Origin of the sequence: Bacillus zhangzhouensis (genome assembly GCF_000715205.1) — a bacterium.
GTDB lineage: Bacteria > Bacillota > Bacilli > Bacillales > Bacillaceae > Bacillus > Bacillus zhangzhouensis.
In genome coordinates, this window is record NZ_JOTP01000002.1 from 115,344 (window position 1) to 230,686 (window position 115,343).

The following is a 115,343-nucleotide window of genomic DNA, read 5'->3' on the forward strand; positions in this document are numbered from 1 at the left end:
ATATATCTATTTTACGAATAGGTATAAAGGCCTAGATTCAAAGAACTACAGAATTGTAAGGGGTTTCTTGGAAAAAAGAGTGTCATTTTTCGGACAAATTCGCCTTTTTCATACAAAAAAACCCTTTTCAGCATTTATTTCGGCCAAAAAGGGTTTTTGATTAATGAGATTTTAAATTTTCAAGTTCAATTAAAAATTTGTTGTTTAACACTTTGATGTACGTTCCCTTCATTCCAAGAGAACGAGATTCGATCACGCCTGCACTTTCTAATTTACGTAAGGCGTTGACGATCACTGAACGAGTGATACCTACACGGTCAGCAATTTTACTTGCCACAAGGAGGCCTTCATTTCCATCAAGTTCTTCAAAGATGTGTTCAATCGCCTCAAGCTCACTATATGAAAGAGAACTAATCGCCATTTGAACAACCGCTTTACTTCTTGCTTCTTCTTCGATTTCTTCTCCTTTTTCACGAAGGATCTCCATTCCAACAACTGTTGCTCCGTACTCAGCAAGTATTAAATCATCATCAGTGAATGTATCTTGCAAACGAGACAGGATTAACGTTCCTAAACGATCCCCGCCGCCGATAATCGGAACAATGGTTGTCAAACCAGATTGAAATAAATCACGGTTCTCAATCGGGAAAGCTGTATATTCGCTGTTAATATCAAGGTTTGAAGAAGTTTCAGGTACGTTGAATAGACTCTTCGTATATTCTTCTGGGAACTGACGATCTTCAAGCATTTTTTTCATACGTGTATTTTCAATCTGTTGATTGATTGAGTAACCAAGAAGTTTACCTCTTCTACTCAACACAAAAATGTTTGAATCAATGACATCTCTCAGTGTTTCCGCCATCTCTTTAAAATTAACTGGTTTCCCCGCTGAATCTTGCAGCATTGAGTTAATAATCCTTGTTTTTTGTAGTAACGCCATAATAATGATCCTCCTAGATTACTTTATTCATTTGTTAAAGTATAAATTGACTTAAGTCTTTGTTATTTGCAATCTTTCCTAGCTTCTCTTCTACATACTGAGGGGTAATGGTCACTGTCTCCAGTGTAATATCAGGTGCCTCGAATGAGAGCTCTTCAAGCAGCTTCTCAAGTATGGTATGAAGCCTTCTTGCACCGATGTTATCCGTCTCCTGATTGACGTGATAAGCCACTTCGGCAATCTTATGAATAGCATCGTCAGAAAATTCAAGAGATATACCTTCTGTTTCAAGTAAAGCTTTATATTGTTTTAATAACGCGTTATCTGGTTCCGTTAAGATTTTCACAAAGTCTTCTATACTTAATTTATCTAATTCTACACGGATTGGGAAGCGCCCCTGAAGCTCTGGAATCAAATCTGAGGGTTTCGCCATATGAAATGCACCTGCTGCTACAAAAAGCACATGATCCGTTTTCACTGCCCCATATTTCGTCATCACAGTTGAACCTTCTACAATCGGTAAAATATCACGTTGAACCCCTTCACGAGAAACATCTGCAGATGATGCACCACCGCTTTTGGCAATTTTGTCGATTTCATCGATAAAAATAATCCCTTGCTGCTCTGCTTTATGGACGGCTTCCTGACTGACTTCATCCATATCAATCAGTTTTGAAGCTTCCTCAGCAGTTAACGCCTTTCTAGCTTCTCTGACGGTCAGCTTTTTGCGTTTTTTCTTTTTAGGCATGAGATTGCTGAGCGCATCCTGCATGTTCATGCCCATTTGCTCCATACCCGAGCCTTGAAGCATATCAAACATGGATGGCTGCTGTTCATCCACTTCGATCGTGACATAATGATCTTCAAGTTCACCCATAGCCAGCTGGTGAGCAATACGTTTTCTTGTCGATTCAAGCTCTACTTCTTCATTTGAGTCATCTCGATCACGGTCGTCTGCATCAGAACCGCCAAACAGCATCTCAAAAGGATTTTTCACAGACTGGCTTTTTTTCTTACCAGGAACAAGCAAATGAACAAGACGTTTGTTCGCTTGTTTTTCTGCTTCTTCTTGAACATCTTTCATCTTTTCTTCTTTGACAAGTCTAATCGCTGTCTCAACTAAATCTCTGACCATCGACTCTACGTCACGGCCGACATATCCAACTTCAGTAAACTTCGTCGCTTCCACTTTAATAAAAGGCGCACCAGAAATACGTGCAATTCTGCGGGCAATCTCTGTTTTCCCCACACCTGTTGGGCCGATCATTAAAATGTTTTTAGGAACGACTTCATCCTTTAGCTTATCATGTAAAAGACTTCTTCTGTAACGGTTTCTTAAAGCCACCGCCACTGCTTTTTTCGCATCAAGCTGACCAATGATGTACTGATCAAGCTTTTCAACTATCTCTCTTGGGGTAAACGGCTTTTTCTCCATACGTCTCATGTCCTTTCTATTCAAGCTCTTCTAAAGTGATTTGGTCGTTCGTGTAGACACAGATTTCTCCGGCCGTTTCAAGAGCAGCCTTTGCAATTTCTCTAGCTGATAGATGATCACCTGCATGTGTCTTGAGTGCTCTCCCGGCGCTAAGCGCATAGTTGCCGCCTGAGCCGATCGCCAAAATCCCATCATCTGGCTCGATGACCTCTCCTGTTCCAGATACGAGCAGGATGCTTTCTTTGTTCATGACGATGAGCATTGCCTCTAGCTGTCTGAGCATCTTGTCACTTCGCCATTCTTTCGCTAGTTCTACAGCTGCTCGCTTTAAGTTACCACCATATTCTTCAAGCTTGGTTTCAAACTTTTCAAAGAGTGTAAATGCATCTGCTACTGAACCTGCAAAACCTGCGAGCACCTTGCCTCCGAAAAGACGGCGCACTTTTTTTGCTGTGTGTTTCATCACGACAGCCTGCCCGAAAGTGACCTGACCGTCTCCAGCCATCGCACTTTTTCCTTTATGTTGAACGGCAAAGATGGTTGTTGCATGAAATGATGACATGAAAAAACCTCCTTTTAGGATCGTTTAAAAGCCCTTGGGTGATGTGACATGTACGTTTTTCTTAAAGAATCTTTTGATACATGCGTGTACACCTGTGTTGATGATAAGTTTGAGTGACCGAGAAGTTCTTGAACACTTCTCAAATCCGCCCCCTCGTTTAAAAGATGCGTGGCAAAGGTGTGCCTTAGCATGTGAGGATGGATATGTAATGTGCCTGACGCCTTTTTCATTAATTCAGTGAGAATGAATCGAACGCCCCGATCTGTAAGAGGGGCTCCGCGCTGATTCAAAAACACATACGCATCAGCACGGTCTTTCGCCTTAGCTGTCAGTTTCTTCCTTCCATCCTCTAAATAAGTGACCAGCGCTTCATGTGCATAGGAACCGAAAGGAACATACCGCTGTTTGCCGCCTTTCCCATGAACAAGCACTGTATCCATCGATAAATCAAGATCAGATTCTTTTAATGAACATAACTCACTGACCCTCATGCCTGTTGCATAAAGAATTTCTAAAATGGCTTGATTTCTTTGTCCAAGTGGTGTGCTTACATCAGAAACTACAAAAAGCTCTTTTAGTTCTTCTTCATACAAAAATGAAGGAATTCGCTTATCCTGCTTTGGTAAGCTAACGAGTAAAAAAGGATTTTCTTTCACAAGCTGTTCTCTTAATAAAAATTTATAAAAGCTGCGAAGCGCAGAGACTTTCTTACTAATCGTTCTTCTTGTCAGGCCTTTTTCATAAGCTTCTGTTAAATAAATTCTCGTATCTTGATAGGATACCTCTTCAAAACCGTCTATTCCTTGAATGTTCATAAATCTGACAAACTCTTCAATGGCTTCTGAATATCCTGAGATCGTTAAAGCTGAATAGTTTTTTTCAATTTGCAAATATTCAATGAATAAGTGGACAAGACGCTGTTTATTCGTCATTTTTACACCTCTTTAAGGCTTTTAAATGGTATCACATATCTTGCTTTCCGTGCAATGTTTTACTACAGAGATTTCGAAATAGTTTGAATAGTTTCGATTGCGCGCTTAGCGTACTCTGCATACCGCTCTTGTTTGTTTTTAATCCGAACGCCAAGATCTTTCAGCAAGCCAAAGTTTGCATTCATCGGCTGGAAGCTTTTCTTGTTTGTCGACGTGATATAGTAAGCCATACTGCCAATCGCCGTTTCTTCAGGAAGTGTGACAAGCTCTTCTCCTTTGACAAAACGAGCCGCATTAATTCCAGCCACTAGTCCCGAAGCCGCAGACTCGACATAGCCTTCAACTCCTGTCATTTGTCCGGCAAAGAATAGATCATCTCTATTTTTAAACTGATAAGTCGGTCTTAAAAGGCTTGGAGAGTTAATAAATGTATTACGGTGCATCACGCCATAACGAACAATCTCTGCTTCTTCAAGACCTGGAATCAAACGGAATACTTCCTTTTGATCGCCCCACTTCAAATGGGTTTGGAAACCAACGATGTTATATAAAGTACCTGCTGCATCATCCTGTCTTAATTGAACAACAGCGTAAGGTCTTTTTCCTGTTTTCGGATCTTCAAGTCCTACTGGTTTCATTGGACCAAACAGCATCGTTTTCTTTCCTCTTTTCGCCATGACTTCAATTGGCATGCAGCCTTCAAAGAAAATTTCTTTTTCAAACTCTTTTAAAGGCACAGTTTCAGCAGAAATTAACGCCTCATAAAAACGATCGAATTCCTCTTCGGTCATTGGACAGTTTAAATAAGCGGCTTCCCCTTTATCATAGCGTGATTTCAAGTACACCTTATCCATATCAATGCTATCTTTCTCTAGAATTGGTGCCGCTGCATCGTAGAAATATAGATACTCTTCACCTGTTAGTGATTTTAATTCTTTTGAAAGTGCTTCAGATGTAAGTGGACCAGTCGCGATAATTGTCGGGCCTTCTGGAATGCTTTGTACTTCTTCTTGAAAGACCGTAACATTCGGATGGTTTTTCACGCGATCAGTGACGTTTGCTGCAAATTCATGACGGTCTACTGCAAGAGCTCCACCAGCAGGAACTGAGCTTTCATCTGCTGCTGCGATAATCGCTGAATCTAAATGACGCATTTCTTCCTTTAATACACCAACCGCATTTGTCAAAGCGTTCGCACGTAATGAGTTGCTGCATACGAGCTCCGCAAATTTATCTGTGTGGTGAGCTGGCGTTTGTTTGACAGGTCTCATCTCATACAAATTGACTTTAATTCCACGCTTGGCAATTTGCCATGCAGCTTCACTTCCTGCTAAACCTGCTCCGATCACATTTACAAATTGACTCATTGTACAACTCTCCTATTTCGTAAGTTCTGTTTGATGACATAAAAAAGCAGGTGAACAAGGTTGCTCACCGCTATTTTTGTTGTTCCTCTTTATAATCACAGTTCACACATTGAACTTGAACGCCTTTTTTGAGCTTTTTCTCTACAAGCATATTTTCGCATTTTGGACACTTTCTTTCAATTGGTTTGTCCCAAGAGACGAATTCACACTCTGGAAAACGATCACATCCATAAAAAATGCGGCGTTTCTTAGATTTTCGTTCAACAATGTTTCCTTCATGACATGTCGGGCATTTGACACCGATATCTTTGACAATTGGTTTCGTGTTACGGCAGTCAGGAAAGTTAGAGCACGCCATGAACTTACCGTATCTACCCATTTTATACACCATCGGATGTCCACACTCTTCACAATCAACTCCGGCATATTCAGGCTCAATTTCCACTTCTTGCATCTCTGCTTCTGCTTTTTCTACCCGTTTGGCAAAATCTTGATAGAAGCTGTCGATAATGCGAACCCATTCAATTGTACCTTCTTCAACGCTATCAAGTTCTTTTTCCATTTTCGCCGTGAATTCCACGTTAATGATTTCAGGGAAGAATTCAATAATTAAGTTGAGTACAATTTCTCCAAGCTCAGTTGGAATAAACCGTTTGTTATCAAGTGCGACATAGCCACGCTTTTGAATCGTGTCTAGTGTTGGTGCATACGTAGATGGACGGCCTATACCAAGCTCTTCAAGCGTTTTGACTAGTCTTGCCTCTGTGTAGCGCGGAGGCGGCTGCGTGAAGTGCTGTTCAGGTTCGATATCTTTTGAAAGAACCGTATCTCCCTCTTTTAGATCAGGAAGCATTTTGTCCTTTTCTTCTAGCTGGTCGTCCTTCCCTTCCACATATACCTTCATAAACCCAGGGAATTTCACCTTACTTCCATTAGCACGGAAAGTAAGACCGTTATTTTCAAGATCCACACTCATTGTATCAAGAACAGCCGGCGCCATTTGGCTTGCCACAAATCGTTCCCAAATCAATTTATAAAGACGAAGCTGGTCTCTGCTTAGCACGTGTTTGACATCTGCCGGTTTTCTTAGCGTAGAAGTCGGCCTGATGGCTTCGTGAGCATCTTGAGCATTTTCGTTCTTTTTGGCGGTTCGTTTTGTTGTGTTTAAGAAATTCTTGCCATACGTTTGATCAATGAAAGCAGATACTTCTTCAATCGCCGTATTAGAAATACGTGTTGAGTCCGTTCTCATATATGTAATGAGTCCTACTGTACCTTCTTTACCAAGATCAATTCCTTCATATAATTGCTGTGCAATCATCATCGTCTTTTTCGCACGGAAGTTTAGTTTTCTTGCAGCCTCCTGCTGTAGGGTAGATGTCGTAAACGGAACAGCTGGATTGCGTTTACGCTCTTTTTTCGTCACCTTTTCTACAGAGAATTTGCTACCTTTTAGTTTTGAAAGGATTTCTTTTACATCTTCTTTTGTTTTCAATGGATGCTTTTTTCCATTGATGCCAAAGAAACTAGCTTCGAAGGTTTCTTTTCCTTTTAGGAATGTACCATCAATTGTCCAGTATTCTTCTGGTTTAAATTCATTAATTTCATTCTCGCGATCAATAATTAGGCGGAGTGCAACAGATTGAACACGCCCAGCACTTAATCCTTTTTTGACTTTCTTCCATAAAATCGGACTGATTTTATACCCAACTAGACGATCTAAAATTCGTCTGGCTTGCTGCGCATCAACCAAGTCCATATCGATCATGCGTGGATGCTTAAAGGAGTCTTTAATCGCATCTTTTGTAATCTCGTTAAAAACAACGCGGCAATCTGAAGAGAGGTCAAGGTCAAGACTGTGTGCTAAATGCCAAGCAATTGCTTCTCCCTCTCTATCGGGGTCAGCTGCGAGATAGACTTTCTTTGCTTTTTTCGCCGCTGTTTTTAATTCCTTTAAAACTGGACCTTTTCCGCGAATCGTAATATATCTCGGTTCGAAGTCATGCTCAGTATCAACACCTAGCTGACTTTTCGGTAAATCCCTTATATGTCCCATTGATGCCTTTACTTTATACTTTTTTCCTAAATAACGCTCAATCGTTTTCGCCTTTGCTGGCGACTCAACGATGACTAAATAATCAGCCATACTCAAAATCCCCCTTAAGAGGTGTTCTCTCTTTATACATTTCACAATTCATATTTATGTTAATTGCACCTATCTAACAGGCAATCGTTAAAAATTCTTTATGATGAACATCATTATAAACACGAAAAACAAAGTGTAAACTTAAATCCTCACTATTATTAAATATTCCTGTGTCGTTTGTCAAACGATATTTTTATGAGGGTTCAGTATATTGAACGCCACGGAAGGAGAATTCCTCTAAAATATCCTTCGTTGAATGAACAAGCTTTGCTCCCTGTTGAATGAGTCTAGCTGGACCAGTGGAATTAGGATCAAAGATTGATCCTGCCACAGCAAACACTTCTTTTCCTTGCTCAAGCGCCTGGTAGGCTGTAATGAGCGAACCGCTCTTTTCTTTACACTGAATCACGATAGTTCCTTTTGTCAGTGCACTAATTAAACGATTTCTCATTGGAAATTGCCACTTTTCTGGTTTGATATAAGGCGGATGCTCTGACAAAAGCAAATGATGCTCTCCCATATATTGAGCCATTTGCACATGTTCCTTTGGATATACATGCTGAAAACCGCCTGCTACAACACCTATGGTTTTCCCTTTTCTTCTGATGCACTCCTTATGTGCAAGTCCATCGATTCCTTTTGCTAAGCCACTGACAATCATCCAATCTTCCTTAACAAGTTCACCAACAATTTTCTTCACACATGCTTCTCCATAAGACGATGGAACACGCGTGCCTACTACACCTAAACTTTTTTCTTCATTTAAATATGACACGTTACCTTTTAGGAATAACACAGGGGGAGGATCATAAATATGTTTTAGTGTGCTGGGATATAAGGGTGATGTGATGGGAATCATGTGAATGTTTTGCTTTAAATAGGCTTGAACGATGTGTTGAAAAATGGGGAATTCATTTTCTTCAGCTTGTTTTAAGCGGGTAAAGTCGATCGTTTGTAATGATCGATCCTGTTTGAAATGATGTGTTTCTTCATTTATATATAACTCAGGATCGACTTTCCACCATTTTATTAACAAAGAGGGTGAGATGAGGCCTTTTAAGCGGTGAAAAATCATTCTTTCGGACACGTTGTACATACCATTCCTCCAGTTTAAGATAGAAAGAAGAAGACTTGTCAAAGAACAAGTCTTCTTGTGTCATTAATGCGTTTTACAAGCTTCGAAGAGATTCTTCTCTTTTAACACTTTAATTAAGGTTTCTCCCATGACAGATGGAGTCTCTGCCACTTCAATTCCACATTCACGCATTGTTTTTACTTTTTCATCAGCTGTCCCTTTACCACCAGAAATAATTGCACCAGCATGTCCCATGCGTTTTCCTGGAGGCGCCGTTTTACCGCCAATAAAGCCTACAACTGGTTTGGTCATATTTGCTTTTACCCACTCAGCTGCTTCTTCTTCAGCCGTACCGCCGATTTCTCCGATCATAATGACAGCATGCGTATCAGGGTCTTCATTGAAGGCTTTTAATACATCAATAAAGTTTGTCCCATTTACAGGGTCTCCACCGATTCCTACAGCTGTCGATTGACCAACACCAGCCTCTGAAAGCTGATGTACCGCTTCATATGTAAGCGTTCCAGAACGAGAAACAACTCCAACATGACCTTTTTTATGAATGTATCCAGGCATGATGCCAATCTTACATTCTTCAGGTGTAATCACACCAGGGCAGTTTGGCCCAACAAGTCTTGTCTTTTTCCCTTCCATATACCGTTTCACTTTGACCATATCAAGTACTGGAATATGTTCAGTAATACAAATGACTAGATCCACCTCTGCATCAACTGCCTCTAAAATAGCATCTGCTGCAAATGGTGCTGGTACATAGATAACAGAAGCATTTGCTCCAGTTGTTTGCACGGCTTCAGATACTGTATTAAATACAGGAACTCCTTCTACTTCAGTTCCACCTTTTCCAGGTGTGACACCGCCAACAATATTTGTTCCGTACTCAATCATTTGTTTAGTATGGAACAATGCGGTTGAACCGGTAATCCCCTGAACAATTACTCTCGTATTTTTATTAATAAATACACTCATTTAGGTTCCCTGCCTTTCTGCTCTACTTGACTAAAGATACAATCTTTTCTGCCCCGTCAGCCATAGACTCAGCAGAAGTGATATTTAAGCCTGAATCACTCAGGATTTTCTTCCCTAATTCAACGTTTGTTCCTTCAAGTCGTACAACGAGCGGTAATGTCAAGCCAACTTGTTTCGTTGCTTCAACTACACCTTCTGCGATCACATCACATTTCATGATGCCGCCAAAAATGTTAACGAAAATCCCTTTGACATTTTGATCAGATAAAATGATTTTAAATGCTTCCGTTACTTTTTCAGCTGTTGCACCGCCGCCAACATCCAGGAAGTTTGCAGGGTCCCCCCCGTAATGCTTGATGATATCCATTGTAGACATCGCAAGACCTGCTCCATTGACCATACAGCCAATATTTCCGTCTAGTGAAATGTAGCTTAGATCATATTTAGATGCTTCAATTTCCTTCGGATCCTCTTCATCAAGGTCACGGTATTCTAATATATCTTTTTGTCTATATAAGGCATTGCTATCAAAGTTTAATTTTGCATCAAGTGCCATGACTTTTCCATCGCCTGTTACGACAAGTGGATTAATCTCAGCAATTGAACAATCTTTTTCGATAAACGCGTTGTAAAGGCTAGTCATAAACTTAACAGCTTGGCCAACTAATTTTGTTGGAATATTAATCTTAAACGCTACTTCTCTCGCCTGGTAGGCTTGAAGACCAATCGCTGGGTCGATGACCACTTTGACGATTTTTTCTGGCGTTTTTTCTGCTACTTCTTCAATTTCAGTACCGCCTTCTTCAGAAGCCATCAATACAATTCTTGATGTCGCTCTGTCCAAAACAAGTCCAACATAGTACTCCTTTTGAATATCGCAGCCTTCTTCAATAAGTAAGCGTTTTATTTCGCGCCCTTCAGGCCCTGTTTGATGTGTGACAAGTGTTTTGCCGAGCAATTCCTCTGCAAACCCTTTCACTTCATCTTTTGTTTTTGCAATTTTTACCCCACCTGCTTTACCACGGCCGCCTGCATGAATCTGTGCTTTTACGACATATACAGAGCTACTTAGCTCTTCTGATGCTTTCACTGCTTCATCAGGTGTAAATGCTACTTTACCATTTGGAACTGAAACCCCATATTTTCTTAGGATTTCTTTTCCTTGGTACTCATGGATATTCATTTCCCATCCTCCCAACATATGTAGAAACAAAAATTATAAAATAGACTGCGCTTTCATTTTAAAGAATAAAAAAGAGAATGTCTAGGGTTCTATGTAAAATCGTAAAATCCTTCTAAACATTCAAACTTTTATTTTATTAAAAATATAAATTTTTCAGCCAAATCACTTTTTTTACCTTATTTTTTCATTTTTTGATCTAACTTATAGATAAAGGAAAATATTTCTGCTACAGTATCGTATAACGCTTCAGGTATTTCCTCATCAAGCGTTAAGTGGCGCATAAGTTCTACTAAATTAGGGTCTTCTTGAATAGGAACTCCTGATTTCTTTGCTTCTTCAATAATATGATCTGCCACATAGCCGCTTCCTGTTGCGATGACTTTTGGCGCCTTTTGTTTTTCTTCATCATAATGTAGAGCGACCGCTCTTCTAAGCGGTTTTGAATCCTTCATACTCGTAAGTCCAGCCCTTTCTCGCTGATTTTATGAAAGTGTTCATCTAGAAAATGAGATGGATCGATTTGCTCTTGCCTCTTCTTTGCTGTAATACCCGTTAAACTGTAGCCTAAGGCATTTAAATTCTCTCGAACAGCTGGAATCATCGGATTAATTATTCCTTGCAGTTCATGGGCTGTCTCAACTGTAATCGCCATGACCTTTTGCTGAATTGTACAGTCTATTAATGTTTCTTCAAGGTTTTCCATGTTTAAGTAAAACATGAGGCGGCACTGAGAAATATCAATAGAGCCATCTTTTTTCTTATGGCCTTTTAAAATAAACGTTAAATCTTGAACACTATGCTTTGAGAAAAGAGGATAGGAGACCATCATTTGACTGACGGTTTGGTTTTCCTGCTGAACAAATAACTGTCCATTCAATCTATGAAACAATTGATCCACTTCTTTTTTAACGTGATCCGGTAAATCCGCCTGCTTCACATCATTTAAGACGAGCTTTAATTGATGAAGCTCCTGACTTTTTACATCCTGGCTGCCTTTTTCCAGTAGTTTTAGCATACCGATTTCATCACGTACACCTATCGCCTTTTTCATCGTCATGAGTAAATCGAGCACATCGGTTTTATTGCTTAATGTTGGTTCAGTCTGCTGAATGACCTGAGCCAATGCTTTCGCCTCTATTTTTGAAAGGAACGGAAATTCTTTTTGAAGCACGGATGCCTTTGCGTCAGGCTGAGATCCTGCCTGCTGGAGCCCTTGAAGCAGTGAAGTGAGTAGTTTTAAGTCGGGCTGCTGCCGTCCGTCTGCACCTTGCTTTGTCATGCTTGTCAGTATGCGCTCTATTTGCTGAAGTGGGATCGGTAGTTGCTTTGGACTGATCAACTGCTGCGTGTTAGGCTGATTGATTGAAATTGTCTGACGCCCTTGGGCGTTTGAGACTTGGCTATTTTCTGTTTGCTGAGACGGATTGAGGTTATATGGCACTGACATACTGCCCCCTTGCTTCGCTTGGCCTTCTTTCGCTGCTAGAAGCACCGATAAGAGCTTCTCTGCATGAACAGTAGTCTCAGTATCTATGACAGACCGAACGGCTTGTGTAAGGGCCTGTGTGGCATCTGATTGCTTCGGCAGCTGTGTTAATCGATCTAGTAGCGCTGTTATATCCTGATGAAGAGCAGAGGATGATTTCACTGCTAATATCGATTGGAGAACCCCTTGCTGGATCGGTAAATCTTTCTTCAAAGCAAACAGAAGCGCCTGCAGCCCTTTTTTGACATCAGCTCCTTGAAACTGTTCGATCCATTTCACTGCAGTTTTTAACTCTGCTTCATTGATGACCGATTTTTCTTTTAAAAAGGCTGTAGCCGTTAATATGTTTTCAATCCCATTTTTAAGTGACAGGCCTTCTAATAGTTTGGCTGCTGCATCCTTTAACGTTTTGGGATCTTGATCAAATTGTTGAACGGGTCTTAATTTATTGAGGCTGCCTCCACCCTCTTGTTCAAATTGGAACCAATAGAATGCATCCGCTTTTAATTGAGCCGCTAACTGCGCTTTTATTTTGGTCGTGCCTATTTGAACAAGCGCTGTATCATCTCCAAGCATTTTAAGTACTTTTCCGAGAATCAGTCGGTGCATATTTTCCTTTCCTTCGGTGTTTAATGGAACAGATTCTACCGTATTTAACCGGCTATTCAGTGCTGTATGTATGTCTTCAACTCTTGTCATCACAGGCAGCCTCCTTGTGTCAAAAATTTATGAAATAACGGATTTCACTGGTGCAAACGATAATCGATGGATTGGGGTAGCACCATGCTTTTGAATGGCAGCCAGATGCTCTTTCGTTCCGTACCCTTTATGTTTTTCAAACTGGTACTCAGGGTATTGGCGCCCATACTCCTCCATCATCTGATCCCTTGTCACTTTCGCAATACATGCACCAGCTGCGATGGATGCACTTTTTGCATCTCCTTTGATGATATTCTCCTGGTGAGTAGGAAGCGGAAGTGTCATTGCATCTATGAGTAGATAATCCGGTGTATGAGTTAACTGCTCCACAGCTCTCACCATCGCCAGTCTTGATGCTTCGTAAATATTGATTTCATCAATCGTCGCCGCATCAACAATGCCGATTCCGATATCAAGTGCTTTTTCTTGAATCAAATCATAATAAGCCAATCTTTTTTTCTCAGATAGTTGCTTTGAGTCGTTTAAACCAAGCAGGACTGTTTCTTCTTTTAATATAACAGCTGCTGCGACAACCGGGCCTGCCAGCGGACCTCTTCCAGCTTCATCTATACCTGCAATACACGTGTATCCTTGCGCCTTTGCTTGGTTTTCAAATTGCAGCATTTGATTCCATGCTGCACGAAGTTCTTGCTGTTTTTCTCTCTCTTTGTGCCACTTTTCTATAAGCTTTTGGACACTTTTTCTTGTGTCATCTTTTACAAGCTCACGGATGTATGACTCGTCGTGCGAATGCTTTTCTATCAATTCTTTTATTTGTTTCACGGTGTACATAGGCTTTTCGCAGCCTCCTTCTTTATATCGGCAGTTTTTCACAAAAAATAAAGACCCGCATGAGCTGCGTGTCTTTTAGCTTTCAGGCTTCTCAAAAGTGAGGGGACCAAATTTTTCAGTTCGAATATCCCGAATAATGATTTCGGTGGTTTTGTCGTAATTAATGAATCCTCCGCTCATCAGACAGCCGCGCTTTGTGCCAATTGCATCAAACAGCTCAACCGTATCTTCAGGTATATCTGCCAGGTCATAGCGTTTTTTTAATCGCTCTGGATAGTTCTCTTCTAGAAAACGCAGTGCATACACGGCGACATCCTGTAAGTTGATGATTGAATCTTTGATCGCTCCAGTAACCGCTAGCCTGAGTCCTACTTGCTCATCTTCAAATTTTGGCCAGAGGATTCCAGGGGTATCGAGCAGTTCTAGTTCTTTCCCTACCTTCACCCATTGCTGTGATGTGGTAATACCAGGTCGATCTCCTGTTTTGGCGATGTTCTTTTTTGCTAAACGATTGATCAAGGTCGATTTCCCAACATTGGGAATCCCGATAATCAGCGCTCGAATCGCACGCGGCTTGACACCTTTTGCTTTCATGCGGTCGAATTTTTCTTTTAAGATTTCTTTTGAAGTCGTGATGATCTGATTTAACCCTTGTCCATCAACAGAGTTAATGGCAAGTGACCGAACGCCTTGCTGCTCAAAATGCGCCTGCCACTCCTTTGTCATACGAGGATCTGCTTTATCTGCTTTGTTTAAGAGCATGATTTTAGGTTTGTTTTGAAGGATTTCTTCAATCATTGGGTTTCTAGAGGACATCGGAATTCTTGCATCTGTTAATTCAAATACAATGTCGATGAGCTTTAATTTTTCTGTGACTTGACGTCTAGCTTTTGCCATATGGCCCGGAAACCATTGAATCGTCATAGGTGCACCTTCTCTCTTCTATCAGTTATCTATATACATTGTACAAAAAAAGAGCCTGTTACAGGTAACAAGCTCTTTCCTTTGATATCATTATCGTCTGATTTCTTTGATACGAGCCGCTTTACCGCGAAGTTCACGTAGGTAGTACAGTTTCGCACGACGTACCTTACCGTGACGTACAACTTCGATGTTAGCGATTTTTGGTGTGTGTACAGGGAATGTACGCTCAACGCCTACACCGTAAGAAATCTTACGAACTGTGAAAGTTTCGCTGATTCCACCACCACGACGCTTAATTACAACACCTTCAAAGATCTGGATACGCTCACGAGTACCCTCGACAACTTTAACGTGTACACGTAAAGTGTCACCAGGACGGAACGCAGGAAGATCAGTGCGTAATTGTTCTTTTGTGATTTCTTCAATCAAATGTTGCATCGTTTTCAACTCCTTCCAACAGATGCTCATGTCCTCTTTCTTCATTGCAGCGGAACATCGTTTTCAAACTTGAATCGGCAAGCCGTCCAAGTCACAAGTAGTATCATACCATACCTCTATACCGTGTGCAATACAATCTAGTCATTATGAAGCTGCCAAAGCCATCTTTTTTCTTCATTCGTTAAAGTTTTGCATGAATCGATCAAGTCTGGCCGTCTTGTATAGGTTCGCTTCAAGGATTCTTTACGCCGCCACTCCTCAATTTTCGCATGATTTCCAGAGAGGAGCACATCCGGCACTTTTAGCCCTTTATAATCAGCTGGTCTTGTATAGTGCGGGTGTTCAAGCAGACCTGTACTAAATGAATCTTCGATGTGAGACGCTTCTTTTCCAAGCACATGAGGCAAAAGCCTGACCACACTGTCTGCAATCATCATCGCCGGCAGCTCTCCGCCTGTGAGAACGAAATCTCCAATTGAAATTTCATCTGTGACAAGATGCTCCCTGATGCGCTCATCGTAGCCTTCATAGTGGCCGCAAATGAACATAAGGTGCTCTTCTTTTGCAAGCTCTTCTGCCTTCTTTTGTGTATATCTTTCCCCTTGAGGACAGACAAGAATGATCCGGGGCTTTTTGCTTGCTTTATTCGTCAAATCTTCTACCGCATCAAATACAGGCTGTGCTTTCAGTACCATGCCAGCACCGCCGCCATACGGATAGTCATCCACTGTTTTATGCTTATGATCCGAATACTCTCTAAAATTGACAACATGAAATGAGACAGCTTCTTTCTCCTGTGCTTTTTTTAAAATCGATGAGTGTAGCACTCCCTCGAACATTTCAGGAAAAAGCGTTAAAAAGTCAATTTTCATTCGTCAATGAGTCCTTCCATCACTTCAATGTGTATTGTTTTGGATGAGATATCGATTTTTTTGACGACAGATGGAATATAAGGAATGAGAGCATCCTTTTTTCCTTTTCTTTCAACGACCCAAACATCGTTTGCCCCTGGCGTTAAAATCTCTTTGATTTGACCGATGAGTTTGTCCTGCTCATCGTATACTTCGCAGCCAATGATTTGATGGAAATAAAACTCTCCTTCATCTAATGAACCGAGATGTTCTTTTTCTACTTTTAAGATCGATTCTTTCAGTTGCTCTGCTTCATTTAATGAACCTATTTCTTCAAATGTGAGCAAATCAAACTGCTTATGCTGTCTATGTGATGCTACAGTAACTTTCAGCGAATCCTTTTGACCTTGTTTAAAAATATAGAGGACGCTTCCTTTTTTGTAGCGCTCTTCCGGGAAATCGGTCTTTGACACAACGCGCACTTCACCGCGCACTCCGTGTGTATTGACGATCTTTCCGACATTCAACCAATCTAGCTCCATGTTCTAATCACCCCTGACGTATTTCAACAATGGTGCCGTCTTTCACGACGATGACATTATCTTGCATTTTGTCATCCCATTTATCACCTATTTTCACTTCAACCAGCGCATCCACTTCTGTTTCTTTCATTTCACTTCCAAGCGGCAAGATATGTAGCTGCTCCACTTGAAAATCAATTTGTCTCATTTTCTCTTGCCTTTTATCAATGGCTTTTTGAAATTGAGGGATGGCGTCTTGCTGATGTGGTTCTTTTTCATGTTTTTTTAGTTGGAAATATAGCTGATTGCACTCACGTTCTAGTCTTTCTTTTTTCTCCAAAAAAGTCGTTAACAGTTTGTCCTTACTGCTTTCAGTTAATACTTGCATCACGGTGACATGTTGAATGATCTGCATCTTCCTTTTTGTCCCCCTATCCGAAGGCATTTGTCCTCTACAGTATAACGAAAAATAGATTTAAACGTGTAAAAAAAGGGGAGGTCCTAAGCCCTCTCCCTTTTTAGTCAGCAATCTCAAGTTGAACTTTCTTAGAAGACTCTGCACTTGCTGCAAATATGACTGTTCGTATCGCTTTTGCTGTACGCCCCTGCTTTCCGATCACTTTTCCGGTATCTTCGGCATTGACAGACAGTGTGTAAATCACCTGCTCATCTTTCTTTAATGAAGATACGTGAATATCTTCAGGGAAATCAACAAGTGGCTCGACGATGGACACAATCAATTCTTCCAAGGACAGCTCATTCATTATTTGCTGTTTTTCGCATTATGAAATTTTTCAAGAATTCCTTGGTTTGAGAAAAGGTTGCGAACTGTATCAGATGGTTTCGCACCATTTTGAAGCCATTTAAGCGCTAATTCTTCGTTGATTTTCACCTCAGCTGGTGATACCACTGGGTTGTAAGTTCCAACTGTTTCGATGAAACGACCGTCACGTGGTGAACGAGAATCTGCTACAACAATACGATAGAAAGGAGATCTTTTTGATCCCATACGTTTTAAACGAATTTTTACTGCCATTTTACTAGCACCTCCGAAAATATTTCAACAAGATAGTATATTAACAATGATAAAAGGGTTTGTAAAGTGTTTTTTCTTAACAACGGTTTTATCATGTGTAACCAATTACATAAATGGTAATTTAAAGCCTTTTTTCTTCCCTTTGGACATGTTGGTCATTTGCTTCATCATCTTTTTCATTTCATCAAATTGCTTTAAAAGGCGATTGACTTCCTGTACAGATGTTCCGCTTCCTTTTGCAATCCGTTTTCTTCGGCTTGCATTGATGACCTCTGGCTGTTCTTTTTCCTCGGTCGTCATTGATTTAATAATCGCTTCGATGTGATTGAGCTGCTTTTCGTCTACTTGGACGTTTTTGAGCCCTTTCATTTTACCGGCACCCGGCATCATTTGAATTAGTTCATCAAGTGGACCCATATTACGAACTTGGCCAAGCTGCTCGAGGAAATCGTCGAGCGTGAAGCTCATGGTCCGCATTTTTTGTTCAAGCTCTTTCGCCTTATCTTGGTCGACGTTTGCCTGTGCTTTTTCAATAAGTGTGAGCACATCTCCCATACCAAGAATTCTTGATGCCATCCGCTCCGGGTGGAATGGTTCAATCGCATCAAGCTTTTCTCCTAGTGCAGCGAATTTAATCGGCGTATTTGTGACAGCACGAATCGAAAGTGCTGCTCCGCCTCTTGTATCACCGTCTAGTTTCGTTAGAACGACACCTGTTAAGCCAAGCTGTTCATTAAAGCTTTTTGCTACATTGACAGCATCTTGACCTGTCATAGAGTCAACAACAAGGAAAATTTCTTCTGGATTTGCTACTTCTTTTACTTTCTGAAGTTCATCCATCAATTCCTCATCGATATGAAGACGCCCTGCTGTATCTAAAATGACATAATCGTGGTGTTCTTCTTTCGCTTTTTCAATTGCCTGTTTGGCAATTTCGACAGGACTTACTTGATCACCTAATGAAAACACTGGCATATCAAGCTGTTTCCCAAGTGTCTGCAGCTGCTGGATCGCTGCCGGTCTGTAAATATCTGCAGCCACCATCATCGGCTTGCGATTATGTTTTTTGCGAAGTAAATTGGCAAGTTTCCCAGTTGTGGTCGTTTTACCTGCCCCTTGAAGACCGACCATCATAATGACTGTTGGAGATTTTTTCGCTACAGCGATTTTACTCTCTTCCCCGCCCATTAATTCAGTGAGTTCTTCTTTTACAACTTTAATGACCTGTTGTCCAGGGGTAAGGCTTGTCATGACCTCTTGTCCAACTGCCCGCTCGCTTACTTTTTTCACAAAGTCTTTGACTACTTTAAAATTGACGTCAGCTTCAAGAAGGGCAAGGCGTACCTCGCGCATCATTTCTTTTACATCTTGCTCTGACACTTTTCCTTTGCCGCGGATTTTTGAAATCGTCTGCTGCAGTCGGTCGGCTAATCCTTCAAATGCCATACTGTGCCGCCTCCTAATCTAATTTCTCAAGCGATTCAATTAAAGCTTCTGCTTCTTCCTTTTGCGCGGAATCTGCTACAAGCTCTCTCATTTTATTGAGAAGTTCTTTACGCTCTTTAAATTTCTTAAACAAGAGCAGCTTTTCTTCATATTGTTCAAGCATCGCTTCAGTCCGTTTAATATTATCATAAACAGCCTGTCTTGATACTTCATATTCATCCGCAATTTCACCGAGGGAAAAATCGTCTAGGTAGTAAAGCGACATGTAGCTCTTCTGCTTTGCGGTCAACAACGATTGATAGAAGTCAAACAAGTAGTTCATTCTCGTTGTTTTTTCAAGCGTCATGGGCTCTCTCCCCTTTGTTAAGTTCATTCCCTTTACATCAACTAAGTTTACACGGTTCTCTCCTGTGTGTCAAGTTTTTATCTTGTCACTTCATGAGGCGGCGTATAAATAAAAATGCCAGCAACTTTGCCGGCATTTTTTTGTTAGTCTTCTTGATCAATCACGTCTGAAAATAAACCATACACATATGATTCTGCATCGAACTCTTGTAGATCGTCTATCTTTTCACCTAAACCGACAAGCTTCACCGGGATGTTCAGTTCATTTCGAATCGCAAGCACAATTCCGCCTTTTGCAGTCCCGTCAAGCTTTGTTAAGGCAATCCCTGTCACATTTGTCGCTTTAGAAAATTCCTTCGCTTGTGCCATGGCGTTTTGACCCGTTGTTGCATCAAGGGCAAGCAGTACTTCGTGCGGGGCAAATGGGACTTCGCGTTCAATAACTCTTTTGACCTTCTCCAGCTCTTTCATCAAGTTGACTTTATTTTGAAGTCTTCCAGCTGTATCGCAGATAAGGACATCCGCATTTTTCGCTTTTGCTGACTGAACGGCATCAAAGATAACCGCTGCTGGATCAGAGCCCGCCGTCTGTTTGACGACAGGGACGCCTGACCGCTCTCCCCATACTTCAAGTTGCTCAATGGCACCGGCACGAAACGTATCTCCTGCTGCTAATATGACGGATTTCCCTTCATTTTTCAGCTTGTTTGCAAGCTTACCAATGGTCGTTGTTTTCCCAACGCCGTTGACGCCCACAAATAAAATGATATTTAAACGCCCGTCTTCAATGTTCAGCGCAGAGATTTGTTCCTCTCCGCTATTGTAGATGTCAACAAGCTTTTCAGAGATGACCACCTGTACTTCACTTGGGTCTTGAATGTTTCTTAATTTCACTTCTTTTTTCAGCTCATCAATCAGTTCCATCACAGTCGTGAAACCGACATCAGCGCCGATAAGAACTTCTTCTAGTTCTTCAAAAAAGTCTTCGTCGACCTTACGATAGCGAGAAATCAGTTCATTTACTTTCCCTTGGAATGAATTTCTCGTTTTTTCAAGTCCATCTTTAAACTTTTCTGATACTGAATCGGTTTGCTGCGTAAATTTTTCTTTTAATTTCTTAAAAAAGCTCATTGGTTCATAGACCTCCTTTAATTACTGGACAAGCTCTTTCGTTTCTTCTAGCTTGACGGATACAAGTTTGGAGACGCCTGACTCCTGCATTGTGACACCATACAGGACATCTGCTTCTTCCATTGTTCCTTTACGGTGCGTAATGACAATGAACTGCGTTTCTTGGCTGTATTTCTTTAAATATTGTGCAAAACGGAAGACATTGGCTTCATCAAGCGCCGCTTCTACTTCGTCTAACACGCAGAATGGAACAGGTCTGACTTTTAAGATGGAGAATAGTAGAGCGATCGCTGTTAGTGCTCTCTCTCCGCCTGAAAGCAGGCTTAGGTTTTGCAATTTTTTCCCTGGCGGCTGCGCGACAATATCAACTCCAGAGTTTAGTAAATCGTTTGGATCTGTCAGCTTCAGGTCGGCTCTTCCCCCGCCAAATAATGCTTGGAAAACAGATTCAAAATGCCCACGGATTTGAGAGAATGTCTCAGAAAAACGCTTCGTCATTTCTTGATCCATTTCTTCGATGACTTGGAATAACGTATTTTTCGCTTCTGTCAGATCATTTCGCTGTTCTGTTAGGAAAAGATAACGTTCATTCACGCGTTCATACTCATCAATACTGCCTAAGTTCACTGTTCCAAGTTCTTCAATGGCTAGTTTGATCAATTTCACTCGTTTTCTTGCTTCATCTGGCAAGAGTGTCAGATGGTACATTTCTTTTGCTCCTTCAAACGAAAGAGCATATTCTTCGTTCAAATAGGCGATAAGGTTATCGAGTTCAACCTCCATGCGGCCAAGCTTGATCTCTTCATCTTTTAAGCTTGTGGTGAGCTGCTTGTAAAGACGTTTTTGCTCTTTGAGTTCACGTTCAGCAAATTCTAATGTTTCCGAAAGAGCCAGTCGCTGTTTGCGGCGCTCTGAAATGAGTGCTGTCGTTTTATTTTTATTTTCAAGCTTTTCTTTTGCAGCTTCTTCCAGCTGTTCTGCTCCGCTTGAGCTAGATGACATTTCACTTGTTAAGAGTGACAGATCTTCTTTTGTTTCAATCAGCGTCTGTTCTGCCTCTTCCAATTCAGCCATCAAGATCGAAAGCTTCTCTTGTTCATTAGATAAAGACTGCTCTTTTTTCGCAAATGAGATTTTCAGCTCTGTTAATTCCGCAGAAATGGTTTCTTTCGTTGAGCTTTGGGTCTGCTTACGCTTTGTTAAAGTATTGATCTCTTCATCAAGAGCTACCAGTTTCTCACCTATAGAGGCTTCAAATGTTACCTGCTCTTTGTCCTTGCTCGCAAGTCCAATAGAGCGCTGCTGCAATTCTTCTTTTTCTTGATCATAGATCTCTAGATGAGCGTTTATATTTTTTTCTGCTACTTGCAGTTCGTATAGTTTTCCTTTGAGCTCTTGTTGCTTTTCTCGAAGCGTCTCACCGCGCTGACGCAGTTCATTTAATTGGGTTTCACTTGCTGCAATCGATTGCTTCGTTTCTTTTGTCTCTTTTTCAAGGATCGTTGTTTTTTCTTCCATATCAACGAGCTGCTTCGTCAATGTTTCGATCTCTCGATTCCTTGAAAGGAGGGAGTTGCTCTTTTTCTTCACGCCGCCCCCAGTCATTGAACCACCTGGGTTGACGACATCCCCCTCAAGGGTCACGATGCGATAACGATGTCCGAGCATTTTAGCCAGTTCATTGGCGCCTTTTAAATCTCTGACAATCAAGACGGTTCCAAGCAAGTTCTGAATGACCTTTTGGTACTTTTCATCAAAGGAAACGAGATTACTCGCTACGCCGATAAATGCTGCATGCTGCTCAGCTGTTTGGACGTCTCTGAACTGAATGGTTCTTTCTTTGATCACGTTCATTGGCAGGAAGGTCGCACGTCCAAAGGAATGCTGCTTTAAGTATCCAATAGCTTGTCTCGCAGCTGCTTCATTTTCCGTGACTACGTGCTGCGTTGCTGCGCCTAGCGCAATTTCAATCGCTGTCTCATGCTGCTGATCTGTTTGGATCAGCTCTGCAATGGCACCGTGAATACCGCCTAACCGGTCCTTTGCCTTTAAGACCTCTTTCACTCCTTGGAAAAAGCCTGAGAAGTCTTCCTGCATGGATTCAAGCATCTCTTTTTTTGATTTTGCCTGCTGAACATATTGATAGGCTTGATAAAGAGCCGTTTCTTTTTTTTCGTATTGACGCTTCATTTGCTCAAGCTTTTGTTCCGCCTCTCTAAAGCGTTTCACCTGAGTCAAAATGTCTTCTTCTAGCTCTTTTAGCTGCTGCTCAGCTTCCGTTTTCTTTTCTTTGACAGACACACGTTCTTCGATATGTTTCTGGTTATTTTGCGTTAGACGCTCTAGCTGCATGGCCGCCTGGCGCTGCTGCTCTTCTAGTAATTTACGTTCATTGCGGATTGAAGCCTGTTCATTTAGCAGATCAAAATAATCGCTTTTCAGCTGTTCAATTTGACCTTCCACGTCTTCACTATGAAGTGATAGTTGATGCTGTTTTGTGTTCACTTCATCTTTTAGCTGCTGCACTTCTTTTTGCAGACTGTCCCGCGTGATTTTCTGCTGTTCAATCTTTTCGGTTAACAGCGCCTGCTTTTCAGTTAAGCGAACGAGCGTTTCTTCCAGCTGTCCTTGGTTGGCGGCTGCATTTTTTTTACGTTCTTTTAGAACTTCTTTTTTTCCTTCAAGCTTTTCTAATTCCTCACTTGTGAACAGAAGAACTTCATGCAGGTCATTAATGGATTCGTCCAGCGCCTGAATTCGGTCTCTCGACTCTTCGATTTTGGCTTCTTTTGCTTGAATGTCTGTGGACTGCTTCATTTCATCTTGTTTGAACCGCTCGACAGCTTCTCCAAGTGTTGTCCATTTTTCGTGAAGTGCTTCGATATCATGAACGGTGAGTGCAATTTCTACATTTTCAAGCTCTTCTTTTTTATGCAAATAGTCCTTTGCAATAGATGCTTGCATTCTTAATGGTTCTACTTGATCTTCTAGTTCATGCAGAATATCTTCCACTCGGTTTAAATTGTCCTGCGTTTCAAACAGTTTATTCTCGGCTTTTTTCTTTCTTGTTTTATATTTCAAGACACCAGCCGCTTCTTCAAAGATACTTCTTCTCTCTTCTGCCTTACTCGATAGAATTTCCTCTACTTTTCCTTGACTGATGATAGAAAAGGCTTCCTTACCAAGTCCTGAATCCATGAAGAGATCAATAATATCTTTTAAGCGGACAGATTGATTGTTTATGAGAAATTCACTTTCTCCTGAACGATACACCCTTCTTGTTACACTGACTTCGTGAAAATCGATCGGTAAAAAGTGATCTTCGTTATCTAACGTTAAAGTCACCTCTGCTAGGTTGACTCTTTTTCTTGAGTCACTTCCTGCAAAAATGATGTCTTCCATTTTTCCTCCGCGGAGGCTTTTCGCTGATTGTTCTCCAAGTACCCAGCGGATGGCATCGGTAATATTACTTTTGCCGCTTCCGTTAGGTCCAACAACAGCTGTGACACCTTTGACAAAGTCCACGGTCACTCGCTGTGCAAAAGATTTGAATCCTATCACGTCTAAACGTTTGAGGAACATGAGAGTGATCCTCCTTATGTATTTAAAGTACTATCATCTTACCATATGAAGCGAAAAAAGATGATGGAAAACAGAGTGAAATCCCCCTGAATGACGAGGGGGATTTTATTGGTTCATATGATGTTTCTGCAATTTAGCAAGTGCTTCCTGTGCAGCGTGCTGTTCTGCTTCTTTTTTAGAGCGGCCATTTCCAATCCCGAGCACTTCTCCCCTGAGGGATACATTCGCTTCAAATTCCCGGTTATGTGCAGGTCCTTTTTCATGCAGGATTCGGTATTCTAGCACACCTTTTCCATCGCGCTGAACAAATTCTTGAAGCTGGCTTTTAAAGTCCATGACATGTGAAAAAGCTCCGTCATTAATTTTAGGATACACATACCCTTCTAGGAATCGTTCAACAGGTTCCAGCCCTTGATCTAAATAAAGTGCTCCGATAAACGCCTCAAATACATCTGCTAAGAGTGCGGGGCGTTTTCTGCCGCCAGTCATTTCTTCGCCTTTCCCTAAAAGAACAAGGTCTCCGAAGGACAGCTCATGTGCCAGTGACACAAGTGACGGTTCACACACGATCGCCGCTCTCAGTTTTGTTAAATCTCCCTCGCTCATCGCTGGATATTTCGCAAATAAGAATTGAGAGATGGTCAATTCTAAAACAGCATCTCCTAAAAATTCAAGTCTTTCATTATCCTCGTAAGGTTTTTTCCGGTGCTCATTGACATAAGAGGAATGTGTAAAGGCTTGATATAAAAGCTTTTCATTTTTAAACTGTACTGAAATACGCTGCTGGAATTCTCTAAATTGCTCTAGTTTTTTGCTCTGTTTCTGTTTGTCTTTATAGTGTTTTGGCATAGCAACCTCCAGGTAGGCTTAATCGCCTTTAAGGATACTGATTATATGGAGTCTCTCTTTCTACATGCAAGGAAACATTGCTCCCAGCATCTGAAAAAGGCTGACAATTGATCAGCTGAATGTGTTGAAACTAACATAAATTTTCAAAGTCCCGTCATGAAAGTAGACGGGACTTTGTTACGCTTATTGCTGGTTATTTATGTAGTTCACAGCGTCACCGACTGTTGCAATTTTTTCAGCATCTTCGTCAGAAATTTCCATATCGAACTCATCTTCAAGTTCCATAACTAGCTCAACTACATCAAGGGAATCAGCGCCTAAATCTTCTTTAAATGAAGCTTCCATTTTCACGTCAGCCTCATCAACGCCAAGGCGGTCTACAATAATTTTTGTTACACGCTCTAATACGTCTGCCATTGCCTTTCACCTCCCCTCAAAGTATTATAGTTGATTCGTTTTTAAAAAACTAGAGAAAACCTAACGAAATTTTGATATTTCTTAAGACATGACCATTCCGCCATCCACTTGGATGGTTTGGCCTGTAATATAACCTGCTCCTTCAGAAGCTAAAAAGACAACAATGTTGCTAATATCTTCAGGCGCACCAAAGCGTGCAAGCGGGATTTGTTTTAACATTTCTGCCTGCACATTGTCATCAAGCTTGTCTGTCATATCTGTCGAAATAAAGCCTGGTGCTACTGCATTGACTGTAATATGGCGGCTTGCCAGCTCTTTTGCGGTTGTTTTCGTTAACCCGATGACGCCAGCTTTTGCTGCAACGTAGTTCGCTTGTCCAGGGTTTCCGCATACACCGACCACTGATGCCAAGTTGATGATTCTTCCGCTTCGCTGCTTCATCATTTGGCGCGTCACAGCTTTTGTACAGTTAAAGACACCTTTTAAGTTTATGTTAATGACATCATCCCATTCATTTTCTTTCATTCTCATGAGCAGGTTGTCCTTTGTAATGCCAGCGTTATTCACAAGGATGTCGATTGAACCAAATGTATCAATGGCTTGTTTCATTAATGCTTGTACTTCTTCAGCATTTGAGACATCCGCTTTGACAGCAAAAGCCTGCTTGCCAAGTGCTTTGATTTCATCCACTACTTCATTTGCTTTCGCTTCGTTTCCTGAATAATTCACGACAACATTTGCACCATTCTTCGCTAAATCGATCGCGATGGAACGGCCAATACCGCGTGATGCACCTGTTACAACGGCTGTTTTATTTGTAAGCATCAAGAATCCCCCTTCAATGTTTGAATTGCTGCTTCAATTGTTTCTTGATCTGAAACGGAAATAGTCGTCAGGCGGCGGTTGACCTTTTTCACAAGACCTGAAAGCACTTTGCCAGGACCAATTTCAATAAACGTTGTCACACCTAAATCAATGAGGCGTTCCACACTTTCTTCAAAACGAACAGGAGAATACAATTGTTCAATGAGCTTTGTCTCAATCTCACCACGAGATGTCACGATGTCTGCTGTTACATTTGAAATGACCGGTATTTTGGCATCCGCAATGTCTAGTTTTGACAGTACATCTGTGAATTTATCAGCTGCTGGTTTCATTAAAGCTGAATGGAAAGGTCCACTCACCTCAAGTGCAATTGCACGTTTTGCGCCTTTTTCTTTCGCTTTCTCTGATGCAAGTTCTACACCTTTTGCTGTACCAGAGATGACGATTTGTCCAGGGCAGTTTAAGTTAGCGAGTTCTACAAGATGACCGCTCTCTGTCACTTCTTTTGTTACTTCCAAAAGCGATGCTTGATCTAGTCCAAGGATCGCTGCCATTGCGCCTTCACCTGCTGGAACGGCTTCATTCATTAATTCGCCGCGTTTTCTGACGGCGTATACAGCATCTTTAAACGAAAGAGCGCCTGCTGCAACGAGGGCTGTGTATTCACCAAGACTGTGTCCTGCTGTATAATCTGCTTTGATTCCGCTCTCTTCAAATTTCTTTAAGATGGCGATGCTTGTTGTTAAAAGAGCTGGCTGCGCATTATAAGTCAGCGTCAGTTCTTCTGCATCCCCTTCAAAAATCATAGAAGATAAGTCAAAACCGAGGGTCTTGTCTGCTTCTTCAAACACAGCTTTAGATGCTGTTTCTTGGTCAAATAAATCTTTTCCCATGCCAATTTTTTGAGAGCCTTGGCCAGGGAATAAAAATGCAATTTTGCTCATGCTGCTTTACCTCCATTAAGACTCATTCGTGTTTTCTTTTTGAACTTCTTGATGAATGATGGCTGAAACGTCTTTTTCAACGATATCACGCGCCTGACGAATTGCATGGAAAATGGCGTTTTCATCAGAGGAGCCGTGCGCTTTAATAACAGGAGCCTTTAAACCAAATAAAGCGGCACCACCATATTCGGAGTAATCCATTTTAGATTTCATCTGCATCAATTTCGGCTTCATCATGCCTGCTGCTATTTTCGCTGTAAAGCTGGATGTTAATGTTTCTTTCAGCATTTTAAATACGGAAAGGGCTGTTCCTTCAATCGTTTTAAGCGCAATATTTCCTGTGAATCCATCTGTGACAACGACATCGGCTACACCTTCTAATAAATCACGAGCCTCCACATTTCCTACGAAATTCAAGTCTGATGCTTTAAGTAATTCGAAGGTTTTTTTTGTTAAATCGTTGCCTTTTTTATCTTCTGTTCCTACATTTAAAAGTCCAACGCGCGGATTGCTTTTTGGGAAGACTCGCTCTGCGTAAATAGATCCCATCATGGCATATTGCACAAGATGTTCTGGTTTGGCATCGACGTTTGCACCGACGTCTAGTAATAAAAATCCGCTGCCATCCAGTGTTGGCAAAGTTGGAGCAAGTGCTGGTCTATCAATGCCATCAATTCTGCCTACGATAAACAGTCCTGCTGTCATGAGTGCTCCAGTATTTCCTGCTGAGATGCAGGCATCTGCTCTTCCTTCGGATACTTCCTGCGCCATTTTCACCATAGATGAATCCTTTTTACGTCTGACTGCACGTACTGGCTCATCTGTCGGTTCAATGACTTCTTTTGCATCTAAAATCGTGATGCGCTCGTTATTTGTTATGTATGGTTTGATTTTGCTTTCATCGCCGACAAGTGTAATGTCGATATCTGAAAATGCTGCTAAGCTTTTTTGCACACCGTCAATAATGGCTTTAGGGGCATGATCTCCCCCCATTGCATCGACTGCAATTCTCATGTTATGTGCCACCTTTTACTTTTGTTTTGAGCGATACATGACGAAGTCACCTGAGAAGACAACTTCCTCACCTACATAGCTGTTTACTTCAACTACGGTTCTACCTTTTTCTTTATCATGCGAGGCTACTTTGGCTTTCGAGACAACTCTTTCACCTTGTTTGACCTGCCTTGTAAACCTGATATTCGCTTTTGCTGTCAACGCCAGTTCATCGTCGATGACGGCGACTGCCAGCGAATTTGCCTGGGCGAAGAGATGATGTCCCCTGGCAATTTGGTTACGGCTAAATACATGCTCTTTTCTCACTTCAAAAATGGAAATGGCTTGATCATCAAGCTCTACATCAATCATTTCTCCAATCACTTCATCCAGCGGAAGTGACTTCACTTCATCCTCTAATGTCTTTTCGGCCACATGCTTAATTCTTTCGCGTAATTCAGGGATTGACAGCTCCAAACGATCAAGACGAACCGTCTGAATGCTTACACCGAATTTGCTTGCCAATTCTTCATCAGTAATGAATGGAGTCGAGCTGATCGTTTGCTGGAGAAGCTTTTGACGTTCTTTTTTATTTAGTTTCATATGCAGACACCATCCGTACATTTATGACTAGGTACTAATAGTAGTATATAATCTCATAGATGATAAATCAATCCTTGTTTCAAAAAGACAAGAAAATTCCTCCAGCTCACGATCAGCTTAATTTATCTCCGCCCAGCACACCGCTGTCTACAAGCGTTTGCCGAAGTTCTTTGTATTCAGGCTCTGTCCAAAAGGCGTCCGATTGCACAAGTTCTGCCGCATCTTTTCTTGCGGTTTCAAGTGCTCTGTAGTCATGGACCATGTCTGCTACCTTAAATTCAGGCATCCCGCTTTGTTTTTTACCAAAGAAATCGCCAGGCCCTCTTAGTTCTAAGTCCTTTTCAGACAGCTCAAAGCCATCGGTCGTTTCGGACATAATCCGCATTCGTTCTTTACCTGTCTCTGATTTCGGATCAGCCATTAAAATACAAAATGATTGATGCTCTCCGCGTCCGACCCGGCCTCTTAACTGATGAAGCTGAGACAGTCCGAATCTGTCTGCATCATATATGACCATGATGGTAGCATTCGGCACGTTAACCCCTACTTCAACGACTGTGGTCGAAACGAGAATCTGGACTTCATTTGTGGTAAAGGCTCTCATCACCTGATCTTTTTCATCACTTGCAAGCTTCCCGTGCATTAAGCCGATCGACCACTTGCCGCGATACGCCTCCGTCAGCATGCTATGGACATCAATCGCATTTTGAACATCCAGTTTGTCTGATTCTTCAATGAGCGGACAAATAATATACGCCTGCCTGCCTTTTCTCAGCTCTTTATCCACAAAAGCAAGAATTCTCTCGAGCATGTCATGCTTGACCCAATACGTTTCGATTTGCTTTCGGCCAGCTGGTAGTTCATCAATGACGGATACGTCCATTTCTCCAAATACAGTAATTGCAAGTGTTCTTGGAATAGGTGTTGCGGTCATAAACAAGACATCCGGGTCCTGCCCTTTACTTCTCAGTTTCTTCCGTTGTTCCACACCAAACCGGTGCTGTTCATCTGTGATGACGAGACCGAGCTGCTGAAATTCGACTTCGTCTTGGATGAGAGCGTGCGTACCGACTAATATATCAATCTCGCCCTCTTTCAAACGTTCCAGCAATTCTCTGCGACGTTTTCCTTTCACAGAGCTCGTCAGCAAGGCGATATTCAGGCCCCATTTTTCAAAGAGCTGGTACAGTGAATCTGCATGCTGTTCTGCCAAAATTTCAGTTGGCACCATCAGCGCACCTTGAAAGCCGGATAAATGAGCGGCATAAAGTGCAATGGCTGCAACAGCTGTTTTCCCTGATCCAACATCTCCTTGGAGCAGCCGGTTCATTCGATACGGGGACGCCATATCAGACATAATTTCATCAAGCACTCTTGATTGTGCCTTAGTCAGCGGAAATGGCAGGCTGTGAACAAACTCAAAGACAGCCTCTTTTGAAAACGGATGCTGGATACCTGATGTTTTTTCTCGTTCTTTCTTTCTGATCGCCTGCATCTTCAGCTGAAAAATCAAAAATTCCTCGTACACAAAGCGGCGTCTTGCTTGCTTGAGCGAGTCTCTTGTTTCAGGGAGATGAATGGTTTTTAAAGCATCTTGATAGGACATGAGTTTATAGGCAAGGACAAGCTGCTTTGGCAGTGGATCTTCGGCTTTGTCTACATAAAGCGACAAAGCTTGTTTCACAAAGCGCCTCATCATCTTCACCGTTACATTTTCTTTGACCGAATAAACAGGTTCTATACTGCCATCTTGCTCGTGTGTCCCTTTTTTAAATTCCTGCACCATAATGGATTGACGGTTTTTATCCCACTTTCCTGTGACAGATACTGTATCACCTAAAACAAGACTTCGTTTTAAATATGGGCGATTGAAGCAAATAGCCGTAATGAGAAAACGCCCGACAAGCAGCCTGAATGTCAGCCTGCTTCGTTTCTTTCCATAATAGGTGAGAACGGGCTCACTGTGCACTTTGCCTTCAACCGTGATACGTTCGTCATGATTCACTTCTTCTAAGTTGCGAAGCTCATAGTCATCATATCGATAAGGAAAGTAGCCGAGCAAATCGGCTACTGTATAGATTCCAAGTTCATTTAATGTTTTTTCTGTTTCTTCTCCAATCCCTTTTAGGACAGAGATATTATCTTGCAGTTTCTGTATCACGAGATGAGGTCACACCTCCGAAAATCTTCTTTTCAAGCTCTCTTGCTGTCGGTGTTGCAGCGAGCCCGCCTTGTGCGGTCTCACGAAGGGCTGTTGGCATCGTTTGACCAATTTTATACATGGCATCAATGACTTCATCACACGGTATACGGCTCGTAATACCGGCAAGTGCCATATCTGCTGCAATCATTGCATTTGATGCACCCATTGCGTTTCGTTTCACACATGGTACCTCGACAAGTCCTGCTACTGGATCACAAACAAGTCCAAGCATATTTTTCAGTGTAATGGCCATCGCTTCAGCAGATTGCTGCGGCGAGCCGCCTGCCATTTCTACAATGGCTGCCGCTGCCATGCCTGATGCTGAGCCTACCTCTGCCTGACAGCCGCCTGCTGCACCAGAGATACTGGCATTATTGGCCACAACAAAACCAAATGCGCCAGAAGTGAATAGGAATCTGACCATTTGTTCCTTTGTTGGCTGTAATGTTTCTTTTACTGCAAATAACGTCCCAGGTACAACACCTGCTGATCCTGCCGTAGGCGTAGCACAGATGGTCCCCATTGCTGCATTGACTTCATTCGTTGCAACTGCCTTACTGACAGCATCTAAGATCGTATGACCAGACAACGTTTTGCCTGATGCGATATACGCTTGAAGTTTGACTGCATCTCCGCCTGTTAAACCTGATAATGATTTCACACCTTTTAGTCCGTTTTCAACGGCCTGTTCCATCACTTCTAGGTTGCGGTACATCTGCGAGAAAATTTCTTCTCGTGACTTCCCTGTCACTTCCATTTCTTGCAAAATCATCATTTCTGAAATGGAGGTATTCCGTTCTTCTGTTAGCTGCACGAGTTCTTTGACGTTTTTAAACATCATCATACATTACCTCCTAGTTGTTAATCTGCAATTTGTGTGACTTGAATAATGTTAGGCAGCGTTTCTAGCTCTGATAGGACAGCTGGGTCAATATTTTGATCCACTTCAATTGTCATCAGTGCCTCTTGCCCGACATCTTTACGCGCCACTTCCATATGACCGATGTTGATGGCGAATTTCGCTAATACATTGGCAACTGCCGCAATTGTACCGTAGCGATCGTTATGAACCACAAGAATGGCAGGGTGATTTCCTGAAAGCCTGAGCTCAAAGCCATTTAATTCTGTGATTTCAATTTTACCTCCGCCGATGGAAATGCCGATTAATTCAAGCTTTCCATTCGCATCTGAAATCTCTACTTTTGCTGTATTCGGATGCGCTGGTACTGCATCTTCTTCTTTAAATTCGATGTCAATCGCTTTGCTTTTTGCAATATCAATCGCTGTTTTGATTCGTTCGTCAAATGTATCAAAGTCAAGAACACCGCCTATAATCGCTACATCTGTACCGTGCCCTTTATACGTATCTTTAAAAGAACCATAAAATGAAACGACAATTCGTTTCGGTTCTCTCCCGAATAAGCTGCGAGCCACTCTTCCTATACGAGCCGCACCCGCTGTGTGCGAACTTGATGGACCAATCATGACGGGTCCAATAATATCAAACACACTTCTAAATTTCATAGGTCTTCCCCTCTCATAACCACTCACATATTGGTTTGTTTCTCCCTTTAGACTAATGGATTCATTCGTTTCCCGCAACTCATTTCACCGAGGAATCCCTAGTAAAAAATTGCAAAAGAAGAAGAAGGGCTTTATTTGCCCTTCTTTCGTTATTCAACAGCCAAAATATATGAATAAAGCGGCTGTTTGCCATCGTGGACTTCAACCTCTACATCTTCAAATGTTTCTTCAATAAAGGCTTCTAACGCTTCCATCTCACCAGATGATGCGTCTTCCCCTTTAATGATCGTGACAATCTCATCATCTTCTGTCACCATTTTGGTCAAAAGCTCTTTGGCTGCATCTAATTGATTCTTCGCAGTTAAAGTGATTTTCCCGTTGAATAGACCCATATAATCGCCTTTGGCAATGTCGATTCCATCAATTTGAGTATCTCTCACTGCAAAGGTAATTTGGCCGCTTTTCACATGATCAATCGCTTCTAACATCGCTGCTTCATTATCTTTATTTGAAGCTGTTTCATTTAGAGAAAGAAGTGCTGACATCCCTTGAGGTACGGTCTTCGTCGGAATGACAACGACCTCACGACTTGAGACAGTTGCCGCCTGTTTAGCTGCCATGACAATATTAGAATTATTAGGTAAGATAAAGACGGTTTCGGCATGTGTGCTATCAATTGCTTTGACAATGTCTTCTGTGCTCGGATTCATCGTTTGTCCACCTTCAATGACGACGGAAGCCCCAATACTTTTAAACAAGTCTGCAATTCCTTCTCCCATTGCGACACTCACTACTCCGAAGCGCTGTTTTTCAGCAGCGGGTACTTTTGGTGCAGCAGGCGAGTGATCTTTTTCTTCATTTACGATTGAGCTATGCTGCTCTCTCATGTTTTCAATTTTCATATTGATCAGGCTGCCATAGCGCTGTGCATATGACAAGACATCTCCTGGCTGCTCTGCATGAATATGAACTTTCGCTAGCGTATCATCGGATACCACAAGAAGTGAATCTCCGAATTCGCTTAGGTCTTCTCTGAATGCATTCTCTTCAAAGGACTGTTTGTCTTCTTCAAATTTCACCATAAATTCTGTACAGTAGCCAAATTCAATATCTTCTGTGTTCATATGGCTTTGCGCACTTTTATGATGTTCTGCACTCACTAGTTCTTTGAGCGTTGGCAAAGAGGCCATTTTAGAAGGGAGCTCTTCTCCTCTTAAAGAAGCAAGGAAACCTTCATATACATAAAGAAGTCCTTTACCTCCACTATCTACAACACCCACTTCTTTTAAAACAGGGAGCAAATCTGGCGTTCGATCAAGTGACGCACTTGCCTCCTCAATCGTTAATTCTAACACGCGGTCAATTTGATCTTCTGTCGCTGAAACAGCAACCGCTTTCTTTGCTGCATCTTTTGCAACCGTTAAGATGGTCCCTTCAATCGGTTTCATCACGGCTTTATAGGCTGTATCAACACCTGCCTGCAAGGCAAGGGCAAATTCTTTGGCGTCAATCGTCTCTTTTTGTTCTATATTTTTACTGAAACCTCTAAAGAGCTGTGACAGGATCACGCCTGAGTTTCCTCTTGCGCCCATCAATAGCCCTTTTGACAGAGCCACCCCGACCTTACCAATATGATCGGTCGTTGTTTCTTCAACTGCTTTTGCTCCTGAAGTCATTGACAAATTCATATTTGTTCCCGTGTCTCCGTCTGGCACCGGAAAAACATTTAACGCATCAACAATTTGTGCGTTTTGAGATAGATGGTGAGCACCTGCAAGAATCATTTTTGCAAATGAGCGGCCATCAAGATTTCTAATAGACAATATATTTCCTCCTTACTACGGGTTCGTAACTTTTACTCCTTGTACATAAATGTTGACCGAGTCAACAGAAAGTCCAATCGTGTGAGAAATCGTATATTTGACTTTCGTTTGAACATTATGTGCGACTTCTGATATTTTTGTACCGTAGCTAACGATGATGTACATATCAATATGAATGCTGTCTTCTGTTTGACGCACAAGAACACCCCGGCTGAAGTTCTCTTTGCGGAGAATATCCGTCAAGCCGTCCTTCATTTGATTTTTGGACGCCATGCCAACAATACCATAGCAATCAATTGCAGCGCCTCCTGCTACCATTGCAATGACTTCATTTGATATATCAATTTGTCCGTATTTCGTTCTAAGTTCAATGGACACATTGGTTCCCCCTTTTTTGAGAAATTGCCCTGAGTTATCACTATTTTACTATAAGACCCTTCTTTTTAAAAGAAATCATTCAATCCGACCCAATCCTACTTATACTATAGCCTTGATTTTTTATCAAGATGTCAAGGTATTTTTCTTGAAAGAGGCGTAAACAATCCTTGCAAACCCCTTGAAGCTGTGGTAAATTATTAAAGTATCTTGAGGCATCTCTAAGAACGTATATGAAGAATATGATGATGTTTTCGCAGTTAGGAGGGAAACAAATGGCACGTAAATGCGTTATTACAGGCAGAAAAACAAAAGCTGGGAACAACCGTTCTCACGCAATGAACTCTACAAAACGTACTTGGGGCGCGAACCTTCAAAAAGTTCGTATTCTAGTGGACGGTAAGCCTAAAAGAGTATATGTATCAGCTCGAGCTTTGAAATCTGGTAAAGTTGAGCGTGTATAAGCAAGAGTAAACGCCTGCTACAGTTAATTGTAGCAGGCGTTTTTATGTGGAAATAAAGGAGATTACTCATTAATCTTTCTTAAATGAACCAAGCATCGCACGGACAATGCCCCCAAGAAATCTAGGCAGTTTGATTGTATAAAATTTCATTTTGTCCCCCTCCTAAAAGTACCGCTTGCAGCACAATTGAGCTTAATCAGCCATCCACATTGATAGGTTGGTCAATCTTTGCTTCTTACCATTATTAATATGCCTTCATGAAAAGAAAAAGTACCATTTGAGTGGATGAGTTCGTTACTAATACATAGTGTGGAACCAGGCTCAATATGACAATTTTTCAGTGGATATTTGAAACCTTTTAATGTCAGCTTTTCAATCGGTGTACCAAAGGGGAGAAACGACACGTATTTTTTGTCCAAGTCTTGTTTTATTTCGTATGTACCAGGTCCAAACATTTGAATGATATTTTGCTTGTCCACGAGTATGATGTTCTGCTTGTGCTGAATGCCTTTGTATAGGAGATGGATATTTCCTAGAAAATGATCGGCTCTTCCGCCTGTTATGCCGTATATTTGAATCTGTTCTGGGTGCTGACGCAAGGCCCAGTTAAGCGCGAGCTCTAAATCGGTTTCATCTTTTTCTGCCTGAAATACATTCAGAGCAGGCAATTTCTTTTTTAGCTCGCGAAGCTCTTCTTCTGTCACACTATCAAAATCACCAAATGCTTTGGCAGGAATAATGCCATGGTCTAGTAAAAATAGGGTTCCTCGGTCTACGCCAACCCAGAGAATGTCATCCTTAGATGCTTCACGTTCAAGGGGCGGGATATATTCAACAGGACCGCCGGCTATGATATGTATGTGCATGATATGCGCTCCTCTCCATTTAAAAAGAACCAAAGATCACAATGCCTTTGGTTCCTTTCTTTACGCTTCGCGAATCGCCTGAATGGCTGCTGAGCGGTTGTCTTTACCGTATACCGCTGAGCCGGCTACAAGTAAATTAGCGCCTGCTTCTTTGCAGCTCTTTGCTGTTTCTACATTGACACCGCCGTCTATTTCAATGAGTAAATCGGTTAAGCCCTTTTGTTCACTAAGTGTCTTTAGTTCTTTTACCTTAGTGAGGACAGATGGAATAAATGCCTGTCCACCAAAACCAGGATTCACCGTCATGAATAACACAAGGTCCACATCCTCTAATACATGCTCAATTTGAGAAATGGGAGTGTGTGGGTTCAGGACGACGCCTGCTTTTACGCCTTGCTCCTTCATGTGCTGTATGGTTCTGTGCAAGTGCGGACATGCTTCCACATGGACAGAAATGATGTCAGCGCCTGCTTTTGCGAATGCAGGGATATACCGGTCTGGATGTTCAATCATTAAATGAACATCCAGCGGAAGATGTGTATGCGGCCTGATCGCTTCAACTACATTCGGTCCAAATGTGATATTCGGTACGAAATGGCCGTCCATGACATCGATATGAATATAATCCGCTCCACCTTTTTCCACATCACGGATATCTTTCTCCAAATTAGCAAAATCTGCTGATAAAATGGAAGGGGCAATATAAACCATGATTTAGTACCTCGGCTTTCTGTCTTTGATTTCAGCTAAAAACTCTAAATAATGCTGATAGCGATACTTTCTGATTTGCTCATGTTCTACCGCATCTTTTACCGCACAGCCAGGCTCTTTCACGTGTAAACATCCTCTAAACTTACAATCAGCACTCCGCTCTCTGATTTCTAAAAAGTACAGACCTAAATCTTCCGCTTCGATGCCTGTAAATTCGAGTGAGCTAAAGCCAGGTGTATCTGCAATGAGTCCTTCAGCTATACGAATGAGTTCCACATGTCTTGTCGTATGTTTCCCCCTGCCAAGATGGGATGAAATATCATTTGTTTTCAGCGCTAAATCAGGGCTCATCGCATTTAAAAGTGAGGACTTACCTACACCAGACTGACCTGCAAATACAGTCATTTTATGATGAAAGTGTGGGGTTAGTTTTTCAATTCCGTCCCCCTCGATTGTAGATGTTAAATGAACGTCATATCCAATTTGCCTGTAGTCCTCTGCATATGCTTGAATGGTTTTGCGTTCTTGCTCTGTTTTCAGCAAGTCAATTTTTGTGATGCAGATGATCGGCTCTATCTGATTGGCTTCAACAAGCACTAAAAATCTGTCTAAAAGCGATGTGCTAAAGGTTGGCTCTGTCGCTGAGAAAACAAGCACCGCTTGATCGACATTACTGATAGGCGGCCGAACAAGTTCGTTTGTTCGCTCTTTTACTTCCAATACGTAGCCTTCCTTATCATTGTCTGCTTGATAAACGACATAATCTCCAACAAGAGGTGTTATTTTGTTTTTTCGAAAAATGCCTCTCGCTCTGCACTGAATCACTTTTCCACTTTCTCGAGACTCATCCAGTACATAATAAAACCCGCTTAATGCTTTAATAATTTTGCCCTCAGGCATAAAGTCCCTCCTTTATTCATCATCAGGGTATTCGATCGTTTTGGAGCTCACTACTTTATCATCAACCGTCACCTGATAATATCCTTTTTGACCTGGTTCAATCTTAAACTTAATGGTTCGTTCGGTTGGGGCAGTGATTTTAAAGGTTTCATATAAATCAGAAATGCTATGCTCTGCATCATCAATGGAAATTTGGACATTCATTTCTTGCCCTTCCGTTTCTGGTTCATATGGGATCGCAATCTTTTCAGTTACTGTTTTGGCCGGTTTTTTCTTCGGTCCAAGAGAGAATGTGATTTTGACCGTATCACCTGGCTTGACAGCAGTTCCCGCTCCTGGTTCCTGCTTCATGACCTCACCTTTTGGCACATCATCAGAATACGCTTCTTTTTCATCGAGCTTTAAACCATTATCCTCTAAATAATTCGATGCTGCCTGTTTACTATACGTCGTTAAATCCCGTAATGTAATATCGGCAGGGCCTATGCTGACTGTCAAAGTCACTTCTTCATCTGCTGCGACAAGCTCTGTATTCGCTGAAGGTTTCTGTTCCATGACAAGCCCTGATTCGGTGTCATTATCATTCACTTCCTCCACGACGACCTGCTTAAACCCTTTTTTCTCTAATAATTCTTTTGCTTTCTCGACCTTTTCGCCTGTTACATCAGGTAATTCGGTCTTTTCTTTGCCTGTACTTTGGTAAAGCTGAATCTCTGTTCCTTCTTTTACCTTTGTGCCGATTTTCGGATCTGTTTTGACAACAAGTCCTTTTTCAATTTTCTCATCAGCGATATCAATTGGTTCAGAAGCGATGGTAAATCCAGCTTTCTTCAAGGTGTCTTCTGCTTTTTCAACCGTCATGCCCGATACATCTGTGACCTCAACATCTTTTGGAAAGAGTAACCCTGGAAACACAGTGATGGCTAAAATCGTCGCGGCTGTCAGAATGAATAAGATCGATGCCACAACCCAAGGCCATTTTTTTCGTTTCTTTTTCGGTTTTTGTTTCTTTTTTTTCTTCGGTTTTTGAGCAGGATGGACGGCTGTTTTTTCATTGTCTTGACCGACTTGATGATCTTGGATGATTGGGATGGCTTTCGTTGCTTCATGATCTTCTTCAATGACAAAGCGTTTTTCTTTTAGTCTTGCAGGGTCGAAGGCTGTTTTTAAGTCTTTTTGCATTTCAGATGCATCTTCAAATCGATAAAATGGATCTTTGGCCATCGCCTTTAAAATGATGTTTTCCACGCTTTGTGGAACAGAAGGATTCCATCTTCTCACAGATGGGGGTTCTGATTGCAAATGCTTCAGCGCGACACTAACCGCTGATTCCCCCTCAAACGGCATGCGTCCTGAGATAAGTTCATAGAGCACAATTCCAAGTGAATAGATGTCTGACTTTTTTGTTGCAAGACCTCCGCGTGCTTGTTCTGGAGACAAATAGTGCACGGAACCTAGGACTGAATTTGTATGGGTAATGGTCGCTGAGCTGAGTGCCATGGCAATTCCAAAATCAGTGACTTTGATATTCCCCATGTTGTCTATTAATATATTGTGAGGCTTAATGTCCCGGTGGACGAGCTGTTTCGCATGGGCTTCTTCCATCGCCGCAACGACTTGCTCCATAATGCGAATGGCTTCTTTCGGATGAAGCGGTCCATTGGCATGTATGTATTCCTTCAGCGTCATTCCCTCGACATATTCCATGACAATATAATAAATGTCATCTTCTTCTCCTACATCGTAGATGCTGACAATGTTCGGATGATCTAAGCTTGCTGCTGATTGTGCTTCTCGACGGAACCGTCTAATAAAATCATCATCGCTTGCAAAGTCAAACCGTAAAATTTTAATCGCTACTTCGCGATCTAAAATCATATCCTCCGCCAAATAAACGTTTGCCATTCCGCCTCCGCCTATGACGCGAAGAATCTGATAACGGCCGCTGATCCTTTTTCCGATCAACACTTGCTGTCACCCTCCTCTGTTTTGGAGGAGATTTCTAACAGTACTGCTGTAATGTTATCTTCACCGCCGTTGTCATTCGCTGTTTGAATTAACGCTGTTACTTTTTCATCCGGTGCGGTCGTTTGCGTTAAGATATGAATCAAATTCTCTTCTTCTACTTTATTCGATAATCCATCTGAGCAAAGCAGGATTTGATCTCCTGGATCAACTTCAAAGGTGCGTGCATCGATTTGAACGTGTTTATCTGTTCCTAATGCCTTCGTGAGCACATTTTTTCTTGGATGATATTCTGCATCCGCTTTTGAAATCTCACCTGTTTTCACAAGCTCATTGACAAGCGAGTGGTCATCCGTTAATTGGGTGAGTGCTCCTTCTCTTAGTAAGTAGCAGCGGCTGTCTCCAATATGGGCAATTGTGACCGTTTGCAAATGAACGAGCGCACAAACAATGGTCGTCCCCATTCCTTGGCACTCCTCATTGTTTCTCGCATGTTCATATACTTGGTCATTAATTTCACTAATTTTTGAGATTAACCAGCTTTCTTGCTCGGCTGGTTTATTTGGAATTGAAGATGTTGCTTCCCAGTATTCTTTTAAAGAAGAAACTGCCATCTTGCTGGCCACATCACCAGCAAGATGACCTCCCATTCCATCTGCTACAACAGCTAGAAGGGTGTCTTCTTTTGCTTCAAAAATACCTGCATCATCTTCATTATGCTGACGGACTTTTCCTGTGTCGGTTAGAAAGGCTGCCCTTATCAACATTCGTCACCTCGTCTCTTCCTGACGCTCCTTCGCTCTTAGCTGACCGCAAGCAGCATCAATGTCATGGCCTTGCTCTCGTCTAATCGTTACGTTTACGCCTTTTTCTTTCAGCGTTTTTTCAAATAGGAAGATTTGTTCTCTTGGTGTTCTCACATAATCTCTCTCTGGGACATAGTTCACCGGAATGAGGTTCACGTGGCATTTGATTCCTTTTAATAAATCAGCAAGTTCTTCCGCGTGATGAACTTGATCATTGACTCCGCCAAACAGGCCGTATTCAAAGCTGACACGTCTACCCGTTTTTTGAATGTAGTATTCAATGGCTTCCATTAATTTTGGCAGCTTATATGCCTTATTGATCGGCATCAAGCGGCTTCTAATTTCTGTATTTGGTGCATGCAATGACACGGCAAAGTTGATTTGCATTTGCTCATCAGCAAATTGATAGATCTTTGGAATGATCCCGCTTGTTGAGACAGTAATATGACGCGCGCCAATATTTAGGCCATTGTCATGGTTGATGATTTTTAGGAATGCCAGCATTTCTTCAAAGTTATCAAACGGTTCACCGATACCCATGATGACAACAGAGCTAACTCTCTCATCCGTTTCATCAAGCGCCTGCTGCACTTTCAATACTTGGGCAACGATTTCACCTGCTTCAAGGTTTCGCTTCAAGCCGCCAAGTGTCGATGCACAGAATGTACAGCCAATTCTACAGCCGACCTGCGTGGTCACACACACAGAGTTGCCGTACTCGTGACGCATGAGCACTGTTTCAATTGTATAGCCATCATGTAATTCAAATAAAAACTTGATCGTTCCATCTTGAGATGTTTGTTTGATCACTGTTTTTAATGTGGTGATTGCAAATTGATCCTTCAATTTTTCTCTTAATTCCTTTGAAAGGTTAGACATTTCGTCAAAGGATGTCACACGTTTTTCATAAAGCCATTCAAAAATTTGGGCTGCACGGAAAGGCTTTTCACCTTGTTCTTTTAACCATTCTTTGATTTCGTGAAGCTCAAATGAGTAGATCGACGGCATGTCCGTTTTCAGTTCTTTTCTTACTTTTTGTTCTGTCATTTTTTATCCCTTCTTTCTCATGCTGCAAATAAAGAAACCATCTGTTCCGAAATAATGAGGAAGAATTTGCACACTTCCGTTTTGAACAAACGGAGCAACCTGCTCAGGCAGCCGTTCATTAAGAGATAGATCGGGTTCGAAGTCTTGGTGTTCTTGTAAAAACGCATGAATCACTTGTTGATTTTCTGTTGGATCCATTGTACATGTACTATATACAAGGGTTCCGCCCGGCTTTAGAAGCGAGGCTGTTTCGTTCAAGATGGCCTGCTGAATTATCGCAAGCCTTGCTGAGTCTTCTTGTGACTTAGTATATTTCATATCTGGTTTTCGTCTAATGACGCCAAAACCAGAACACGGTGCATCAATCAGAATACGGTCAAACGAAGCTTCGCTATAATAGTCTGCTGCTTTCCTTGCATCAAGTGCTTTTGCCTCAATGTGAGTAAGGTGCAGACGCTTTGCTGCTTGGTTAATGAGTTTCACTTTGTGTTCATGTAAATCAAGTGAAACAATGTTCCCCTCATCGTTCATTCGCTCTGCAATATGTGTTGATTTGCCGCCAGGAGCCGCGCAGGCATCAAGCACCGTTTCTCCCGGCTGAGGGTTTAGTGCTCTTGCGACAAGCATTGAACTTTCATCTTGAATGGTCACAAAGCCTTCTTGAAAAGAAGGAGTTGATACGATGGATCCTTTCATGAGCTTCAGTGCATCCTCAGATAAGTCGCCAAGCTCTGTTTCAATACCGGCATCCATCAGTTCATTCTGTAAGGCTATGCGATCGGTTTTCATTCGATTGACACGAAGAGTTTGCTTTGGCGGCACTAAATGAATGCGGCACATGCTTTCAGCTGCTTCAAAGCCATACGCCTCAACCCATTCCTCTACAAGCCATAGTGGGTGGCTTGTCTCAATCGAGAGCCTTTTTACAGGATCTTTGATTGCATCAAATGCCGGAACGCCTTCTCTTTGTACCGAACGAAGTACGCCGTTCACAAGTGAAGATATGCCTTTATGCCCGCGCGTTTTCGTTAGCTCGACTGCTTCATGAATGGCTGCACGATCTGGAATTTTTTCAAGGTAGACCATTTGATAAAGAGACATACGCAAAAGCTGCATGACCCACGGGGCCACCTTTTGCGGTTTTTTCACAAAGGGCGCCAGCATGTAATCTAGTGCCAGCTTATTTTGCAGTGTACCGTACACAAGCTCTGTTAACAGTGGTTTGTCCTGATCTGCCAGATCCTTATCTTTCATGACTGACTGCAAAAGCAAATTACTGTAAGCTTGGTTTTGTTCGAGTTTGATTAAAGCGTCCAGCGCTACTTCTCTCACATTACTTTTCTTCATTCATTAACCCTAATTTCTGTCCAATTTCGATATTTGCGCCTCTTAAGAAGTCTTCGCCGGTCATTTTTTTCTTTCCAGCCGGCTGCACACTTGTTAATAAAAGGCCTTGCTGATTGCCAGTTCCAATGACCGGTCCTTCTTTTTGAAGCTCAATCACTTTCCCAGGTTCTTCTTGCGCTTGAAGCGGAACTTTTTTCGCTTCCCAAACTTTTAAATGAGCGCCGTTCCATTCAGTATAGGCAACTGGCCATGGATTTAAGCCGCGTATTTGGTTGTAAAGCTCTTCTCCGGTTTTTGTCCAGTCTACCCTTTCTTGTTCCCGCTTAATATTAGGTGCGTAGGTTGCTGCCTCTTCATTTTGCGGAATTGGAGAGATGGACCGGTTCAGCACATTTGGAACAGTAGCTTTTAGCAATGCGGCGCCTGCTATGCTTAATTTATCATGCAATGTCCCAACGTTGTCTAATTCATCAATTTCTACTTCTACTTTACTAATCATGTCACCTGCATCGAGTCTTTCAACCATGTACATGATGGTCACACCTGTTTTCTTTTTGCCTTGCAGGATCGCATAATGGATCGGCGCCCCGCCTCTTAGCTCTGGTAGCAAAGAAGCATGAACATTGATACAGCCAAATTCAGGTTCATCTAGTAACCTTTTTGGTAAAATTTGTCCAAATGCTGCTGTTACAATTAAATCTGGCTTTAATGCAAGCACTTTATCGATTTCTTCATCAAGGCGCACTTTTTCAGGCTGCAAAACAGGGATACCATGCTTTAAGGCTTCCACTTTCACAGGAGGCGGCGTGAGCACTCGTTTTCTGCCTTTCGGGCGATCCGGCTGCGTGACGACCCCTACGACTTCGTATCCTTCTGTTATCAGTGTTTGCAGCACAGGTACTGAGAAATCAGGGGTTCCCATAAATACAATACGTGCCATTTTCTTCACCCTTCCATTTCCACAAGTTCTTTTTCTGTATAGGTTTGAATGATTTTCGACGTAAATAATATGCCGTCTAAATGATCAATTTCGTGCAATAAGGCTCTTGCTAAAAATCCTTCTGCTTCTATTGTAAATGGTTTGCCTTTCTTATCAAAGGCTTTCACCTTCACATGATTGGGTCTTTCTACAGTGCCGTATAAAGATGGAAAGCTCAAGCAGCCTTCAATGTCAGTCTGGCTTCCTTTTACTTCAAGAACCTCGGGATTCACTAAATCAATTCTGCCAGATTCTTCCCCTATATCTACAACGGCAATTCTTTTTGAAATACCGATTTGCGGTGCTGCTAGTCCGACTCCATCTAGCTCAAGCATTGTATCATACATGTCATCGAGCAGTTTTTTGAGCTTTTTATCGAACGTATCAACAGGCTCTGCCTTTTGTTCAAGCACTTCTGCCGGATGTATGACTATTGGTTTTATTGCCACTTAAAGCCCTCCGTTTTACATCATCATATATGGATTCATATCTATTGAAATCATCAACTGTTTTTGTTCCATTTCTTTTTGATAATGATCTTGTATTTTCCGTAGTAAACTTGCCAGTTCATTTTCCCTTTTGTATTTTATCACGCATTGATATCGATATCTATCTTTGATCTTAGCGATCGGTGATGCAGCTGGACCAAGGATTCTTGTATTCGGTGCACAGTTCATTTTCAGAAACTGGACAATTTGATCCGCGACATGCGCTGCCTTCGTCACTTCTTCATGTGATACAGTCACCATGGCCAAAAAGTAAAATGGCGGATAGGACTGATGACGACGATGCAGCATCTCCTGCTCATAAAAGGCTTTATAGTCATGCTGCTTGGTTAATTCAATACTATAGTGAGAAGGCGTATACGATTGAATAATGACTGAGCCCGTTTTTTCATGGCGCCCTGCCCGGCCGCTGACTTGCGTGAGAAGTTGAAATGTTTTTTCACTTGAACGAAAATCAGGGATATGAAGGGACGTGTCCGCACTCAGTACACCGACAAGTGTGACGTCTGGAAAGTCTAAGCCTTTTGCGATCATCTGCGTACCGAGTAGAATATCCGCTTCTTTGTTGCCAAATGAGGTGAGAAGTTTTTCATGAGCGCCTTTTCGAGAGGTTGTATCTACATCCATTCGGATCACCCTCGCCTCAGGCAAAACCTTTGTGAGCTCTTCTTCTACTCGCTGCGTACCTGTACCAAAATAACGAATATGCTCACTGTGGCATTCTGGACATTCAACAGGTACCGGGGCTTCGTGACCGCAATAGTGACACTTCAGCCGTTTTTGATAACGGTGATAGGTAAGAGAAATCTCGCAATGAGGACATTGCTCCACATATCCGCAATCACGGCACATCACAAAGGATGAATAGCCTCTTTTATTCAGAAATAAGACGGCTTGTTCTTTCCTTTCAAGCACTTCTTTTAACCTGAGCATTAATTCTTCTGAGAACATAGACCGGTTGCCATTCCTTAATTCTTCCCTCATATCAATTAACGAGACGTGCGGCATCTGCTGCTGGTTCACGCGTTGCTTTAGCGTCAGCAATGTATACACACCTTTTTTCGCACGCGCATAGGACTCAAGGGAAGGTGTCGCACTGCCTAATACGACTGGACATTGGTGCCGTCTTGCTCGTTCAATTGCGACGTCCTTGGCATGATAACGGGGCATCTCTTCTTGTTTGTAGGAAGATTCATGCTCTTCATCTATGATAATCATTCCTAGATTTTCAAATGGAGCGAAAACAGCGGACCTTGCTCCCACGACAAGCTTGACTTCCTTGCGGTGAATTTTCCGCCACTCATCATATTTTTCCCCTGTCGATAATCCGCTATGAAGAACAGCCACACTTGAGCCAAATCGTTCTTTAAACCGCTGAACCATTTGAGGGGTTAATGAGATTTCAGGAACAAGAACGATCGCTTCTTTTCCCTTTTGAAGTACATGGTCAATGGTCTGCAAATAAATCTCCGTTTTCCCGCTTCCTGTCACCCCGTGCAGCAGAAAGGTTTCGTGCTGTTCATCACTCACTGCTTGATGAATGTGTTTCGCTGCTTCTGCTTGTTCTGTCGTGAGATCGAGGGAATCAGATGGTTTAAACTCCCTGTCTGCATAAGGATCTCGATAGATCTCTTCATAGCTTTCTGTTAACAGCCCTTCTTGAATAAAGGTTTTAAGCGTTTGAGAACTAGCGCCTGTTTGCAGCTGTAAGTCTTTCGCTAAAAAAGTGGTCTCACTCGCTTGAAGCAAAAAGGAGAGCAATGCCTTTTGTTTCACCGCATTTTTCTTTAGCTGCTGCTGCTTTTCTTCAAGTTTTTCTTTCGAAACGACGACCTGAAGCATGCGTACCTTTTTCTTTCCAGATTTTTGAGAGACATGATATCTCACCTCTAGATGACCTTTTTGGACATGCTTTTGAATGTACTTCAGTTGTTCAGGCGGGATGTCAGCGTAAAGTATGCTTTCTTGCTGACCGAAAAGCTCTTTCAATGACTGCGGAAGTTCTTCATCTGATAACACCTGAATTTCTTTTTCATATTTGGCCTTCATGGCTGCAGGGAGCATGGATTGCAGAGCCGTAATATGATAGGACAATGTTTTTTCCGTCAGCCAGTGGGAAAGCTCCATTAGCTCATCTGTCAGAACAGGTGATAAATCAAATAAATCCACAATGTCCTTGATGTTTCCTGTCTTTACGTCTGTTACATCTTTGACTTTTGTCACAAACCCTTGAATTTTCCTCGGGCCAAAGGGAACGACCACCCTCATCCCCGCTTTGACGAGATCTTTGAACCGATCAGGTACACGGTAATCAAATGGCCGATCAATGGCTTTCGTTGTGACATCCACTATGACTTCAGCAATCATGCTCGATCACGCTCTTTTGGCAACAGCTGTTTTGCCTCCTTTAAGATTTCAAAAGCGAGGTCTTTTTTGCTCATCATCGGCAGCTCTTTTTTTGTTCCGTCTGCTTTGATAATCGCTGCCACATTTGTGTCTGTGCCAAAGCCTGCACCCTCTTTTGTTACATTGTTGGCAACAATCATATCTAGATGCTTGGATTCGATTTTCTTTTTCGCATAATATTCTACATCCTGCGTTTCAGCAGCAAAACCGACAAGCACTTGATGCTCTTTTCTTTTCCCCAGCTCTTTTAAAATATCTTTTGTCCGCGTGAATTCAATTTCCAGTGCGCCATCTTGCTTTTTCATTTTATGAGGATATGTCGTGACAGGGGTGTAATCGGCAACAGCTGCTGATTTAATGACAAGGTCTGCCTCCCCGTACACATCTAAAGCAGCCTGATACATGTCCTCTGCCGATTCAACGTGTACCACGTCTACATGGTCAGGCGCAGTCAAAGAAACAGGGCCCGAAATAAGCGTGACATCAGCCCCCATTTGCTGGGCAGCTTCTGCAATGGCATAGCCCATTTTCCCAGTAGAACGATTTGTAAAGAAACGAACAGGATCGATCACTTCTCGTGTAGGACCTGCTGTCACCACAACTTTTTTACCAGAAAGCGGCAAGCTTTTTGGCTCCTCGAAAAACGCACGAATGTGTTCAATAATTTTTTCAGGCTCCTCTAAACGCCCTTTTCCAATGTAGCCACAAGCTAAATAACCTTCACTTGGCTCAATAAACCGGTATCCATCTTCATATAATGTACGAATGTTCCGCTTCACAGCTGGGTGATCATACATATGCACATTCATAGCCGGTGCGATCCATACAGGAGCTGTTGAAGCAAGCAAGGTGGTTGTGAGCATATCATCTGCAAGTCCTGCAGCCATTTTACCAATCGTATGTGCTGTTGCAGGAGCAACGAGAATGAGATCGGCCCAGTCAGCTACATCAATATGCGCAATGACTCTTGGATTGTTCTCTTTAAATGTATCCACATAAACCTCTTGTCGAGATAGGGCTTGGAAGGTAAGCGGAGACACAAACTCACGAGCAGATTCCGTCATAATCACTCTTACATTTGCGCCCGCCTGTACGAGTTTACTAGTAAGTGCAGCTGCTTTATATACGGCGATTCCTCCGCTGACGCCGAGCAAAATATTTTTTGACTGTAACATTTGTTTGTCCCCCTTAACGGCCTTTTTCACAAATTCGTCTACAATTCAAAAAAGTCAAAACCAATCATAGTTTTGACTTTTTTGAACGTATCGTATCTGCATTGCAGAAGCGATGTGTTATTCTTGATCTTCTTTTTCAAATGTCAAAAGACCAGCGTCGATTTCTTCAAGTGCTTTTCCTACAAATTTGTAAGACTTTGTGTTTTCGATTTGCTGATCTTGATGGATCTGCATTTCACGTGCACGGCGTGCAGACACTGTCACAAGTGTATATTTTGAATCAAGTTTGTTCATCAATGAGTCAATTGAAGGATCTAACATCGTTTATTCTACCCCCAGCATTTTTTTATATCTTGGTGCGACTCTGTCTCTTCGCAGGTGCTCTGCAAGGACGATCGCTTTGATTCTTTCGCAAGCAAGCTCGACATCATCATTTTCAACGACATAGTCGTAAGCATCCATCATTTCAATCTCTTCTTTTGCAGCGGCCATTCGATTTCGAATGAGTTCCTCAGATTCTGTACCGCGAGTAATGATGCGGTTTTGAAGTTCTGAAAGACTAGGCGGTGCAAGGAAAATAAAAAGACCTTCCGGGAAAGCTTCTCTTACTTGAAGTGCACCTTGCACTTCGATTTCAAGGAAAACATCTTTTCCTTCGCTCAGTGTCTGTTCTACATAGTCAACAGGTGTGCCGTAGTAATTCCCGACATATTCTGCCCATTCTAACAGCTTTTTGTTTTCAATCATATCTTCAAATTCTTCCCTGGTTTTAAAGAAATAATCGACACCATTTCTTTCACCTTCACGCGGTTTGCGTGTCGTAACAGAAATAGAGTATTCAAATTTCGTATCTTCCTGGGAGAAAATGGCTTGTCTGACCGTTCCTTTTCCAACTCCCGAAGGTCCAGAGAGAACGATTAAAAGTCCTCTTTCTTTCATAATGGCGTATTACCCCTGCCCTTCATCTATGATTTCTTCTTTTACAGAAAGTCTTTGCGCGACAGTCTCAGGCTGAACGGCAGATAAGATGACATGGTCACTGTCCATAATGACAACAGCACGGGTTCTTCTTCCGTATGTAGCATCTATGAGCATGCCTCGATCTCTTGCGTCTTGTATCATTCGTTTAATCGGTGCTGATTCCGGACTGACGATCGAAATCATCCGATTCGCTGAAATGATGTTTCCAAATCCGATATTGATCAACTTTATGGTCATCTTCTTTCGTCCCCCTGTAATATAAACGTCTCTAGTCTCGCCGAAAGAGACGCACTGTAAACAGCATACACAATGACTATTCTATATTTTGCACTTGTTCTTTTATTTTTTCAATAGCACTTTTCATTTCGACCACCAGCTTTGTTAAATGGTGATGGTTCGCTTTTGATCCAATGGTGTTCACTTCACGGTTGAGCTCCTGTACAAGAAAGTCAAGTTTTCGGCCGGCAGCCCCGCCTTGCGTCAAGATTTGCTGAAATTGCTGAAAATGACTTTTTAATCTTGTGATCTCTTCTGTAATGTCAGAGCGATCAGCAAAGATGGCAGCCTCTGTCGTCAATCTACTTTCGTCAAGCGCCTCTCCGATCCATTCTTGCAATCTTTGATTCAATCGTTCTTTGTACTGACTCACAACCTCTGGTGCAAAGACTTTTATTTCTTCTGTATAGGCCTCTAGTTCAGAGAGCCTCAGTTCACAGTCTTTTTGTAGTGATGTCCCTTCTTGCTCTCTCATGAAGCAAAGCTCCTTGACAGCAGCCTCACAAGCGTCTACCAGCAAATGCTCTAGCTGCTCATTTCGGCTGACCGACTCTTCTACCTGAACCGCATGCTCCAGCCCAAGTAAGTCATGTGCATGCTGAATGCCTGAAATGTGATAACGTTCCTCGAGGTCTTTTGAGGCTTTCATGTATTCATCAAGCAGCGGCCAGTCGATCTGTAAAGACCGGCTTGCTAATTTGCCACCTTCAATCGTGACAAACAGCTCTATTCTACCGCGCTGCACGTGACGAAGAATGATTTTTTTTAATGTATCTTCAAAATATAAAAGCGGCCTCGGCAAACGGGCATGAACCTCTTTAAAACGGTGATTGACTGATTTTAGCTCAATTGACACTGTCAGTTCTCCATCCGTTTTACTCGCTTGGCCGAATCCCGTCATACTGCGTATCATGTCAAAACACCCAATTCTTTCATATTAATAAAATGAAAAAGGTAATAGCAGACACTATTACCTCAAAATTATACCATAACGAATTATTTTTTTCTTGTCAAAAGTGATCCTGCCAGTAAAAAAGTTGGCAGTGCGGACATACCGATGATCAGTAGCCAATCAATTGGTGCAATTGCCACTGTTTTGAAAATCGGCTGAAGCGGCGGATAATAAATGACCACAAACATCAGAAGAAGTGATGATAAAACAGCACCGATTAAATAGAAATTCCCAAATGGATTACGTTCAAAAATAGACCGTTCACTGCGGCAGTCAAATACATGAATGAGCTGCGCCAAAACAAGCGTACTAAATGCGACAGTCTGTGCATATTGCAGTTCGTTTGGATCGCGGTGATACACAAACATAAATGCTAACAGAGTGGCAAGCCCAATGAGGAATCCCCTTGATATGACCTTCCAGCCAAGCCCCCTAGCAAATATGCCCTCTTTCATGTTCCGCGGCTTCCTCTTCATGACATCGCCTTCTGGCTTATCCATCCCAAGTGCCATAGCTGGGAGTCCATCTGTCACAAGGTTTACCCATAAAATTTGAATAGGAACGAGTGGGAGCGGAAGCGCAAGGAGCATCGCAAACAGCATGACCAAAATTTCTCCAACATTTGATGCGAGCAAATAGCGGACAAATTTGCGAATGTTTTCGTAAATATTCCGGCCCTCTTTAATAGCGGATTTAATGGTCGCAAAGTTGTCATCAAGTAAAATAAGGGAGGATGCTTCTTTTGCTACGTCTGTTCCTGTGATGCCCATGGCTATTCCGATATCTGCTTGTTTAATTGCGGGCGCATCATTGACCCCATCACCTGTCATCGCCACAATATGGCCATTTTTTTGATAGGCCTTCACAATTCTCAGCTTATGTTCCGGGGATACCCGGGCAAAGACGTATACATTTTCAACCATTTGCTCAAGCTCTTTGTCACTCAGCTGGTCCAACGCTTTCCCGTCAAGTACCTTTCCTTGCTTCGGTAAAAGACTCAAGTCTTTTGCGATGGCTTTGGCTGTTTCCACGTGATCCCCTGTAATCATCACAGTTTTAATGCCAGCATCCCTGCACTCTTTAATCGCTCGCCTGACTTCAGGACGAGGTGGATCAATCATGCCCTCTAATCCGATAAATGTAAGATCGGTTTCGGCCTGCTGAACAGATGTGATTTTTTCTGTCAAACCGACTTTTTTATACGCAATCGCAATGGTTCTAAGCGCTTGTCTTGCTAGGCCTTGAATCGCAGCTTCTGTTTCCTGTCGATGAGTTGTTGAAAATGAGGCTGTGCGTCCGCCGTGCATGATATGACTTGAACGGTCCATCAGTACATCTGGCGCACCTTTTGCAATGACATACCGCTCTCTTTGATTCGTTTCGACAACGACTGACATCATTTTTCTTTCTGAGTCAAAAGGAAACTCCTCTACGACGTGAAACCCAGTTTCTATGAATTGCTCTGTAAAGCCTGCTTTACGTGCTGCGGTTAAAAGTGCTCCCTCTGTCGGATCTCCATCAAGCCTCATCTCCCCATCTTTTTCAACAATGGTCGATGTATTACAAAGCGCACCATATAATAAAACCTTTTGCAGGCTTGGATGTTTGTCAACATGGACAAGTTCTCCATTTAAGGTGAAATCACCAGACGGCTCATAGCCCGTACCAGAAATATTCCACGTTTTCCCCTCTGCCCACACATGTGTTACCGTCATTTTATTTTGCGTCATTGTCCCTGTTTTATCTGAGCAAATGATCGACGCGCAGCCGAGCGTTTCCACCGCTGGGAGCTTTCTGACAATTGATTTTTGTTTGATCATCCGCTGCACACCTAAGGAAAGTGCGACCGTTACAATCGCCGGCAGTCCTTCTGGAATCGCAGCAACAGCAAGAGATACACCCGCTAGGAACATATGATACAAATCATGTCCTTGTACCACGCCAAGAACAACAACGAGTACAGTTAAGAATAAAGCAGCAACAATCAGGATTTTCCCCAGCTGTTCGAGACGTCTTTGCAGCGGTGTTTCCATATTACCTGCAGCATCCAGCATGCCGGCAATTTGTCCCATGGCTGTATTCATTCCTGTCCCGATGACAACCCCAACACCGCTTCCTCTAGTGACAAGCGTCCCCATAAAGGCCATGTTCGTCAAATCTCCTAGCGAGACATGGTCTCGTGAAAGTGGGCTTGCATGTTTGACCGCTGGGATGGACTCACCAGTGAGAGCTGACTCTTCGATCTCTAAACTCTTTGTTTCTAGTAATCTAATATCCGCCCCAATCCGGTCTCCACTCGAAAACTTCACAATATCCCCTGGTACGAGGTGCTTAGACGGGATCTTGACCCACTCATTGTTTCTCCTTGCATACACATGAGGAGTCGATAATTCCTTTAGCGCTTGAAGGGATTTTTCCGCCCGGCGTTCTTGATAAAAGCCGAGTACACCATTAATCAGAACAATCGCTACAATCGCCACAGCATCAATGTATTCTCCTAAAAAGGCAGAAATAATCGTTGCCGCAAGCAAAATTAAGACCATAAAGTCTTTAAATTGCGCTAAAAAGATGATGAAAGCCGACGCCTTTTTCCCTTCCTGCAATTCATTTGGCCCGTGTTTTTCAAGCCGCTTTTGCACATCTTTTTCTGACAGTCCGTCACCTATCGATGTATTCATTGTTTTTAATAAATCGGTTTGGTTCAGTTCATGCCAATTCATTTGACCTCGTCCACTCCTCTTTTGTTCTCTCTCATATGCAGTGTTCTATAAGCCAGTTTATTCAGACTCGTCCTAAATCATGCTATAATAATATGACTGCCTAAAGAACGAGAAAATGTAAGGTTCTTTCAGTAGATTTGTGTGAAAGAAGAGGGTGTATCCAACATGTCATTTGACGGCATTTTTACATACGGTATGACAAATGAATTGCAAGAAACATTAACCGGCGGGAGAATTTCCAAAATACATCAGCCATATAAGCACGAGCTGATTTTTCATATCCGGTCAAACGGGAAGAATCATAAGCTCCTTTTATCGGCTCATCCGAGCTATGCGAGAGTGCAGCTCACTGAGCATCATTATGACAATCCAAGCGAACCCCCAATGTTTTGTATGCTCCTCAGAAAGCATCTTGAGGGCGGATTTATTGAACGTTTCGAACAGGTTGGATTTGATCGGGTCATTGTGCTCCATGTGCGAAGCCGAAATGAAATTGGCGATGAACAAACGCGGAAGCTCTATATCGAAATCATGGGACGGCACAGTAATTTGATTCTTGTAGAGGACGAAACGCAGCAGATCATCGATGGACTAAAACATCTTTCTCCATCTGTGAACAGCTATCGAACGGTGCTGCCAGGTCATGAATATCTTTTGCCGCCTGCACAGCAAAAATTGAATCCATTTGAAGTGACGAAGGATGATATTTTAAAGCATTTGCGCTTTCAAGAAGGAAAAATCACGAATCAAATTGTCGATACATTCTCCGGGGTTTCCCCGCTGTTTGCAAAGGAAGCTGTTCACAGGGCCGGTCTTGCCAACCAGGCAACGATCCCAAATACATTACTTGACATGTTCCAGCTCATTCGGACGCATTCTTTTACACCGCAGGTCACAAGAAAAGACGGCAAAGAGTATTTCTATTTATTAGAACTCCAGCATGTAAATGGCGAAATGAAGACGTTCGATTCTCTCAGCCAGCTGCTTGACCGCTTTTATTTTGGAAAAGCTGAAAGGGATAGAGTAAAACAACAGGCGGCTGACCTTGAACGGTTTGTCGCGAATGAAAAGAAGAAAAATGAAAACAAGCTGAAAAAACTAAAAAGAACCCTTGAAGAATCTCAAGATGCGCATAAATATCAGCTCTATGGTGAATTGTTAACAGCCAATTTATATGCCATAAAAAAAGGGGATAAAGAAGCGACTGTCATCAATTATTACGATGAAGAAGGCGGAGAAATGACGATCCCGCTAAAAACAAACAAAACCCCTTCTGAAAATGCGCAGGCGTATTTTACAAAATATCAAAAGGCGAAAAATGCAGTTGAGGCTGTGAATGAACAAATCAAGCGAACACATGAAGAAATTAATTATTTTGAAGAGCTGACCCAGCAACTGTCCTCGGCCTCGCCAAAAGATTTAGAGGAAATGAGAGAAGAGCTTGTTGAAGGGAAATATTTGCGCGCCAAACAAAAGCGTCACGCCAAAAAGAAAAAACCGGCGGCCATCCAGCTTGAATCGTATGAATCTTCTCAAGGCATTCCCATTATAGTCGGGAAAAATAACAAACAAAACGAGTATTTGACCACAAAGGCTGCTGCTCGTGATGACATTTGGCTGCACACAAAGGATATTCCTGGGTCACATGTCGTCATACGTCATCAAACACCAGATGAACAAACATTGCATGAAGCGGCTCAAATTGCTGCCTACTTCTCTAAAGCAAAAGAATCCAGCTCCGTGCCTGTCGATTATACGAAAATCCGTCATGTGAAAAAACCAAACGGAGCAAAGCCGGGCTTTGTTACGTATGATCAGCAGCAAACATTATTTGTGACGCCTGATGAAGATGTTGTCTTAAAGCTACGAAAATAAAAAGAGCCGATAAAATCCTTACATGAGATTTTATCGGCTTTTTCTTTGTCGTTTTTTTCTTTCTATATAGAGGGCTTCAAGTGCGTCTACATCTTCTTTTTCAAGCAAGGTCTCGATTGCCGCAGCCAGCTGTTTTGTCCGGGCTGGGCTTGCGCCGCTCGTCGATACTGAAATCGTCACTTTCCCTGCTTTGACAACCTTTGGCATAATCACATTGCCTAGCTCTGATTGGCTCACACAGTTGACAAGCTGATGCGGCAGCGCTGTTTGCGCAATCCATTCGTTCACCGAAGGGTCGTTTGTTGCAGCAACAATGAAAAATGCATCCTCCAAATCTTCAGCGCTCACCTTCTTTTCCTTCCAATTCAGCTCATATGTATCAATCAGATGGGCCATTTCATCACTAATGTCAGGACTCACGACGGTTATGCGGCAAGGCTCCATGCATAGCGCACTCGCCCTTCTTGCCGCTACCAGTCCGCCGCCGGCGATGAGCACTTGTTTATTCGTTAGATCAAGATGGACTGGAAGCATGGCTTTCTCCTTGAAAACGGAACGCATCCTCTTTGTTTAAAATGGTTTCTTGCACGCGTTCAATATAAGCGGCTTTCACATGCGGATGAAAGCCAATATACCGGCATACTCGTACATCCTGAAGTCGCTCTCTCGCCTGAACGGCCTCGCTTTCAATCTCTTTCATTAAAATGCCCGTAAACAATAGGTAAGGAACGATATACACAGGCGTATCGTCATCTGCTGTTATCTGCGCAAGAACATCTCGGTAATTTGGCTCACATGCCGTAATAAAACATGGAAGAACCTCTGCATGAGGGAGCAGGCTTCGAACATCGCCCGCAATGCCAAACACATCTCGCTTCACATCTGGATCAGAGCTTCCGCGGCCAATCAAAAGAATCCGTGCTCTCTCGCCTTGATATCCAGCTTCTTCAATCCTTGCGACAACAGCTTTCGTAACTTCTTGATTCACCCCGATTGGTTTTCCGTATGTCACTTTCACTTGCGGGTAACGTTCTTGTACTTTTTCAATCTCGACTGGGATATCTGATTTTGCATGCATGGCAGTTAAAAGGAGGAGCGGGACGATCGCAATGTGTGTTGCTCCTTTTTTCACACAAGTCTCAAATCCTTCTTCTATAGAAGGGTCCGTCAACTCTAAAAAACAAATTTCTTGTATATCCGCTTCTACTAACGGCATACAGCTTTTCATAAAAGAAATGGCTTTATCTTGTGCTTCTTTTACCCTGCTTCCATGCCCAACATAAAGTACAGCTTGTTTCATTTGGCTCCTCCCTCTCACCCTGTTTTGATCAGACGAAAAGACACGATGTATGTACGTGTCTTTTCTCTTTCGTTCTCATTTCTCGATTAATGCGGGTTCAAACCAGTTCAGCTTTTGATGAAAATGAACCACATCCCCTACAACAATTAAACTTGGATGCTCGATTCCTTCTTTTTCAACGGTTTCAGACAGCGTCGCCACAGTGCAGCAAGTCGTCTTTTGCCTCGTAGTGGTTCCCCAGTGAATAAACGCAGCTGGTGTTTCAGGGTTCCGCCCATTTTTCAAAAGAAGCCGCTGCACTCTTTCCACGTTTTTGACGCCCATGTATATGACAAGAGTATCAATTCCCGTTGCCAGCGCCTCCCACTTTTCTTCAAAATGTTCATCCTTTTGATAATGTCCTGTGACAAAAGCGACATTTGAGCTGAATTCACGGTGCGTCACCGGAATGCCCGCATAAGTAGCCGCTGCAATACCAGAGGTAATCCCAGGGACGACCTCATACGGAATCCCGTGCTCAGCTAAGCATTCAATTTCTTCACCGCCGCGGCCAAATACAAAGGGATCGCCGCCTTTCAGACGAACGACAACGTTCCCTTTCTTTGCATGAGTCACAAGCGCTTCATTGATGGCTTCCTGTCTCATCGTATGATGATTTGGCAGCTTGCCGCAATAGATCAATTCCGCCTCCGGTTTGGCGTGGGCGAGAATCTCTTGATTGACGAGACGATCATATAAAATGACATCTGCCTGCTGTATTGCCTTATGGGCCTTCAATGTAATTAAGTCTGGATCACCCGGTCCGGCACCAACAATGTATACTTTCCCCATCGTGCTTTCTCCCCCTGCCATCAGCCGATTATTTCGCTCTTCCCTTTACATAATCAACGAGGCGCTGTTTGGACTCCTCGCGAGACAATTCACCTGTATCTAGGACAAGCTCAGGCGCAGCTGGCTCTTCATACGGTGAATCAATTCCAGTGAAAAATGGAATTTCGCCGTTTCTGGCTTTTTTATATAATCCTTTTGGATCACGTTCTTCACACACGTTCAGATCACATTTCACAAACACTTCGTGAAATTCCCCATCTTCGACTAACTGTCTGACAATTTGGCGATCCTCTTGAAACGGAGAAATAAAAGCTGTGATGACAATGGTCCCTTGCTCAACAAATAATTTCGCCACTTCTCCGATGCGCCGGATATTTTCTTTTCTGTCGTCATCTGAAAACCCTAAATCTTTATTGAGTCCATGTCGTACGTTGTCTCCATCAAGGACTGTGACTTGGTAGCCTTGTTCAAACAGCTCTCTAGCCGCTGCATTTGCGATCGTTGATTTACCTGATCCACTAAGACCTGTGAGCCAGATGATGCCGCTTGTATGATTGTTTTTCTGTTGATATTCTTTTTTTGTAATAGATGAATCATGCCACACGATATGTTCGTTGCTCATGTCATACCCTCCCTTTAAGATACCGTCGTTTTTAATCCTTCGATTAATGTTTCAATGACTTCTTTTCGGCTGAACGTACTTGGTGGTAATTCACCGTTTCTCAGCATCGTTCGAACCTTTGTACCTGAAAGAATGACATGCTCACTTTTATCGTGCGGACATGTTTTTGGTGTTGCCATCGCTTCACATGTATTGCAGTAGAAGCTGTGTTCAAATTTTAACGGAGTGATGCCAATTTCTTCACTTGTAAATTGATCAAATAACTCCTGCGCCTCGTATGTGCCGTAATAATCACCAACACCTGCATGATCTCTTCCGACAATAAAATGTGTGCAGCCATAATTTTTGCGAACAAGCGCATGAAATATCGCTTCCTTTGGTCCAGCATAACGCATTGCAGCAGGAAAAACACCTAAAAAGACGCGATCTTTTGGATAATAACCGTTCAATAATACTTGGTAGCTTTTCATTCTCACATCTGCTGGAATATCATCAGATTTTGTTTCACCAACAAGTGGATTTAAAAATAAACCATCAACTGTTTCCAGTGCTGTCTTTTGAATATATTCATGGGCACGGTGAACGGGGTTTCTCGTTTGGAAACCAACAATTGTTTTCCATCCATTTTCTTTAAAATGTTTTCTTGTTTCTTCTGGCTCATACGTAAATTGAGGGAACGGTTTTTCGCTTCGTTTCGTCAGTGTAATTTTACCACCAATATACGTGTCACCGCGTTCAAATAATTTTTTCACGCCTGGATGATCGCGGTCATCTGTTTTATACACATTCACAGCTTCTTTTTCCTTATCTGGTGTGTATTGATCCTCTACTTCAATAATCCCGTATACTGTTCCATTGTACGATAGACGCACTATATCACCTTGATTGATCTCAGCTGCCTTTTCCTTTGTGACTGGCAGCGTAATAGGAAGAGACCAAACGACACCACTTGCTAGTCGCATACTGCTCACAACTGCTTCATAATCAGCTTTTGTTAAAAACCCTTCAATTGGACTATATCCACCAATTGCGATGAGTTCAAGGTCTGCAAAGGAGATCGCATCTAGTTCGATTTCCTTCGCAGCCGTGCTAAGATCATATTCTTCATTTACTCGATTAATTAATACGCCACCATGTGGTGTTAAACTCATTTGTTCATCTTCCTCTCAATGTTCATATTTATTAGATGTTAATAGTCGGATTTATGGTTAAATCCCGCCGCCCTGCTCATGAATAGAGCTGCTTTCATTTTTGACTGCCTTCATCAGACTCAGCGCACCAAGTGAGGCAAGCAGTACACTCATCATGATAAAGATAGAGTAATAGTCGCTTTTTAAGAAAAGGCTCACCAGCAGATACGATAGACTGAGTGATAAAAAGGGTGACACAACCCAAACCTTCAGCATCTTTTTCACGATATGTTTATGAAAAATGTTAGGTCCACCCTTTGCCATCCCAAGTCCAATAATGGACGAGGAAGTGATCTGAGTAAGTGGAACTGGCAGCCCAAAAATAGAGCTGACGATGACGAGTCCAGCACCGGTACTCGATAACAAAATCCCTTCACCCGTTTGATAGCGGGTGATTTTCTTTCCGTTTGTTTCTAGCACCCTTCTGCCAAGCAAAAGGGCACCAATTGCGACGAAGATTCCGCCGTAAAGCGTTCCTTGCCCAACAGACAACACACCTGAGGCGACAAGCGGACCGACCGCATTGGCGACATTGTTCATGCCGGCTGAAAACGCCTCTAGAAATCCACTGATAATGAGCAAGACTGATAAAATCGCTGTGCCTTTTTTAGATAACCTGCGTTTAGGGAACATTCTGATGATTTTGACTACAACAAAGGTAAAAACAAAAGCGACAACTGGAATGATGATCCAAAAGGCCACAATGACTAAAATAGATTTCACATATAACACTTTATATGCGACTGCAACACCGACCACAGCCCCTACTGTGACCTCACTTGTTGACAAAGGGATCGCCATCAGATTTGCTATGAAGAGTGATAATGCGGCAGAACCAATGATGATACAAACAACCTCAAGTGTAATCACAGATTCTGGCATAATACCAGAGCTGATCGTTTTGACGACCTCACCGCCGCCAATCACTGAACCTGCTAAAATCCCAACTGCACAAACGCTGAGTGCATAAATGGGCTTTTTAATTGCACCTGACCCATACGCAATGCCCATAGAAGCAGCTGCTCCGCTTGCGCCTATGTTTAAAGCAAAGAATAAACTAAATAAAATTGCGGCGATTTCCATACATTATGCTCCCTTACTCATGTAATCCGCACTCTGTCTTTGCTGTACCTGACCATCTGCCAGAACGCAAATCATCCGCAGTAAATGCTGGCTGTGTACACGGTGCACAGCCGATACTTGGGTATCCTTGATCATGCAGCGGATTATAAGTAAGATCCTCTCTAGATGCATATCTCCATATGTCCTTCCACGTCCAGTGAATGAGCGGACATACTTTTACTGATTTGAATTTTTCATCCTTATTTAAAAAATTCGTACCTGCTCGTTTTGGTGACTGCTCTCTTCTTAAGCCAGAAAGCCATGCCGGATAGCCAGATAGTGTCTCTTGCAAAGGAATGACCTTGCGCATATGGCAGCAGTTTTGAGGATTTGTTTCCCATAATTTTTCACCATGCTGCTCATTTTGCTGTTCAACTGTCAATTCAGGTGTTTTCAAAACGATGTCTAATCCGGGGTATCTTTCCTTTACCGCATCAATTGTATCGTACGTTTCCTTGAAATGCAGACCTGTATCTAAAAAAACAATTCTCGCATCCTTTTTTACTTTCGCAATAAGATCAATCAGGACAATGCCCTCAATGCCAAAACTGCATGCATAAACGAGCTGATCACCATAATGACCGTACGCCCATTTCAACACAGATAGGGCCCCTTTATACAAATCGTCCTCTTGAAATGTAATGGACGGCTCTTGCCAATTTTCGTAAGTTAACATTGTTTCTCCCCTTCCGGAGTACCGCTCATATTGCTACTCTCCGCACTACTTCAATCTAATTTTTTCGTTTTTTTCCACTTGAATCACTTGACCGTCCTGAACAATCAACGTAATCGAACCGAATTTCATATCCCCAATCAGTTCTTCCATATGCTTCACTAAGTCCTCATCCTGGTTTTGTTTCACTTCCATCTCCTCTTCCTCCTCATCGTTAAAATAAAAAAACTTTCTTTCAGTCCGAAAGAAAGATGAGGAAGCTCACAATTTCCTTATCTTTCAAAATAGAATCATTTTGCAGGAAGTAGCACCTTGCGAATCGCAGGTTGCCGGGTTTCATCGGGCCAGTCCCTCCACCTCTCTGGATAAGAGTTTTAATTTGTATTAAATATTAACACAATTCAAACAAAAGTCAACCCGACTTTATTGATAGGATTAGTTTTTATTTAAATTTGAGTCTATTTTACTATTTTTAACCAAATGAAAAAGGGCTAAAATGATGTTTATTTTAGCCCTTTTTCTTTTTTCAGCGTGATAGAAAACCTTTGAAGTTCAGGAGGGACGAACACCGAAGCGCAGACCTGACACAGAATGCGAAGGTTTGTCTACACGCTGAAAGCTGTGCAGCTAAGCACAGCTTTTTAGACCGTTTCTTCCATCCAGGATTCAGAGGAAGGATCTTGTCTCCAGCGTTTTAGTTTATTCATAGCAGAAGGTTCGATTGCTTTTAGCTCCAGTGCTACGTCTGTCAGCGTGTCATAGTCTGTTAGTGTGACATATGGAATGTTTTTCTCTTGAAAAGCTGCAGCTGCTTTTGGCAGGCCGTATGTGAAAATAGCCGCAACTCCGAGTACGTCACAGCCCTCATCTTGAAGGGCAGCGACAACCTCAAGCACACTGCCTCCTGTTGAAATGAGGTCTTCTACGACAACAACCTTTTGACCAGGCGATACGACTCCTTCAATTTGATTCCCTTTTCCGTGTGCTTTTGGCTTACTTCTGACATAACACATCGGCACGTTCAGGCGATCTGCCGCTAATGCCGCATGCGGAATACCTGCTGTCGCAGTACCAGCGACCACTTCAGCTCCCTCAAAATGAGTGAGAATCAGATCTTTTAGACCTTCAGCGATGTCGTGTCTAACTTCCGGGTACGACAAAGTTAGGCGGTTATCACAGTAAATTGGTGATTTGATGCCGCTTGCCCACGTAAACGGTGCGTCTGGTTTTAATGAGACAGCTTTGATTTGTAATAGATGTTTAGCGATTTTCGTTTTCATCCGGCGGTCACTCCCACTCTTTCAAAATTTGATGATAGGCTTCCTTTGGGTTTTCAGCTTTCGTGATGGACCTTCCGACAACAATTTGTGAAACACCTTGCTCTTTTGCAAAGGCAGGTGTCGCCACACGCTTTTGGTCATCGGTTTGATCATTCGGCAAGCGAATCCCTGGCGTCACAGTGAGAAAGGAAGGTGAGATGTGTTCATGAAGGACTTTAGACTCATGAACAGAGCAAACAACACCGTCAAGTCCACTTTCATAAGCCAATTGTCCGTAATGCAGCACAGTCTCTTGCAATGGACGATCAATGAGTAATTCTTTGTTCATCATGTCTTCTGATGTACTTGTCAGCTGAGTCACAGCAATGATGCCTGGGCGACTTTGTCCAGCAGGCGTCCCGCTTTCAAGCCCCTCTACCGCAGCGTGCATCATTTTTTTCCCGCCAGCTGCATGCACATTGACCAAATCGACCCCAAGTGCAGCAAGCCGGTTCATCGCTTTTTGCACCGTTGTTGGAATGTCATGTAATTTCAGATCAAGAAATATGCGACAATCTTTTTCTTTTAGCGCGTCAAGGATGGCTGGCCCTTCTTGGTAAAACAGCTCCATACCAACCTTCACAAATAATGGTGTCCCTTCAAAGGGTTCTAAAAAGGCAAGTGCCTCCTGCCCTGATGGAAAATCAAGCGCGATGATGGGCAAGTGCTTCATGGTTCCAGCTCCTTCCGATACATTCCTCTACAGATGAATAACCATACGCCGCTAACACATTTGGCAGCTCTTCAATGATTTCTGGACAAATAAAAGGGTTCACAAAATTGGCTGTCCCAACAGCTACAGCACTTGCACCTGCTAGTAAAAATTCAAGTACATCTTCAGCGCTTTGCACCCCGCCCATCCCAATAATCGGAATAGAAACCGCCTGACTGACCTCATGCACCATTCGAACAGCGACAGGTTTTATAGCTGGACCTGATAATCCACCTGTTTTATTGGCAAGGATGGGTTTCCCAGTTTTTAAATCTAAACGCATGCCAATTAAGGTATTAATCATGGTGAGTCCATCCGCTCCAGCAGATTCAATCGCACGAGCAATCTCCACAATATTGGCTACGTTAGGAGACAGTTTGACATAGACAGGAACCGAGGAGACTTCCTTGACCGCTTTTGTCAACGACGCTGCCATGTTTGGGTCTGTACCAAATGCAATCCCGCCTGTTTTGACATTCGGACAAGAAATATTCAGTTCAAGGGCATGGACATTCTTTGCTTGGCTGATTTGTTTTGCAACTTCAACATAATCATCGACCTGTGAGCCAGCAACGTTTGCAATAATGGGGGTATCAAACTGCTCAAGCCAAGGTAATTCATTTTCAAGCACGCCTTTTAGACCTGGATTTTGAAGACCGATCGCATTAAGCATACCGGCTCCAGTCTCGGCCACCCTTGGTGTTGGGTTGCCAAATCTCGCTTCAAGGGTAGTGGCTTTGATCATGATGCCGCCCAGCATGGATAAATCATATAATGAAGCAAATTCTCTCCCGAATCCAAAGCAGCCTGATGCAGGTATAATCGGATTCTTTAAAGATAAGCCGGGTAATTCAACGTTTAGCATGACAATGCCACCTCCTCTGCTTTAAATACAGGTCCATCAAGACAGACTTTGACGTAAGGTTTTTCGTGCTGATCGGTATGACAGACACAAGCAAAGCACGCACCGATTCCGCAGCCCATTCTTTCTTCCATTGAAATGTAGACAGGCTTATCAGGATACATGTCTTTCAGTGCTTTTAGCATAGGTGTCGGTCCGCAGGAAAGCAGTACATCAAAGCTCAAATCATTTTCTTCGATCACACCTGTCACAAAACCTTTTGAGCCGTATGTTCCATCAACGGTTGCGATATAAGTATCGCCAAGTGCTTGAAATTTCCCCTCATAAAATACATCCTTTTTCGATTGAAAGCCGAGGACATGCTTCACGATGACGCCTTTTTTCGTTAAACGCTTGGACAGCTCATATAGCGGCGGTACACCAATTCCTCCACCGACTAGTAATGCCGTCTGACCAGGCTGGACAACTGAAGGGTCATAACCGTTCCCAAGCGGCCCTAATACATCGACTGATTCTCCCGCCCGCTTTTGGGAGAGGAGCTTTGTGCCCTCTCCTTCTGCACGGTAAATGATGGTTGCTTCTTTTTGCTCGGCATGAATGTTGGCAATACTGATCGGTCTTCTCAGCAGCGGTGTCATGGATTCGCTGACCTTTATATGAAGAAACTGTCCAGCCGTTTGAAATGAGTCCACAAGGTCACCTTTTAATGTCATTTCGTAAATATGATCAGCGATCTCTCGGTTCGAGACGACCGTCAAGTATGCTTTTTTCATATCGTTACTGTCACCTCAGCATTCGTTTTCACTTCTGGCATTTCGTCTGCTCTAAATGTCATGCTCTCAAGCACTCTTAAAATGGCTTCTGCTGTATCTAGTGACGTTAAGCAAGCCACTCCATTTTCAACAGATTCACGTCTAATTCTAAAGCCGTCTCTTGCCGGCTGCTTTCCTTTTGTCAGGGTATTGATGACAAATTGGGCTTCACCGTTTCGAATCACATCGAGAAGATTCTTTCCTTCTTCTCCTATTTTGCCGACCACACTTGATGGAATGGAGGCTTGTTTTAAGTAATTCGCCGTTCCTTCTGTCGCTAAAATATGATAACCGATGGAATGGAATCTTCTTGCAATCTCTAGCCCTTCCTCTTTATCCTTGTCAGCCACTGTGAGGAGAACCGTTCCGTCTTTTGGAATTTGAATCCCTGATGCAATCAACCCTTTGTAGAGGGCTTTTTCGATTGTGACATCTTTCCCCATGACTTCACCTGTTGATTTCATTTCAGGCCCAAGTGTAATATCCACTCTTCTTAGTTTTGCAAAAGAGAAGACTGGGACTTTGACGTATACCCCTTCTTGTTCGGTGTGAAGCCCTTCTTTGTAGCCATAGTTTTTGAGCTTGTCGCCTAAAATGACTTTTGTCGCTAGGTTTGCCATTGGAATGCCCGTAATTTTACTTAAGAATGGGACAGTCCGGCTTGAACGCGGATTCACTTCAAGGACGAACACTTCTCCTTTTGATAGAACAAATTGAATGTTAAGCAGCCCTATAATGTTGAGTCCTTTTGCGAGTTTAATCGTGTATTCTGCGATCTTCGCTTTGATGTCCTCAGACAATGTTTGCGGGGGATAGACCGCAATGGAGTCACCAGAGTGAACTCCAGCTCTTTCAATATGTTCCATAATGCCTGGGATCACGACAGTTTCTCCGTCAGACACGGCATCTACTTCAATTTCTTTTCCCGTCAAATACTTGTCAATTAACACTGGGTGCTGCGGATTGACTTTCACCGCATTCTCCATATAGTGAAGGAGCTCGGCTTCTTGGTAAACAATTTCCATCGCACGACCGCCTAATACATAGGAAGGGCGGACAAGGACTGGGTAGCCGATCTGATTCGCAATCGCTACCGCCTCTGGCACAGACGTAGCTGTTTTTCCTTTTGGCTGCGGCACGCCGAGTGCTTCTAATGTTTGTTCAAACTTGTCACGGTTTTCTGCGCGGTCAAGGTCTTCAAGCGACGTTCCTAGAATCTTAACCCCTCTATTCGATAATTCATCTGCTAAGTTGATCGCTGTTTGTCCGCCGAACTGAACGACGACACCTTCAGGTTGTTCAAGGTCGATGATATGCATCACATCTTCTACAGTAAGTGGTTCAAAGTAAAGCTTATCTGAAATACTGAAGTCTGTTGAGACCGTTTCAGGGTTGTTGTTTATAATGATGGCTTCATAACCTGCTTGTTTGATCGCCCACACAGAATGAACGGTTGCATAATCAAACTCAACCCCTTGTCCAATTCGGATTGGACCTGAACCTAACACGATGACGCTTTTCTTGTCTGTACGTTCTGATTCATTTTCATCTTCATACGTGCTGTAGAAATATGGCGTCTCTGATTCAAATTCTGCCGCACATGTATCCACCATTTTGTATACAGGTACAATGCCTGCATCTTGTCTTAGCTTGTAGACATCCGCTTCCTTCATGCTCCACTCGCGGCTAATGTAGATGTCTGAGAAGCCTTTATCTTTCGCTTCTTTTAATACGTCTGTATTGCCTTTGTTTTCTTTTAATGCCTTTTCAAATGCGATGATTCCTTCCAGCTTATGAAGGAAGAAGAAATCAATTTTTGAGAATTCATGAATCTGTTCGACTGTATAGCCTCTTCTAAGCGCCTCAGCGATATAAAATAGTCGCTCGTCTCCTGCTTTGATAATCCGCTTTTCGAGCACTTCGTTTGTGATATCTGCTTCATCTTTTAATTCAATGTGATGCACATCTGCTTCAAGAGAACGTACAGCCTTTAAAAGAGACTCTTCTAATGTACGGCCGATCGCCATGACTTCACCGGTTGCTTTCATTTGCGTACCAAGACGTCTGTTGGCAGATTCAAACTTGTCAAACGGCCAGCGCGGGATTTTTGAAACGATATAATCAAGTGCTGGCTCGAAGGCTGCATATGTTTTACCTGTCACTGGGTTCATCATTTCATCAAGCGTTAAGCCTACAGCAATTTTCGCTGCAAGCTTCGCAATTGGATAGCCTGTTGCTTTAGACGCAAGCGCAGAGGAACGGCTCACGCGCGGGTTTACTTCGATGATATAGTATTGAAAGCTGTTCGGATCAAGCGCCAGCTGTACGTTACAGCCGCCTTCAATGCCAAGTGCACGGATGAGCTTGAGTGACACATTACGAAGCAGCTGATATTCGCGGTCACTTAACGTTTGGCTTGGTGCGACGACAATGCTGTCACCAGTATGGATGCCGACAGGGTCGAAATTTTCCATGTTACAAACAACGATCGCATGGTCACTGCTATCACGCATGACTTCATATTCAATTTCTTTAAAGCCTGCAATACTCTTTTCAAGCAAACATTGTGTGACTGGGCTTAGCTTCAATCCGTTTTCAACGATTTCTTTCAATTCTTGCTCGTTTGTACAAATTCCGCCGCCCGTTCCGCCTAATGTATAAGCTGGTCTGACAATGACAGGGAAACCAATTTGATTCGTGAACGCCATCGCTTCTTCAAGATTATGAATGATTTCACTTTCTGGGACAGGTTCATTTAGTTCATTCATCAGATTACGGAATAAATCTCTGTCCTCAGCTTTTTGAATAGCTGAGAGCTTTGTTCCGAGTACTTCAACGCCGCATTCAGCGAGTACGCCAAGATCTGATAATTCAACAGCGAGGTTCAGTCCAGTTTGTCCGCCAAGTGTTGGTAAGATCGCATCAGGGCGTTCCTTTCGAATGATTCGTGTTAAGAATTCTGGTGTCAGTGGTTCGATGTATACCTTGTCGGCCATTTCTGTATCTGTCATAATCGTCGCAGGATTTGAATTCACAAGAACGACTTCATAGCCCTCTTCTTTTAGTGCTAGGCAAGCCTGTGTGCCTGCATAGTCAAACTCCGCTGCCTGACCGATGATGATTGGACCTGATCCGATTACTAAAATCTTTTTGATATCTACGCGTTTTGGCATACTTCTTCCCCTTCTTTCTCAGTCATCTGAATCATTTCCATGAACTCGTCAAATAAGTAGTTCGCATCTTCTGGACCCGGTGATGCTTCTGGGTGATACTGCACAGTGAATGCTGGTGCTTCTTTATGTTTTAATCCTTCAATCGTATTGTCATTTAGAGCAATATGGGTTACTTCGAGCAAGTCTTCATTAATAGCACTTACCGTGTAGCCATGGTTTTGAGACGTCAAGGTTACCTTGCCACTTGCTAGTTCTTTGACTGGGTGATTTGATCCTCTGTGACCGAATTTCATTTTTTCTGTACTTGCGCCGCACGCAAGAGCGAATAACTGATGTCCTAGACAAATCCCAAAGAGTGGTACCTGACCGATCAATTGCTGAATCATTTCAACTGCTTCTGGTACATCCACTGGGTCCCCAGGGCCGTTTGATAGCATGATTCCGTCAGGCTTTAACTGCAGCACTTCATCTGCAGTGATATTGTATGGCACCACAATGACATCACAGTCTCGTTTATTGAGCTCGCGCAAAATGCCGTGCTTCATTCCGAAATCGACAAGCACTATTCTTTTTCCTCTTCCTGGGCTTGGGTACGCATTTTTCACAGATACTTGACTCACTTGATCTGTGGGCAGCTGCAATGTGTGAAGTCGGCGCACAACATCTTCCACTTGTTCATTTGGCCCTGCAAAAGCCCCTCTTAATGTTCCTGCACTTCGGATCATTCTTGTCAGCTTCCGTGTATCGATTCCGCTAATACCGGGAATGTTTTTCATTTTTAAGTATTCATCGAGTGAGTATGAAGAGCGCCAGTTTGAGGGCTTTTCACAAAGTTCTTTCACAATCAGCCCTTTCACAAACGGTGTGATTGATTCAAAATCATCACGGTTAATGCCATAGTTACCGATGAGCGGGTAAGTGAGTGTGACAATTTGTCCGCAGTATGATGGATCAGATAAAATCTCTTGATAGCCTGTCATCCCCGTATTAAAGACGACTTCTCCGACTGACGGTTCTAAGCTGCCAAAGCCTGTTCCCTCGAATACTGTTCCGTTTTCTAGCACTAAGCGTCTCTTCATTTTACTAGTCTCCCCTCTTCATAAACGACCTTTCCAGATGCGAGTGTCATGACTGGCCATCCTGATACAGTCAATTTGTCAAACGGTGTATTTTGTCCTTTAGATAAGAAACTTTTTTTATCGATTGCCATTTCTTTGTTTAAATCAATGAGTGTGATATCAGCTACTTGACCCTCTTCTAGCTTTCCGTACGGAAGGGAGAAGGCTTCTGCTGGTTTAATTGTCATATAATCAACGAGTTCTTTTAATGTCCATTCGCCTGTTTTCACAAATCGTGTGTACAAAAGCGGGAACGCCGTTTCAAGTCCTACAATCCCAAAAGGTGCACGCTGCATCGTTTCGTTTTTTTCTTCTTCTGTATGCGGAGCATGATCTGTTGCGATGAAATCAATTGTGCCATCTAAAAGTCCCTCAATCAGCGCCTCGCGATCCTCTTTTCCTCTGAGCGGCGGGTTCATTTTATAGTTTGTATCAAGACCCGGGATGTCCGTATCACATAGAAGCAGGTGATGCGGTGATACCTCAGCCGTTACACGAATGCCTGCTTTTTTCGCATCGCGCACGACTCGAACAGATTCTTTTGTACTGATATGACATACATGATAATGACAGTTCGCTGCTTCTGCTAAGAGGACATCTCTTGCAATATGCACAGATTCACAAATTGATGGTATTCCGTTTAACCCATTTGCTTGTGAAAATTCTCCTTCATGAACGCATCCTCCGTAAATGAGCGAGTTATCTTCACAGTGCGCCACAATCGCTTGATCAAGGCTTGCTGCCTTTTTCATCGCTTCGTACATCATGCCAGCTGTTTGGATGCCAACACCATCATCCGTAAATGCAAAGGCACCAGCTTCTTTTAAGGCTGCAAAGTCTGTCATCTCTTCGCCAATTTGCCTTGTTGTAATCGAGGCGTATGGCAGCACTCTCACAGATGAGGTCTCTTCGATTCGATTCATGAGCCATTCCATTTGTTCTTTTGTATCTGGCACTGGCCGTGTATTCGGCATGGCTGCAATTGTCGTATATCCACCTCTTGCTGCTGCCTTAGAGCCTGTTTCAATCGTTTCCTTTTTCTCGCCGCCTGGCTCTCTTAAGTGCACATGCAGATCAATCAAGCCTGGTGACACAAACAGTCCAGCTGCATCAATGATCTCTTCTCCGTCTTCTCTTTCTAAATGACCAATCGCTTGAATCACTTTTCCTTCTACCCTAATATCCTGCTGCACTCTTTCCCCTGTGCTTGTTAAGATAAAACCGTTTTTAATGAGATATGACATAGACAGAATCTCTCCCTTTTTGATGTAGTCTGTTATTTTGAAAAGCTCTTTTTAAAACAGCCATTCGGATATACACGCCATTTTCCATTTGCTTGAAAATTCTTGACTGCTCGGATTCTACTAAAGAATCCTCTATTTCAACACCTCTGTTCACCGGTGCTGGATGCATAATAATGGCTCGTTCTTTCATTTTGCTTGCCCGATCTACTGTTAATCCATAAGTAGATAAGTAATCGTCACTGCCCATCTTTTCTGCGTGCCGTTCATGCTGAATTCTTAGCAGCATCACCACATCAGAGCGTTTGATGGCTTCATCTACTTGGACATACGTTCCGTGAGGGTTTTGTTCATCTTGGAAGGAGGCTGGTCCTGAAAAGAGCACTGTTGCTCCAAGCCTTGAAAGAACCTCAGCATTCGACCTCGCCACCCTGCTATGTTTGATATCTCCATGAATCGAAATCGTTAAGCCTTCAAACCCGCCAAACTCTTCGAAGATGGTCATCAGGTCAAGCAGTGATTGTGTCGGGTGCTGCCCGCAGCCATCTCCAGCATTGATGATGGGAATCCCGACTTTTCCGATTAGCTCGTTGTAATATTCGTCAGTGCTGTCGCGAATGACACACGCCTTGACTCCAATGGATTCTAGCGTTTTCACCGTATCGTAAAGCGTCTCTCCCTTTTGAACTGAGGTACTTGCCGCATCTAGACTAAGCACATTCATTCCGAGTTTCTTTTCGGCTACTTCGAAGCTAAAACGTGTTCTTGTACTTGGTTCAAAGAAGAGGTTCGCTACAAATTCTCCAGCTAAGCCATGTTCCTGCTTCCCCTTTTTCAATGCGGATGCTTCTTCAATCAGCTGTAAAATCTCTTCCTTAGATAAGCTGCTCATTGTCGATAGATCATTCATTTTTCTTCCCCCTCTAGTTTTTCATCACTTTCAGGTTCAAAAAAACCCTAAGCCTCGGCAGCTTAGGGTTCTCCAAAAGAAGCAGCGGCACTTTCGCACATTCTGCTCATTTTAGAACCCTTGTCAGCCTCACTGGACTTCTTTTAAAAGGTTTTCTGTATTCGATTCATTTGACTCGTTATCCTCCGCTTTCTGGTGCGGCAGGATGAGATTTAACAGGACGCCCGTAATTGCAGCGAGTGCCATTCCAGATAGTGTGAGGTTGATTTGTTTCACCTCAATGAATGCCCCGCCAATTCCGATGACTAAGATGACAGATGCGATAATGAGATTACGCTTTTCTTCAAAATTCACTTTATGATCAATCAGGATTCTCAGGCCGCTTGAGGCAATGATCCCAAAAAGCAGGAACGAAACGCCTCCCATGACCGCGGACGGCACTGTACTGATTAATGCTGACATTTTCCCAACAAAGCCGAAGCAGATCGCAAATACTGCTGCTCCGCCGATGACGAAGATACTGAACACTCTTGTGATGGCAAGTACGCCAATGTTCTCACCATAAGTCGTTGTTGGAGGGCCACCAATGAGTGAAGCGAAAATGGTCGCCGCACTGTCTCCTAAAATGGAGCGGTGAAGACCTGGTTTTTTAATAAAATCTTGCCCCACAACCTTGCTTAACACCACTTGGTGACCGATATGCTCAGACATGGTCACAAAGGCAACCGGCACCATGACTGTGAGAATGCTTAACGTCACAGCAGGTGTATAGTCGACAAATGGTACGACGAAGTCTGGTACAGCAAACCATTTTGCGTCAATAACCGGCTGGAAGTTCACAATGCCCTGCGTTAAGGCAAAGAGATAGCCGCTAATAATACCGATTAATACCGGGATCAGGCTAAGAAATCCTCTTAGGAAGATCATGCTGATAATCGTGACCGCTAGTGTAAAGCCCGCTACCATTAAGTGCTTTAGACTGTATACAAGCTCGGTCGCATTCGGATCGGCATACATCGCCATGTTGACAGCTGTTCCAGCGAGTCCAAGTCCGATCACCATAATGACTGGTCCTACGACGACAGGCGGTAGAAGCTTCATCAGCCAGCCTGTGCCTAACCATTTTATGAATAGTGCAATGAGCGCATAAGCCACACCCGCCATGAAGGCACCAACCATTGCGGCTCCAGGGCCGCCTGTTGCTTTGACATTCAATATGGGGGCGATAAAGGCAAAGGACGATCCAAGATACGCCGGAATTTGTCCTCTTGTGATGATTAAGTAAACAATGGTTCCAACACCGCTTGAGATGAGCGCGACTGCTGGACTCATGTCAATAATTTTTGGTACAAGAATGGTCGCACCAAACATGGCAAACAAATGCTGAAGGCTAAGTGATAGCCATGTGAACGGTTTTGGGATATCTCGAATGCCTAAATTGGCTTTTTGCCGACTCATGATTTTCCTCCTAGATGTGTCCTTTTTCATTAAAAAAGCCTCTTTGCGAGTATGCGCAAAGAGGCCTAGAAAAACCGTACACGTCATGGATATGTGTGCTCGGTGTCTCTGTTATTGCCCTCTTTGCAAACTCTCTGGAATGCATTTAAAAAGGTTATTTTTCATATATAGCGACAAGGTCGTTTTGATCTACTTCATTGAGCTGAACCATGACGGTTTCTGCTTTTGATGTCGGGATGTTTTTCCCGATATAATCCGCTCGAATAGGCAACTCCCGGTGTCCCCGGTCGACTAGAACAGCAAGCTGGATAGAAGACGGTCTGCCTACATCCACAAGAGCATCCATGGCCGCTCTTACGGTTCTGCCTGTAAACAAGACATCGTCAACGACGATGAGTGTTTTGTCATTAATGTCAGCTGGAATGTCTGCACCCTTTACAAGCGGGTCTTGGTTATCTGTCTTTTTTGTCAGGTCATCACGGTATAGTGTAATATCAAGTTCACCCACAGTGACTGGATTTCCTTCAATTTGCTCAATGCGCTCTGCAAGGCGCTTTGCAAGATGAATGCCTCTTGTCTTGATCCCAGCAAGGATGACATCCTTCATCCCTTTGTTGCGCTCAATCATTTCATGTGCAATTCGGGTAAGCGCTCGTCTTATCGCTTGTTCATCAAGAATGACTGCTTTTTGTTCCATCTTCTACACCTCTTTTTGACAAATAAAAAGCCCCTTCTGCAAAGGGCAGAGAGGGGCGTTCATTTGTGCATACACGTGCACAAATTGATCCGTTATCCTTCTCAGCCTCTCTGGACTGTTTTAAAGAATCTCAATTTCTTTGTTTATTATTTCAAAAAAAGAACGGCCTGTCAATCGTTATTTCTTAATGAATCGATAAAAGCTTGCATATCAGCTGGAATTGGTGCTGTGAACTCGATGTATTCTCCTGTTCTAGGATGATCAAATCCTAAAACTCCTGCATGCAGCAGCTGTCCATTGAAATCGACTGTTTTTCTCGGGCCATATTTCGGGTCTCCTGCAAGAGGATAGCCAATATATTTCATATGAACACGAATTTGGTGTGTTCTTCCTGTTTCAAGACGGCATTCAACAACAGTGAAATCTTGAAAGCGTTCAAGCACGTCAAAATGAGTGATCGCCTGCTTTGCGTTTTCTTTTGTGACCGTCATGCTTTGGCGGTCTTTTTTGTCTCTGCCAATTGGTGCATCAATTGTTCCTGTATCATGCTGGATGATGCCATGGACAACTGCGGTATATTTTCTTGTGACGGTCTTAGCAACTAGCTGATTGACGAGTGATTCGTGCGCCATATCATTTTTAGCGACCATTAACAGCCCAGACGTATCTTTATCAATGCGGTGGACAATTCCAGGTCTCATCACACCATTAATACCTGATAAGTCATTGCAATGTGCCATGAGGCCATTCACAAGCGTTCCTGACACATGGCCTGGTGCTGGATGAACGACCATTCCTCGTGGTTTATTCACCACTAGCACATCTTCATCCTCATAATAAATATCAAGATCCATTGATTCTGCTTCTACATCAAGTGCTTCTGGATCTGGAATCTCCACTTTGATTTGATCTCCAGCTTGGACTTTGTAATTCGCTTTCACTTGTTTCCCGTTTACTTCGATGAGCCCATCCTTTACCCACTGCTGAACTTGGGTTCTTGACCATTCTGGTTCTGTCATGCTTAAAAATTTATCAAGCCGTTCACTTGTTTGTTCTTCTGCAACGGCAATGTTTACTTGATTCATGTAGTTGACTCCTTATTTTTCTTTCCATCTAAAAGCATTTGAATGAAGAGCAGAATAACCCCTACACATAAAGAAGAATCTGCAATGTTAAAGATTGGATAATGATAATTCCCAAATACGAAATGAGCAAAATCAACCACTTCCTGACGGAAAATGCGGTCGATAAAGTTTCCAATTGCTCCGCCAAGCATTAAGGCTAGCGCTACTCCAAGCAGCTTGTCCTTTTGTCCATGCTTTTGCAAGTAATAAATAATTCCCGCAATAACAACGAGTGTGATCACATAGAAAAACCACATTTGTCCTTGGAGAATACCCCATGCGGCTCCTGAATTACGGTGAGACGTGATATAAAAGAATCCATCAATCACTGGAATAGAATCTCCGAGCATCATATGTTTGACAATGAGCCATTTTGTTAATTGATCTAAACAAATCATAACGAATGCGATTATGTAATAGAACACACACGTTCCTCCATCTTCATACTTTGATCTTTAAGCATTTTATCAAGAAAACAGGAAGGAGTAAAGAAACTTTAGTTGACAGACAAAAACCTCCCTACATGTGGAAGGCTTCAAAATGAGAATCGTTTGAATCGTGAGGATAAGGAGTGAATGCTTTTTTCTCGTATTGCTTATGATATAAAAAGTCTTCAGTCGTGCGGGCTGTAGGAAGAATACTCATTTGTTCAAGTGGGATTGCAAGACCTGTTGCTTCACATACGCCATAGGTTCCTTGCTCAATTTTTGCAATAGCGAGCGACACATCTTGCAGCTCTTCTTTGATGTGAAAAAGAAGCGTTGTCGTTTTAGCTTCATTCAATGTGACATGGTCATCGGGTGAACGAAATGATGCATATTCAAACAGTTTAGATTGCAGTTCTTCTTTTATTTGAAGGAGTTCCATGTAAATCGTCTCTAGATCGCCATTCATGTCGCTATTTCAACTCCTGCCCTGTCGTGATAATCATATTGTTACCTCGCCTGTTCACTTTAAAGCCATAAGATTTTTCCTTTCGTTCTAAACGCTGTCATTTTCTCAGAATAGAAAACGCCCCGCATATGGCGGGGCGCTAGTTGGTGATGTCGCACTGTTAATTTTGGTAATATTTCTCCACGATTTCAGCATTTTTAAGCGACAATGTTGGGTATTTCGGATTTGCACCAACATCTTTAGAAATAATGCGGGAACGTTCGCACAGTTCTCCTTCTGCTTTTTGAACCACAATACGTCCTGATGTGTATTCAGGTGCTGATGCATCTTCATTCTGCTTATCTTCTACCGTTAGTTCAGAGATGATAAAGAGCTGCTTCACATCTTCTTTAATAGATGCAAGAAGGTTTTTCACTTCATCTGTCGCGTAAAGTGTCACACTTGCTTCAAGTGAACGTCCGATGACTTTTTCGTTACGTGCAATCTCTAGCGCTTTTAGGACATCGTCACGCACTTCCATAAAGCGGTCGAACTTCGCTTCTGTCGCTTCTGCTTGAGGAACTGCCACACCTTCTGGCATATCTGTTAACTGAACACTTGGCTCTTCAACAAAGCTTAAGTGGCTCCATAACTCATCTGCTGTATGCGGAAGAATTGGTGCAGTCAGCTTCACTAACGCCATTAATGTTTCGTAGAAGACGGTCTGCATGCTGCGGCGGTCCGGATGATCTGCATGCTCAATGTACACCACATCTTTTGCAAAATCGAGATAGAAAGAGCTTAACTCAATTGTACAGAAATTGTGAATCGCATGATATACGACTGCAAATTCGTAGTCGTCATATGCTTTTTTCACTTTATCAATTAATTTGTTTAATTTGATCAAAATATATTGGTCCACTTCGCGAAGCTCTTCTACAGGTACTGCATTGACTGCTGGATCAAAGTCAAATAGGTTACCGTGCAGGAAGCGGAACGTGTTACGGATTTTACGATAGACCTCTGCTACTTGTTTTAAGATATCATCAGACACCGGGTGATCGGCTTGATAGTTGACAGAAGATACCCAAAGTCTAAGAATTTCAGCACCTAGTTGTTTAGCTACTTTGGCAGGTTCAATGGTATTTCCTAAGGATTTACTCATTTTACGTCCTTCTTTATCCAAAGTCATTCCATGGCTAACCACTCCTTTGTAAGGTGCTTTTCCTGTGATAGCTACAGAAGTAGATAAAGATGAGTTAAACCAGCCGCGATATTGGTCAGAGCCTTCAAGATAAAGGTCTGCTGGACGGACAAGGTCCTCTCTTTCTTCTAAAACGGCTTGGTGAGAAGAACCGGAATCAAACCATACATCCATGATGTCCTGCTCTTTTGTGAATTCACCGTTCGGGCTACCTGGATGTGTAAAGCCTTCTGGCAAGAGCTCTTTCGCTTCTTTTTCAAACCAAATATTTGAGCCATGCTCTCTAAATAATTGAGAGACGTGCTGAATTGTTTCATCTGTGATGATTGGCTCACCATTTTCGGCATAAAAGACCGGAATTGGAACGCCCCATACACGCTGTCTTGAAATGCACCAGTCACCTCTGTCACGTACCATATTGAATAGGCGTGTCTCGCCCCATGCTGGCACCCATTTCGTTTCTTTAATATTGTCTAGTAGCGCTTCTCTAAAGTCTTTAATCGATGCAAACCACTGAGCGGTTGCACGATAAATCGTTGGTTTTTTCGTTCTCCAGTCATGCGGGTAGGAGTGCGTGATAAAGTCGAGCTTTTTCAGCGCGCCTTTTGCTTCAAGCTGTTCTGTGATGGCTTTATTGGCATCCTCGTAAAATAGTCCTTCAAAACCAGGTGCTTCGTCTGTCATGACACCTTTTTCATCTACTGGACATAGCACATCAAGACCGTATTTCATACTAACATTAAAGTCATCTTCCCCGTGACCTGGTGCTGTGTGAACACAGCCTGTTCCTGCATCCGTTGTCACATGATCGCCAAGCATCACAAGAGAATCTCTACCGTAAATTGGATGCTCTGCAACGATGGTATCTAATTCTTTTCCTTTTAGTGTTTTCACGACTTCATACTCTTCAAAGCCAAGCGTTTTTGCCACTTGTTCAGCCAGCTCAGATGCGACAACATAACGATCATCTCCAACTTTGAGCACACTGTACTCTAGGTTTGGATGAACACAAATGCCAAGGTTTGCAGGAAGTGTCCAAGGTGTTGTTGTCCAGATGATGAATTGTTCGCCGTTTTCAAGTACGCCTTTTCCATCTTTCACTTTAAATGAAACGTAAATGGATGGTGAACGTTTGTCTTTATATTCAATTTCCGCTTCTGCAAGAGCTGACTCACTTGAAGGAGACCAGTTAACAGGCTTTAGCCCTTTGTAAATATAGCCTCTTTTCGCCATTTCACCGAAGACAAGAATTTGCTGCGCTTCGTATTCAGGCTTTAACGTCACATACGGATTGTCCCAGTCTGCTCTTACGCCTAATCGCTTAAACTGATTGCGCTGACCGTCGATTTGCTTCCAAGCATACTCTTCGCATAATTTACGGAATTCTGCTGTAGACATTTCCTTACGTTTGACTTTTTTATTTTTAGTAAGAGCCGTTTCAATTGGTAAACCGTGTGTATCCCAGCCCGGTACGTACGGTGCGTGGAACCCATTCATTGATTTAAAACGGACAATAAAATCTTTCAGGATTTTATTGAGTGCGTGCCCCATATGAATGTCACCATTCGCATATGGAGGTCCATCATGCAAAATAAAGGTCGGGCGTCCTTTTGTCCGCTCTAAGACCATTTGGTAGATGTCTTTTTCTGCCCACTCCTCTTGGATTTCAGGCTCTTTGTTTGGCAAGTTCCCTCTCATCGGGAATTCTGTTTTCGGCATTAATAAGGTGTCTTTGTAGTTCATACCCATTCCTCCATATGCAAATTCGTATTAAAAAACAATAAAAAAAGCCCTCTCATCCCATAAGGGACGAGAAGGCTTGTCTCGCGGTACCACCCTTTTAGACAAGCGATATAAAACAGCCGCTTATCCACTCTAAAATCGTAACGTGATCAGACGCCTTTTCTTACTGGTTCATTTCAGAAAAGGAACTAAAGGGGTGATCTCATTGCAGCGTTTCGTAATGTCAGGCTTCCACCATCCCTGATTCGCTTTATTACGCATGTACAGCTGCGAGTGTCCCTTTCAAACGTTTATCTCTTGTTAATTTATGATGGTATTATATGCAACATGAGCATGTCATGTCAAGATGATGCGCTTATTCTTTTTCGTCAAAGACAGCGTCCACTTCATATTCCAGCAAATGATCCCAGTCATCATTTTTCAGAAGATCCAGTTGGGCTTCGATCAGCATTTGGAAGCGAGTTCTAAAGACCTTCGACTGTTTCTTCAGCTCTTCAATTTCCATCGCAATCTTTCTTGATTTAGATAGTGCTTCGTTAATAATGCGGTCTGCATTTTTCTCTGCTTCACGAATAATCAATTTTGCTTCTTTATCAGAATGACGTTTTACGTCTTCTGCTGCTTCCTGCGCCACAAGAATTGATTTGTTTAATGTTTCTTCAATTACCGCAAAATGACCTAGTCTTTCGTCCAGCTCGTTTACTTTGTCTTCAAGCTCGTTCTTTTTACGAAGCACGATCTCGTAGTCTTTACGTACCTGGCTTAAAAACTCGTTTACTTCATCTTCGTCATAGCCGCGAAAACTTTTTGTGAACGTTTTATTATGAATATCATTAGGTGTTAATGGCAACCTCGCCACCTCCAGATTCAAGTTCGTTATGTCAGAAGCTCAAATGTTACTTTAAATTTATCCTTTTTTGTCTTCCCATCAATCGTTTTTAAGCTAAAGCGACCAAATCCCCGCACAGAGAGCTGATCTCCTTCGCCGATTGTGAAGGAAGGGTCTTCAGTGACTTTCCAGTTTACTTTGACAAGTCCGTTTTTGACTAAAAGCTGTGCTTTTTGCCTAGACTGACGGCTGACAGCAGCACATACAGCATCAAGCCGCAAAGAGGAAATGGTATCTTCTTTGATGTCCGTCTTGCTGATGACTGGCTTTATCTCTGCTTCACTGATTTCCTCTAATGAAACGGATGCTCTGCCCACATGTGTCAGCTGCGCCCGAACAAAATCGGCTACCTCACTTGTACAAATAAACTGCACATCTTCCTCTGAAAATAACAGATCTCCAAATTTTTGACGCTTCAAGCCTGTCCCAATCAGTGAGCCAAGAAGCTTCGGGTGTTCAATGGAAATAAACTTTTTCGCATAGTTCACCTGAAAATAAGACAGCTCAAAATCCTGAATAGACGGCTCTAAATAATCAGGATAGATCATGGCTCTTTTGCGCTCCGCTCCCTCATACCCACCAAAAAACAGGATGCCAAGTTCATCAGAATGCTGGATCACGGACTGGGTAATAAACTGCTCACGCGGATCAAGAAAGTCTGTTAATTTCAATCGATATTGGTCAAGTGCGATTTTTTTCCAGCCTAACACTTGGTCGACAAATGGCTGTTCGTCTTTTCTAAAATGTTGATAGATATCGCTCATTTTGTTCCCCTTTTATGTAAAAGAGCCTGGCAGCGCCAAGCCCGGCAGCCTGTTTACATGATTCCGGCAATCATTTGTTGTAGACCAGCTAGTCCATACGATGATGCAAAACGAATCACAAGCAATGCCACAATTGGCGAGATGTCAATCATGCCAATTGGCGGAATAATTTTACGAAATGGTTCTAAATACGGTTCACAAATGGATGTCAAAAAGCGGCCAATCGTTGTTTCTCTTGAAGAAGGCACCCATGACATAAAGATGTAAATAATAATCGCGAATGAGTAAATCGTTAATACCGTCCCTAAAATGTTAAAAATGAAATTTAGAATCACTATGATTTACCACCTCTGAGGTTCTTCCTCTGTCAAAAGTTCTGATATTGTGCCAGATACATCCACATTATCAGGTGTGCAGAGGAATATATTCGAGCCAATACGCTGGATGTCTCCACCGATTGCATAAACCGTTCCGCTTAGGAAGTCGATGATTCGCTTTGCTTGATCGTGCTGAATGCGCTGCAAATTCACGACGACTGCACGTCTGTTTTTAATATGGTCTGCAATCTCTTGCGCCTCTGCATAAACACGCGGCTCACTTAACACCACTTTAGAGGATTTCTGCACGCTTTGCAAGCTGACGACATTTTGTTTTCCTGTCTGCGGGCGCTCTTGAAATGCTGCTTTGTCTTTTGTTCCTTTTTCTTCTTGAACTGGCTCTCTTTCTTCATCAATATATTCGTACTCATACTCTTCATCGTCGAGTGTGAAAAAGCTTTTAAACTTATTTTTTATGCTCATGTCACGCACCTCCTGTTTCATTTCCAACAAGTGAAGAGCCAATCCGAACAAATGTCGCACCTTCTTCAATTGCGATTTCAAAATCGTTTGACATGCCCATCGATAAATGCTGACAAGGTGCATTTACTTGGTTTAGACGTTTTACCTCTTCTTGAAGGCTTTTTAATGTTTTAAAACAGTTTCGAATCACAGTCTGATCATCTGTAAATGGAGCCATCGTCATCAGTCCAGCAACTTCAATGTATTGGAAATCTGCGAGCTGTTTGACAAATGGAATCACGTCTTCGCTTTGTAAGCCGTGTTTTGACTCCTCAAGAGATGTGTTCACCTGAACAAAACAGCGAACGATGTGATCCGCTCTTTTTTCAATTTCATTCGCAAGAGACATTCTGTCGAGCGAATGTAAGTAGTCAATTGTCTGAATGACAGATTTCACTTTTCGCGTCTGTAAACTGCCGATAAAATGCCAGCTAATGTTTTCATCGGTTATTGCCGACTGTTTTTCAAGTAGCCCTTGGTCACGGTTTTCACCAAAGTGCAAAACCCCTGCTTCCTTGGCTTCTTGTGCTCGTTCAATCGAGACATATTTTGTCACAGCGACGACCGATACATCGGCTGGATTTCTACCTGCTCTTTTACATGCTTCGTTTATTTGTTCATTTATTTGTCTGAGATTCTCTCGTACATTCAATTGCACTTATGCCTCCTTAAACCCGACAAAAGACATCATACGTCCTGTTTTTCCTTGATCACGCCGGTGTGAGAAGAAAAGCTGATCGTTGCAGCTTGTGCACATCGAACTGACATGTATGTTTTCTTCTTTTATTCCTGCATGAAGCAATACGTTTTTGTTTAATGTTTTCAAGTCAATTTTATATTGTCCTTGTGAAATCTCGGAATACACATCCTCAGTTGAAAAAGGAAGCTTTTTCACTTGATCCATGACAACATCATCTACTATGTAGCAGCAGCTGCCAATTGATGGTCCAATGACGACTTGTATATGATCGGTCTCGGCACCTTCTTGGCTAACCCATACATCAACCATCTTTGCGCCAATTTGCTTGACGGTTCCTTTCCAGCCGGCATGAGCCGTTCCAATCAATCCATTTTGCGGAGCTAGAAAATAAAGCGGAACACAGTCAGCGAAACAAAGAGCGAGCATCATGTTTGGTTCAGAGGTATATAAGCCGTCTGTTCCAGGCAGGGCCTCATGATAATGGAGACTTCCTCTTCCTCTTTGCTCCTTGGTGACTTTCATCATGCGATCCTCGTGTGTTTGGTCTGCAAACACCCAATCAGAGAGCGGCACAGCAGTAGCATCTGCTATGACTTGACGATTCATTTGGACACTAGAAGCATCATCTCCTACATGGAGTCCAGTGTTCATTGATTGATATGGTGAAAGGCTAAAGCCGCCATTTTTTGTTGTAAACCCGGCCAATACCTCTTTACCAGAACATGTCATGTTCGTCCAATCATGAATGGTCATTGCATAAGGTGATTTCTGCTGAAAGGGGTCATATTTGTATGTCAAAGCTGCCTCCCACCTTTCATTCATCTCTCTTTATATCGCTCCTATTTTACCACAAGACATGCATAGACAGTTAGTGGGATTCATTAAATATTACACTCAAATGTGCCCTTTCTACAGGTTTTTTTTCAAATTGATATGAAAACGTAATCTTTTTACCCGAAAAAGACATTGTTTGCTGAGAATGGAGAGCTCGTTTTAAGGAAAAATTGAGATATTCATTGAGGAGTTATACGAATTAAGAAGACAATCGGACAAGTATCACATCTTCGCCAATTTTTACTATATTTCGCCATGGGACGATCATTTCCTCTTCTTTTCCGAAAAATCCCATCATTTTACCTGTACCGCCAATAATAATCGCTTGTATTTTACCGCTCGTGACATTGATATCAATGTCCCCAATGGTGCCTAGTTTTTTACCGCTGGACACATCAACGACATCTTTGATTTGGAATTCAGAAATACTGATCATCTTTCCTTCCCCGCCTTTCGTTTTCTACTATAATATGTATGATGGAAAAGCAGGGAAGCAGACCAATAGTTTCTTTTATCTACAATTTACTTAAGTGCGGACGCCCATTTCTCCACATGACATCCACCGGACATTCAAAAAAGGAAGAAAGCAAGTCACTTGTCATCATCTGCTCTGTCTCCCCTTGATGAAATACTGCCCCTTCTTTTAATAATAAGGTGTGCTGAAAAACCGGCAGAATCTCTTCTGCATGATGGGTCGTATAGAGTAAAGTGGGTGCATCAGGCTTTGATGCAATGAGTGAGATCGTCTCCAGCACTTGTTCTCTTGCTAAAAAATCAAGACCCGTCACAGGTTCATCTAAAATCAAGAGCCTCGGATCATTCATTAAAGCCCTTGCGATCAGTACTTTTTGTTTCTCTCCTTGTGAGAGCGTTTCATATGTGCGGTTGGCATATTTGAATGATTCGAACGCTTTTAATAGATCAATCGCTTTCTCTCTCATATCATCTGTTGGTGTTTCATAAAGCCCGATAGAAGCAAATGCTCCGCTAAGGACAATTTCAAATGCATTGTCCTCTCTGTGCAGCTTCTTTTCAAGACCTGCAGAGATGAGTCCAATTTTCTTCCGTAGCTTTTCACCGAGAGCCTCCTTGCCAAAGACATGCCCTAATACCGTCATCTCACCTGACGTTGGAAAATAATACGAGCACAGCATATTTAATAAAGCGGTTTTCCCCGCACCATTTAATCCATAAAGCACCCAGTGTTCCTGCTTTTTCACATGCCAGTCAACAGAACGCAGCAGCCATTTTCCATCTCGTTTTAAAGAAACATCCTTCAAATCAAGTGACACCATCATTTCCTCCTGAGTAAAAATTCTGAATATACAAATAATGAATGTTTACAGCATATCGTAAATGCTCCTTTCGGTAAACCTCACATAAAAAAGCCGCTCCTTTTTAGGAACAGCTTTTCTGCATGGCTACGAGATTTCAATTCGTACGCCTTCTTTTATATCAGGAAACGTGTGCGGGGATGCAAAGACAGCTCCCGGTAATACATCATCAAACGGCTCTTGGAAGTAGATCGAAATATGGCCGAGCTCTTTAAAGTTGTCATTTGCTTTATTGCCAAGTGCAGTGATAGTGTACGTTTGATCGCCCACTTGAATCGTTCCGCCTAATTTCAGCGGCTCTTCTTCTAAGTGTTCGAATTCGTGAATGACCGACATATCTCTTAATTCCTGCGGAGCTGCGGGTCCAAATAAAACAATCAGCTTATCTTCTTTAAACTGCGGGACTAATATCCCAATCTCTTTTACGACAGATTGTGTTACCATGTATCTCGATTCCTCCTTTAATACGTTTAATACATACCGAAGCTGGCAACGTATGCGATCACAACAGATAGAACCCCTGTAATAAGACGGCTATACAAAACAGCTGGTACCCCATATTGTACCGTTTCCGGCTTCGCTTCACCAAGTGATAGCCCAACTGGAATGAAGTCACACCCTACTTGACCGTTGATGGCAAATAGTGCAGGAAGTGCAAATTGAGGCGGAATGTTACCTAGTGCAATTTGACTACCAATGAGAACACCGATGACTTGTGCAATCACTGCACCGGGTCCTAAGACAGGTGATAGGAATGGCAGTGTACAGACCACAACGAGCAGTAAGAGCCCCCATAGAGATCCTGCCAAAGGTGATAGGAAATGGGCAATCAGATCACCGATTTTTGTATAATTGATAATTCCAATTAACATACTGACAAAAGCCATGAATGGAATAATGTTTTTCAAAAGCATATCAACAGAATCACGGCCAGCCTGGTAGAACGTGCCGGTTACTTTACCGATTCCTCTTGAGAATCTCATAAGGAAATTGCCTTTTTCCTGACGCTCGATATTTTCTTCTTTTAGCTTTGAGTATGTTTCTTTGAAATTCTCTTTGTCAATCGACTCACTGCTATCTTGACCTTCTGCTTTTGCCTCACCATCAGATGCTTCCGCAAAAGAAATATCTTTTTCCGTCACGCCTGATACGAAGATATCCTCTGTAATATGTTTTGCAAGCGGTCCAGAAGGAGAGGATGCCAAAACGTCTACAGTTGGAATGCGCTTCATTGGATAAAGTCCGATTCGTGCGGTTCCTCCGCAATCAATGACAACACACATCATTTCATCTTCTGGTATGGAGTTTTTAAAGCCATCACATGCTTCTGTCCCTGTCATTTCTGCTATCTTACGTGCAACTGGGTGAATGCCTCCCCCTGTAATGGAAACAACCTTTCTTCTTTTACCGGCTGGTTCAAGCTCTAAGCCTTTTCCCCATCCGCCAGACCCTTTTGCTACAAATACTTTGTGGTTTGTCATGTCTAACCCTCCCCTATTGTGAATTCGCTTTCATTTTTCCTGCTAAGTATTTTGTGATCCATTCAGTAATGATTCCGCGAAGTAAAATGACGACAATCCCGACTAAGAAGTAACGAACAGCAAGCTCTGACATAGAATATCCAGCTTCTTTAATCCCGTTAGCAATTCCTAAGTAGACAAATAGTTCTCCTGCGTTGGCATACGGGAACAGTGATGTCACTGGATGAACAAATGAAACAGCTGAATCATAGAATGCTGGTTTTTGTTTTTCGGGTAAGAAGCGGCCAAACGTATACGCCATTGGGTTTGTCAAAATAAGAACGGATAAGATCGGCATTAACGTGTAGCGTAAAATGGTATATTTTGCTGCAAACTGGATCGCTCTATTCACTCGCTCTTCTCCAATAAACTTCATAACAGCATAGGTGAAAGTAAGTAGCACAACAAGCGTTGGAACGATACCTGTGACAAGACCCATGAATTGCTTTCCGCCGGCTTCAAACATTCCGATAAAGTGCTCTCCAAACCATTGAATCCATTCCATGTTTCATCTCCCCTTTCTTTAGTTCACATTTGTTATATTTTTTTTCGAAATCGAGACAAGTGCCTGTTCAGCTGCCATGGAGAGTGCTTGCATGACAGCTGGTCCTTTTTTACGTCTTTTCAATGTTTGTTTCATCATATGGTGCTCGTCTAGCACAGCACCTACATGCTTTCCTTCATATGAAGGAACTTCCTTAAATTTAGATAAGATCGAGACCCCGCCAAGCACATGGCATTTTTGAATGATATACGATTCATCGACAATGATGAGCGCAATGGCCCCAGGACCAACTTTGCGCCGCTCCATTCCTGAAAACAAGTGATAGCCTTGTTTCCCTCTATAGTCATCAATCAGTGAATCCATGCTTTTACGGTAGTACTTGATTTGAATAAAAGATAAACCATACTGCACAATGAGAATGATACAAAGTACGATTGCTAATTTTTCCATAGCCTCACGTCCTTATGATTGAAATAGATGATCTTGTAATGAACGCAGCTTCCAGACCGTTGTGTTTGAATCAAGTTCTACATCATCATGAGATAGGAATTGTCCTAATTTGATGTCTTTTTTCGCTACCACTTTTCCACTGATTAAGCCAATTGGAATGTGACCGTTCGATTTCATGTCTTGATGCGTTTCAAGTACACCTCTTACGGAGTATCCACCAATTCCGTCAAGTGTTTCTCCTGCTTTAATATCTCTCTTCGCAACAGCCACTGTTTCTGACACTGGTACACCAATTGGGTGAATGGATGAATCATGCTGTAAGACGGCTTTTGCGATAGTGACTGGTGTTTCAAGACTCGCTAAGTGGAAAGGACGATAAAGCGTGTAGTGTGGACCTTTTCCAACTTTTAAGTAGCGAAGCTCTTCATCTACTGGCTCAAGCTCACTCTTGACGATGACAAATACGCCTGGTGCAAGTCCATTTACATATTCAACAACTCCGAAGTTATCCAGCACGCCGCCTTGTTGTTTTTGATTCAATTTATCTGCGACATTCTCTAAATTCGCTTCGACTCCGTGCATGCCTACTTTATCTGGCAAAAGCCCTGTCGCATTACTCAATAAGTTCATTTCTGCCATTGTTTTTGTTCCGTCCTGGAACGCAGCCAGCATATGTGAACTCATATGTTTACTATCTGCTTCTGCTTTACACGTATCTGGATTTGCTTCAGGGAAGAATGGGTTGTTTTTGCCTTTCCCAGCAACCAGCACCTCAAGCCCCATTGTTTTCGCAAATTCATATAATTCTAGTGTTGCTGCTGGTTCGTCTCCAGCTGATCCAGAGTAAACAAGCCCTGCGTTCGTGAATAATTTATGCATCACCAAACCGATGGTAATATCGACTTCTACATTTAAAAGAACAAGATGTTTTTTTGAATTAAGCGCTTCCAAAGAAATGTTTGCTCCGACCTCTGGAACACCTGTTGCATCCACAACAACTTCCACGAAATCTGATTGAATCACTTCTCTATAATCATTTGTGACAACCATTTGATGAGACTTCGCATGCTGTTTGTAAAAATTCGCTGCCTTCTCTGCTGCACTGAGGTGAATATCACAAACACCCGCTACAATCATGCCTGGAATTTTAGAAATTTGTGAAATGAGTCCAAAGCCCATTTGGCCAGCTCCAATAATCCCTACTTTGATCGGATCTCCGCTGCGTTCTCGTGCTAACAACTGTTGATAAATTGACATCTAAATCATCCTTTCAGGTTTTCTTGCTTCACAATAGATTGCTAGAAAAATAATCTGAAACTTTTAACAAATGTTATAAAAATTAACAAAACTCCGTTTCTTGTAACATTTGTTATTTTATTTATCATTTGTTATGAACTTAGTTTATATGATGTGTCAACTTTGTGTCAAGCTAAAATCGATAAAATTTTCAATCTTTTTGAGTCTAAAGACTCAAAAAAACTACCTAATATGATTAGGTAGTTACTTTAATAAGGCATCTCCTGTTCGTTCATCCGTAATTAATACATGAATTAATCCACCTGCTAATGCGGCCCTTATCGCTTCAATCTTTTCTTCTCCACCAGCGACACCAATGACTAGCGGAATTTCTTTCAGCTTTTGCGGGCTTATGCCCATCACCCGGTCGTTCCATGGATGAGGGTACACTTCCCCTTTATGATCAATAAAGTTATAACAAATGTCACCTGCTACATCCTTCGCTTGGAGTATATCCTCCTCGCCGCTTGTCATGTAAGATTTCACCATCGTTGAATGCTGCGGAACTCCGCCAATCCCTACAACAGCAATATTTGATGATTCTCCTAATTCAATCACTTTTTTGATCGACGGCTGTCTAATCAGCACTTCCTTCGCTTCTTTCGTATCAAGCATGACAGGAACATGTAAAAATTCACATTTAGATTTGAGTGCCTCTGTACATCTCGCAATAATATAGTTGGCATGGATATCAACATCTTCATTCCCAACACCTCCGACAAGCGGAACAAATGTCACGGATGGATAATGCTGGACAGACGTAAGCGCTTTCGCCATTTCATGCAAAGTTGTCCCTGAGGAAAAGCCGATGACTTGACCATCCTTCATCACTTTTAATAAAAAGCCCGCAGCCGCAGCTCCTATTCGGCTTTTTGTTGTTTCTTGACTGAGAGATTCAACACATACGACTTCTCGCAGCCCATATTTTCGCTCTATTTTTCTTTCTAACGACCCGTATTGTTGATTGACTTCATCATGAATAATGATTTCCACGATTCCTGCTTCACGTGCTTTTGCCAAATATTTCGATATGAGCGAACGGCTAACCCCAACAGCTTCTGCAATTTTAGATTGGGTGGCGCCTTCTTCATAATACATATGCGCAACCTTAATGAGCAGCCTTCTTTCATCATGGAATGTCATAATAACCCTTCTTTCCGCATCTGTGTTCCCTAACAAATGATATCTAAAATAACATTTGTTAAAAACAGATTAAATGAAAAGAATAACCGAGTCAATACTAAAGACGTGTTCTCTAAAAAGAATGAATAAAGCCGCACATGAAGTGGCGGCTTTAAAAAATGTTCTTATTCATTTGTTTGATGGCTGCTTTTTCAAGCCTTGATACTTGTGCTTGAGAAATCCCGATTTCTTCAGCGACTTCCATTTGCGTTTTGCCTTGGAAGAAGCGTTTGCGAAGAATCATTTTTTCTCGATCATTCAATCTGCGCATTCCCTCTTTTAAGGCCAATTCTTCCACCCATTGTGTGTCTTTGTTCCGCTCATCACTAATTTGATCCATGACATAAATCGGATCTCCTCCGTCATTATAGATCGGTTCAAACAAAGAAACAGGATCTTGAATCGCATCTAGGGCAAAGACTATTTCCTCATGAGGAACTTCTAGCACTTTGGCAATGTCTTCTGCCGTTGGTTCCTTGCTTGTCTCACTAATTAGCCTCTCACGGACCTGAAGTGCCTTGTAAGCAATATCTCTTAGTGAACGAGACACTCGAATCGGGTTGTTATCGCGCAAGTATCGACGGATTTCTCCTATGATCATAGGGACCGCATAAGTTGAAAATCTGACATTGTGGCTTAAATCAAAATTATCAATTGATTTCATTAATCCGATACAGCCTACTTGGAAGAGATCATCCACATACTCGCCTCTGTTGTTAAAACGCTGAATCACACTTAAAACCAACCGCAAATTGCCATTGACTAGCTTTTCTCTTGCTGTATCGTCACCCTCATCTTGCAGCTGTCTGAACAATTTTCTCATCTCTTCGTTTTTCAGAACAGGCAATTTGGAGGTGTCGACTCCGCAGATTTCCACTTTATTTCTGGACACTTTTTTCCCTCCCTACAGGAGCTGTTGTACAAAGTTCAGTATCTCCTCGGGATGGAAAAATATGCACAAGCTATGACGAAAAACATGCAAAAATGGGTTGATTCCTTTGTCAGCGTAGGGACAGAGCTCTCAAAAAATTTTTTAGACCATTTTGTTAAATTCTTTTTGTAATCGTTTAATAATTCTTTTTTCCAGCCTTGATATATATGACTGGGAAATCCCCAGCATATCAGCGACATCTTTCTGAGTTTTTTCCTCACCGCCGACTAAGCCAAATCTGAGTTCCATAATCTGTTTTTCACGATCGTTTAATTGTTCTAACGCTTTTTTTAGCAATTTTTTATCTACATTCGCTTCAATATCGCGGGTGATAATATCATCATCTGTTCCAAGTACATCTGATAAAAGCAGTTCATTTCCATCCCAATCGATGTTGAGCGGCTCGTCAAACGATACTTCTGAACGGATTTTATTATTTCGGCGCAGGTACATCAAAATCTCATTTTCAATACATCTCGAAGCATATGTCGCAAGCTTGATCTTTTTTTCTGGATTAAATGTATTGACTGCCTTGATCAGACCAATGGTTCCGATACTAATTAAATCCTCAATATTAATACCTGTATTTTCAAATTTCCTGGCGATATAGACAACTAATCGTAAGTTTCTTTCGATGAGAATAGCCCTTGCTGTTTGATCACCCTTCGGTAATTTGACAAGCAATTCCTGTTCCTCATCCTTTGATAATGGAGGCGGCAGCGCCTCACTTCCACCAATATAATAAATTTCATCACTCTTTAGACCTAGCTTCATGAGGAGTTTATACCAGTAGTAAGTGAGTTTAAATTTTAATTTTTTCATCTTCTTCTCCCTTCTAAATGTCAAGTTGACCTCGTAAGATAAAAGACATGACCAAAAAACTATGACACCCCTTGTATGATTTTCCCATCTAACATATCTGGATGAATGATGGATTGAAATTCCTGATCTGCTGATAAACCGCTTAGGCTCATTCCAACAAAACACTTGGCTGGCTGGATCATATGCGTTTTTGAATAAATGACGACCGTATCTGGTTTCAAGCATAGGAGAAACCCATGATCATGACCGACCGCACGATATGGAACAAGTCTTAAACGATCAAGCAGTGGAAACCGATCATCAAGCTTTTGCAACACTTCAACAGGGTGAGACTGTCTCATCAGTTCTATAAATGGCTCTCCGCAAATAGACGTTAACTGATCGAGCTGGACGATCATGACAGGTGTTTTCGTCATAGGATCATACAGCTGGTTGCCAGAATCAACGAGTCCGTTTAATCGGATGGTCTCTCCATGAATGTGTATCTCCACAAGCACTTGTTCATCAAACTGTCTTTTTTTCGCACCAACCTCTCCTAATCTTTTCTTTGAAAACAGCCAAATGGCAGGAAAGCCTGTTAAAACGAAAAGCCAGCTAATGGGATCGCCAAAGCCATCATTTTGTGAAATAAGCAGGCCATCTTGAATGATTGTATTTGTTTGCAAAAACGAATGAACCCCGATCATGCCTCCTCCCATCAAAAATGTTACAAAGTAAAAAGCAAACAGGTTTTGAAAAAAGGAACGAAATCTTTGAAAACCAAAGGTTGCAAGCACGATCAAGACAGAAAAAAGTAGTTTGCCTAAAGGGTGTGACACATACATTGCAAATGGTGTAAAGAGCAAGAGAACGATGCTCGATCCAATCAGAGCTCCTAACATATATCGCCTTTTTTTTACTTGTCGTTTGAGAATAAATGCAGTGAGTAAGAGAAGCAATAGATCAAAACAAAAATTTAACAGCCAAATCACATCTAAATAAATGACCACCTTCTGCTCCTTTCATCTGAAACAAAGAATCAAAAGCAGTACTTGCACTTGTTTGTACCAGTATAAAACAGTTATGAGATGGAAGTCTGTCAATTCTTGTTGGGGATGATAGAGAACTTTTGGTGGATTGTTATTGTTTTTGTCGAGGAATGAGAGTGCGGGACAAGAGAACGATGTTTTGGACAAGTTTTCAAACGATTGTGCGGGACAAAAAAGACACGCTCTAAAGAGTCGTGTCTTTTGCTAAGGATTACTTCTCGTTGATGTTTAATGTGCCTGAAGCCTTTTGTCTTGTGACATTTCCATAATCATCTCGCACAATGACTTCAATGACTGCGCCTTTTGCTTTTGCGGTAGATGTAGCCGTCCAGTAGCCTTCATATGTTCCCTTGGCTACTTCGCGGATCGGCAGCTCTGCTATATTTTGAAGCTTTGATCTAGCATTTGTCAGCGGCATGTGAATGACAAAGGTGGCCTCTAGCTTTTCCCTGCTTTTAAATAAAATTTTAACAGATTCTCCCGATGATAAATTGACATGCTCAGCTGGAGTCAGCTCAGAAATGTCAGGTGCCTCGTATTGAACATCAATGTCGACTTTTTTAGTCGTTTTGTTTCCTGCTGCATCCTTTGCTATCACTTTTATCGTATTCTTCCCGTTCTCAAGCAGCACTCTTGCGGAATACTTCCCATCTTTTACTGTCGCTTTCTTTCCATTCACTGTGACTTGATCAAGATGATCGTCCGTTACTTTTCCTTCCACAGTGAGCGATTCTCTATTTGATTTCTCGCCTTTTTTCGGTGTATCAATGGTCAAAGTTGGTGCTGTTTGATCAATGATCACCTTTACCGGCTTGGATCGTTTCGTTGCACCTTTATCCGTGACAGTCGCTGTAGTGAACTCATGCTCTCCACTTGAAAGAGTGATCTTCTCTTTGAAGACGCCCGACTGATCTGCTTTGACTTTGGCGACCTCTTTGTCGTTTTGATAGATCGCTACATCAAGCCCAGGAGAGGCTGTGCCTTCAAGCTCCAATTCACCTTTATTTGTGATGGTTCCCGCCTTTGGAGATGTAATCTCTGGCACCTCTGCTTCATAGTTAACAAGCGCGCGAATCATATAATTCCCCTCTTCATTTGGAGAAGGAGAAAAGGCACCACTCGTCAGCTGCCAGCTTCTTTCAGTATTTGGCCCATCTTCATCTGTTGCAAGCCCCGGAGATTCCGTGTTTTTTTTCGTTTGAATGTAGACGAGATAGAAATCTCCATCCACAGTGATTGCTTGATCTTCTAAATCTACTTTTGTCCATTCACCATTACGCAGTGCATTCGCTTTTAAAGGTCCTGCGATCTTTTCACCTGGTGCTCCGTTTTTACCGGAAGCGTCATACACTTCAACTGCAAATTCATTGCCGCCAGGAGCTGGCCACTCTGCTGTCCAGAAACGGAAAAGTCCACCTGTGACTTGTGCTTGTTTCTTCCCCTTTTCTAGTGAAAACTTCACAGCCCAGCCATTGCCAGGATCATAGAAAGCCCGCGCATTTTCAGCTGTCCCGTCATCGTAGCCGATTTCACCAGGAAAGCCGATAAAAGGCTCAAGCTTGATCTCTTTTTCCAGCGGCTTTTCTGTGACATCCACCGTAAACGAATAGCCTTTAAAACCTTTCGCAAATACTTTGACTGTATAGATGCCGCTCAATGCCTCTAGAGAAAACTTGCCCGATTCATCTGTTTTCACCGGTTCAATGTTGGCATCCTCGACAAGATAAACAGTGGCATCCTTTACTTTTTCACCCGTTATTTCATTGACAACTGTGCCTGATATCGTTCGTTTCTCAAGTGGCTGTAAGGAGAAATTCGCTTCTGCCTTTTCATTTGAGGAAATATTGACTGTTTGGGTGCGTGATTCAAAGCCATAAGCTTCAGCTTTTACTGTAAATTCTCCTGCTCCATGAGAAAGCTGGTATCTTCCTGTCCCTTCATCAGTGTACGTTGATTTTCCGCTTTCAAGGACACTAATTTCCGCCTTCATAGGAAGGGCTTGAATGGACGGGACATCTAGACCTTTTTCCTTTTTCAGCTGCACATGTTTTTCTTTTACTTTAGCAGGTGTTGCCCTTTTCGGATTGACTGATTTCTTATTTTGCGTTGTAGACTTTTCCTTTTTGATCACGCCAAGGTGTTTCTTTGCTTTTTGAGGCAATGCTTGATCTGTTATTTTCACATCATCTAAATAAAAGCCGTCTTTTGTGACACTGCCGTCTGTTCTCAGCTGAAAAATCACTCTCACCTTTTGACCTTTATAGGCAGATAAATCGACTTCACCTGCTGTCCATGCATTTGTTTTTCCTGTATAGGCAGCCACTTGAACAGCATCTTCGCCCTCAGGCTGCACATATACATGCACATAGTCATAGTTTGCTTCGAGATCATGCCAGTATTGATATTGCAAAAAGGAGGAGCCTGACTCTGGTACCGCAATCAACGGCATTGATAAATTGGCATCCGTTTGATTTTCATAAGGACTGTCTAAGTTTGTGGCATAGACACGTTCTCCAGTAAAGGCTTGTTTCGGACCTGTGGACGGTTTTCCCCACTGCCACGGATCTTTTGTTCCACCACTGAACCATCCACTTGGCCATGCTTCAAAATTTTGCGAGTAGCCCGTGGTGACGGATGTCTTAATCGGTAGCGTGTACGGCTCTGATGCCGCTTCATTTTCTCCAAAATCTTTTACAATCCATCGATACGTGATGTTCTCACCCTCAAGTTCAGGAAGCTGGACAACATAGGTTCCTTTTAAATGGTTTCCACCCGTACGACTTGCTTGTAGCGTCTCCCATTCACCTTGATCGACTTGGTAGGTCAAGGATACATTCGTCACAGCTACTTCATCTTCCGCTGTAATTGTGAGAGGCGTTGGCGTAGAAGCAAAAATTTCGTTCGGTCCTTTATGAGAAAAAACAGGCGGTTCTGTATCTTCTCCTTCTGTGGTGACCTGGCCTTCAATCGTACCGATTCCGTCGGTTAATGCCGTGATGGCCTCTCTCGCATCAACTAAACCTGCCCCATAGCCATTGTTAGGCGATTCGGGAAATTGTTCGTCTGTCAGCGGCTTTGCTGTATCAATGAGAATCTGCTCAATCTCATCAACAGAAAGATCTGATTGTACTTGGCGAAGAAGAGCAACAACGGCTGAAACATGCGGACCTGCCATCGAAGTGCCATTCCACCCATCCTCATACCCTTTCCCTGGGATTGAAGAACGAATGTTTACCCCTGGGGCAGCAATATCTGGTTTCATAACGCCATATGGAGACGGACCTTGCAGTGAGAAAGACCCTAATTTGTTGTCTTGATCAGTTGCACCTGTAGCAAAGGCTTCTTGGTAGTTTGCGGGGTTTGCAATCGAGCCCTCACCCCCAGGATTAAATAAATCGGTATTGCCAGCTGAAAACTCTGGAAAGATGTCTGCTGCTCTCCAAGCATTGACCACATCTTTATACCAATCATCAAGACCAGGCCCACCGCCCCAAGAATTATTTACGACATCTGGTGCCTTTTCTGGATGCGGGTTTCCGTTCTCATCCTTCGGTGCCAAAATCCACTCACCTGCATCTAGCAGATCAGCATCTGTTCCTCCATCTTCTGAGAAAGCTTTCACTGCGATCCATTTTGCACCTGGTGCGACCCCGATTTGATTCGTTCCATCTGGCTCAGAACCAACCATTGTTCCAGTCACATGTGACCCATGCTCTAAGTCATCGTAAGGTGCTTCAGATCCTGTCGTTGCATCATACCAATTGAATTCATGAGATGGTTCATCCGGATGAGCCGGATCAAACCCGCGGTATTTTTCTTTTAAAGCAGGGTGATCCCACTCCACACCTGTATCAATACTTGCAACGACTGTCCCAGTACCGTCATAGCCTAACGTCCACGCTTCCGGGGCATGAATCTGAGAAATATTCCACTCGATTCCATCTACTGCTTTGATTTGTTTTTTCTGCTGAGAACTCTTCAAATCAACAGGACGATGAATTTGACGTGTTTCATTCGGCAACACTTGATCTACTTCTGGAAAGGAAGCGACCTTTTCCATGACTTCTTTCGTTCCCGTCACAGCTAGACCATTCACGATATAGTACGAATGAATATCCTTCACTTGCTTTTTCTTTTTTTGCTTTTGTAAATACGTAAGCAGTGCTTGTTGTGTCTCAACAGACGTTGCTCTTAGCTCAGATACAACAGCCGATCTTTTTGTGTACTGCGTTTTAGCAGCTGTTAGTTTCTGCTTTTTGGCTTTCGACACAGCTTCCTTCGCTACTTTTTGCACGTTTGTTTGTTCCTTCATTTTGACTAAAAAGGTTACCTTGTCTTTCTGGTGAAACTGCTTCATTAATCTAGATGAAATCTTTGCTTTTGTTGTCTTAGAAGAAACAGCTTCCTCCTGATATGAGGTAGAAGTCGATTTTGCCTGAACCATCCCAAAGCTTGTCATCGTTAATGTACCAATCACCAATAGACTCATCAAACGATAGCCAGCGGTTTTGTGAAACTTCACTTTCAATCAAATCCCTCCTCCTCAAATGGTCAAGCAGCGTGTCGTCCTCACTTCTCCCTTCCTTTTTGTTTATGACAAGATTCCTGGTGTTCTATTTAATGTAGTCAAATAAAGTTCATCATTTTGTCGTTTTTTGTAACAGGTATCAAAAATGATTCTTTTGTCTTAATCCAAATAAGCCGAAATGCATAGGGTGGATGGAGTGATTCTTTCATGTTCAAGACTTTTTTATTAGAAGAACAACAGATCCCTTTTTTCTTTTAGGCATTAAAAAATCCCCTTCCATTGGAAGGGGATGAGACATGTTCAATTAGCGTTTGTTGCGGTTACGCAAGAACGTTGGGATATCGAGCGTATCATCGCTCGATTGTTGTGTATTTTGTCTTGGCTGAGATGATGTTTGCTGATGTTCCTCGCGTTTTACTTCACGCTTTTGTGGAATGGATTGATTTTGCTTTAATCCTTGACCTAATGGATTTCTTTGTGATTTTGTCACTTCTGGCTCCTGCTCAATAAATCCAGTTGCGATCACTGTCACCACAATTTCATCCTTCAAGTTATCATTAATAACAGATCCGAAAATCATGTTTACATCTTCATCAGAGGCTGATGCAACAATATCAGCTGCTTCTTGCACCTCATAAAGACTTAGGTTTGTACCACCTGTAATATTCATGATGACGCCTTGTGCACCGTCAATCGCCGTTTCAAGAAGTGGTGAAGAAATGGCTTTCTTCGCTGCTTCAGCGGCACGGTTTTCGCCTGTTGCGACTCCGATTCCCATAAGGGCTGAACCTTTGTTGGACATGATTGTTTTCACGTCAGCAAAGTCAAGGTTAATCAAACCTGGTGTGGCAATTAAATCTGAAATTCCTTGAACACCTTGTCTTAACACGTTATCCGCTGCACGGAAAGCTTCAAGCATTGGCGTATTTTTATCAACAATTTCAAGCAATCGATCGTTTGGAATCACGATTAATGTATCAACTGCTTCTTTCATAGAAGCAATTCCTTCAACTGCTTGAAGCTGACGCTTTCTTCCTTCAAATGTGAAAGGACGAGTGACGACACCAACTGTCAATGCCCCAGAATCCTTTGCAATCTTTGCAATGACAGGTGCAGCACCAGTACCAGTTCCACCGCCCATACCAGCTGTAACAAAGACCATGTCAGCGCCTTTTAATACTTCTTCAATTTGTTCTTTGCTTTCCTCAGCTGCCTTTTTACCGACTTCAGGATTCGCACCTGCTCCAAGCCCTCTTGTCAGCTTAGCACCGATTTGCATTTTTGTTTCTGCTTTTGATAGATTTAACGCCTGTGCATCTGTATTAACTGCAATAAAATCGACACCTTGTACGTCATTTTCAATCATTCGGTTGACAGCGTTATTTCCGCCCCCACCTACTCCGATTACTTTAATTGATGCTAGGCCGTCTATATTTGTTTCAAACTCCAACATGCTGAATCCTCCTAATCCGTCGAAAATCTAATTCTATTCCCAGAACATATTAAATAGTTTTTTCATTTTGCCCGGTTTTTTATTTGTCTCTTGTTGTGCTTTTTGCTTTACTTTCGGTCTTGGTTGAGCTTCTTTCACTTGTGATGTAGCAGAAACCGGCTCCATGGACGCGCCTACTTCATGAAACGCTTCATCCGGCATTTGGAATCCAACCTGTCTGCCCTGGATCTTTGCATTGCGATAAGCAAAATGGATCAGACCCACTCCTGTCATAAATTGAGGCTCTCTCACCCCGATATAATTAGGACTTGCAATTCTTACATTGTTTTGTAAGACTGTTTGTGCAAGAGAAAGGATACCTGGTATGGTTGCCTGTCCACCTGTTAGGACGAATCCGCCAGGCAAATCATGGACACCCATATTTCTTAATTCCTCTGCCACAAACAACAGGATTTCTTCCAGTCGTGCTTCGATGATATTGGCCGCTTCAAGTTGTGTATACGTCTGCTTTTGATCGGTACCGATGACGGAAACTTCAAATGTTTCCTCAGACGATGCCTCATCATAGAACGCATGTCCAAATTGTTTTTTGATTCGTTCAGCTTCTTCAGTGGAAGTTCTAAGTCCTATAGACAAATCTTTTGTAATGTTCTCTCCGCCCAAAGGGATACTGTGAGTAGAATAGAGATGCCCGTTTTCAAATACGGAAATCGTTGTAGATCCGCCGCCAATATCGACAAGAGCTACTCCTAGATTTTTTTCATCTTTCGATAATGCTGCTGAGCCCGATGCGAGTGGCTGCAAGCAAATATCCATAATTTCAATACCAGCTCGCTCTACACATCGGAGCCAGTTATGTAGAATCGTTTTAGAGCCTGTAATTAACGATCCTTCCACCTCTAGCCGAACACCAAGCATTTTTTTCGGATCTGTGATCTCATCTCTTCCGTCGACGATAAATTGTCTCGGAATCACGTCTATGACGAGATGTTCTTGAGGAATAGATACTACTTGTGCAGCATCTAAGACACGTCTCACATCTTCAGCATGTATTTCTTTGTTTTCACTAGATACTGCGACCACGCCGCTCGTATTCTGAATATGAATGTGGTTTCCGTTAATTCCGACAATCGCCTTTTGTAAAGGAAAACCTACCATTCTCTCAGCCTGTTCAAATGCTTGTCTAATAGAATGAACTGTCTCATCTATATCAACAATCGATCCTTTTTTTAACCCCTCTGAAGGGACATTTCCAACACCTATAATGTTAAGCGAATCATCCGCCATTTCTCCGACGATGACTTTTATATTGGATGTACCGATGTCAAGGCTGACGTAAATTTCATTGTTGTTCATTCTATGGCACCTCCTCACATATCAATACTTTCTATTCTATTATTTGCTGAACAACAATACAATGAATGTGTTTTTACAAGTGTGTAACAAAACTTAAAAAATCAACATTTTTTATTAGGATTACTGAAAATATTCGTTACATCATATGTATATCCTTTTTTATGACTCACTTTTTTTCTTTTTTTCTCTAGAAATTGTCCATTTTGTTAGTAGAATTCTTCGAATAACTGCTATGTTTTGAAACAATCTAACGCCGAACGCAAACATTCCGACTAAATACAAGTCTACACCAAGATGGACGCCCAGAAAAGCTAAACTTATTGCGAGTATAATATTAAAGAAGAAGCCTGATACAAACACCAGTTCATCGTATGCCCCTTGCAGGTGTGATCGAATTCCACCAATCAATGTATCAAGCGCAGCAAGTACAGCGAGGGAAAGGTAGTTAGAATACTCATTCGGTATCGTAAAATTTGTTAAAAAACCGATTGCAACTCCTATGATTAAGCCAAGAACAGGAAGCCACATTAAGATTTTCCCTCCTTTACATCGTCAAGAGGCTTCAATTCGTTTATCTGAATTGCACCGTCATATGCCTTCAAATGAATTTTTTTCTTCGGCTGGCTAATACTCAAGCTGAAATTTTCCTGAGCGAACAAATCGCCAATATCTGATACATTTAAACGGCTGTATAATTTGTCTGCCTGCTGGCTAATCATTTTAATGGTAACTGCATCATCATCTAAGCTGTAGCCATCCATTTTCGTCGTCCCATTAATATCTCGAATGACACTTGTATTAATCACACGGTGGTCATTAATGGATATATGTTTTGCCCCAAACATGTTGGCTTCGTTGATTAACTTTTTTAGAAGGTCAGGTGGGATATTTTTCACTTCTTCCCCGGTCAGATCCTTGGAAAAAAGCTGAGAAATCTCAACTTCAATCCCCTCCCCCGTTACCTCTGTAAAACCAGCCTTTTCTTTTAAATCTTTTAACGTTTTTGTTAATTGAGCTTCTTTTGATTGATCCCCTTGATGACCATACTTTTTCAGCATCTCATCATATTTATCAATTTCTTTCAGTAAATCCAATTCTTTACTTTTGGATGCAGATAAATCCTCTCTTAATTCCCAAACATCGCGAGTATCACGAACTTTAGGTTTTTGTATAGAGTTGAATTGGATGGAGACCATGACGCCAAATATCACCATCAAGGCTGTCAAACTAAGTAAAGGCTTCTTTTTCCTCAACACCACTCACCTTTTCACTTTTAATCTTTGTTTCTTAAAAGAGGATTCATACGAATATCCTTTTTTTCAATCGTCATTGAAATGTGGTCACTTGTCAGCTGATCAACCACCCCGCCTGCAATATTTAAAGCAGGTATTAACACAGCAGGATCCCCAATAGCAGAAATGACAAATGGCGCTGGATGCTGAACTCCGTCAACTGTGACGACTGGACCATTACAATGTATGTATGATTGGTGTGTGATTCTTTGTCCATTAATAGATACAGCAGATGCCCCTGATATAAATAGTTCGTTTATCACATGAAAAATGTGGCTCTCATGAACAATGTAATTATTGACATTTTGCCCACTCGGGATATAAGATGCATCTTCAAGAGATACTTTTACGCCTTTCCCTTTTACACCTATCTCCCCTGTAAACATTCTGTATTTCTCAACATCTTCCAACACATTAAAATACTGCTCTTTTTCATTTTTCAAACTGGATTCTGTCGCTTGAACCTTTGATTGAAGGCTATATAGTTCTTTTTCAAGTTTCTGATTCGCCTTTTCTTGTTTTGTCAGATGACTTTTCAAAGAGTATTCTTTTTTCCATTGTTCGGTTCGATTGACATCTGCCTGATGCTGCTTTGTATATTGGTATGAAAAAGAAATCAGAAACCCAAGAACAAGCATCACAATTGAGAATATAACTGTTTTGCCTCTCAACGTTCATCTTCCTTTTTCTTAGATTTAAAAGCTTCAAAATACGTTGCGACTTCCATATGAATCGTGCCTTTTTCAGATGACGAAAGTTCTTTTACAATAGCCGGATAGGTTTTCATTTTATCGGCGAATGTTTTAATTGATGCGATCACCGTGTTCCCGTCATTCATATAAAATTTAACGAGCCACTGGTTTGAACTTGTCGGTACATAATATACCTCTGAGATGAGTTCCTGAATAGAGGCTGGGAGCTGATTTAAAGATTTAACTGTTTGCTTCAGTTTCTCTTTATTGTCCCAATCGACAAAAATAGGTCCTGCATGATTCGGCGTTACTTCATCTGGTAAAGCTGTCCCATTTTCAAGAAGCTCATAGTATAGATTACCCTTTTGAAGATATGCAATATTTGCATATTCTTTTACAGCAATACTGACCTTATTCGGGAAATGTTTTTTAATACTGACACTTTTAATCAGTTTATTTTGTTTAATATGGTCTGCTGTCATATCTTTATTTAAATTCCAAAACTCTGTCTCGCCTTCTTTAATTTGTGAAAGTTTAACAAGCTGTTTTGTTGAAACATGCTCGTTACCCGTGATGGTTAAAGAAGAAATTTTACTGATTGGTGTTTGCAAATAAATAATAATTAAAACCATGATAAAAAACAGCAGAATAAAAGAGATCAGTCTCCGATTCGCTTTCTGCTTTCTTTGTTCTTTAATTTTAGGAATTCGCTCTTCTATATTGACGATCTTTTCATTTTCATGATCAGGCCGCATATATACTCTTCACCTCATTCAAAGCTGCTTGTCCACACCTTTGGGTCATCATTTTGATTAGAAAACAAACGGCATGAAAGAATGCCGTTTGTTTTCCTGCGATGCCATCATTCATAAAAACTAGCTTTTAGTTTGCTTCACCGATAATTTCTACTTCTGTATGCATATCTACATTGTAGTCTTCTTTAATTTTCTTTTGAATGTACTGAATTAAATCCAGCACATCTTGAGCAGTAGCGCCACCAGCATTGACAATAAAGTTTCCATGCATATCAGAAATTCTTGCCCCGCCAATCTGGTATCCTTTTAAATTCGCCTTTTCTACAAGCTGTCCTGCATATTCAGGTAGCGGATTTCGAAAAATACTGCCGGCACATGGTCGATTATAAGGTTGTGTTTCCTTACGATAGTCTTTATTTTGCTGCATTTTCTTTGTGATTTTCTCGCGATCATCCTGCTTGAGCTTAAACACGGCTTCGAGGACAATGCCCGGACGTTCTTTTTGAAGTACAGAAGTTCGATAGCTAAAGTTCATTTGCTCATTTGTTAACCACTCGATGCTTCCATCTTCAAATAAGATTCTAGCTTTCACAAGAATGTTACTGATGTCTGATCCATGTGCTCCTGCGTTCATATAAACAGCGCCACCGATAGACCCTGGAATACCAGCTGCGAATTCCAAACCTGAAAGGCCCTGCTTACTAAGAGACGTTGCGAGACGTACAACAGAGTAGCCGCCGCCAACTGTAATTTCTTCATCATTTACAGTTAAGTGATCAAGTCCAGCGCCTAACTTCAGGACTACACCACGTATTCCTTTATCGAGTACAAGTAAATTAGACCCTCTCCCAATGACCGTCCAATTCGCATGATATTTTTTCACCTGATCCATGATCGTTTTGACTGCGTCGACATCTTTTGGAATGATCAATAGATCTGCTGGTCCGCCTATTTTCATTGTCGTATGATTTGCAAGCGGCTCATTTTCAAGCACTTTACCAACTTGCGCTTCTAATAATTCATTCTTCAAGTTCTCCATATTACCCTCCGCCTTACCTAATATCATTCAATCATGTAGTCGTAATTTCTTTTAACACATTATATAAACGTGTAGCCGCATCTGGTACTCCAAGTTCTTTCGTTAAACGTCTCATTTGGTTTAGTTTCTCTTCATTACCGGCAATTTCATCAATTGCATGCAGCAAGCGATCTCCAGAAAGCTCTGATTCTCTTAAAACGATAGCAGCATCATGCTTTTCAAGTGATCTAGCATTGACTTCCTGATGATTTGCCGTCACGTATGGGCTCGGAATGAAAATTGTTGGAATTCCAAGAGCTGTCACTTCAGCAATCGTTGTTGCTCCCGCTCTTGCAACAATCACATCAATCGATTTCAGGTACTCCGGCATTTGATGCAAGAAAGGCTTTGTGATCATATTTGGTGCTGCACCTTTGTCCTTTAGTTCGTTTAGCACTTTTTCATAATGAACCTCACCAGTAATATATAAAACCTGGTAGTTCTTTGCCTTTAATTCATCTTGCATGTCAATGACTGCTCTATTGATCGGAGCTGCACCTCTGCTTCCGCCAAAAATAAGAACCGTTTTTTTCTTTTCATCTAGACCAAATTCTTTAAGAGATTTCCCCTCTTTAATAGAGACGACTTCAGAGGCTCTTGGGTTTCCCGTAAAAACAACCTTTTCAGAAGGAAAATGTGCCTTCGCTTCTTCAAAGCAAATGGCTACCTTATTAACATATCTCGCAAGGAATTTATTTGTGATACCAGGAAGGCTGTTTTGTTCGTGAATAATGGTCGGGATTTTCAGCTTAGAAGCCGCATAAACGACAGGACCACACACATAACCGCCTGTTCCAATGACAGCATCTGGTTTAAACTCTTTTAAATACGTTTTGCTTTTTTGAACGCCTTTTAGAAATCTCATCACCGTTTTTACATTATCAAAGGAAAGCTTTCTTTTAAAACCTGAAATCTCTATTGACTTGAAAGGGATATTTTCTCTTTCTACAATTTTCTTTTCAAGTCCATTTTCAGTACCAATATATAAAAATTCCACATCAGGATGCAGCCTTTTTACTTCTTTAATAAAAGCTAAGGCCGGATAAATATGTCCGCCTGTTCCGCCTCCACTGATTGCTATACGCATTATACCATTTCCCCTCAATTTTTTTCTGCTCTGAACAAAGTATAAACCCTGTTTTAAACAACAGGGCTCCGTTAAAACCTGTAAAGAAGAGTCAAAAATCATGTTTTCGAAACAAAAACTGTCATTTTCACTCTTCAAATCATTTTTTTGTACTTTTGCAAAATAAAAGTCGACATGGTTTCATGAACTAGCAGCACATTAATATCTAGCGTACCTGCTTACATTCAAAAGTACGCCAATTGCCATCAGCATTAATGTCAGTGATGAGCCGCCATAACTTAGGAATGGGAGCGTGATACCTGTCACAGGGATAAGTCCAGTGACAACTGCGATATTAATCATCACTTGAATGGCAACCATAGAAATGATGCCAACTGCTAAGAAACTTCCGTATAAATCTGGTGCCCCAAGTGCTATTCGTATGCCTCTCCATAACAGAACACTAAAGAGCAATAAAATGAGTGATCCGCCTATAAAACCGAGCTCTTCAGACAATATGGCAAAAATAAAGTCTGTTTGAGGCTCAGGTAAATAGAAGAATTTTTGTCTACTTTGACCTAGACCCATTCCGAACAGACCGCCTGGGCCAACAGCGTATAAGGATTGAATAATTTGAAACCCACTGCCTAGTGGATCCTCCCAAGGGTTTAAATAAGACGTAATTCGTTTTATTCGATAGGGTGCTGATAAGACAAGTGCAGCAAAACCGCTTAGCCCTAAAAAACCGAGAAATATAAAGTGAGCAATCCTCGCACCTGAAACAAAAATCATAATAATACAAGTTCCAACCATAACCGTTCCTGTCCCCAGATCCGGCTGCAGCATAATGATGGCAAATGCAGAAAACACAATACCTAACGCTGGTGCGAAACCTTTACGGAAGGACGTGATATTTTTTTGCTTTTCAGATAAGAATTTTGCGAGAAACGCAATCATCGCAAGTTTCATGAATTCAGATGGCTGAATACTAAACGCACCGACACCGATCCAGCTTCTTGATCCATTTCTCTCCATACCGATACCAGGAATCAGTACAAGTAGCAAGAGGATGAAACAAACAGCAATCAATATCTTTGACCAAGTCCGCCACGTCCAATAATCGACTCGCATAATGAAAAACATCGCGATAACTCCGATTCCAGCAAACAAAAGCTGCCTTTTTGCAAAATAAAACGAATCATCAAATTTATACGATGCCCACACAGCACTTGCGCTGTACACCATAATTAAACCAATCGTCAATAAAAGTAACGTAATGACAACAAGCAAAAAATCCGGAGAAGTTTTCTTATTCGTCAAGAGACCGACACCCCAAGCATAAGTTCATTTGGGCTGTCAGTCATATGAGAGACAAGCCCTTATTTAAGCATATGCACGGCGTTTACAAACATGTCTCCACGTTCTTCAAATGTTTTATGTTGATCCCAGCTTGCACAAGCCGGAGATAATAAAATCACGTCTTCTTCTTCAGATATGCTAAACGCCGCAGGTACTGCTTGTTCAACATTATCGACATGTTTTACGTGATGTATTCCCAGCTCTTCACCAAGCTTCAAAAACTTAGGTGCAGTCTCACCAAATGTGATAATTCCTTTCACATTTTTCATAAAAGGTTTCAATTCATCAAATTCATTGCCCCGATCCAGTCCACCTGCTAGTAAAATGGTCGGCTGTTCGAAGGCTGACAAAGCTTTAGTTGTTGCCAGTATATTGGTCGCTTTGCTATCGTTATAAAATTTTCTACTTTGAATCGTATCCACAAACTGCAAACGATGCTTCACTCCACTAAATGTTGTGAGTACATGTGTGATCGCTTCATTCGAACAGCCTGCATTTTTCACAACACAAATGGCCGCCAAAATATTTTCTTGATTATGCTCACCAGGAAGAACAACATCCTTTAGATCAATGACACGTTCATTCATGTAGTAGATAGCGCCATTTTTAATAAACGCTCCGTGCTCTACTGGCTCTTTCACAGAGAAAAACACCTTTTTCGCGTTTGATCCTTCTGCAAGCTTAACGACAGATGGATCATCTAGGTTGATCACGGCTATGTCATTTTCATTTTGATGTGCGTATACTTTCTGCTTTGCTTTTTCGTATTCTTCACGAGTGTGGTGATAGTCTAAATGTGCGTCAAAAATATTTAAAATCAAGCTGATTTTGGGCCTGAATTCAACTGTTCCCATTAACTGAAAAGAAGAGAGCTCAGTTACAATCCATTCATCGCCAGCTGCATTTGCAGCGACTTCGCTGGCAACTGTTCCAATATTACCTGCCACTAATGTTTTTTGACTGTCTTTTTTCAGCATTTCATAAATCAATGTAGTGGTAGTAGTTTTCCCATTCGATCCGGTAATCCCAATAAAAGGAGATGAGGTCAAATGATAGGCTAATTCTATTTCAGTCCAAACTGGAATTTGGCGTCGAAGCGCCTCTTGAACCATCACATTCTCATATGGTATTCCAGGGTTTTTAATTAAAATCGTAATTTCTTTATCATCGAACATACGAAGAGGATGACTGCCACAAATGACATCAATCCCCTTTTCAGAAAGTAGCTGAGCTGGCTCATTTTCTTCAAATGGTTTTTGATCATTTACTGTCACGTTTACTCCGTGTTCGTGAAGAATTGAGGCGGCAGCATATCCGCTTTTTGCAAGACCTAATACTAGTACATGTTCGTTTTTTAACATTTGCATCTTATTCAATTATAACCACACCTCGATGTAAATTCCTAAAACAGCAAGCAATAAACCAGCTGTCCAGAAGGTGACAACTACTCTCCACTCAGACCAGCCAACTAACTCATAGTGGTGGTGAAGCGGGCTCATCTTAAAGATTCTTTTTCCAGTTGTTTTAAAGGAGATGACTTGAAGGATAACCGATAACGTTTCAACAACAAATACTCCTCCAATAATGACGAGTAAAATTTCAAGCTTCGTTAAAATGGCAATCGCTACAATGGCTCCGCCTAAAGCTAGTGACCCTGTATCACCCATAAATACTTTTGCAGGGTGCGCATTGAACACAAGGAAACCAAGGACGGCTCCAGCAACAGCTACTGAAAAGATGGCCACATCATACTGAGATTGATTCCAAGCAAGTATGGCAAAAGCTCCGAAAGCAATGGCAGCTGTTCCAGATAACAAACCATCAAGCCCATCTGTTAAGTTCACCGCATTAGAACCACCGACAAGCATGAAAATGACAAGGATAAAGTAAGCCCATCCTAAATCAAAGCTGACATCCGTTCCTGGGATGCGAATCGTCGTTGCAAACTGATAATAATGGAAGACTGCATAAAAAATCACTGCGATCACAATTTGACCGATCAATTTCTGTTTCGATGTCAATCCAAGATTTCGTTTCATCGCTACTTTAATATAATCATCTAAAAATCCTAATAAACCATAACCAAGTGTGACAAATAACAGTAAAAACATTTCTGGACTAATCTCAGAGAATTTGTTAATCATCACAATTGTTGTAATTGTGATAGAAAAGATAATCATAATTCCGCCCATCGTCGGAGTACCTGATTTCTTTTGGTGAGACTGCGGGCCTTCTTCTCTAATACTCTGACCAAATTTAAGTCTTCTTAAAAACGGAATAAAAATCGGGGATAAAAGAACACTGATTAAAAATCCCATTATGATTGTAAACAATATCACCTGTTCAAGCATCGTTCTTTACTCCTTCCGAATTTCCAAAGCCGTTTTCCATCAGAAAATAGCATTCATTATTATAATATTCATTCGAGTCTTTCATATGTTGTTTTTGTACAAAATGCTTCATTTCATTACACTCTTTTCATCATATTTAAGATTTGTTTAGATCTAAGATAGCGTCCACTGCAACTTTTGCATCATCAAAGTCGTAGACTTGATCGCCAATGATTTGGTACGTCTCGTGGCCTTTTCCCGCTATTAAGACGGTATCGCCTTTTTTCGCATTGGCAATCGCAAAAAAGATGGCTTGTTTACGATTCACAAAACTATGATAATATGCCGCAGGTACACCATTTTCCATATCTTTTAATATAGCTGATGGATCTTCACTTCTCGGGTTGTCTGATGTAAATACAGGCTCATCTGCATATTTCACAGCGATTTGGGCCATTTGAGGGCGTTTTGTTTTATCACGGTCTCCGCCGCAGCCTATCACACAGAAAATCTTGCCCTCAGTTAATTCTCTACACGTTGTGAGGACATTTTCTAAGCTGTCAGGTGTGTGCGCGTAATCAATGATGACCGGGAAGTCTTGATCACAGTTCACAAGTTCAAATCTTCCTTTGACTCCCTCCAGCTCTTCCATTGCACTGACGATCGTATCAAACGATAAGCCGGATACGATCCCTACTGATACAGCAGCCAGGATGTTATACACATTGAACTTTCCGATAAGGGCAACCGTCACGCATTTTGTGCCGATTGGTGTGATCAAATCAAATTGAGTTCCCTTAGGCTTGATTTGAATATTCTTTGCCATGACATCTGCTTTTTGCTCTAAGCCATACGTCATGATTTCAGCTGCTGTGACTTTTTCAAAATAACTAGAAGCTTCATCATCTGCATTTAAAATCGCGTACTTCGGCTTATCGTGATGAAAGGCACTTCCAAGCTGAGAGAATAGCAAGCTTTTCGCGTGTTTATATTCTTCCATTGTGTTGTGGTAGTCAAGGTGATCTTGCGAAAGGTTTGTGAAAACGGCAATATCATAATCACATCCATGAACCCGGCCAAGATGCAATGCATGTGATGATACTTCCATTATTGCCGTGTCTACATCTTGATCAAGCATCTGTTTAAAGGTTTTTTGAAGTGTGACACTCTCAGGTGTTGTGTTTTTCACGTCGAGAATTTCATCATTCACCTTCATATACATCGTACCGATTAAGCCTGTTTTCTTCTCGGCTTTTCTCATCATTTGTTCGATCATGTGTGTTGTCGATGTTTTTCCGTTTGTTCCTGTGATACCGATTAGATTTAGCTTATGGGTTGGCTGGCTGTAAAACGCATCAGCGATTCTTGCAAGTGCTCTTTGAGAGTGTTTCACAATAATAACTGGTACATTTGTTATGTTAAGAGGGTGTTCTGCTACAATCGCTGCAGCCCCGCTTTTCACCGCTTTTTCAGCGTAATCATGTCCATCTACTGTATAGCCTTTTATGCAGACAAACAGGCTCCCTTTTCTCACCTCTCTTGAATCCATTTCAATGGAAGTGATATCGGGATTTTCGTTTATTAATTCGTTGTTTTCACTTTTAAAGTATGTAAGGAGTTCTTGTAAATTCATTATCATATCAAACCTCTCAAATTCGTTCACGTGCATGTCTTGTGAAAAAAACACACAGTCTATATTTTATCGCAAAAAAAAGGATACATCCAGCGTATTCCTTAAGTTTCTCTTGGAAAAAACACACTTTGTGCTCTTTTTTTAAAACTGCCCTTCTCTTTCAACAAAAAGAGGCAGCCGAATGAGTGCGGCTACCCTCTGTTCATTCTTTATTATTCATCGTTTAAGTATAATCTGATTGTTGAGCCCTCTTTCACTTTTGTCCCGGCAGCAGGAGACTGCTTTACCACTTTACTGCCAGTGCCTGAGGCATCGATCTTCAGGTTAATGAGGAGTGATTCAAGGTCAGAAACAGATCCCCCTACAAGATTCGGTACCTCAATGGTTTTTGTGTCCAGCCACTGGTACTTCTTTTCAATTTGTCCTTTTCTTTTTTTCACACCCATCTCAGGCAGGCTGTCTCGCATAATATGACCAACAATTGGTGCAGCTACTGTACCACCAAATTGAATAGTGCCTTTTGGGTTATCAACGGCTACGTATACAACGATGCTTGGGTCATCAGCAGGCGCAAATCCGATAAACGACACAATATGGTTATTTTCCATGTATTTTCCGTCTTTTACCTTCTGTGCAGTTCCGGTTTTTCCGCCAACTCGATACCCTTCAACAAATGCATTTCGGCCAGTTCCTTGAGCAACTACACTTTCAAGCGCATATCTGATTTCTTTTGATGTTTCAGCTGAAATCACTTTCTTCTTGGCAATCGGTGATTGCTTTTTCACGACCTCTTTTGTGACCGGATCTATCCATTCTTTCGCAATATAAGGTGTGTAAAGCGTCCCGCCATTTATCGCAGCTGCCACTGCGGCTACTTGTTGAATCGGCGTAACGGAGACACCTTGACCAAAAGCAGTTGTTGCCTGCTCTACAGGACCTACTCGATCAAGCGGGAACAAAATTCCTCTCCCTTCCCCTTGAAGATCGATTCCTGTTTTCTGGCCAAAACCAAAATTTTTAATATAGGAAAATAATTTATCTTTCCCAAGACGGTCGCCTAGCGCTACAAAGCCTGGGTTACAGGAGTTTTGCACCACTTCTAAAAATGACTGTGATCCATGCCCGCCTTTTTTCCAGCATCTGAGCCTTGCTCCATCGACCGTCACAGATCCACTGTCAAAAAAATGATCGCGTTTTAAATTCACTTTCTTTTCTTCTAATGCTGCTGCAAGTGTAATAATTTTAAACGTCGATCCCGGCTCATATGTGCTCCACACTGGTAAATTTCGGTTAAACACTTTTGGATCAACTGATTGATAGTCAGCTGGATCAAAATCCGGCCTGCTTGACATCCCAAGCACTTCACCATTTTTCGGGTTCATGGCAATGGCGATCATGCCATCTGGATTATATTTTGCCTGCGCATTATCTAATTCTCGTTCAATGATGGTTTGTACTTTCGAATCGACCGTTAATTTCATATCAAGACCATCTTTAGGCGGTGTATAATCATCTGCTTCATCTGGCATTTTCTGTCCTTTTGCATCGGAATAGAATTTCACAGAGCCTTTTTCACCTTTTAGGTCATCATCGTAGTAGGCTTCCAGCCCAAGTAAACCTTGATTATCAATTCCAGCAAAGCCTAGTACATGGGACAGGAAACTGCCAAACGGATAATGTCTGATGCTGTCTTCCGCTACATAAACTCCATCTAAATCAAGCTCTCTTACTTCTTTTGCTTTTTCATGAGATACTTTTCTGCCCTCAGGAGAAATTCGCTCAATTGATGTTTTCTTCGTGACGTGCTTGTACGCTTTCTCCTCAGACATATTAAGCACTGCCGCCAGTTTCTTGCTTGTTTCTGCGGGATCTTTAATTTGCCGCGGGACGACCAAAATGGATGGAGCACTTTTGTTCGTCGCCAGCTCTACCCCATTCCGGTCCAAAATATCTCCTCGTTCCGGTTCGAATGGGAGGTTACGGCTCCATGAATCTTTTGCTAAGCTTGTCAGCTTTTCGCCCATAATAAACTGCACATATCCTAATCTAGTATCTATGATGAAAAAAATGATCACCCCAAACAGCAGCACGAAAAGCAATCGTTTTCTTACTGTTACACTCGACACTCGCACGCCCGATTCACTCCTTACATATGGCTTATGTCTATCATATGCAGGCTCGTTCTCTTGTAGAACGGTCTAGTCCACTCCTCTACAGCAAAAGAAAAAACCTAGCAAATGGTTTGCTAGGTTTTGCAGTTAATTTGGGCTTTTAAATGTCACAGTGACGACCTTATCTGAAATCTCCGCTCCACTTTTGACACTTTGTTTGACAGCATATCCTTGTCCATTTGTTTCAATGTGCACACCCGAAATGGACGCATATTGAAGTACTTCCCTTCTGGACCAGCCTGTCATATCAGGCATCTTAATGGTTTTTCCTGCTGTTTTCAAGAAGACTTTCTGGCTTTCAGAGTATTCAGAGCCCGCACTCGGCGACTGGCGTTTAATGGATAAACCATCGCCGATGACAACAGGTGTTAAGTTTTTATTTTTGACTTCCGTTTCTGCTTGTTTCACTTCTAAATCCAGGAATGAAGGCATTGTTTCTTGTTTCACCTTTTGTTCGCCTGATTTTTTATCGTCTGTTTTTGTTGGTGCGATATTTAAATATAGCAGACTATTTTTCATAACAGGGTTGAAGATTTGTGAAACAGGGGCAGAGCCTGTTTCTGTTTCAGACAACTGCGGCTGCTGTACTGCCACATAAACGAGCAGCTTCGGATCATCTTTTGGCGCCATCCCCATAAATGAAAAGACGTAGTCGTTTCTCCCCTGGAGGTAACCGCCGGCTCCGCCAATTTGTCCTGTCCCTGTTTTCCCAGCGACGTCAAAGCCTTTGATTTGATAAGGCTGACCTGTACCAATTTTCGAGGAAACAACCTCACCTAAAATGTCACGGACTTGCTTCGCTGTATCAGATGAAATCGGCTTTCCAGCTACTGTTGGTTCGTGCTGCAAGATCGTTTTGTTTGTGTTCGGGTCTGTAATATGGTCAATGACATATGGCTTCATCATCGTTCCACCGTTGGCAATCGCTGTCGCTGCTTCGATTTGCTGAATTGGTGTAATGGCAGACGCTTGACCATAAGCCGTCGATGCTTTGTCATATTCGTATCTATAGTTGATTTTGCTAGACGCTTCATTCGGTAAGTCAATTCCCGTTTTGTCATAGAAATGGAATTTTTGCAAATATTGTTCGTATCGCGTGAAGCCTAGCTTTTCCTTTGCCAGCTTTGCAAAGGCCACATTAGAAGAACGGAGAACACCTTGATGAAAGTCAATTTTCCCCCAGCCATTTCCGTTGTTGTGGTCTCTTACAAGGCCGCCACCTACTTTATAAGTACCAGATTGGTATTTATCACTGCCTTGGTAGACGCCTTCTTGGATTGCCGCGGCGAGTGTAAAGATCTTCATCGTCGAACCAGGTTCAAACGCATATGAAATGACATCATTGTTATAGTTCGTAATGTCGAGTTCATTTAAATTAAAGCTTGGGCGCTGTCCCATCGCGAGAACTTTTCCTGTTTTCGGATCGACGACTGTCGCAATGATTTTCTTCGGTTTATATTTTTTGGCGACCTGCGTCATACTTTCTTCAAGGAATGCCTGAATTTTTTGATCGATGGTCAGCGTGACGTTTTTCCCATCTTTCGGGGCGACAATGTCTTCTTTACTATTTGGAAGAGCCCACCCGCTTCTGTCACTATTATACGTCACATAGCCATCTTTTTCTTTTAAGAATTTATTTAACGCCTTCTCAAGCCCCATTGCACCTGACATGTCCTTGGTCGCCTCATCTAATCTTGCATAACCAATTAAATTAGAAGCAAACATGCCGTTTGGATAATATCGCTTCGTATCTTTTTCAAACGCGACCCCAGGAAGCTTTAGCTTTTCAATTTTTTCCTTTGTTGAAAAACTAATGTCTTTCCCAGCTTTACCAAACTCGACTTGGAACGCATCCTTTGTATTCAGACGCTTTAAAATTTCGCTTTCGCTCATATCAATTACTTTTGACAGCTCTTTTGCTGTCTTTTCTTTATCGACGACATGCATTGGGTGCTTTGGATCCACCGTCATTTTCTTACTCATGATGGCAATGAGTTTATACACAGAGGTATCCTCTGCAATCACATTTCCATTTCGGTCTAAAATGGACCCTCTTTTGGCTTCAAGTGTTTTCTTCGATTGATATTGTTCATTTGCCTTGGCTGCTAGAACTTGTCCATCAACCGTTCCTGTAATCTGAATATAAATAAAACGTGCAAGTATGATAAAGAAAAACAGGGCGAAGCAAATACTCGCAATTGCCGCGCCTCTGTTCATCATTTTATTCTTTTTAGGCATCGCCATGTTAATCGACCTTCTTAACATCTTTCGATATGCTTAAGCCTGCTTTTTTAGCGGCTTCGATGATTCTTTCTGGTTCACTTAGCAAATCTCTTTCCTTTTGTAGCTCAGTGATTTTCTTCGATTCTAAAGATACTTGCTGTTCTAATTTCTGCACTTCGATATTTGCGTGATACACAGCAAAGGCTTTAGAAATGATGAGAATGGAGCTGCACATAAGAGCCATGACAAACATGACAAGTAAGATTTTTTCACCAAGTGTAATAGAACCTCTTCTTCTAATGACAACCGATTGGCCTTGCTGCTCTGTTTGATGTTGCTTCACTTCTCTTTGGTAAGCCAAATTACTCATAAGAAACCTCCTTTTTATCATCATCTATGGTGTCGTTTACTTTTTTTCTGCAATTCGGAGCTTCGCTGAACGGGCACGGTTGTTATGTTCCAGCTCTTGTTCTGATGCGACGATCGGTTTTCTCGTGACCAGCTTCAGTTTTGGTTCAAGTCCTTCTGGAATCACTGGTAATCCGTGCGGAAGTTCTGGAAGAGAAGACATCTCTTTAAATGTACTTTTACAAATCCGATCTTCAAGTGAATGGAATGTAATGACAGAAATTCTCCCCTTCGGATTGAGTAACTCTATTGCTTGTTCTAGTGCTTCTTCAAATACTTTCAATTCGTCATTTACGGCAATTCGGATCGCTTGAAACACTCTTTTCGCTGGATGTCCGCCAGTTCGTCTTGCAGGGGCGGGAATTCCTTCTTTGATAATGTCTACAAGTTGACCCGTTGTTTCAATTGACGCTTTTTTTCTAGCTTCTTCAATTTTGCGTGCGATTTGCTTGCTGAATTTCTCTTCCCCATATTTGTAGAAAATCCGAACTAGATCTTCAAATGGCCATTCATTCACCACTTGTTTGGCCGACAATGCGGCTGATTGATCCATTCTCATGTCAAGAGGTGCATCATGATGATAACTAAAGCCTCTCTCTGGTGTGTCAAGCTGAGGAGACGATACACCAAGATCAAAGATCACACCGTCTACGCTTGTAATGCCTTGTTCATTCAGACGTTCTTTTAAATATCGGAAGTTGCTTTTTATGAAAAGAATGTTCGCTTTTGAATCTGCGAGCTTCTCTCGTGCATGATCCAGTGCAGCATCGTCTTGATCAAAACCAATCAATGTACCTTTTTCTGATAATTGAGATAGTAAATATGAGCTATGACCTGCGCCGCCTAGCGTGCAGTCCACATATGTACCGTCTTCTTTGACGTTTAAACCGTCAACTGTTTCTTTTAATAATACTGTCTCATGTTGAAACATGATGTTATGGTCCCACCTTTTTCAAATAGAAATGAATGTGTAGAAAGCTTGCTGCACAAGGAATTATTATATATCAAATCCAATCATGTTTTCAGCAATTTCAGCAAAAGAATCTTCTTGCTCTTCTGTATATTGTTCCCAGATCGACTTACTCCACAACTCAATTCGATTTGAAACGCCGATGACCACACATTCTTTTTCGAGTTTTGCATATTGGAGTAGGTTTGATGCGATGTTAATGCGTCCCTGCTTGTCCAGATCGCATTCGACTGCGCCAGAGAAGAAGAACCGGGTAAACGCACGTGCATCTTTTTTCGTTAGCGGAAGTGCTTTGAGTTTCTCTTCGATTAGTTTCCACTCACTCATAGGGTAGCCAAATAAACATTGATCAAGCCCTCTCGTCAGCACAAACTGTTCTCCGAGACCGTCTCTAAATTTAGCAGGGATGATCATGCGCCCTTTTGTATCAATCGTATGTTGGTATTCACCCATGAACATGATAATCAGAGCCCCACTTTCTCACCCTTACTCTCCACTATCCACCACTTCTCTCCACAAAACTTATTCTACACTGTTTCTTCATAAAAAAAAACCCTGAACTAGTCAGGGTTGATTAAAACTTTATTTCAAAGTTTGACAATTTGTTGCTTGTTTTGAAATGAAAATGGCATATTTTTGAATGTTTTGAAGAATTCTGGACCATATTTGTTTAAAAAATACATGATATTCCAAATTCTTTCTTGTGGTGCATCAAGTGGTTTTAAACTATTTTCAATCCGTTCAAAGTCGCGAAGGATATATCCTTCCTTCTCTTCCACACGCTGAGCCACCTTTTGATAGACAAATTGAAGTTGGCGTTCAATAAATTTGGCATTTTTATCTAGAAGCTGCTCAAAGCTCGGTTCAATCTCCAGCGCTTCTTGTCTCACCGTCCCATGAACATTTGCTAATTCACGTTTCGCATGTTGAACCGCTTGAACGAAGCTGTCAGGAAGACTTTGCTGAAAGTGCGCATCCTTCTTTTCTTTTACTCCGTTTGTCAGTACTTCTTCTACCGACAGTTCTCTGACCGGTAATTTTTTGTCAATGTGCCTTTCAAGAATGGTGACGTGCAGTCTTGGAAGAACAGGTGCCATCTTTAATTCAAAGTGTTCAAAAATTCCTTTCAGCTCGCCCCAATAGTTGACTTCACCATGTCCTGCCATAAAAGCAAGTGTTGGGAGAAGGGTCTCTTGCATCAAGGGACGCGTCACCACATTGTTGCTAAACCTTTCTGGGTGCTCCTCGACTTCCTGCAAAAGCTCTTCCTTTGTCCACGTAAGCCCCACTTCTGATACAGAAAACTGATGCTGCTCTTTTTCAATGAGGAAACGCTCCTCATCATATTCGTAAAACAGGTTTGCCTGGTGGTCACCAGCTTCAATGATCGGCCGATATCCCGCTCGCTTCATGGCAGCCTGCGTTTCGTTCAGGCGAGCTGTGATCGTATCACTTGTCTCGATAATCTGCTTAAATAACGTGCGCTCAAGTGGTTTGACGCCTAAGTCTCCTGAATTAAATAGCAGCAGTCCATCTTCTTC

At 42.1% G+C, this 115,343-nt stretch carries 111 protein-coding genes, 1 riboswitch and 1 other annotated feature (1 of these 113 only partly in view); of the genes, 2 read left to right on the forward strand and 109 right to left on the reverse strand.

The window, feature by feature from the left end:
* Nucleotides 1-160 precede the first annotated feature (160 nt).
* The 34 genes from codY to BA70_RS02640 all read right to left on the reverse strand — a co-directional run bounded on the left by codY (nucleotide 161) and on the right by BA70_RS02640 (nucleotide 34,437).
* Complete coding sequence (codY, locus tag BA70_RS02475; RefSeq protein WP_034317765.1) at nucleotides 161-940, reverse strand: GTP-sensing pleiotropic transcriptional regulator CodY; 780 nt, start codon at nucleotides 938-940, stop codon at nucleotides 161-163.
* Nucleotides 941-974: 34 nt separating this feature from the next.
* Nucleotides 975-2,375 carry an HslU--HslV peptidase ATPase subunit gene (hslU, locus tag BA70_RS02480; protein WP_034317768.1) on the reverse strand — a complete coding sequence of 467 codons (1,401 nt, stop codon included), beginning with the start codon at nucleotides 2,373-2,375 and terminating at the stop codon, nucleotides 975-977.
* Between the two features lie 16 nt (nucleotides 2,376-2,391).
* Nucleotides 2,392-2,937 (reverse strand): ATP-dependent protease subunit HslV, encoded by a 546-nt coding sequence (hslV, locus tag BA70_RS02485; protein ID WP_024424181.1) that lies wholly within the window; start codon nucleotides 2,935-2,937, stop codon nucleotides 2,392-2,394.
* Between the two features lie 14 nt (nucleotides 2,938-2,951).
* Entirely contained in the window at nucleotides 2,952-3,869 is a 918-nt protein-coding gene (xerC, locus tag BA70_RS02490) for a tyrosine recombinase XerC (RefSeq protein ID WP_034317771.1), read from the reverse strand.
* A gap of 62 nt (nucleotides 3,870-3,931) precedes the next feature.
* The gene (trmFO, locus tag BA70_RS02495) at nucleotides 3,932-5,236 is read right to left on the reverse strand and encodes an FADH(2)-oxidizing methylenetetrahydrofolate--tRNA-(uracil(54)-C(5))-methyltransferase TrmFO (RefSeq protein WP_034317774.1); all 1,305 of its coding nucleotides are present in this window, start codon (nucleotides 5,234-5,236) and stop codon (nucleotides 3,932-3,934) included.
* A 70-nt stretch (nucleotides 5,237-5,306) separates the two neighbouring features.
* Complete coding sequence (topA, locus tag BA70_RS02500) at nucleotides 5,307-7,382, reverse strand: type I DNA topoisomerase (protein ID WP_034317776.1); 2,076 nt, start codon at nucleotides 7,380-7,382, stop codon at nucleotides 5,307-5,309.
* Between the two features lie 193 nt (nucleotides 7,383-7,575).
* Entirely contained in the window at nucleotides 7,576-8,478 is a 903-nt protein-coding gene (gene dprA, locus BA70_RS02505; protein WP_034317779.1) for a DNA-processing protein DprA, read from the reverse strand.
* Between the two features lie 63 nt (nucleotides 8,479-8,541).
* Nucleotides 8,542-9,444: a succinate--CoA ligase subunit alpha gene (gene sucD / locus BA70_RS02510; RefSeq protein WP_003212080.1), complete on the reverse strand. Its 903-nt coding sequence runs from the start codon at nucleotides 9,442-9,444 to the stop codon at nucleotides 8,542-8,544.
* 22 nt (nucleotides 9,445-9,466) lie between these two features.
* Nucleotides 9,467-10,627 (reverse strand): ADP-forming succinate--CoA ligase subunit beta, encoded by a 1,161-nt coding sequence (gene sucC, locus BA70_RS02515; RefSeq protein WP_034317782.1) that lies wholly within the window; start codon nucleotides 10,625-10,627, stop codon nucleotides 9,467-9,469.
* Nucleotides 10,628-10,803: 176 nt separating this feature from the next.
* Complete coding sequence (locus BA70_RS02520) at nucleotides 10,804-11,079, reverse strand: FlhB-like flagellar biosynthesis protein (RefSeq protein WP_034317785.1); 276 nt, start codon at nucleotides 11,077-11,079, stop codon at nucleotides 10,804-10,806.
* A complete protein-coding gene (locus BA70_RS02525) occupies nucleotides 11,076-12,812 on the reverse strand; it encodes a hypothetical protein (protein ID WP_034317788.1) in 1,737 nt (578 codons plus the stop codon). The genes BA70_RS02520 and BA70_RS02525 overlap by 4 nt, the downstream gene beginning before the upstream one ends.
* 27 nt (nucleotides 12,813-12,839) lie before the next feature.
* On the reverse strand, nucleotides 12,840-13,604 hold the full coding sequence (locus tag BA70_RS02530) for a ribonuclease HII (protein WP_034317790.1): 765 nt from the start codon (nucleotides 13,602-13,604) through the stop codon (nucleotides 12,840-12,842).
* Nucleotides 13,605-13,679: 75 nt separating this feature from the next.
* Nucleotides 13,680-14,528, reverse strand: coding sequence for a ribosome biogenesis GTPase YlqF (ylqF, locus tag BA70_RS02535; RefSeq protein ID WP_034317793.1), 849 nt, complete (start codon nucleotides 14,526-14,528; stop codon nucleotides 13,680-13,682).
* A 90-nt stretch (nucleotides 14,529-14,618) separates the two neighbouring features.
* Nucleotides 14,619-14,966, reverse strand: a complete 348-nt coding sequence (gene rplS / locus BA70_RS02540) for a 50S ribosomal protein L19 (protein WP_003212364.1) — start codon at nucleotides 14,964-14,966, stop codon at nucleotides 14,619-14,621.
* Between the two features lie 137 nt (nucleotides 14,967-15,103).
* Nucleotides 15,104-15,838 carry a tRNA (guanosine(37)-N1)-methyltransferase TrmD gene (gene trmD / locus BA70_RS02545; protein WP_034317796.1) on the reverse strand — a complete coding sequence of 245 codons (735 nt, stop codon included), beginning with the start codon at nucleotides 15,836-15,838 and terminating at the stop codon, nucleotides 15,104-15,106.
* Nucleotides 15,835-16,359 (reverse strand): ribosome maturation factor RimM, encoded by a 525-nt coding sequence (gene rimM / locus BA70_RS02550; RefSeq protein WP_034317799.1) that lies wholly within the window; start codon nucleotides 16,357-16,359, stop codon nucleotides 15,835-15,837. Before rimM ends, trmD begins: the two co-directional genes overlap by 4 nt.
* A 7-nt stretch (nucleotides 16,360-16,366) precedes the next feature.
* Entirely contained in the window at nucleotides 16,367-16,753 is a 387-nt protein-coding gene (locus BA70_RS02555; protein ID WP_034317802.1) for a YlqD family protein, read from the reverse strand.
* Between the two features lie 103 nt (nucleotides 16,754-16,856).
* Complete coding sequence (locus BA70_RS02560) at nucleotides 16,857-17,102, reverse strand: KH domain-containing protein (RefSeq protein WP_034317804.1); 246 nt, start codon at nucleotides 17,100-17,102, stop codon at nucleotides 16,857-16,859.
* Nucleotides 17,102-17,374 (reverse strand): 30S ribosomal protein S16, encoded by a 273-nt coding sequence (gene rpsP / locus BA70_RS02565; protein WP_034317807.1) that lies wholly within the window; start codon nucleotides 17,372-17,374, stop codon nucleotides 17,102-17,104. Before rpsP ends, BA70_RS02560 begins: the two co-directional genes overlap by 1 nt.
* Nucleotides 17,375-17,479: 105 nt before the next feature.
* Entirely contained in the window at nucleotides 17,480-18,820 is a 1,341-nt protein-coding gene (ffh, locus tag BA70_RS02570; protein WP_034317810.1) for a signal recognition particle protein, read from the reverse strand.
* A 13-nt stretch (nucleotides 18,821-18,833) separates the two neighbouring features.
* Nucleotides 18,834-19,166 (reverse strand): putative DNA-binding protein, encoded by a 333-nt coding sequence (locus BA70_RS02575; RefSeq protein WP_034317813.1) that lies wholly within the window; start codon nucleotides 19,164-19,166, stop codon nucleotides 18,834-18,836.
* Between the two features lie 143 nt (nucleotides 19,167-19,309).
* Nucleotides 19,310-20,296: a signal recognition particle-docking protein FtsY gene (gene ftsY / locus BA70_RS02580; protein ID WP_034317815.1), complete on the reverse strand. Its 987-nt coding sequence runs from the start codon at nucleotides 20,294-20,296 to the stop codon at nucleotides 19,310-19,312.
* A gap of 21 nt (nucleotides 20,297-20,317) precedes the next feature.
* Nucleotides 20,318-23,878: a chromosome segregation protein SMC gene (gene smc, locus BA70_RS02585; RefSeq protein WP_034317817.1), complete on the reverse strand. Its 3,561-nt coding sequence runs from the start codon at nucleotides 23,876-23,878 to the stop codon at nucleotides 20,318-20,320.
* A gap of 105 nt (nucleotides 23,879-23,983) precedes the next feature.
* Complete coding sequence (rnc, locus tag BA70_RS02590) at nucleotides 23,984-24,727, reverse strand: ribonuclease III (RefSeq protein WP_034317819.1); 744 nt, start codon at nucleotides 24,725-24,727, stop codon at nucleotides 23,984-23,986.
* A gap of 183 nt (nucleotides 24,728-24,910) precedes the next feature.
* Entirely contained in the window at nucleotides 24,911-25,144 is a 234-nt protein-coding gene (gene acpP / locus BA70_RS02595) for an acyl carrier protein (protein WP_034317822.1), read from the reverse strand.
* Between the two features lie 81 nt (nucleotides 25,145-25,225).
* A complete protein-coding gene (gene fabG / locus BA70_RS02600) occupies nucleotides 25,226-25,969 on the reverse strand; it encodes a 3-oxoacyl-[acyl-carrier-protein] reductase (RefSeq protein ID WP_034317825.1) in 744 nt (247 codons plus the stop codon).
* On the reverse strand, nucleotides 25,969-26,913 hold the full coding sequence (gene fabD / locus BA70_RS02605; RefSeq protein ID WP_034317828.1) for an ACP S-malonyltransferase: 945 nt from the start codon (nucleotides 26,911-26,913) through the stop codon (nucleotides 25,969-25,971). Before fabD ends, fabG begins: the two co-directional genes overlap by 1 nt.
* A 15-nt stretch (nucleotides 26,914-26,928) precedes the next feature.
* Entirely contained in the window at nucleotides 26,929-27,927 is a 999-nt protein-coding gene (gene plsX, locus BA70_RS02610) for a phosphate acyltransferase PlsX (protein ID WP_034317831.1), read from the reverse strand.
* 15 nt (nucleotides 27,928-27,942) lie between these two features.
* Nucleotides 27,943-28,509 (reverse strand): transcription factor FapR, encoded by a 567-nt coding sequence (fapR, locus tag BA70_RS02615; RefSeq protein ID WP_034317834.1) that lies wholly within the window; start codon nucleotides 28,507-28,509, stop codon nucleotides 27,943-27,945.
* Nucleotides 28,510-28,621: 112 nt separating this feature from the next.
* The gene (gene recG / locus BA70_RS02620; protein ID WP_034317837.1) at nucleotides 28,622-30,670 is read right to left on the reverse strand and encodes an ATP-dependent DNA helicase RecG; all 2,049 of its coding nucleotides are present in this window, start codon (nucleotides 30,668-30,670) and stop codon (nucleotides 28,622-28,624) included.
* The gene (gene sdaAA / locus BA70_RS02625) at nucleotides 30,648-31,550 is read right to left on the reverse strand and encodes an L-serine ammonia-lyase, iron-sulfur-dependent, subunit alpha (RefSeq protein WP_034318122.1); all 903 of its coding nucleotides are present in this window, start codon (nucleotides 31,548-31,550) and stop codon (nucleotides 30,648-30,650) included. Before sdaAA ends, recG begins: the two co-directional genes overlap by 23 nt.
* 23 nt (nucleotides 31,551-31,573) lie before the next feature.
* On the reverse strand, nucleotides 31,574-32,236 hold the full coding sequence (sdaAB, locus tag BA70_RS02630; RefSeq protein WP_034317840.1) for an L-serine ammonia-lyase, iron-sulfur-dependent subunit beta: 663 nt from the start codon (nucleotides 32,234-32,236) through the stop codon (nucleotides 31,574-31,576).
* Between the two features lie 149 nt (nucleotides 32,237-32,385).
* Nucleotides 32,386-34,059, reverse strand: a complete 1,674-nt coding sequence (locus tag BA70_RS02635) for a DAK2 domain-containing protein (protein ID WP_034317842.1) — start codon at nucleotides 34,057-34,059, stop codon at nucleotides 32,386-32,388.
* A 15-nt stretch (nucleotides 34,060-34,074) separates the two neighbouring features.
* Nucleotides 34,075-34,437, reverse strand: a complete 363-nt coding sequence (locus BA70_RS02640) for an Asp23/Gls24 family envelope stress response protein (protein ID WP_034317844.1) — start codon at nucleotides 34,435-34,437, stop codon at nucleotides 34,075-34,077.
* Nucleotides 34,438-34,709: 272 nt separating this feature from the next.
* On the opposite strand from BA70_RS02640, the gene rpmB reads away from it, so the two are divergent.
* A complete protein-coding gene (gene rpmB, locus BA70_RS02645; RefSeq protein WP_003212514.1) occupies nucleotides 34,710-34,898 on the forward strand; it encodes a 50S ribosomal protein L28 in 189 nt (62 codons plus the stop codon).
* 69 nt (nucleotides 34,899-34,967) lie between these two features.
* Here rpmB and spoVM read toward each other — a convergent pair whose 3' ends face one another.
* From spoVM to BA70_RS02730, 17 genes are all read right to left on the reverse strand, one after another.
* Nucleotides 34,968-35,048: a stage V sporulation protein SpoVM gene (spoVM, locus tag BA70_RS02650; protein WP_008354550.1), complete on the reverse strand. Its 81-nt coding sequence runs from the start codon at nucleotides 35,046-35,048 to the stop codon at nucleotides 34,968-34,970.
* Nucleotides 35,049-35,119: 71 nt separating this feature from the next.
* Nucleotides 35,120-35,764, reverse strand: a complete 645-nt coding sequence (locus BA70_RS02655; protein WP_034317846.1) for a thiamine diphosphokinase — start codon at nucleotides 35,762-35,764, stop codon at nucleotides 35,120-35,122.
* 60 nt (nucleotides 35,765-35,824) lie between these two features.
* The gene (rpe, locus tag BA70_RS02660) at nucleotides 35,825-36,475 is read right to left on the reverse strand and encodes a ribulose-phosphate 3-epimerase (protein ID WP_034317849.1); all 651 of its coding nucleotides are present in this window, start codon (nucleotides 36,473-36,475) and stop codon (nucleotides 35,825-35,827) included.
* 3 nt (nucleotides 36,476-36,478) lie between these two features.
* Nucleotides 36,479-37,375 carry a ribosome small subunit-dependent GTPase A gene (gene rsgA / locus BA70_RS02665; RefSeq protein ID WP_034317852.1) on the reverse strand — a complete coding sequence of 299 codons (897 nt, stop codon included), beginning with the start codon at nucleotides 37,373-37,375 and terminating at the stop codon, nucleotides 36,479-36,481.
* A gap of 12 nt (nucleotides 37,376-37,387) precedes the next feature.
* Nucleotides 37,388-39,343 (reverse strand): Stk1 family PASTA domain-containing Ser/Thr kinase, encoded by a 1,956-nt coding sequence (gene pknB / locus BA70_RS02670; RefSeq protein ID WP_034317854.1) that lies wholly within the window; start codon nucleotides 39,341-39,343, stop codon nucleotides 37,388-37,390.
* Nucleotides 39,337-40,107, reverse strand: coding sequence for a Stp1/IreP family PP2C-type Ser/Thr phosphatase (locus BA70_RS02675; protein ID WP_034317857.1), 771 nt, complete (start codon nucleotides 40,105-40,107; stop codon nucleotides 39,337-39,339). The genes pknB and BA70_RS02675 overlap by 7 nt, the downstream gene beginning before the upstream one ends.
* 3 nt (nucleotides 40,108-40,110) lie before the next feature.
* Nucleotides 40,111-41,193 (reverse strand): dual-specificity RNA methyltransferase RlmN, encoded by a 1,083-nt coding sequence (gene rlmN / locus BA70_RS02680; protein WP_034317860.1) that lies wholly within the window; start codon nucleotides 41,191-41,193, stop codon nucleotides 40,111-40,113.
* A gap of 3 nt (nucleotides 41,194-41,196) precedes the next feature.
* Nucleotides 41,197-42,540, reverse strand: a complete 1,344-nt coding sequence (gene rsmB / locus BA70_RS02685; RefSeq protein ID WP_034317863.1) for a 16S rRNA (cytosine(967)-C(5))-methyltransferase RsmB — start codon at nucleotides 42,538-42,540, stop codon at nucleotides 41,197-41,199.
* Nucleotides 42,527-43,480, reverse strand: a complete 954-nt coding sequence (gene fmt / locus BA70_RS02690; RefSeq protein WP_034317866.1) for a methionyl-tRNA formyltransferase — start codon at nucleotides 43,478-43,480, stop codon at nucleotides 42,527-42,529. Before fmt ends, rsmB begins: the two co-directional genes overlap by 14 nt.
* A gap of 5 nt (nucleotides 43,481-43,485) precedes the next feature.
* Nucleotides 43,486-43,968 (reverse strand): peptide deformylase, encoded by a 483-nt coding sequence (gene def / locus BA70_RS02695; protein WP_034317869.1) that lies wholly within the window; start codon nucleotides 43,966-43,968, stop codon nucleotides 43,486-43,488.
* 15 nt (nucleotides 43,969-43,983) lie between these two features.
* A complete protein-coding gene (gene priA, locus BA70_RS02700; RefSeq protein WP_034317872.1) occupies nucleotides 43,984-46,392 on the reverse strand; it encodes a primosomal protein N' in 2,409 nt (802 codons plus the stop codon).
* Nucleotides 46,389-47,606: a bifunctional phosphopantothenoylcysteine decarboxylase/phosphopantothenate--cysteine ligase CoaBC gene (gene coaBC, locus BA70_RS02705; RefSeq protein ID WP_034317874.1), complete on the reverse strand. Its 1,218-nt coding sequence runs from the start codon at nucleotides 47,604-47,606 to the stop codon at nucleotides 46,389-46,391. Before coaBC ends, priA begins: the two co-directional genes overlap by 4 nt.
* Nucleotides 47,607-47,723: 117 nt before the next feature.
* Nucleotides 47,724-47,927: a DNA-directed RNA polymerase subunit omega gene (gene rpoZ, locus BA70_RS02710; RefSeq protein WP_003211647.1), complete on the reverse strand. Its 204-nt coding sequence runs from the start codon at nucleotides 47,925-47,927 to the stop codon at nucleotides 47,724-47,726.
* 3 nt (nucleotides 47,928-47,930) lie between these two features.
* Nucleotides 47,931-48,545, reverse strand: coding sequence for a guanylate kinase (gmk, locus tag BA70_RS02715; RefSeq protein ID WP_034317877.1), 615 nt, complete (start codon nucleotides 48,543-48,545; stop codon nucleotides 47,931-47,933).
* A 9-nt stretch (nucleotides 48,546-48,554) separates the two neighbouring features.
* Complete coding sequence (gene remA, locus BA70_RS02720; protein ID WP_008344898.1) at nucleotides 48,555-48,824, reverse strand: extracellular matrix/biofilm regulator RemA; 270 nt, start codon at nucleotides 48,822-48,824, stop codon at nucleotides 48,555-48,557.
* A 76-nt stretch (nucleotides 48,825-48,900) separates the two neighbouring features.
* Entirely contained in the window at nucleotides 48,901-49,776 is an 876-nt protein-coding gene (locus BA70_RS02725; protein WP_034317880.1) for a YicC/YloC family endoribonuclease, read from the reverse strand.
* Between the two features lie 83 nt (nucleotides 49,777-49,859).
* A complete protein-coding gene (locus tag BA70_RS02730; protein WP_034317883.1) occupies nucleotides 49,860-52,535 on the reverse strand; it encodes a calcium-translocating P-type ATPase, SERCA-type in 2,676 nt (891 codons plus the stop codon).
* Between the two features lie 165 nt (nucleotides 52,536-52,700).
* Here BA70_RS02730 and BA70_RS02735 point away from each other — a divergent pair, with 165 nt between their 5' ends.
* On the forward strand, nucleotides 52,701-54,410 hold the full coding sequence (locus BA70_RS02735) for an Rqc2 family fibronectin-binding protein (protein WP_034317886.1): 1,710 nt from the start codon (nucleotides 52,701-52,703) through the stop codon (nucleotides 54,408-54,410).
* Between the two features lie 30 nt (nucleotides 54,411-54,440).
* Here the strand turns inward: BA70_RS02735 and BA70_RS02740 are convergent, their stop codons facing one another.
* From BA70_RS02740 to bshC, 58 genes are all read right to left on the reverse strand, one after another.
* On the reverse strand, nucleotides 54,441-54,944 hold the full coding sequence (locus BA70_RS02740) for a precorrin-2 dehydrogenase/sirohydrochlorin ferrochelatase family protein (protein WP_034317888.1): 504 nt from the start codon (nucleotides 54,942-54,944) through the stop codon (nucleotides 54,441-54,443).
* The gene (locus BA70_RS02745) at nucleotides 54,925-55,710 is read right to left on the reverse strand and encodes a sirohydrochlorin chelatase (protein ID WP_034317890.1); all 786 of its coding nucleotides are present in this window, start codon (nucleotides 55,708-55,710) and stop codon (nucleotides 54,925-54,927) included. The genes BA70_RS02740 and BA70_RS02745 overlap by 20 nt, the downstream gene beginning before the upstream one ends.
* Before the next feature lie 75 nt (nucleotides 55,711-55,785).
* A complete protein-coding gene (cobA, locus tag BA70_RS02750) occupies nucleotides 55,786-56,541 on the reverse strand; it encodes a uroporphyrinogen-III C-methyltransferase (RefSeq protein ID WP_034317893.1) in 756 nt (251 codons plus the stop codon).
* 28 nt (nucleotides 56,542-56,569) lie between these two features.
* Entirely contained in the window at nucleotides 56,570-57,163 is a 594-nt protein-coding gene (cysC, locus tag BA70_RS02755; RefSeq protein WP_034317896.1) for an adenylyl-sulfate kinase, read from the reverse strand.
* 14 nt (nucleotides 57,164-57,177) lie between these two features.
* Nucleotides 57,178-58,314 (reverse strand): sulfate adenylyltransferase, encoded by a 1,137-nt coding sequence (gene sat, locus BA70_RS02760; protein WP_034317899.1) that lies wholly within the window; start codon nucleotides 58,312-58,314, stop codon nucleotides 57,178-57,180.
* Nucleotides 58,315-58,371: 57 nt separating this feature from the next.
* Nucleotides 58,372-59,436 (reverse strand): inorganic phosphate transporter, encoded by a 1,065-nt coding sequence (locus BA70_RS02765; protein ID WP_034317902.1) that lies wholly within the window; start codon nucleotides 59,434-59,436, stop codon nucleotides 58,372-58,374.
* 13 nt (nucleotides 59,437-59,449) lie between these two features.
* Nucleotides 59,450-60,151 (reverse strand): phosphoadenylyl-sulfate reductase, encoded by a 702-nt coding sequence (locus BA70_RS02770; RefSeq protein ID WP_034317905.1) that lies wholly within the window; start codon nucleotides 60,149-60,151, stop codon nucleotides 59,450-59,452.
* Between the two features lie 45 nt (nucleotides 60,152-60,196).
* Nucleotides 60,197-60,301: a DUF2292 domain-containing protein gene (locus BA70_RS19270; RefSeq protein ID WP_420834670.1), complete on the reverse strand. Its 105-nt coding sequence runs from the start codon at nucleotides 60,299-60,301 to the stop codon at nucleotides 60,197-60,199.
* A 116-nt stretch (nucleotides 60,302-60,417) separates the two neighbouring features.
* A riboswitch (SAM riboswitch) is annotated at nucleotides 60,418-60,520 on the reverse strand.
* 269 nt (nucleotides 60,521-60,789) lie between these two features.
* Entirely contained in the window at nucleotides 60,790-61,428 is a 639-nt protein-coding gene (gene pyrE, locus BA70_RS02775) for an orotate phosphoribosyltransferase (protein ID WP_034317908.1), read from the reverse strand.
* 7 nt (nucleotides 61,429-61,435) lie between these two features.
* The gene (gene pyrF / locus BA70_RS02780; protein ID WP_034317910.1) at nucleotides 61,436-62,140 is read right to left on the reverse strand and encodes an orotidine-5'-phosphate decarboxylase; all 705 of its coding nucleotides are present in this window, start codon (nucleotides 62,138-62,140) and stop codon (nucleotides 61,436-61,438) included.
* A complete protein-coding gene (locus tag BA70_RS02785; RefSeq protein ID WP_034317913.1) occupies nucleotides 62,112-63,044 on the reverse strand; it encodes a dihydroorotate dehydrogenase in 933 nt (310 codons plus the stop codon). Before BA70_RS02785 ends, pyrF begins: the two co-directional genes overlap by 29 nt.
* On the reverse strand, nucleotides 63,038-63,814 hold the full coding sequence (locus BA70_RS02790; protein WP_034317916.1) for a dihydroorotate dehydrogenase electron transfer subunit: 777 nt from the start codon (nucleotides 63,812-63,814) through the stop codon (nucleotides 63,038-63,040). The genes BA70_RS02785 and BA70_RS02790 overlap by 7 nt, the downstream gene beginning before the upstream one ends.
* Nucleotides 63,811-67,026 carry a carbamoyl-phosphate synthase (glutamine-hydrolyzing) large subunit gene (carB, locus tag BA70_RS02795; RefSeq protein ID WP_034317919.1) on the reverse strand — a complete coding sequence of 1,072 codons (3,216 nt, stop codon included), beginning with the start codon at nucleotides 67,024-67,026 and terminating at the stop codon, nucleotides 63,811-63,813. The genes BA70_RS02790 and carB overlap by 4 nt, the downstream gene beginning before the upstream one ends.
* Nucleotides 67,011-68,105, reverse strand: a complete 1,095-nt coding sequence (locus BA70_RS02800) for a carbamoyl phosphate synthase small subunit (RefSeq protein WP_034317922.1) — start codon at nucleotides 68,103-68,105, stop codon at nucleotides 67,011-67,013. Before BA70_RS02800 ends, carB begins: the two co-directional genes overlap by 16 nt.
* Nucleotides 68,102-69,388, reverse strand: coding sequence for a dihydroorotase (locus BA70_RS02805; protein ID WP_034317924.1), 1,287 nt, complete (start codon nucleotides 69,386-69,388; stop codon nucleotides 68,102-68,104). Before BA70_RS02805 ends, BA70_RS02800 begins: the two co-directional genes overlap by 4 nt.
* Nucleotides 69,372-70,295 (reverse strand): aspartate carbamoyltransferase catalytic subunit, encoded by a 924-nt coding sequence (locus BA70_RS02810; RefSeq protein ID WP_034317926.1) that lies wholly within the window; start codon nucleotides 70,293-70,295, stop codon nucleotides 69,372-69,374. Before BA70_RS02810 ends, BA70_RS02805 begins: the two co-directional genes overlap by 17 nt.
* Nucleotides 70,296-70,424: 129 nt before the next feature.
* Nucleotides 70,425-71,753 (reverse strand): solute carrier family 23 protein, encoded by a 1,329-nt coding sequence (locus tag BA70_RS02815; RefSeq protein WP_034317928.1) that lies wholly within the window; start codon nucleotides 71,751-71,753, stop codon nucleotides 70,425-70,427.
* A 154-nt stretch (nucleotides 71,754-71,907) separates the two neighbouring features.
* Entirely contained in the window at nucleotides 71,908-72,450 is a 543-nt protein-coding gene (gene pyrR, locus BA70_RS02820) for a bifunctional pyr operon transcriptional regulator/uracil phosphoribosyltransferase PyrR (RefSeq protein ID WP_024424234.1), read from the reverse strand.
* Nucleotides 72,451-72,620: 170 nt separating this feature from the next.
* A complete protein-coding gene (locus BA70_RS02825) occupies nucleotides 72,621-73,535 on the reverse strand; it encodes an RluA family pseudouridine synthase (protein ID WP_034317931.1) in 915 nt (304 codons plus the stop codon).
* Nucleotides 73,532-73,999, reverse strand: a complete 468-nt coding sequence (gene lspA / locus BA70_RS02830; RefSeq protein ID WP_034317932.1) for a signal peptidase II — start codon at nucleotides 73,997-73,999, stop codon at nucleotides 73,532-73,534. The genes BA70_RS02825 and lspA overlap by 4 nt, the downstream gene beginning before the upstream one ends.
* A gap of 94 nt (nucleotides 74,000-74,093) precedes the next feature.
* Nucleotides 74,094-74,468 (reverse strand): TraR/DksA C4-type zinc finger protein, encoded by a 375-nt coding sequence (locus BA70_RS02835; RefSeq protein ID WP_034317934.1) that lies wholly within the window; start codon nucleotides 74,466-74,468, stop codon nucleotides 74,094-74,096.
* Nucleotides 74,469-74,628: 160 nt separating this feature from the next.
* Nucleotides 74,629-77,394 (reverse strand): isoleucine--tRNA ligase, encoded by a 2,766-nt coding sequence (gene ileS / locus BA70_RS02840; protein ID WP_034317937.1) that lies wholly within the window; start codon nucleotides 77,392-77,394, stop codon nucleotides 74,629-74,631.
* Between the two features lie 59 nt (nucleotides 77,395-77,453).
* Nucleotides 77,454-77,690, reverse strand: a binding site (T-box leader).
* A 59-nt stretch (nucleotides 77,691-77,749) separates the two neighbouring features.
* Complete coding sequence (locus tag BA70_RS02845) at nucleotides 77,750-78,244, reverse strand: DivIVA domain-containing protein (RefSeq protein ID WP_034317940.1); 495 nt, start codon at nucleotides 78,242-78,244, stop codon at nucleotides 77,750-77,752.
* Nucleotides 78,245-78,270: 26 nt separating this feature from the next.
* The gene (locus BA70_RS02850; protein WP_034317943.1) at nucleotides 78,271-79,047 is read right to left on the reverse strand and encodes a YlmH family RNA-binding protein; all 777 of its coding nucleotides are present in this window, start codon (nucleotides 79,045-79,047) and stop codon (nucleotides 78,271-78,273) included.
* 53 nt (nucleotides 79,048-79,100) lie between these two features.
* A complete protein-coding gene (locus BA70_RS02855) occupies nucleotides 79,101-79,382 on the reverse strand; it encodes a YggT family protein (protein WP_034317945.1) in 282 nt (93 codons plus the stop codon).
* Nucleotides 79,383-79,388: 6 nt separating this feature from the next.
* Nucleotides 79,389-79,847 (reverse strand): cell division protein SepF, encoded by a 459-nt coding sequence (gene sepF, locus BA70_RS02860; RefSeq protein WP_003212271.1) that lies wholly within the window; start codon nucleotides 79,845-79,847, stop codon nucleotides 79,389-79,391.
* A 1-nt stretch (nucleotide 79,848) separates the two neighbouring features.
* Complete coding sequence (locus BA70_RS02865) at nucleotides 79,849-80,538, reverse strand: YggS family pyridoxal phosphate-dependent enzyme (RefSeq protein WP_034318125.1); 690 nt, start codon at nucleotides 80,536-80,538, stop codon at nucleotides 79,849-79,851.
* A 6-nt stretch (nucleotides 80,539-80,544) separates the two neighbouring features.
* On the reverse strand, nucleotides 80,545-81,408 hold the full coding sequence (pgeF, locus tag BA70_RS02870; RefSeq protein WP_034317948.1) for a peptidoglycan editing factor PgeF: 864 nt from the start codon (nucleotides 81,406-81,408) through the stop codon (nucleotides 80,545-80,547).
* A gap of 211 nt (nucleotides 81,409-81,619) precedes the next feature.
* Nucleotides 81,620-81,856 (reverse strand): YlmC/YmxH family sporulation protein, encoded by a 237-nt coding sequence (locus BA70_RS02875; RefSeq protein ID WP_008344958.1) that lies wholly within the window; start codon nucleotides 81,854-81,856, stop codon nucleotides 81,620-81,622.
* 79 nt (nucleotides 81,857-81,935) lie between these two features.
* Nucleotides 81,936-82,715, reverse strand: a complete 780-nt coding sequence (locus tag BA70_RS02880; RefSeq protein WP_167331421.1) for an ABC transporter ATP-binding protein — start codon at nucleotides 82,713-82,715, stop codon at nucleotides 81,936-81,938.
* Between the two features lie 126 nt (nucleotides 82,716-82,841).
* Nucleotides 82,842-83,198 (reverse strand): PTS glucitol/sorbitol transporter subunit IIA, encoded by a 357-nt coding sequence (locus tag BA70_RS02885; RefSeq protein WP_007499733.1) that lies wholly within the window; start codon nucleotides 83,196-83,198, stop codon nucleotides 82,842-82,844.
* Nucleotides 83,199-83,224: 26 nt separating this feature from the next.
* Complete coding sequence (srlE, locus tag BA70_RS02890; RefSeq protein ID WP_034317951.1) at nucleotides 83,225-84,235, reverse strand: PTS glucitol/sorbitol transporter subunit IIB; 1,011 nt, start codon at nucleotides 84,233-84,235, stop codon at nucleotides 83,225-83,227.
* 13 nt (nucleotides 84,236-84,248) lie between these two features.
* Complete coding sequence (gene srlA, locus BA70_RS02895) at nucleotides 84,249-84,779, reverse strand: PTS glucitol/sorbitol transporter subunit IIC (protein ID WP_003210918.1); 531 nt, start codon at nucleotides 84,777-84,779, stop codon at nucleotides 84,249-84,251.
* A gap of 18 nt (nucleotides 84,780-84,797) precedes the next feature.
* Nucleotides 84,798-85,229, reverse strand: coding sequence for a transcriptional regulator GutM (locus BA70_RS02900; protein WP_034317954.1), 432 nt, complete (start codon nucleotides 85,227-85,229; stop codon nucleotides 84,798-84,800).
* A 12-nt stretch (nucleotides 85,230-85,241) separates the two neighbouring features.
* Complete coding sequence (locus BA70_RS02905; protein WP_034317957.1) at nucleotides 85,242-86,486, reverse strand: NAD(P)H-dependent oxidoreductase; 1,245 nt, start codon at nucleotides 86,484-86,486, stop codon at nucleotides 85,242-85,244.
* A gap of 243 nt (nucleotides 86,487-86,729) precedes the next feature.
* On the reverse strand, nucleotides 86,730-87,668 hold the full coding sequence (locus tag BA70_RS02910) for a sugar-binding transcriptional regulator (protein ID WP_034317960.1): 939 nt from the start codon (nucleotides 87,666-87,668) through the stop codon (nucleotides 86,730-86,732).
* A gap of 151 nt (nucleotides 87,669-87,819) precedes the next feature.
* Nucleotides 87,820-88,599: an RNA polymerase sporulation sigma factor SigG gene (gene sigG / locus BA70_RS02915; RefSeq protein ID WP_034317964.1), complete on the reverse strand. Its 780-nt coding sequence runs from the start codon at nucleotides 88,597-88,599 to the stop codon at nucleotides 87,820-87,822.
* A 141-nt stretch (nucleotides 88,600-88,740) separates the two neighbouring features.
* Complete coding sequence (gene sigE / locus BA70_RS02920; protein ID WP_007499746.1) at nucleotides 88,741-89,460, reverse strand: RNA polymerase sporulation sigma factor SigE; 720 nt, start codon at nucleotides 89,458-89,460, stop codon at nucleotides 88,741-88,743.
* Between the two features lie 59 nt (nucleotides 89,461-89,519).
* Nucleotides 89,520-90,449, reverse strand: coding sequence for a sigma-E processing peptidase SpoIIGA (spoIIGA, locus tag BA70_RS02925; RefSeq protein ID WP_034317966.1), 930 nt, complete (start codon nucleotides 90,447-90,449; stop codon nucleotides 89,520-89,522).
* Between the two features lie 250 nt (nucleotides 90,450-90,699).
* Entirely contained in the window at nucleotides 90,700-95,016 is a 4,317-nt protein-coding gene (locus BA70_RS02930) for a S8 family serine peptidase (RefSeq protein ID WP_034317969.1), read from the reverse strand.
* Nucleotides 95,017-95,320: 304 nt separating this feature from the next.
* Entirely contained in the window at nucleotides 95,321-96,469 is a 1,149-nt protein-coding gene (ftsZ, locus tag BA70_RS02935) for a cell division protein FtsZ (RefSeq protein WP_034317972.1), read from the reverse strand.
* Nucleotides 96,470-96,502: 33 nt separating this feature from the next.
* On the reverse strand, nucleotides 96,503-97,825 hold the full coding sequence (ftsA, locus tag BA70_RS02940) for a cell division protein FtsA (protein ID WP_034317975.1): 1,323 nt from the start codon (nucleotides 97,823-97,825) through the stop codon (nucleotides 96,503-96,505).
* 159 nt (nucleotides 97,826-97,984) lie between these two features.
* Nucleotides 97,985-98,353 carry a small basic family protein gene (locus BA70_RS02945; RefSeq protein WP_034317978.1) on the reverse strand — a complete coding sequence of 123 codons (369 nt, stop codon included), beginning with the start codon at nucleotides 98,351-98,353 and terminating at the stop codon, nucleotides 97,985-97,987.
* The gene (locus BA70_RS02950; protein ID WP_034317980.1) at nucleotides 98,353-99,078 is read right to left on the reverse strand and encodes a DUF881 domain-containing protein; all 726 of its coding nucleotides are present in this window, start codon (nucleotides 99,076-99,078) and stop codon (nucleotides 98,353-98,355) included. Before BA70_RS02950 ends, BA70_RS02945 begins: the two co-directional genes overlap by 1 nt.
* 20 nt (nucleotides 99,079-99,098) lie before the next feature.
* Nucleotides 99,099-99,788, reverse strand: a complete 690-nt coding sequence (locus BA70_RS02955) for a DUF881 domain-containing protein (protein ID WP_034317982.1) — start codon at nucleotides 99,786-99,788, stop codon at nucleotides 99,099-99,101.
* Nucleotides 99,785-100,564 (reverse strand): cell division protein FtsQ/DivIB, encoded by a 780-nt coding sequence (locus BA70_RS02960; RefSeq protein ID WP_034317985.1) that lies wholly within the window; start codon nucleotides 100,562-100,564, stop codon nucleotides 99,785-99,787. Before BA70_RS02960 ends, BA70_RS02955 begins: the two co-directional genes overlap by 4 nt.
* A 127-nt stretch (nucleotides 100,565-100,691) precedes the next feature.
* Nucleotides 100,692-101,603, reverse strand: coding sequence for a UDP-N-acetylmuramate dehydrogenase (gene murB / locus BA70_RS02965; protein WP_034317988.1), 912 nt, complete (start codon nucleotides 101,601-101,603; stop codon nucleotides 100,692-100,694).
* Nucleotides 101,604-101,634: 31 nt separating this feature from the next.
* Complete coding sequence (gene murG / locus BA70_RS02970; protein ID WP_034317989.1) at nucleotides 101,635-102,729, reverse strand: undecaprenyldiphospho-muramoylpentapeptide beta-N-acetylglucosaminyltransferase; 1,095 nt, start codon at nucleotides 102,727-102,729, stop codon at nucleotides 101,635-101,637.
* Nucleotides 102,730-102,927: 198 nt separating this feature from the next.
* Nucleotides 102,928-104,028, reverse strand: a complete 1,101-nt coding sequence (gene spoVE / locus BA70_RS02975; RefSeq protein ID WP_034317991.1) for a stage V sporulation protein E — start codon at nucleotides 104,026-104,028, stop codon at nucleotides 102,928-102,930.
* 59 nt (nucleotides 104,029-104,087) lie between these two features.
* Nucleotides 104,088-105,434, reverse strand: a complete 1,347-nt coding sequence (gene murD, locus BA70_RS02980) for a UDP-N-acetylmuramoyl-L-alanine--D-glutamate ligase (RefSeq protein WP_420834671.1) — start codon at nucleotides 105,432-105,434, stop codon at nucleotides 104,088-104,090.
* A gap of 9 nt (nucleotides 105,435-105,443) precedes the next feature.
* Nucleotides 105,444-106,418, reverse strand: coding sequence for a phospho-N-acetylmuramoyl-pentapeptide-transferase (gene mraY / locus BA70_RS02985; protein ID WP_034317997.1), 975 nt, complete (start codon nucleotides 106,416-106,418; stop codon nucleotides 105,444-105,446).
* A gap of 136 nt (nucleotides 106,419-106,554) precedes the next feature.
* Nucleotides 106,555-108,030, reverse strand: coding sequence for a UDP-N-acetylmuramoyl-L-alanyl-D-glutamate--2,6-diaminopimelate ligase (locus BA70_RS02990; protein WP_034318131.1), 1,476 nt, complete (start codon nucleotides 108,028-108,030; stop codon nucleotides 106,555-106,557).
* A gap of 212 nt (nucleotides 108,031-108,242) precedes the next feature.
* Nucleotides 108,243-110,162, reverse strand: a complete 1,920-nt coding sequence (locus tag BA70_RS02995) for a stage V sporulation protein D (protein ID WP_034318000.1) — start codon at nucleotides 110,160-110,162, stop codon at nucleotides 108,243-108,245.
* 126 nt (nucleotides 110,163-110,288) lie between these two features.
* Nucleotides 110,289-112,439, reverse strand: coding sequence for a penicillin-binding protein (locus BA70_RS03000; protein ID WP_034318134.1), 2,151 nt, complete (start codon nucleotides 112,437-112,439; stop codon nucleotides 110,289-110,291).
* A 7-nt stretch (nucleotides 112,440-112,446) separates the two neighbouring features.
* Entirely contained in the window at nucleotides 112,447-112,794 is a 348-nt protein-coding gene (gene ftsL / locus BA70_RS03005; RefSeq protein ID WP_034318003.1) for a cell division protein FtsL, read from the reverse strand.
* Between the two features lie 36 nt (nucleotides 112,795-112,830).
* A complete protein-coding gene (rsmH, locus tag BA70_RS03010) occupies nucleotides 112,831-113,763 on the reverse strand; it encodes a 16S rRNA (cytosine(1402)-N(4))-methyltransferase RsmH (RefSeq protein ID WP_034318006.1) in 933 nt (310 codons plus the stop codon).
* Nucleotides 113,764-113,829: 66 nt separating this feature from the next.
* Nucleotides 113,830-114,261: a division/cell wall cluster transcriptional repressor MraZ gene (mraZ, locus tag BA70_RS03015; RefSeq protein WP_003211163.1), complete on the reverse strand. Its 432-nt coding sequence runs from the start codon at nucleotides 114,259-114,261 to the stop codon at nucleotides 113,830-113,832.
* A gap of 128 nt (nucleotides 114,262-114,389) precedes the next feature.
* Nucleotides 114,390-115,343, reverse strand: partial view of a bacillithiol biosynthesis cysteine-adding enzyme BshC gene (gene bshC, locus BA70_RS03020; RefSeq protein WP_034318008.1) — the 3' portion only. It continues 666 nt past the right edge of the window; the window shows 954 of its 1,620 coding nt (coding positions 667-1,620); the start codon falls outside the window, past its right edge; the stop codon is at nucleotides 114,390-114,392.

Excerpts from the sequence above, each read along its gene's own strand:
- codY (WP_034317765.1), bottom strand. The coding sequence starts at position 940 with ATGGCGTTACTACAAAAAACAAGGATTATTAACTCAATGCTGCAAGAT.
- hslU (WP_034317768.1), bottom strand. The coding sequence starts at position 2,375 with ATGGAGAAAAAGCCGTTTACCCCAAGAGAGATAGTTGAAAAGCTTGAT.
- hslV (WP_024424181.1), bottom strand. The coding sequence starts at position 2,937 with ATGTCATCATTTCATGCAACAACCATCTTTGCCGTTCAACATAAAGGA.
- xerC (WP_034317771.1), bottom strand. The coding sequence starts at position 3,869 with ATGACGAATAAACAGCGTCTTGTCCACTTATTCATTGAATATTTGCAA.
- trmFO (WP_034317774.1), bottom strand. The coding sequence starts at position 5,236 with ATGAGTCAATTTGTAAATGTGATCGGAGCAGGTTTAGCAGGAAGTGAA.
- topA (WP_034317776.1), bottom strand. The coding sequence starts at position 7,382 with ATGGCTGATTATTTAGTCATCGTTGAGTCGCCAGCAAAGGCGAAAACG.
- dprA (WP_034317779.1), bottom strand. The coding sequence starts at position 8,478 with ATGTACAACGTGTCCGAAAGAATGATTTTTCACCGCTTAAAAGGCCTC.
- sucD (WP_003212080.1), bottom strand. The coding sequence starts at position 9,444 with ATGAGTGTATTTATTAATAAAAATACGAGAGTAATTGTTCAGGGGATT.
- sucC (WP_034317782.1), bottom strand. The coding sequence starts at position 10,627 with ATGAATATCCATGAGTACCAAGGAAAAGAAATCCTAAGAAAATATGGG.
- BA70_RS02520 (WP_034317785.1), bottom strand. The coding sequence starts at position 11,079 with ATGAAGGATTCAAAACCGCTTAGAAGAGCGGTCGCTCTACATTATGAT.
- BA70_RS02525 (WP_034317788.1), bottom strand. The coding sequence starts at position 12,812 with ATGACAAGAGTTGAAGACATACATACAGCACTGAATAGCCGGTTAAAT.
- BA70_RS02530 (WP_034317790.1), bottom strand. The coding sequence starts at position 13,604 with ATGTACACCGTGAAACAAATAAAAGAATTGATAGAAAAGCATTCGCAC.
- ylqF (WP_034317793.1), bottom strand. The coding sequence starts at position 14,528 with ATGACGATTCAATGGTTTCCGGGCCATATGGCAAAAGCTAGACGTCAA.
- rplS (WP_003212364.1), bottom strand. The coding sequence starts at position 14,966 with ATGCAACATTTGATTGAAGAAATCACAAAAGAACAATTACGCACTGAT.
- trmD (WP_034317796.1), bottom strand. The coding sequence starts at position 15,838 with ATGAAAATTGACTTTTTAACGCTTTTTCCTGAAATGTTCGAGGGAGTG.
- rimM (WP_034317799.1), bottom strand. The coding sequence starts at position 16,359 with ATGGAGCTAGATTGGTTGAATGTCGGAAAGATCGTCAATACACACGGA.
- BA70_RS02555 (WP_034317802.1), bottom strand. The coding sequence starts at position 16,753 with ATGCAGATCATTCAACATGTCACCGTGATGCAAGTATTAACTGAAAGC.
- BA70_RS02560 (WP_034317804.1), bottom strand. The coding sequence starts at position 17,102 with ATGAATGAGCTGTCCTTGGAAGAATTGATTGTGTCCATCGTCGAGCCA.
- rpsP (WP_034317807.1), bottom strand. The coding sequence starts at position 17,374 with ATGGCAGTAAAAATTCGTTTAAAACGTATGGGATCAAAAAGATCTCCT.
- ffh (WP_034317810.1), bottom strand. The coding sequence starts at position 18,820 with ATGGCATTTGAAGGATTAGCCGACCGACTGCAGCAGACGATTTCAAAA.
- BA70_RS02575 (WP_034317813.1), bottom strand. The coding sequence starts at position 19,166 with ATGACGCTTGAAAAAACAACGAGAATGAACTACTTGTTTGACTTCTAT.
- ftsY (WP_034317815.1), bottom strand. The coding sequence starts at position 20,296 with ATGAGCTTTTTTAAGAAATTAAAAGAAAAATTTACGCAGCAAACCGAT.
- smc (WP_034317817.1), bottom strand. The coding sequence starts at position 23,878 with ATGTTCCTCAAACGTTTAGACGTGATAGGATTCAAATCTTTTGCACAG.
- rnc (WP_034317819.1), bottom strand. The coding sequence starts at position 24,727 with ATGCCAAAACACTATAAAGACAAACAGAAACAGAGCAAAAAACTAGAG.
- acpP (WP_034317822.1), bottom strand. The coding sequence starts at position 25,144 with ATGGCAGACGTATTAGAGCGTGTAACAAAAATTATTGTAGACCGCCTT.
- fabG (WP_034317825.1), bottom strand. The coding sequence starts at position 25,969 with ATGCTTACAAATAAAACAGCCGTTGTAACAGGTGCATCACGCGGTATT.
- fabD (WP_034317828.1), bottom strand. The coding sequence starts at position 26,913 with ATGAGCAAAATTGCATTTTTATTCCCTGGCCAAGGCTCTCAAAAAATT.
- plsX (WP_034317831.1), bottom strand. The coding sequence starts at position 27,927 with ATGAGAATTGCAGTCGATGCAATGGGGGGAGATCATGCCCCTAAAGCC.
- fapR (WP_034317834.1), bottom strand. The coding sequence starts at position 28,509 with ATGAAACTAAATAAAAAAGAACGTCAAAAGCTTCTCCAGCAAACGATC.
- sdaAA (WP_034318122.1), bottom strand. The coding sequence starts at position 31,550 with ATGTTTAAAAACGTCAAAGAACTCGTGCAGCTAACAGAAGAACGGAAT.
- sdaAB (WP_034317840.1), bottom strand. The coding sequence starts at position 32,236 with ATGAAATTTAGAAGTGTGTTTGATATTATTGGACCCGTCATGATTGGT.
- rpmB (WP_003212514.1), top strand. The coding sequence starts at position 34,710 with ATGGCACGTAAATGCGTTATTACAGGCAGAAAAACAAAAGCTGGGAAC.
- spoVM (WP_008354550.1), bottom strand. The coding sequence starts at position 35,048 with ATGAAATTTTATACAATCAAACTGCCTAGATTTCTTGGGGGCATTGTC.
- BA70_RS02655 (WP_034317846.1), bottom strand. The coding sequence starts at position 35,764 with ATGCACATACATATCATAGCCGGCGGTCCTGTTGAATATATCCCGCCC.
- rpe (WP_034317849.1), bottom strand. The coding sequence starts at position 36,475 with ATGGTTTATATTGCCCCTTCCATTTTATCAGCAGATTTTGCTAATTTG.
- rsgA (WP_034317852.1), bottom strand. The coding sequence starts at position 37,375 with ATGCCTGAGGGCAAAATTATTAAAGCATTAAGCGGGTTTTATTATGTA.
- BA70_RS02675 (WP_034317857.1), bottom strand. The coding sequence starts at position 40,107 with ATGTTGATAAGGGCAGCCTTTCTAACCGACACAGGAAAAGTCCGTCAG.
- rlmN (WP_034317860.1), bottom strand. The coding sequence starts at position 41,193 with ATGACAGAACAAAAAGTAAGAAAAGAACTGAAAACGGACATGCCGTCG.
- rsmB (WP_034317863.1), bottom strand. The coding sequence starts at position 42,540 with ATGAAGAAAAGTAATGTGAGAGAAGTAGCGCTGGACGCTTTAATCAAA.
- fmt (WP_034317866.1), bottom strand. The coding sequence starts at position 43,480 with ATGGCACGTATTGTATTTATGGGAACCCCTGATTTCTCAGTACCTGTG.
- priA (WP_034317872.1), bottom strand. The coding sequence starts at position 46,392 with ATGATTGCTGAAGTCATAGTGGATGTCACAACGAAAGCCATTGATCGG.
- coaBC (WP_034317874.1), bottom strand. The coding sequence starts at position 47,606 with ATGTTACAGTCAAAAAATATTTTGCTCGGCGTCAGCGGAGGAATCGCC.
- rpoZ (WP_003211647.1), bottom strand. The coding sequence starts at position 47,927 with ATGTTAGATCCTTCAATTGACTCATTGATGAACAAACTTGATTCAAAA.
- gmk (WP_034317877.1), bottom strand. The coding sequence starts at position 48,545 with ATGAAAGAAAGAGGACTTTTAATCGTTCTCTCTGGACCTTCGGGAGTT.
- remA (WP_008344898.1), bottom strand. The coding sequence starts at position 48,824 with ATGACCATAAAGTTGATCAATATCGGATTTGGAAACATCATTTCAGCG.
- BA70_RS02725 (WP_034317880.1), bottom strand. The coding sequence starts at position 49,776 with ATGATACGCAGTATGACGGGATTCGGCCAAGCGAGTAAAACGGATGGA.
- BA70_RS02730 (WP_034317883.1), bottom strand. The coding sequence starts at position 52,535 with ATGAATTGGCATGAACTGAACCAAACCGATTTATTAAAAACAATGAAT.
- BA70_RS02735 (WP_034317886.1), top strand. The coding sequence starts at position 52,701 with ATGTCATTTGACGGCATTTTTACATACGGTATGACAAATGAATTGCAA.
- BA70_RS02740 (WP_034317888.1), bottom strand. The coding sequence starts at position 54,944 with ATGCTTCCAGTCCATCTTGATCTAACGAATAAACAAGTGCTCATCGCC.
- BA70_RS02745 (WP_034317890.1), bottom strand. The coding sequence starts at position 55,710 with ATGAAACAAGCTGTACTTTATGTTGGGCATGGAAGCAGGGTAAAAGAA.
- cobA (WP_034317893.1), bottom strand. The coding sequence starts at position 56,541 with ATGGGGAAAGTATACATTGTTGGTGCCGGACCGGGTGATCCAGACTTA.
- cysC (WP_034317896.1), bottom strand. The coding sequence starts at position 57,163 with ATGAGCAACGAACATATCGTGTGGCATGATTCATCTATTACAAAAAAA.
- sat (WP_034317899.1), bottom strand. The coding sequence starts at position 58,314 with ATGAGTTTAACACCACATGGTGGCGTATTAATTAATCGAGTAAATGAA.
- BA70_RS02765 (WP_034317902.1), bottom strand. The coding sequence starts at position 59,436 with ATGGAAATCGCCGCAATTTTATTTAGTTTATTCTTTGCTTTAAACATA.
- BA70_RS02770 (WP_034317905.1), bottom strand. The coding sequence starts at position 60,151 with ATGTTAACTTACGAAAATTGGCAAGAGCCGTCCATTACATTTCAAGAG.
- BA70_RS19270 (WP_420834670.1), bottom strand. The coding sequence starts at position 60,301 with ATGGAAGAACTGATTGGGGATATGAAATTCGGTTCGATTACGTTGATT.
- pyrE (WP_034317908.1), bottom strand. The coding sequence starts at position 61,428 with ATGAAAACGAAAATCGCTAAACATCTATTACAAATCAAAGCTGTCTCA.
- pyrF (WP_034317910.1), bottom strand. The coding sequence starts at position 62,140 with ATGAAGCACTTGCCCATCATCGCGCTTGATTTTCCATCAGGGCAGGAG.
- BA70_RS02785 (WP_034317913.1), bottom strand. The coding sequence starts at position 63,044 with ATGCTAAACGTTGAATTACCCGGCTTATCTTTAAAGAATCCGATTATA.
- BA70_RS02790 (WP_034317916.1), bottom strand. The coding sequence starts at position 63,814 with ATGAAAAAAGCATACTTGACGGTCGTCTCGAACCGAGAGATCGCTGAT.
- carB (WP_034317919.1), bottom strand. The coding sequence starts at position 67,026 with ATGCCAAAACGCGTAGATATCAAAAAGATTTTAGTAATCGGATCAGGT.
- BA70_RS02800 (WP_034317922.1), bottom strand. The coding sequence starts at position 68,105 with ATGAAGAGACGCTTAGTGCTAGAAAACGGAACAGTATTCGAGGGAACA.
- BA70_RS02805 (WP_034317924.1), bottom strand. The coding sequence starts at position 69,388 with ATGTCATATCTCATTAAAAACGGTTTTATCTTAACAAGCACAGGGGAA.
- BA70_RS02810 (WP_034317926.1), bottom strand. The coding sequence starts at position 70,295 with ATGAATGATCTATCGACAATGAGCAGCTTATCTAAGGAAGAGATTTTA.
- BA70_RS02815 (WP_034317928.1), bottom strand. The coding sequence starts at position 71,753 with ATGAGTCGGCAAAAAGCCAATTTAGGCATTCGAGATATCCCAAAACCG.
- pyrR (WP_024424234.1), bottom strand. The coding sequence starts at position 72,450 with ATGGAACAAAAAGCAGTCATTCTTGATGAACAAGCGATAAGACGAGCG.
- BA70_RS02825 (WP_034317931.1), bottom strand. The coding sequence starts at position 73,535 with ATGAATCAAGTAAACATTGCCGTTGCAGAAGAACAAACAAGTGAACGG.
- BA70_RS02835 (WP_034317934.1), bottom strand. The coding sequence starts at position 74,468 with ATGAATGGCGATCTAGAGACGATTTACATGGAACTCCTTCAAATAAAA.
- ileS (WP_034317937.1), bottom strand. The coding sequence starts at position 77,394 with ATGAACTACAAAGACACCTTATTAATGCCGAAAACAGAATTCCCGATG.
- BA70_RS02850 (WP_034317943.1), bottom strand. The coding sequence starts at position 79,047 with ATGAGCGATATCTATCAACATTTTAGAAAAGACGAACAGCCATTTGTC.
- sepF (WP_003212271.1), bottom strand. The coding sequence starts at position 79,847 with ATGAGCATAAAAAATAAGTTTAAAAGCTTTTTCACACTCGACGATGAA.
- pgeF (WP_034317948.1), bottom strand. The coding sequence starts at position 81,408 with ATGAATGAAAGGTGGGAGGCAGCTTTGACATACAAATATGACCCCTTT.
- BA70_RS02875 (WP_008344958.1), bottom strand. The coding sequence starts at position 81,856 with ATGATCAGTATTTCTGAATTCCAAATCAAAGATGTCGTTGATGTGTCC.
- BA70_RS02880 (WP_167331421.1), bottom strand. The coding sequence starts at position 82,715 with ATGGTGTCACTTGATTTGAAGGATGTTTCTTTAAAACGAGATGGAAAA.
- BA70_RS02885 (WP_007499733.1), bottom strand. The coding sequence starts at position 83,198 with ATGGTAACACAATCTGTCGTAAAAGAGATTGGGATATTAGTCCCGCAG.
- srlE (WP_034317951.1), bottom strand. The coding sequence starts at position 84,235 with ATGACAAACCACAAAGTATTTGTAGCAAAAGGGTCTGGCGGATGGGGA.
- srlA (WP_003210918.1), bottom strand. The coding sequence starts at position 84,779 with ATGGAATGGATTCAATGGTTTGGAGAGCACTTTATCGGAATGTTTGAA.
- BA70_RS02900 (WP_034317954.1), bottom strand. The coding sequence starts at position 85,229 with ATGGAAAAATTAGCAATCGTACTTTGTATCATTCTCATTGTGCAGTAT.
- BA70_RS02905 (WP_034317957.1), bottom strand. The coding sequence starts at position 86,486 with ATGTCAATTTATCAACAGTTGTTAGCACGAGAACGCAGCGGAGATCCG.
- BA70_RS02910 (WP_034317960.1), bottom strand. The coding sequence starts at position 87,668 with ATGACATTCCATGATGAAAGAAGGCTGCTCATTAAGGTTGCGCATATG.
- sigE (WP_007499746.1), bottom strand. The coding sequence starts at position 89,460 with ATGAAAAAATTAAAATTTAAACTCACTTACTACTGGTATAAACTCCTC.
- ftsZ (WP_034317972.1), bottom strand. The coding sequence starts at position 96,469 with ATGTTGGAGTTTGAAACAAATATAGACGGCCTAGCATCAATTAAAGTA.
- ftsA (WP_034317975.1), bottom strand. The coding sequence starts at position 97,825 with ATGAACAACAATGAAATTTACGTCAGCCTTGACATCGGTACATCCAAT.
- BA70_RS02945 (WP_034317978.1), bottom strand. The coding sequence starts at position 98,353 with ATGTGGCTTCCTGTTCTTGGCTTAATCATAGGAGTTGCAATCGGTTTT.
- BA70_RS02960 (WP_034317985.1), bottom strand. The coding sequence starts at position 100,564 with ATGCGGCCTGATCATGAAAATGAAAAGATCGTCAATATAGAAGAGCGA.
- murB (WP_034317988.1), bottom strand. The coding sequence starts at position 101,603 with ATGGAGAACTTGAAGAATGAATTATTAGAAGCGCAAGTTGGTAAAGTG.
- murG (WP_034317989.1), bottom strand. The coding sequence starts at position 102,729 with ATGCGTATAGCAATCAGTGGAGGCGGAACAGGCGGACATATTTATCCG.
- murD (WP_420834671.1), bottom strand. The coding sequence starts at position 105,434 with ATGCAAATGTTAAAAAACGAACATGTACTAGTATTAGGTCTTGCAAAA.
- mraY (WP_034317997.1), bottom strand. The coding sequence starts at position 106,418 with ATGCTTGAACAGGTGATATTGTTTACAATCATAATGGGATTTTTAATC.
- BA70_RS02990 (WP_034318131.1), bottom strand. The coding sequence starts at position 108,030 with ATGAATTTACAAGAACTCCTTACATACTTTAAAAGTGAAAACAACGAA.
- BA70_RS03000 (WP_034318134.1), bottom strand. The coding sequence starts at position 112,439 with ATGCCTAAAAAGAATAAAATGATGAACAGAGGCGCGGCAATTGCGAGT.
- ftsL (WP_034318003.1), bottom strand. The coding sequence starts at position 112,794 with ATGAGTAATTTGGCTTACCAAAGAGAAGTGAAGCAACATCAAACAGAG.
- rsmH (WP_034318006.1), bottom strand. The coding sequence starts at position 113,763 with ATGTTTCAACATGAGACAGTATTATTAAAAGAAACAGTTGACGGTTTA.
- mraZ (WP_003211163.1), bottom strand. The coding sequence starts at position 114,261 with ATGTTCATGGGTGAATACCAACATACGATTGATACAAAAGGGCGCATG.